This window comes from Micromonospora sp. NBC_00858 (genome assembly GCF_045207365.1).
GTDB lineage: Bacteria > Actinomycetota > Actinomycetes > Mycobacteriales > Micromonosporaceae > Micromonospora.
In genome coordinates, this window is record NZ_CP108828.1 from 6,694,162 (window position 1) to 6,808,621 (window position 114,460).

A 114,460-nucleotide genomic window follows, 5' to 3' on the forward strand; every position below is an offset into this window, starting at 1 on the left:
CGGTGACCGAGGTGGCGGTGCTGGCCATGCTGGTCTGGGCCGCGCTGCCGGTGATCAGCACGCCGGTGCTGCCACTGACCGTCACCACGGTGGGCGCGGAGAACGGCCCCACCGAGGACGTACGCGGGCACGTGGTCACCACCGACGACGTCAACATGGTGATCCTTCAGGAGCAGGGCGGCGTGCGGTACGTCCCAGTCGACCTGGTACGTGCCCAGGTGCTCTGCCCGAGCGAGGAGGAGCTCCCCCGACACCGGCTGCGCATCCACGACTTCCATGTCGAGGACTCGCTGCTGGAAGGGCTGGGCCGCCGCGTCCGACCGGTGCACCGCATCGACGCCGCCTGCCGCACTCCCGGCTGACCGCTGCCGCTGTGGCTCGTGGTGGGGCGGGTCAGTAGGACTTGTCCTGGCCGAGGACGTGCTGGGCGACGAAGTTGAGGATCATCTCCCGGCTGACCGGGGCGATCCGACCGGCCCGAACCGCGCCGAGCAGGGTGGCCACCCCGTACTCGGTGGTCATGCCAGCCCCGCCGAGCGCCTGGACGGCGGTGTCCACGGCGAGCGCGGCAGCCTCCCCGGAGGCGTACTTGGCCATGTTGCCGGCCACCCCGGCCTCCAGGTCGCGGCCGGCGTCGTACAGGGTGGCGGCCTTCTGGATCATCAGTCGGGCCAGTTCCACCTGTACCGCCGCGTGCGCCAGCGGGTGGGACACCGCCTGGTGGGAGCCGATGGTCCGACCACCCCACACCTTGCGGGTGGCGGTGTACTCGCTGGCCCGCTCGATGGCGTACCGGCCGGTGCCGGCGCCCATCGCGGCCACGGTGATCCGCTCCGGGTTGAGCCCTGCGAAGAGCGCCGGCAGGCCGGCATCCAGCGACTCGCCGACCAACGCGTCGGCGGGCAGTCGCACGTCGTCCAGGTACAGGAGGAACTGGTTCTCCGGGGACAGGATCTCCATGTCCAGCTTGGACCGGGTCAGCCCGGCCGCGTCCGTCGGCACGATGAACAGCGCCGGCTTGAGCTTTCCGGTCGCCGCGTCCTCGGTACGGGCCACCACCAGCACGTGGTCCGCCTCGTCCACGCCGGAGATGTAGCACTTGCGGCCGGAGAGCAGCCACTCGTCGCCGTCACGGCGGGCCACCGTGCCGAGGCGGTGGAAGTTGGAGCCGGCCTCCGGCTCGGTGATCGCGAAGACGATCTTCTGGGAGCCGTCGGCGAGGCCCGGCAGGTGCCGCTTGCGCTGCTCCTCGGTGCCGTGCCGGCTGAGGATGGTGGCCGCGATGGCGGGGGAGACCACCAGCAGCAGCAACGGACAGCCGGCCGCCGCCAGCTCCTCGCAGACGATGGCCAGCTCGGTGATGCCGCCGCCCCCGCCGCCGTACTCGGTGGGGATGTTGACCCCCAGGTAGCCGAGCTGGCCGGCCTCGGTCCACAGCTCGGTGGTGTGTTCCCCCGATTTTGCTTTCGCTACGAAATAGGAGTGACCGTACCGGCGGCCGAGCGCCCGCACGGCGTCGCGCAGCTGGTCCTGCTCGGGGGTGAGGTCGAAGGTCATCGGGGGTCCTCCTCGGGGTTCGACTGCTCCAGGTCGAGGTGCGGCGCAAGACGCACCGAGCTGGAGTTGTCGATAACGGCCAGCACGGCGCCGGTGCGCACCTGACCGCCGGCCGGCACCGGCAGTTCGGCGACGACACCGTCGGTCGGGGCGAGCACGGGATGTTCCAACTTCATCGCTTCCAGGGTGAGCAGCGGATCGCCGGCCGCGACCCGTTGGCCGACCTGGACGTGCACCCGGGTCACCGCGCCGGGCAGCGGCGCGAGCAGCGACCCGGCGGCCAACTCCGCGGTGGGCAACGGGAAACGCGGCAGCTCGGTCAGGCTCGCCGCCCCGTCCGGGCCGTCCACGAAGACCGCCGACCCCACCCGGTGTACGCCGTACGCGTGCCGCACGCCGTCGAGGTCGAGCACCACCCGGCCCGGGGCGGCCTCGACCAGTGCCACGGCGCGATCGGCGACGGGGTCGGTGGACCACTCGGCGAGCCCGCCCGTGCGGTCCAGCCGGTAGCGGACCTCGATCTCGCCGTCCGCCCCGGCGAAGCGGGTGACCTGCGGAACGGCGGGCACGTTGCGCCAGCCCGACGGCAAGCCGGTGAGCACCCGGGAATCGGCGCGACGGCCGGCGGCCGAGGCGAGCGCCGCCGCGAGAGCGGCCAGCGGGAGCCGGTTGGCGGGGAGCAGCGGGGCGAAGACCTCCGGGTGCCGTTCCAGGAACCCGGTGTCGATCTCCACGGCGGCGAACGCGGTGCTGCGCAGCACCCGGACCAGCAGATCCCGGTTGGTCGTCAACCCGTGCAGCTCGGCCCGGGCCAGCGCGGTGGCCAGCAGCCGGGTCGCCTCGGCCCGGGTCCGGCCCCACGCGACCAGCTTCGCGAGCATCGAGTCGTAGTGCACGCCGACCACCGAGCCGGCCACCACGCCCGAGTCGAGCCGCAGCCCGGGCCCGGCCAGCGCGCCGAACTCGGTGACCACACCGGAGACCGCGAACCGGTGCAGGGTGCCGGTGGCCGGCCGCCAACTCGCTGCGGCGTCCTCGGCGCAGAGGCGTACCTCGATCGCGTGGCCGGTGCTGGCCGGCAGCGCCGCAGGCAGCGGCTCACCCTCGGCGACGAGCAGTTGCAGCCCGACCAGGTCCAGCCCGGTGCACAGCTCGGTGACCGGGTGCTCCACCTGGAGCCGGGTGTTCATCTCCAGGAAGAAGAACTCTCCGCCCGGGGCGAGCAGGAACTCCACCGTGCCGGCGCCCAGGTAGTCGACCGCACGACCAGCGGCCACCGCCGCCTCGTGCAAAGCCGTCCGCACCTCCGGCGGCACGACCGCCGGCGCCTCCTCGACGATCTTCTGGTGCCGGCGCTGGATCGAGCACTCCCGGTCGCCGAGGGCGACCACCCGACCCTGGGTGTCGCCGAAGATCTGCACCTCGACGTGCCGGCCGCGTTCGACGTACCGCTCGATGAAGACCGTGCCGTCGCCGAACGCCGCAGCGGCCTCGCGGCGCGCCGAGGCGACGGCCTCGGCCAGCCCGGCGGCGTCCCGGACGATCCGCATCCCGCGCCCGCCGCCACCGGCGGACGCCTTCACCAGCACCGGGAAGTCGGTGATCTCGTCGGTGTCGGTCCAGCTGGGCAGCATCGGCACGCCCGCGTCGGCGAGCAGCGCCTTCGCCGCCAACTTGTCGCCCATCGCGCCGATCACCTTTGCCGGCGGCCCGACCCAGGTCAGCCCTGCGTCGGTCACCGCCGCCGCGAACTCGGCGTTCTCGGCCAGGAAGCCGTAGCCCGGATGGACGGCGTCCGCGCCGCTGCGGCGGGCCGCGTCCAGGATCAGGTCGACCCGCAGGTACGTCTCGGCCGGCGTGTTCCCCGGCAGCCTCACCGCCTGGTCGGCCTCCAGGACGAACGGCGCCGCGGCGTCCGCGTCCGAGTGCACGGCGACCGTCTCCACGCCGAGCGCTCGGCAGGTCGCGAAGACCCGACGCGCGATCTCCCCCCGGTTGGCCACCAGAAGTCGGTTGATCATATTGGTTCCGCCCCCTACATCCGGAAGACGCCGAAGCCGTCGGCGCCCTTCACCGGCCCGTTGTGGATCGCCGACAGGCAGAGCCCGAGGACGGTCCGGGTGTCCCGAGGGTCGATCACCCCGTCGTCGTAGAGCCGGCCGGAGAGGAAGAGCGCGCCGGACTGCGACTCGATCTGCTGCTCGACCATCATCCGCATCGCCGCGTCGGACTCCTCGTCGTAGTCGCGCCCCCGGGCGGCGGCGGCCTGCCGAGCCACGATGGAGAGCACCCCGGCGAGCTGCGCCGGGCCCATCACCGCCGACTTCGCGTTCGGCCAGGTGAACAGGAACCTCGGCTCGTACGCCCGGCCGCACATGCCGTAGTTGCCGGCCCCGTACGAGGCGCCCAGGTTCACCGTCAGGTGCGGCACCGTCGAGTTGGAGACCGCGTTGATCATCAATGCGCCGTGCTTGATGATGCCGCGCTGCTCGTACTCGGTGCCGACCATGTAGCCGGTGGTGTTCTGCAGGAAGATCAGCGGGGTGTCGGCGACGTTCGCGAGCTGGATGAACTGCGCCGCCTTCTGCGCCTCCTCGCTGAACAGCACCCCCCGGGCGTTGGCCAGCACGCCCACCGGGTACCCGTGCAGCTCGCCCCAGCCGGTGACCAGCGCATCCCCGTACGCCGGCTTGAACTCGTCGAAGTCGCTGCCGTCCAGGATCCGGGCCAGCACCTCACGCGGGTCGAACGGCACCTTGAGGTCGGCGCTCGCGATGCCGAGCAGCTCCTCCGGGTCGTACTTCGGCGGCAGCGGAACGGCCGTACGCGGCGGCGGGCCCTGCTTGTGCCAGTTCAAACGGCGGACACACTGCCGGGCCAGCCGGATGCCGTCCCGCTCGTCCTCGGCCAGGTAGTCGGCGAGCCCGGACGTGCCGGCGTGCATCGCCGCCCCGCCCAGCGACTCGTCGTCGGTGACCTCACCGGTCGCCATCTTCACCAGGGGCGGCCCGGCCAGGTAGACCTGCGAACGGTCCCGGATCATGATCACGTGATCGGACATCCCCGGCACGTACGCGCCACCGGCCGTGGCGTTGCCGAAGACCACGCTGACCGTGGGGATGCCCGCCGCGGAGAGCCGGGTCAGGTCGCGGAACACCCGACCGCCCGGGATGAAGATCTCCGCCTGGGTCGGCAGGTCCGCCCCGGCCGACTCGACCAGGTTGACCATCGGTAGCCGGTTGGCCAGCGCGATCTCGCCGGCCCGCCGGGTCTTTGCCAGCGACCACGGGTTGACGGCGCCGCCACGTACCGTCGGGTCGTTGGCGATGATCAGGCACTCCACGCCCTCGACCACCCCGATGCCGGTGACCACGCTGGCACCAACCGGGAAGTCCGTGCCGTACGCGGCGACCGGCGACAGCTCCAGGAACGGGCTGTCGGCGTCCACCAGCAGCTCGATCCGCTCCCGGGGGAGCAGCTTGCCGCGGGAGTGGTGCCGGGTCACGTACTTCTCGCCGCCGCCGGCCCGGGCCTGGTCCAGCGCGGCGTCCAGTTCGGTCAGCCGGTCCAGCAGCGCCGCCCGGTTCGCCGCAGGCCCCGGTGCGGACGGGTCGATCGCACTGTCCAGAACGCTCACAGCCCCATCCCCTTCGCGATGATCTCATTCATGATCTCGGTGGTGCCACCGCCGATGCCGAGGATCCGGGCGTCCCGGTAGTGCCGCTCCACCTCGGCGTCGCGGAGGTAGCCGAAGCCGCCGTGCAACTGCAACGCCTGGTCGACGACCTGATCGCAGGCGGCCACCGCCATGTTCTTGGCCATCGCCACCTCGGTCACCACCGGCTCCCCGGCCGCCACCCGCGCGGCCACCTCGTGCACGTACGACCGGGCCGCCTCGGCGCGGGTGTGCATCTCGGCCAGCCGGTGCCGGACCAACTGCCGGCTGGCCAGCGGCCGCCCGAAGGTCTCCCGGTCCCGGCACCAGCGCACGGCCAGCTCGACACAGCGCTGCGCGGTGGCGTACGCCTGGGTGGCCAGCGAGAGCCGCTCCGCCGCGAAGTGCTGCATGATCGCCAGGAAGCCGGTGTTCTCCGCGCCGATGCGGTTCGCCACCGGCACCCGTACGTCCACGAAGGAGAGTTCGGCGGTGTCGGAGCAGTGCCAGCCGAGCTTCTCCAACCGGCGGCCCACGGTGAAGCCGGGCGTGCCCTTGTCGATCACCAGCAGGGTGAGTTCGCCGCTACCCGGAAATTCGGTGCAGACCGCCGTGGTCACGAAGTCGGCCCGGTGCCCGCTGGTGATGTACGTCTTCGACCCGTTCACCACGTAGTGGTCGCCGTCGCGGCGGGCGGTGGTGCGGATCCCGGCCACGTCCGAGCCGCCGTCCGGCTCGGTGATCGCCAGCGCGCCGATCATCGTGCCGGCCAGGGTGGGCCGGACGTACCGCTCGACCAGGTCGTCGGCGCCGGGCGTCGTCGTGCCGCCGAGCCGGCCGCCCAGCGAGCCGCCGGGGTGGACGCCGGCTGCCGCGACCATGTGCGGCAACGCGATGCCGTGCGTGAACAGCGCGGCGACCAGGCCGGAAGAGCCGCCGGAGCGGATCAGCTCCTCGGTCACGATGATCGAGTCGAGCAGGTCACCGCCGCTGCCGCCGACCGACTCGGGGAAGCTGATGCCGAGCAGGCCGAGCTTCGCGGCGGTGGCGTGCAGTGCCCGGGGCACCTCACCGGCGCGTTCCCACTCGTCGAGGTGCGGCAGCACCTCGCGGGTCACGAAGGCGCGCGTCAGCTCGCGCAGTTGCCGCCGCTCGGGGGTGTCCACGATGCTCATGGCGTCTCCTCGCCCGTGCCGGCCGATGCCGCCGGGCCGGTCGGCACGTTGACCGGCAGGTCGACGATCCGGGAGCGCAGCAGCTCACCGAGTGCCTTGGCCTGCGGGTCGAACCGGGTGGACGCGGCCACCCCCGCCCCGAGCAATCCCTCGATCACGAAGTTGACCGCGCGCAGGTTCGGCAGCTCGTACCGATGCACGGCCAGCGAATCGGTCTCCGGCAGCAGTTCCGCCAGCCGTTCGACGGTCAACCACTCGCGCAGCCAGGCGTACCCGGCGTCGGAGCGCGCCCAGACGCCGAGGTTGGCGTCGCCGCCCTTGTCCCCGGAGCGCGCGCCGACCACTTCGCCGAGGGCTCCCCGCCGGATCGGGCCCTCGACCGCGGCCGCCCCGCCACCCGGTGACGTCTCGGTCTCCGGCGCGGGCAGAGCGCCGGTACGGATCGGTGGGGCGATCGGCACCCGTTCGCCACCGGGCAGCACCGCCACGTGCGACACCGCATCCTGCGGCGCGGTGTCGGCGGTGAAGACGCCGTACGGTGTCGCGTCGCCCGGCAGGGTGGTCAGCGTGCAGCCCGGGTAGGAGGCCAGCGCCAGTTCGACGGCGGCGGCCGAAAAGGCCCGACCGGCCCGCGTCCGGTCGCTGTCGCGCAGGTGTACGTGGAGCAGGGCGCTGGCCGCCTCGGTGTCGACGGCGTCCGGGTGGTCGGTCCGGGCCAGCACGAACTCCAGCCCGTCCTTGCCCACCGCCTCCTCGACCTGGCCGCGGACCAGGGCTGCCTTCGCCTCGACGTCCAGCCCGCAGAGCACGAAGGTCATCGAGTTGCGGAAGCCACCGAGGTTGTTGACGCCCACCTTCAGCGTCGCCGGCGGTGGGGTGCCGTGGACGCCGGAGACCAGGACCCGGTCCGGCCCGTCGGGTCGCAGCGTCACGGTGTCCAGCCGGGTGACCACGTCCGGCCCCAGGTACGCCGGCCCGCCGATCTCGTAGAGCAGTTGGGCGGTGACCGTCTCCACGGTGACCGCGCCCCCGGTGCCCGGATGCTTGGTCAGCACCGTGGAGCCGTCCAGGTGCACCTCGGCGATCGGGAAACCGGGCCGGCGCCCACCGTCGGGCAGCTCGGTGAAGAAGCTGAAGTTGCCCCCGGTGACCTGCGCGCCGCACTCGATGAGGTGCCCCGCGACGGTCGCCCCGGCCAACTGGTCCAGGTCGTCGCGGCTCCATCCGTACCGGGCGATGGCCGGGCCGACCACCAGCGACGCGTCGGTGACGCGGCCGGTGACCACCACGTCCGCCCCGCCGTCGAGGCAGGCGGCGATCCCGAACGCCCCCAGGTAGGCGTTCGCGGTCAGCGCGTCGGGCCGCTCGATCGTGTCGCCCTCGACGTACCCGACCCGGGCCGGCAGGCCCAGCCGGTCGGCGAGCCGTTCGATGGCGGCAGCCAGGCCGGCGGGGTTCAGCCCACCGGCGTTGGTCACGATCCGCACCCCCCGGTCGAGGGCGGTGCCGAGGCAGGTCTCCAGCTGCCGCAGGAAGGTCTTCGCGTAGCCGAGGTCGGGGTCGCGCAGCCGGTCCCGGCCGAGGATCAGCATGGTCAGCTCGGCCAGGTAGTCGCCGGTCAGCACGTCCAGCTCGCCACCGTCGAGCATCTCCCGCCAAGCGGTGAACCGGTCGCCGTAGAAGCCGGAGGCGTTGCCGATCCGGATCATGCCGGCACTCCGTTCCCAGCGGCGGGCGCGGACGGGTCGCGGCCAGCGCCCGGCGGACCGGCGAATGCCTGCGCCACGTCGAGCCACTCGTCAACGACCGGGCCGCTGGCCAGCAGGGCGGTGTCGGCGCGGTGTCGGCGCTGGGTGACCAGGAGGCAGAAGTCCCGGGCCGGACCGGTCAGCCGGTCGGCGGCGTCCGCCGGACCCCAGCTCCACGTGTCGCCGCCGGGCCCGGTCAACTCGACCCGGACCGGCGCCGTCGGTGCCGGCCGGCCGTGCGCCGCGAAGCCGTGCCCGAGGGTACGCACGCCGAGGTGCGCCACGTGTCGGAGCCGGTCGCTGGCGGGGCGGACGACGCCGAGCGCGTCGGCCACGTCCTCGCCGTGCGCCCAGGTCTCCATGATCCGGGCGGTCGCCATCGAGGTGGCCGACATTTGGGTGCCGTACCAGGGCAGCTTCGCACCGACCGGGACGGCGGCCAGCGCGGCGGCGAGCGCCGTCCGGCCGGCGCGCCACCGGGCGAGCAGCTCGGGCGGTGGCGCGAGGAACTGCTCCGCACCGTGGTCCACCAGCCGGGCCGGGTCCGGTGCGGCGGTCACCGTCGCGAAGAAGGCCGCCGCGTCGGTGGCGGCCAGCAGCGCCACGTGGTCGGTCCAGGCGAGGTGGGCGATCTGGTGCCCGATGCTCCAGCCCGGCGCGGGGGTGGGCTGCGCCCAGTCGACCGTCGGCAGCGGGCTCACCAGTGCGTCCAGCTGATCGGACTCGTCGGCCAGATCCGCGAGTAGATCCTTGAGGTCGACCATGGTGCCTCCGGTCAGGGCGGCCCGGCAGTGGGCGGCAGGTCAGGGCGTGAGCAGGGTGGCGAGCTGGCGTTTCCAGGTGGCGAGCAGGGCGGTGCGGCGGGCCGAGTCGTCGCTGAGCAGGTTGGCCACCCCGAGCCCGCGCAGCAGGTCGAGGGTGGCCTGCACCGCCTCGCGGACGCCGGGACGGCGCTCGTCGACGCCGAGCAGGGCGACGGTGAGTCGGTGCATCTCCCGGCCGACCGTCGCCTCCAGTGGCACCAGGGCGTCCCGAAGCTCCCGGTCGGTGCGGGCGGCGACCCAGAGTTCGAGCGCGGCGACGAAGAGCGGCCCGGTGAACGCCGCGGCAAGCAGGTCGATCACCCGGTCCAGCCGCTGCGGCCCGGCGGGCAGTGCCTCCGCCTCGGTGCGCAACTCTTCGGCCCGGCGCTCGGCCAGGTGGGCGACGGCGGCCGTGACCAGCGCGGCTTTGGTGGGGTAATGGTGTAGCTGAGCACCGCGGGAGACGCCTGCCCGGGCCGCGACGACGGTGGTGGTGGTGCCGGACCAGCCGTGCTCGATCAGGCAGTCGACTGTCGCCTCCAGCAGCCGGGCCTGGGTGGCTCGGCTGCGCTTCTGCTGAGGGACGCGCGTCGATGCGGTGGACACGGGGACAGCCTGCGGCCTATGAAACAAACAGTCAAGACTGATTTTTTCTGTTCCCGGTGGCGGACGTAGCTCTTGGACGCGCCGGCCGGTGTCCGTGCTTCCTGGTCCCTGTCGAGCTGCCCCATATTTGGGGCAGCCGCCTCACGCCACGTTCCGCGCAGCTTTGGGTTCCGGGTCGGGTGCCCGGCGGGATGCCGCGCAGCCGGGTGCCGGGTCGGGTGCCCGGTGGGATGCCGCGCAGCCGGGGTGCCGGGTCGGGTGCCCGGTGGGATGCCGCGCAGCTCGGGTGCCGGGTCGGGTGCCGTGCGGTTCGGGACGGTCTCAGATCTGGGGCAGCTCGACAGGCAGCGAGGGTGGTCCCCGGCCCGGCCCGGCCTCGGCAGGCCCGGCCTCGGCAGGCCCGGCCCGGCCTCGGCAGGCCCGGCCCGGCCTCGGCAGGCCCGGCCCGCCCCCGCCGGCCTGGGCCTGCGGGCGCGGTGGCGGCCGTGGCCGAAGCTGCGTGTCAGCGGCCGTCGCGCGGGGCGAAGACGGCCAGGGCCTCGGCGTCGCTGTGCTCGGAGCGCAGGTACTCATCGACCCAGGCGGCGGCGTCGGGGAAGGTGGAGTCGGCGGTCACCCGGGCGCAGGCGAGGTCCACGTCGAAGTTCGTGCGGCGCAGCTGCACGCCCGGCCCGAGCAGCGTCCACCACGCGCCCGCCCCGCCGTACGGCATGCCGATGCTGCCGGCGTTCACCACCAGGCGGCGGTCGACCAGCCGAGTGAACGGCATGTGGGTGTGGCCGCAGACCACCGTCGTCACCTCGTCCGGCAGTGCGGCGAAGACCTCCGCCCAGCGCTCCATCCGGGTGTCGACGAGCACGACCTCCTCGTCGTCCCGAGGGGTGGCGTGGCAGAAGAGCACCAGGCCCAGACCGTCGATCTCCAGGGTCACCGTCAGTGGCAGCGCGGCCAGCCGCGTGAGGTGGTCATCGCGGAGCTGCTCGGCGGCCCAGTTCGACACCTCGATCGACGCGGGACTGCCGTTCCGCGCCTCGACCAGTTCGCGGTCCGCGTTGCCGCCGACCCAGCAGACCCGGTCGCCGAGGCCGGCGAGCACGTCCAGCACCTCGACCGGCTGCGGGCCGGCCGCGATGTCGCCGGTGAGCACGATGAGGTCGGCGGTGGCGACGTCCGGCTCGGCCAGCACCGCCTCCAGCGCGGGTAGCACCCCATGGATGTCGGACAGCACGGCAACCCGGTTCAACATGGCTCCACCCTGGCGGCGGGCGAGGTGCCGAGTCCAGCGATTCTGCGCCGGGCAGAGAGAGACGGGGCGGTGGGCGGGTCCACAACGAACGTCCCCGCCCACCGTCGGAGACGGTGGGCGGGGACGGGACGTGCTACTCAGACGCGGGCGCGACGGGCCAGGCGCTCCGGGTCGAGGATGATGATGCTCTTGCCGTCCAGGCGCAGCCAGCCGCGCGAGGCGAAGTCGGCCAGCGCCTTGTTGACCGTCTCCCGGGAGGCGCCGACGAGCTGGGCGATCTCCTCCTGGGTGAGGTCGTGGGTCACCCGCAGCACGCCGCCGTCCCGGGTGCCGAACCGGCCGGCCATCTGGAGCAGGTTCTTGGCGACCCGACCCGGCACGTCCGTGAAGATCAGGTCGGCGAGCGAGTCGTTGGTCCGGCGCAGCCGCCGGGCGAGCACCCGGAGCAACTGCTCGGCGATCTCCGGACGGTTGTTCAGCCACGGCCGCAGCGCCTGCTTGCGCAGTCGCACCAGCCGGGTGTCGGTCACCGCGGTGGCGGTCGCCGTACGCGGACCCGGGTCGAAGAGCGACAGCTCACCGACCATGTCCGACGGGCCCATCACCGCGATCAGGTTCTGCCGGCCGTCCGCCGCGCGGCGGCCAACCTTGATCTTCCCGGACAGCAGGATATAGAGGCTGTCACCGGGCTCGCCCTCATTGAAGACGATCTCGCCCTTGCGGACCTCGATCGTCTCCATCTCTTTGGCGAGCGCCTCGGCAGCTTCCGGGTCTACACCCTGGAAGATCCCGCTGCGGGCCAGTACCTCGTCCATCGCGCACCTCCGCTTACGCGTGCCGTCCGTCGGCCGGGTCCGCCGTCCGCTGATCCCCTCGCGCGCCGCCAAGTCTAGGCGCACGTGAGCACGAATCAGAGGTCGCCCCTGGAATCTTGGTCGGTGGGCGTAACCTGCCCGACGTGCTGACCGAGCCAATCCTGACCAGCCGAGCCGAAGACGGGCGGGACATCCCGCTGCTGGTGTGGCGCGCCGACAGCCCGCTGCGGGCGGTCAGCAGCGGCCCGCTCGGCGGTGGCATCGGCATCCGGCACTGGGTGCTGAACGCGACCGTGCCCATGTCGTACGACCGGGACGACCCCGCCGGGCACCTGGCCGCACTCGCCGCCGACCTGGCCCTCGACGGCCCCGGGGTGGGCCTGCTGACCGGCGTTGATGTGACCGAGGTGGTTGCCCGGACCGACACCGGGGTGCGGGCCTGGGCGACCGTCGGGCTCGGCACCCCGGTGCTCGCCGCCGCGCCGGTTCCGGCCGCGCTCACCCAGCGGGTCGGCACGGTCAACATCGTGGTGTACGTGCCGGCGCGGCTCGCCGACTCGGCTCTGGTCAACGCGGTGGCCACCGCGACCGAGGCGAAGGCCCAGGCGATCAGCGAGCTGGGGCTGCCGGGAACCGGTACCCCGACCGACGCGGTCACCGTCCTCTGCCCGGTGGACGGGCCGGAGGCGGCGTACGGCGGACCGCGCTCCACCTGGGGTGCCCCGCTGGCCCGGGCGGTGCACGCAGCGGTGCTCGCCGGTGGCGACCGGCAGGTCGTGCCCTGGTCGGACCAGCTGACCGGCTGAACTTCCGACCGATCGGCCCTCGTCGGCGCGTTTACGGCCCGGTAGGGTCGCGGACGATGTACGCTCCCGCCTCCCTCGCGCCCCGCCCGCGCCGCCGTGTCGCCCTCGGCGTCGCCGCGCTGCTGGCTGCCCTGCTCGTCGCCGGCTGCGCCGACTCCGGGGAGTCCCCGGTCTGGCAGCCGGGTGCCGGCGGCGGTGGCACCGGCGCTCCGGTGGCCACGGCCGGCCCGAAGGCCAGCGGGGATCCCTCGGCCTCCGGCGGGGACGCCGCCATCTCGCTCTCCGCCACCGGCGACATCATCATGGGCAACGCCCCGAGCCGACTGCCTGCCGCCGGTGGGAAGGGCTTCTTCACCTCGGTCACCGGGGCGCTCAAGGCCGACCTGGTGATGGGCAACCTGGAGGAGCCGCTGACGGTGGACACCGGCACCGGCAAGTGCGGGGCCAACTCCACCCGCTGCTTCCAGTTCCGGGCCCCACCGGAGTACGCCGCACACCTGCGGGACGCCGGCTTCGACGTGCTCAACCAGGCCAACAACCACGGCTACGACTACGGGCCGAAGGGTTACGAGAACACCCAGAAGGCGCTGGAGAAGTACGACCTGGAGCACACCGGCGCCCCGGACCAGATCACCGTGGTCGACGTCAAGGGCGTCAAGGTCGCCGTGGCCGGCTTCTCGTCGTACGTCTGGTCCAACAGCCTGGTCGACATCGCCAAGGCGAAGGCGGTGGTCGCCAAGGCCGCCACCCTGGCCGATCTGGTCGTGGTGCAGGTGCACATGGGTGGCGAGGGAGCGGACAAGACCCGGGTGAAGCCCGGCACCGAGATGTTCCTGGGCGAGAACCGGGGCGACCCGGTGAAGTTCTCGCACGCCATGATCGACGCCGGGGCGGATCTGATCGTCGGCCACGGGCCGCACGTGCTGCGCGGGATGGAGTTCTACCAGGGGCGCCTGATCGCGTACAGCCTGGGCAACTTCGCCGGTGGCGGCAACTCGCTGAGCAACACCGGCCGGCTCGGCTGGGGCGGTGTGCTCAAGGTTTCGCTCAAGCCCGACGGCACCTGGGCCGGCGGATCGTTCACCTCGACGTACATGAACTCGGCCGGCAAGCCGACGATGGACCCGGACGACCGGGGCCTGGGTCTGGTCACCGAGTTGAGTCGCAGCGACTTCCCGAAGGACGGCGCCCGGTTCGACGGCCAGGGGAAGATCTCGCCGCCGACCGGCGGCTGACCCGGCGGGAACGTCCGGGGCGCGACGTAGGCTGACCGTCGTGACCAGTAGCCCACCCGGCGCCAGCGAGACCGACCTCGGGCGCAAACGCCGCGCCCGGAAGATCGGCCGGGTGCTGGCCGAGACGCACCCCGACGCGCACTGTGAGCTGGACCACTCCACCCCGCTGGAGCTGGCCGTCGCCACCATCCTCTCCGCGCAGTGCACGGACAAGAAGGTCAACGAGGTCACCCCGAAGCTCTTCGCCCGCTACCCGACCGCCGCTGCCTACGCCGGCGCCGACCGGGGCGAGATGGAGGAGCTGATCCGGCCCACCGGCTTCTACCGCAACAAGACCAACTCGTTGCTCCACCTCGGGCAGGCACTCCTCGACCGGTACGACGGCCAGGTGCCCGGCCGGCTCGCCGACCTGGTGACGCTGCCCGGGATCGGGCGCAAGACCGCCAACGTCATCCTGGGCAACGCCTTCGACGTCCCGGGCATCACCGTCGACACGCACTTCCAGCGGCTGGTGCACCGGTGGCGGCTGACCGCCGAGACCGACCCGGTCAAGATCGAGCACGCGGTCGGCGCGCTGTACAAAAAGCGCGACTGGACCATGCTGTCGCACCGGATCATCTTCCACGGTCGGCGGGTCTGCCACGCCCGCAAGCCGGCCTGCGGCGCGTGCACGCTGGCCAAGCTCTGCCCCTCGTACGGCACCGGCCCGACTGATCCGGCCGCTGCCGCCAAGCTGCTCAAGGGCCCCCGGGCACGTGACCTGGCGACGGCGGCCGGGGTCGACCCGGCGCTGGTGCCCGCCCAGGCGGTCGCCGCGGAGGTGCCGTGAACCGGCGCCTCGCTCTGCTGCTCCTGCCGCTGCTGCTGGTCGTCGCCGGTTGCACCGACGGCACCACCGACGACCCCGCACCCCGGCCGGCGGCCGCTGAGCGCCCGTCGCCATTCGACGACTGCGCCGCGCTGAGCACGGCACCCACGTCCGCCGCGGACGCGGCAGCACCCGCCTCGGGCGGGGAGGCACTGCCGGAGCTGACCCTGGCCTGCTTCACCGGCGGCGCACCGGTCGCTCTGCGGGACGTGGCCGGGCCGGCGGTGATCAACGTGTGGGCCTCCTGGTGCCCGCCGTGCCGCAAGGAGCTGCCCGCCTTCCAGCGGCTCAGCGAGCGGGCTGCCGGCCGGCTCCAGGTGGTCGGGGTGAACAGCCGGGACAGCCGCGGCGGCGCCCAGTCCATCGGGGAGGACTTCGGCGTCCGGTTCCCGATCCTGGTGGACCAGGGCGAAGCGCTGCAACGGGAGCTGAAGCGCAACGCGATCCCGCTGACCCTCTTCGTCGACGCGCAGGGGCGGATCCGCCACGTCGACGCCAGCGGCGCGCTCGACGATGCCCGGCTCGCCGAGCTGGTCCACCAACACCTCGGTCTGACGGTGCCGGCGTGACCCACCGACCGCCCGACTGGATCGAGCCTCTGCTATCCCGGCTGGGCACCGCCCGCGCCGAGGACTTCACCCGACTGACCACCCCGGCCGAGGGCGGCCGGGAGAGCGCCGTGCTGGTGCTGCTCGGCGAGCAGCCCGGCGCCGGCCCCGACGTGCTGGTCCTGCAACGCGCCGCCACCCTGCGCAACCACGCCGGCCAGCCGGCCTTCCCCGGGGGCGCGGCCGACCCGGAGGACGCCGACGTCCGCGCCACCGCCCTGCGCGAGGCAAACGAGGAGGTCGGCCTCGACCCGGCCAGCGTGACGGTGCTGGCCGAGTTGCCGAAGCTGTGGATCCCGGTCAGCGACTTCGTGGTCACCCCGGTGCTGGCCTGGTGGCACGAGCCGCACCCGGTGCACCCCCGGGAGCCCGCCGAGGTGGCGCACGTGGCCCGGCTGCCGGTCAGCGAGCTGGTCGACCCGGCCAACCGGATGCGGGTCCGCCACCCCAGCGGCTGGATCGGGCCGGCGTTTTCGGCGCGCGGCATGCTGGTGTGGGGCTTCACCGCCGGGGTGCTGGCCACCCTGCTGGAGATGGGCGGGTGGGCCCGCCCGTGGCCGCGCAGCCGGGTGGTCGAGCTGCCGCCGACCGGGGCGACCCCCGCGCCGTCAGCCGGCACCGACGAGGTCGACGAGACCGCCCTACGCTGACCGCGCGGTCACCTTCAGCGAGCGATGGTCATCTGCCGGGCGTGCGGCCCGTACGCTTGACCCGTGTCCGCCGTGGATCTCGTCCTGCTGCTGCTCATGCTCGTGTTCGCGATCAGCGGATACCGCCAGGGCTTCGTCATCGGAATCCTGTCGTTCTCCGGCTTCTTCCTGGGCGCGTTGCTGGGCCTCCAGCTCGGGCCGCTGCTCGCCCGACAGTTCGTGGACAGCGGCACCCGCGTGCTGATCTCACTGGTCGTGGTCTTCGGGCTGGCCGTGGTCGGTCAGGCGCTGGCCGGCTGGGTCGGCTCGCACCTACGCAAGACGATCACCAGTGAGGTGGGCAGGCGGGTCGACGACGTCGGCGGGGCGTTCGTCTCGCTCTTCGCGGTGCTGCTGGTCGCCTGGCTGGTCGCCGTGCCGCTCGGGTCGTCCTCGCTGCCCTGGCTGGCCGCCTCGGTACGCAACAGCGCGCTGATCACAGTGGTGGACCGGGTCCTACCGGACCAGGCCCAGCAGCTCTCCACCGCACTGCGGGAAACCGTCGACACCAACGGCTTCCCGGACGTCTTCGGCGACCTCGCACCCACCCGGGCCCGGCAGGTCGAACCGCCCGACCCGGCGCTGGCCGGCTCCCAGGTGGTGGTCAACGGCCAGCGGTCGGTGGTCAAGGTGCTCGGCTCCGCCCCCAGTTGCTCGCGCCGGATCGAGGGCTCCGGTTTCGTGTACGCCGACGACCGGGTGATGACCAACGCGCACGTGGTCGCCGGCACCCGCTCGGTGGCGGTCGAGCTCGGCGGCGATCGGTACGACGGTCAGGTGGTGGTCTACGACCCGGAGCGCGACCTGGCCGTGCTGCACGTGCCCGGGATGCCCGGCCCGTCGCTGCGGTTCGCCGCCGGCAACGCGGGCAGCGGCTCCGACGCCATCGTGCTGGGCTTCCCGCTCGACGGCCCGTACAACGCACAGTCGGCGCGGATCCGCGACGTCGACCGGATCAAGGGACCGGACATCTACTCCTCCGGCGACGTCAGCCGAGAGATCTACACGATCCGGGCGCTGGTCCGCAGCGGCAACTCCGGCGGACCGCTGGTGTCCGCCAACGGCCTGGTGCTTGGCGTCATCTTCGCGGCGGCGGCCGACGACCCGAACACCGGCTTCGCGGTGACCGCGGCCGAGGCCCGCCCGGTGGCGCTGGCCGGCGCCGAACGCACCCGAGGCGTCGGCACCGGCGAGTGCACCTGACCGCCGCGCGGGTCAGCTCCGGGCTGGCGTGGCGGGTCGGCCCGCGGCCGGTAGCTTCGCCCGCCCCCACCGCACTCCCCGGTCCAGCACCGCGCGAGCCATGATCGCGACGCAGGTGCCACCGTTGAGGAAGGACGCCACCACATCGCTCGGGTGGTGCATTCCCCGGTACATCCGGGTCACCGCCACGCCGAGCGGCACCACCAGCAGCAGCGTCCACCAGGCCACCTTCGCGCCGGTGCTCCGCGCCCGCAGCGCCAGCAGCACGGCGATGCCGACGTAGAGCGCCACCGCCGCCGAGGTGTGCCCGGACGGGAAGCTGGACGTGGGCGGTGAGACGTCCATGTGCTCCACCGCCGGGCGGTGCCGGTCGATCGCCAGCGTGGTCAGCAGGAACACCAGCGCCTGGGCGGTCACCGCCGCGCACAGGAACAGCGGCTCCCGCCAGCGGCCCAACCAGAGCCGCAGCGCCAGCGCCACCAGCACGGTGACCACGACGATCATCTGGGTGCTGGCCAGTGTGCTGAACACCAGCGACACGTCGTTCCAGCCGCCGGTGCGCTCGGCGGCGAGTTCCCGGTTGACCGCGTCCTCCACGGACAACGGCCAGGTGTGGGCGAACACCCGGGTGACCAGCACCCCGAGCAACACCATGACGCCGAGCAGGAGGGATACCGGCAGCAGCACCCGCCGGGCGATCTGGACCACGGTCTCGGACATGGGCCGCCCAATACCCTGTCGCCGTGGTCGCCACGCCTCAGGCCTCTCCGGGGTGCCGTTCCACCTCCGGCGCGACGCCGTCGCGGGCCGGCCGGACGGGACGCAGCCCGGTGTGCGCCCGCCAACTGGTGAACGCGGCCGTGGTCGCCGCGACCACCGCCGCACCCAGCAGCCAACCGCCGAACACGTCGCTGGCGAAGTGCACGCCGAGTGCCACCCGGCTCAGCCCGGTCACCACGGTCAGCAGCACCGCGGCGACCCAGAGCCCGACCCGCCACGCCCCGCGCCCCGCGTACGGCAGGAATACCAGCAGCAGCACCCCGGCGGTCAGGGTGGCGTTCAGCGCGTGCCCGGAGGGGAACGAGTAGCCGGCGGCCCGCGCGACCGGGTCCAGCAGCTCCGGCCGGTCCCGGCCGACGAGCAGCTTGAGCAGCGGGCCCATCAACCCGCCCACCACCATCGTGGTGGTCACCCAGAGGGCCAGCCGACGGGCTCCCCGGCGCAGCAGCCAGATCACCACGAGCAGGGCGACGGCCCGCAGCGGCATCGGCCCGAAAACCTCGGTCCAGCCCCGCATCAGCGTGACCCAGGCTGAATGGTCGAGCGCATAGCCGTGCAGCGCGTCGGTGACCGTCGTGTCCAGTCGGCGCAGCGGCGGCCAGGCCCCGAGCACCAGCAGGGCGAGCAGCGCGAACGGCACGAGCACCAGGAACGCCGCCGTGGCGGCCAGGGTCAGCCGCAGGCCCAGCGAATGGTCCGGGTCGAGGCGGCGCTGCCGCCAGGACGGGGTGTCGGCGGGGGCCAGGGTGCGCGGGCCGGGCGTGCTCATGCCGACGGTTCTACCCCACCGACGGTGGGGTCAGGCCTGCCGCACCGACCGGATCAGCGGGGGCGCCGGCGGAACTGCCGCACCATCAACGCCGCTCCGGTGACCAGGGCGACGAAGAGCGCGGCTCCGGTCCACAGCTGTTCCGGCGCCGAGTCGTCCTGCGCGCCCGCCGGCCGGGCCGTCCACCGGGTCTGCTGCCGGGGTGCGGTGAGGCCGAGCGGGTCGCTGCCGGCGCCGGTCACCGGGTCGTCGTCAGCGGAACCGGGGGCGGGGCCGAAGCCGACCACGCCCGGCGACGTCAGGTCGTCCAACGGGTTGGCGGTCACCGGCGGGACCTGCGCGGTCAGCGCGGCCACCGGATCCACCACCCCGTACCCGAAGCGGTCGTCCCGGCCGGTCGGGCCGAGGTCACGTGCGGTGGCCAGCAACCGGTTGACCACCTCGCCGGCGGGCATCCGGGGGTAGCGGGACCGGACCAACGCGGCGGTGGCGGTCACCAGCGGCGCCGCGAAGCTGGTGCCCTGCACCCGCCAGTACCCGTCGGTTGGTTTGGCGCCGACCAACCCGGTGGCGGGGGCGGTGAGCACCGTCGCCCGGCCGGTGATCGACCCGGACCAGAGATTGTCGCTGCTGCGTTCCAGGCCGGCTACCGCGATCACGCCTGGCTCGCGGGCTGGGTACCAGACCTTGGAGTTGCTGGAGGTGGCCAGGTTGCCGGTGCAGGCGACCACCACCACGTCCCGGGCGAACGCGTAGTCCAGCGCCGCGGCCAGGGCCGGGCTGTCGCCGCTGCCGCCCAACGACAGGTTGATCACGCGGGCGCCGTTGTCGACCGCCCAGCGCACTCCCTTGGCCACGATGAGCGCGTCGTCGTAGCGGTTTTCGTCGTCGAGCACCCGTACCGGCAGGATCCGGGCGTCCGGCGCCAGGCCGACCACACCCCGCTTGTCGTCTTTCCGCCCGGCGATCAGGCCGGCGACGGTGGTGCCGTGGCCCACCGGATCCGGACCGGCGCCGCCAGCGGGGCCCACCAGGTCGAGACCGGGCAGCACCTGGCCGGTCAGGTCGGGATGGCTGGCGTCCACTCCGGAGTCGACCACCGCGACGGTCACGCCCCGCCCGGTCGAGCTGCGCCACGCCGTCTCGGCGCGCAGCTCGTCGAGCTGCCACTGCTCGTCGCGGACCTGGTCACTGCGGGCCACGCTGTCACCGGGGGCGAACGCCACCGACGCGCCAGCGAGCTGGCCGCCTGCGGTGGGCACGGCGGCGGGCACGGCGGCTGCGGCCGGGGCCACGACGGCAAGCGCCGCCGCCACACCGAGCAGCACCCGGCCGGTCGCCCGTCGGGCCGCTGCCGGACAGCTGTGCCGAACCCCAGTCACATCCTCAGCCATTCATCCCGACGAAACCATGACGATCGGAGATTACCGGTTTCCCCACCTGTCACGGGAGGAACCGCTAAGACAAGGGTCACGGCGGCGGCAGCTGGGCGAGCTGGACGAGGCGTACGCCCTCCCGCCGGGTGACCAACCGACCACGACCCGGTGGCAGTGGCCCGGGCCGGACCGGCCCGACAAGTGCGCCCTCCTCCGGGCTGCCCGCCATCACCAGACCGGCGGTGGAAAGCTCCCGCAGCCGCTGCACGATCGGCTCGTACTGGGCCCGGCCCGCTCCGCCGGAGCGGCGGGCAAGCACCAGGTGCAGCCCGACGTCGCGGGCGTGCGGCAGGTGCTCCTCCAGTGCCCGCAACGGGTTCGCCGGCCCGGCCGCCACCAGGTCGTAGTCGTCCACCAGCACGAACAGCTCCGGTCCGGACCACCAGGACCGGTCACGCAGCTGCTGCGGGGTGACCTCCGGCCCGGGGGCACGCCGCTCCAGGTAGCCGGCGGCCGACTCGACCAGGTCGGCGGTGTGCGCCGCGGCGGTGCCGTAACCGATCAGGTGCGGCGTCTCGATGGCGCCGAGCAGGCTGCGTCGGTAGTCGACCAGGATCACCCGGGCCTGCTCCGGGGTGAACCGGGTGATGATCGAGGTGGCCAGCGCGCGCAGGAACGACGACTTGCCGCACTCCGCGTCCCCGAAGATCACGAAGTGTGACTCGGTGGCGAAGTCGAGCACCACCGGGCGCAGGTCCGCCTCGGCGATCCCGATCGGCAGCCGCAGCCCGGTCGTCGCGGCGAGGTCCAGGTCGGCGTACGGCAGCACCGGCGGTAGCAGCCGGACCCGGGGCGCCGGGGGACCCGCCCAACTGCCGGCGACCCGTTTGACCAGGTCGGCGGTGTCACCGCTGGCGGCGGCGAGCTGAGGCAGCGCGGTGAGGAAGTGCAGGCTCTCCGCGGTCACCCCCCGACCGGAGCGCTCCGGCACGTTCGCGGCCGCCCGCCGGGCCACCAGCGAGTCGGCGGGGTCGCCGAGGCGCAGCTCCAGCCGGGAACCGAACAGATCCCGGATCGCCGGGCGGAAGTCCAGCCAGCGCAGCGCCGTGGCGACCACGTGCAGCCCGTACGACAGGCCCCGGGTGGCCAGGTCGGTGACCAGCGGCTCCAGGTCGTCGTACTCGCCGCGGACGGTGCTCCAGCCGTCGATCACCAGGAACACGTCGCCGAACGGGTCGGCGCCCGGCTGGTTGGCCGTCCCCGCTGCGGCCCGGCGCTGCCGGTACGCGGCCATCGACTCCACGCCCAGCTCGTTGAAGCGGCGTTCCCGCTCGGCCAGCAGGGTGGTCATCTCGCCGACGGTGCGCCGCACAGCGGTGGGGTCGGCACGGCCGGTCACCCCACCCACGTGCGGCAGGTTGCGCAGCGCGGTCAAGCCGCCGCCGCCGAAGTCGAGGCAGTAGACCTGCACCTCGGCCGGGGTGTGGGTGAGCGCCAGCGCGCAGATCAGCGTGCGCAGCGCGGTGGACTTGCCGCTCTGCGGCGCACCCACCACCGCCACGTGCCCGGCCGCGCCGTCCAGCGCCAGCCAGAGCAGGTCGCGGCGCTGCTCCAGCGGCTTGTCCACCACGGCCACCGGCACCCCGAGCGCGCCGTGCAGCTCGGGGTTGCCCACGGTGAGCCCGCGCGCCGGGTCGACCTCGACCGGGCCGAGCAGCTCGTCCAGTGCGGGCGGCTGGCCGAGCGGCGGGAGCCAGACCTGATGCGCGGGCGGTCCCTGCCCGACGAGCCGGTCGACCAGCAGATCGAGCAGGGTCTCCCGGCCGCCGTCCTCCTCGGCCACGACGGGCAGGGCCGGCGTGGCCGGCTCGGGCACCGGCACGACGTGGGTGGTGAAGGTGAGCAGGCGGGCACCGCCGCCGGCGGTCACACCGGCTGTCGCGGCTCGGCGGTGGATCGCCCCGGAGACGTACGCGGCCTTGAACCGGGCCAGCGGGTCGGTGCCGGCGCGCAGGTAACCGTGGCCCGGTGAGCGGGGCAGCTCGTGCGCGTCCGGCACCCCGAGCACGGTGCGCGACTCCAACGCGGAGAAGGTGCGCAGCCCGATCCGGTACGACAGGTGGGTGTCCAGCCCTCGTAGCCGCCCCTCCTCCAGGCGCTGGCTGGCCAGCAGCAGGTGTACGCCGAGGGACCGGCCGAGCCGGCCGATCTGCACGAACAGGTCGATGAAGTCGGGCTTGGCGGAGAGCAGCTCGGAGAACTCGTCGCAGATCAGCAGCAGCGACGGCAGTGGGGCCAGCGGGCTGCCGGCCGCCCGGGCCCGCTCGTAGTCGCGCACGCTGGCGAAGTTGCCGGCCCGGCGCAGCAGCTCCTGCCGGCGGACCAACTCCCCGTTGATCGCGTCCACCATCCGGTCGACCAGGGGGAGCGCGTCGGCCAGGTTGGTGATCACGGCGGCGGTGTGCGGCAGCCGGTCGAACGAGGCGAAGGTGGCGCCGCCCTTGAAGTCGACCAGTACGAAGTTGAGCTGCTCGGAGCTGTGCGTGGCGGCCAGCCCCAGCACCAGCGTGCGGAGCAGCTCGGACTTGCCCGAGCCGGTGGCCCCGATGAGCAGGCCGTGCGGACCCATCCCGTCCTGGGCGGATTCCTTGAGGTCCAGCTCGATGGCCCCACCGTCGGCGCCCACCCCGATCGGCACCCGCAGCCGGTCCCGCGCCGAGCGCGGCGCCCAACCCTGCTCGGCGGTGAAGCTCTCCGGGTCACCGAGGCCGAGCAGCTCGGGCAGGCCCAGCTCGGCCTGGAGCGGGGCGTCCGGGCCGCGAGCCGCGCCGGCCAGCCGCAGCGGCGCCAACCGTCGGGCGACCGCCTCGGCGTCGGCGGGGTCGAGCTGGTCGGCGCTGCCCACCTCGGCATGCCCCTCGGCCGACCAGGAGTGCAGCCGCCGGCCGCGCAGCTCCAGCAGCAGCGCGTACCGGTCGAGCAGGCGCGGCGGTGGAGTGTCCAGGTCCAGGACGGTGACCGCGTCGATGCCGCCGTCGCCGGTCAGGTCGGTGGCACCGGTGAGGTCGCCACCGTCGAGGACCACCACCACGTGCGGCCCGTCGGTGGCCGGGCCGGCCGGACTGAACCGGGACCGGCTTGCCAGCACGTCGCCCAGCAGCCGTTCCAGCTCGGCGGCGGAGCTGGTGACCAGACGTACCGGGCCGAGCGCGTCGGTGCGGCCGGGATGGTGGGCGTGCGGGAGCCATTTCACCCACTCCCAGCCGGCCCGGCGTTCCGGCCCGGCGCAGATGGCGACCAGCAGCTCGTCGGGGGCGTGGAAGACGGCCAGCTGGGTCAGCACGGCCCGGACCAGCGCCTGCGCCGCCGGGTCGCCGGTGGGTGGCCCGCCGGTGGTCGGGCCGATGCCACCGCCGATGCGGCCGGCGGTCCGCACGTGCACCCGGGCGAAGCTGCGCAGCGACAGCGCCACCGGCAGGTCCGGCACCACGGAGTACGCGTCCAGGAAGCGGCGCAACGCGCCGGCGGTCATCGGCTCCAGCTCCTCCAGCGGCCGGGTGACCGGAGGAACGAGCGGGGTGGCCAGCGTCTGCGGCCCGACGGCGACCCGTACCACCGCGAAGTCCGGGTCGGCGGGGCGCCGCTCCCAGACCCGGTGGCTGTCCACCGTCGACCACAACCGGCCCGGGTCCGGGTGTCGGTAGTAGAGCCCGGCCCGCTGCTGCCCGGCGGTCCGCCGGACCCGTCGACGTAGCGTGGCCAGGTGGCGCAGGTACTCCCGGCGGGCGGCCATCATCTCGGACTTCTTCGGCGTGCCCGAGGCGCTGCCCCAGGAGGTCACCAGCATCGCCAACGAGGAGAGCCCGAACATCCCGCCCACGACGTACGAGTAGGCGCCGCCGCCCCGGCCGAACATCATCGCCATCGCCACCGTGCCGCCGAGCATGGGCAGCAGCATGAGCATCTGCTGCCAGCGCCCGCCGGTCACCGCGGGGATCTCCGGTGGTGCCTCGACCGGCAGTTCGCCGGCGGGGATCTCCGGTGCCGGCCGGCGGGGCGGGCGCTTGATGACGACGGTGGACACTCGGCCTCCTGACAGCGCTGGGTAACCCGAGCCTGGCTCATGGTAGGTAAAGTCCTGTCGTCCGCGCAGCCTCCGATCCCCCTCGATATGGAGACCAGTCGATGACAACCGGGCTGGCCCGCGTCACCATCAGCGCGCCGCAACGGCGGGTGGACGTTGCCCTGCCGGAGCAGGTACCCCTCGCCGAGCTGCTGCCCGACGTGCTCCGGCACGCCGGGGAGGGGCTTGCCGACGACGGCGAGCGGCACGGCGGCTGGGTGCTGCGCCGCACGGACGGAGCACTGCTGGCGACCGCCCAGGCGCTGCTGCCGCAGGGGGTCCGCGACGGTGAGGTGCTACACCTGGTGCCGGCCCGCGCCCACTGGCCCGAGCTGGAGTACGACGACGTGGTGGAGGCGATCGCCGACGGCGCCCGTCGCCGCGGCGGGGCCTGGTCGCCCGCGGCCACCCGTGCGGCCGGCCTGGCCGGCGCCGCGGTCCCGCTCGCCGTCGGGCTGCTCGCCCTGCTCACCGGCGGCCCGGCGCACCGGGTGGGCTGGCTGGCGGCGGCCGTGGTGGCGCTGCTGCTGACCGTGGCTGGCACGGTCGCGTCCCGGGCCAACGGTGACGGCACCGCCGGGGCGACGCTCGGTGGCTACGCCCTGCCGTACGCGTTCGTGGCTGGCGCCCTCGCGGTCGGCTCGGGCGATCCGGTCGGGCCACTCGGCCCGGCGCGCTGGGTGGGAGCCCCCGAGTTGCTGGCCGGCTCGGTGGCGCTGCTGCTGGTCGCGTTGCTCGGGCTGCTCGGCGTGGCCAGCCGGCTGCGGGTCTTCGTGGCCGGCGTCACGGTCGGCCTGATCGGTGTGGGTGCGGCGCTCGGCGGGCTGGTGCTGACCCCGGCCGGCACGGCCGCGGTGCTGCTCAGCGCGCTGGTGTTCGCCGTCGGGGTGATCCCGCTGCTGGCCATCCGGTTGGGCAAGCTGCCGTTGCCGCCGATCACCCTGCCGGCCACGGCCCCCACTGCGGAGCCGGAGCAGGCCCGGGACCTGCCGGACCGGGGCCGGGTGCAGGCGGCGGTGACCCGAACCGAGGAGATGCTCACCGGGATGCTGCTCGGGCACGCCCTGCTGGCGGTGGCCACGGCGGCGGTGCTCGGGGTGGCAGGCGGGACGGCCGGCCGGGTGCTGGTGGCGGTCGTCTCGGCCGTGCTGCTGCTGCGGTCACGGCTGTTCGTGGCGCTGCGGCACCGGGTGCCGCCGGTGCTCGCCGGGCTGGCCGGTTACGCGATCCTGGGAGCGGTGCTGGTCGGCCGGGCCGACGACGCCGGGCGGCTGGCGCTGGTCCTCGGTGGGGCGGCGCTGGCCCTGGTGGCCGTCGCGGCCGGCACCGGGTACGCCCGGCGGCCGGTCTCGCCGTACGTGGGCAGGGTCGCCGACCTCACCGACACGGCGCTGGTGGTCGCCGTGGTGCCGGTCGCCTGCGCGGTGCTCGACCTGTACGACCGGGCCCGGGGGCTGCTCGGTTGAGCGGCTCCCGGGCCCGGCGTGTCAGCGATCGTCAGTGGGCGGCTTCGCCGCGTGCCTCGGCGTCCCTGGCCCGCTGGTAGGAGGCGTGGATCTCGGCCTCGGCCTCGGTGCGGCCGACCCAGGTCGCGCCCTCCACCGACTTGCCGGGCTCCAGGTCCTTGTACACCTCGAAGAAGTGCTGGATCTCCAGCCGGTCGAACTCGCCCAGGTGGTGGATGTCGCGCAGGTGCTCCTGGCGCGGGTCCTCGTAGGGCACGCAGAGCACCTTGTCGTCGCCGCCCTTTTCGTCCGTCATCCGGAACATGCCGATGGTGCGGCAGCGGATCAGGCAGCCCGGGAAGGTCGGCTCGGGCACCAGCACGAGAGCGTCGAGCGGGTCGCCGTCCTCGCCCAGCGTGCCCTCGATGAACCCGTAGTCGGCCGGGTACTGGGTGGACGTGAAGAGGGTGCGGTCCAGCCGGATCCGGCCGGTCGCGTGGTCCACCTCGTACTTGTTCCGGTGACCTTTGGGGATCTCAACCGTCACGTCGAAATCCATCTGCACGCTCCCTCGTCTGCCCACGCTGGCTAACGGAAACCACTGGCGGCCCCCCGGACAGGTGAATGCCCACCCGCCGGCTCCGGCTGCCGCATAGTCTTCGGACCGAAGTAGTGTCACCCAAGCCAATTTTCGCTGGGGGAGGAGGGGGTCGTGGGGAGGGAAGATTCACACTACCGCCCGGACGGGGGCGACGCGCGCGGTACCGGACGATCCGGCTCCGGTGGCGCCACCGGTCGGGTCCCGGTGCCCGACGCCCACCTCCCTCGGGCGCCCGAGCCGTCGACCCCGGCGCCGGAGACGGTGCCCGAACGTCCCCCGCCACTGCCCTGGCGTCCGCCCGCAGGGTCGGCTCCCGCCGGTCCGAACACCGGTCGCTTCCCGGTCCTCGGCGGCAACCGGCCCATGAGCGCACCGGCGAGCGGGCGAGCCGGTGTCCCGACCAGCCCGGCGCCGGGCGGCAGCGCCCCGGCGAGTGGGCGAGCCGGTGTCCCGACCAGCCCGGCGCCGGGCGGCCCGCCGTCCGGCGACGGCCCGACCGTCCCCATCCCGACCAGCGCGGTCCCGCGTGGCACGGCGTCCGGCCCGACGGCTCCGCTCCCCACCGGCGTCCCACCGCTGGGACCGCCGATCTCCGCGCTGCCAGCGCCGGCCGGCGCCGAACCGCCCGCCGTACCGCAGCCCGCTCCCGCCGCGCCGCGCCGTCGGCGGCTCCCGGTGGTGCTTGCCCTGGTGGTGCTGCTGGTACTCGCCGGCGTCGGGGTCTTCGTGGCCCGGCCCGGCCCGGTCGCCGGCTGGCTGGGCGACGACACCGAGCCCGCCCCGGCCGCCGCCGGCGCGACCCCGGAGCCCGACCCGTCGGACGTGCTTGCCGGACCGGACCCGAACGCCGCGCTGCCCACCCCCGAAGGGGTACGAGCCGCGCTGGACCCGCTGATCGGGGCCGACGCTCTGGGCGACCGGGTGAACGTGTCGGTGGCCGACGTGACCTCCGGTCAGACGCTGTTCGCCAAGGGGGCGGACGACGGCACCGTGCCCGCCTCGGTGACCAAGTTGGCGACCGGGGTGACCGTGCTGGCCGCCCGCGGGCCCGCGTACCGGATCCCCACCCGGGCGGTTGCCGGCGCGAAGCCCGGCGAGGTGGTGCTCGTCGGTGGTGGCGACCCCACCCTCGCGGTCGACAAGAAGGGCTACTACCCGGGTGCGGCGCGCCTCGACGACCTGGCCGCCCAGGTGCGCACCGCGCTCGGCGGTGTCGCACCGACCAGCGTCATCGTCGACGGCTCGGTCTACTCGGGCCCGGTCTACGGCCCGGGCTGGGACGACGACATTCCCACCGGCGGGTACGGCGGAGCGATGACCGCGCTGATGACCGATGGCGCGCGCAAGGACCCGGGCGCCGACAGCGGCGGCGCCGAGCGGGTCGCTGAGCCGGACCTGGCGGCCGGTCGGTCGTTCGCCCGGCTGCTCGGCGTGCCGGCCAGCGCCGTCAAGCAAGGGACTGCCCCGGCCCAGGCCGCCACCGGTGGCACTCCGGCTCCCGGGACCGAGCTGGGCGTGGTGCAGTCCCCGCCGCTGATCCGGCTGGTCGACATCATGATCAGCGAGAGCGACAACCTGCTGGCCGAGGCGCTGGCCCGCCAGGTCGCGCTGGCCCGCAACCAGCCGGCCTCGTTCGATGGTGCCGCCGCCGCGATGGACGCGGTGGTGGCTGAGCTGGGCCTGCCCGCCGACGAGATCACCCTGTCCGACGGCAGCGGGTTGTCCCGCCGCAACCGGATCAGCCCGTCGCTGCTGACCGACCTGATCCGCCTGGCAGGCAGCCCGGACCATCCGGAGCTGGCCGGCATCTTCGGCGGCCTCCCGGTGGGCGGCTGGTCCGGCACCCTGGGCGACCGCTATCGCGGGGCCCCCGGCACCGCTGGAGGGGCAGGCGCCGTGCGGGCCAAGACCGGCACGCTGACCGGCGTGCACGCCATCGCGGGCCTGGTCACCACGGCCGACGGCCGACTGCTCACCTTCGCTGTGCTCACCGACAAGGTGCCGGGTGGCACGGACACCGCCCAACCGGCGCTGGACCGGATCGCCGCGGCGCTGGCCGGCTGCGGCTGTCACTGACCGCTGCCGGCCCGCGTTCTCGCCCGGCGGCGGAGCCGCGACCGCCGCCGATCGCCGACGCGAGCCCGGGCCGGGGTGTCGCGGCGCGGGTACGGTGGGTCCATGGCGCAGTTCGTGGACTGGGATCTGGCCGCCGCCACCGCGGGGGCGTTGAGCAAGTCGGGCCCTCGGGTGTCGTACGCCGAGGCCACCGACGTGGTCGGCGACCTGCGTCGGCTGACCGACGAGGCGGCCGGGCACGTGGCCGACTACACGGGGTTGCGGGCGCAGGTGTCGCACCCGCCGGTCCGGGTGGTCGATCGCCGGGACTGGGCCGCCGCCAACATCGCCGGGCTGCGCGAGGTGATCACTCCGCTGGTCAACCGGCTCTCCGGCGACAAGCAGCCCGGTGCCCTGACCGAGGCGATCGGGTCCCGGCTGACCGGCGTGCAGGCCGGCACCGTGCTGGCGTACCTCTCCGGCCGGGTGCTCGGCCAGTACGAGGTCTTCTCCGCCGACCCGGGCCAACTGTTGCTGGTCGCCCCGAACATCGTCGAGGTGGAACGGAAGCTCGGCGCTGACCCGCGGGACTTCCGGCTCTGGGTCTGCCTGCACGAGGTCACCCACCGGACCCAGTTCACCGCCGTGCCCTGGATGCGCGCGTACTTCCTGAGCGAGGTGCAGGCGTTCGTGGACGCCTCGTCCAGCGGTGGCGAGCACCTGATCGAGCGGCTGCGGCGCGGGGTGGCCACCCTGTCCGACGCGGTCCGCGACCCGGAGAGCCGGACCAGCGTCCTGGACATCGTGCAGACCCCGGCGCAGCGGGCCGTACTGGACCGGCTCACCGCGCTGATGACCCTGCTGGAGGGGCACGCCGAGTTCGTCATGGACGGCGTCGGGCCGCGCGTGATCCCGAGCGTGGAGCGGATCCGGGCGTCGTTCAACCGGCGCCGCGAGGCGGGCAATCCGTTGGAGAAGGCGATCCGCCGGCTGCTCGGGGTGGACGTCAAGATGCGCCAGTACGCAGAGGGGCGCAAGTTCGTGCACGGCGTGGTCGAGCGCGTCGGCATGCCCGGGTTCAACTCGATCTTCAACTCTCCGCTCACCCTGCCCCGGTTGTCGGAGCTTGCCGACCCGGACGCCTGGGTGACCCGCGTGCACGGTCCGGCCGGCACCGTCCCGTCCGCCGGCTGACCGTCCGCCGGTGGCCGCGCTCGCCCCGCCGGTGGCCGCGATCCGGGTGGCGGTCCGCCGCGCGCTGACCGGCCTGTCGTCCGGCGGGCCGGTGCTGGTCGCCTGTTCCGGCGGCGCCGACTCACTCGCCCTGGCGGCGGCCACCGTGTTCGTGGCTCCCCGGCTGGGCCGCCCCGCCGGCCTGGTGACCGTCGACCACGGCCTGCAGGCTGGCTCGGCGCAGCGTGCCGAGGCGGTGGCCGTATGGGCACGGGAGGCCGGGTTCGCGCCGGTGGTGGTGGTCCGGGTGGAGGTGGCCGGGCGCGTGGGCGGGCCCGAGGCCGCTGCGCGGGAGGCCCGCTACCAGGCGTTGACCGAGGTGGCCCGGCAGCACGGCGCCGCCGCGATTCTGACCGGGCACACCCGCGACGACCAGGCGGAGACCGTGCTGCTCGCACTCGCCCGGGGGGCGGGCCCGCGCGGGCTGGCCGGGATGCCCGCCCGGCGCGAGCTGGCCGGGGTGCCACTGCTGCGCCCACTGCTGATGGTCGGCCGGGACCAGACGCGCGCCGCGTGCGCCGTGCTCGGGCTCAGCGCGTGGGAGGACCCGCACAACACCGACCCGTCGTACGCCCGGTCCCGGGTACGGGCCGACGTGCTGCCGGCGCTGGTGCGGGCGCTCGGGCCGGGGGTGCTGGACAACCTCGCGCGTACCGCCCGGCTGGTGGCGTCCGACAACGCCGCACTGGACGAGTTGGCGGAGGCGGCACTGGCGGCGGCCCGGCATCCCGGGGGCGGGCTGCTGGTGCCGGAGCTGGTCGGCCTGACACCCGCGGTACGCGGCCGGGTGCTGCACGCCTGGGCGCGTGAGCTGGGCGCATCGCCGGGTGCCCTGTCGTACGGGCACGTCGCCGCGCTGGATGCCCTGGTCACCGAGTGGCACGGTCAGGGTCCAGCCGACCTGCCCGGTGGTGTCCGGGTGCTCCGCCGCGACGACCGGCTCACCCCCGGCTGAGGGCGGTGCGGCGGCCCGGAGCCTGGCCTGGCCGGTCTCAGCCGCTGTGCGCCCGGTCCCGGAAGGTGGTCCGGTAGCCGTGCGGGGTGGCGCCGACCCGGCGACTGAAGTGGTGGCGCAGCGCCGCCGCGTCGCTGAAGCCGGCCTGGTCGGCGACCGCCTCCACGCTCAGCGGCGTCTCCTCCAGCAGCCGCCGGGCGAGCAGCACCCGTTGGTTGGTGAGCCAGTCGTGCGGGGTGGTGCCGGTCTCCGCGCGGAACCGGCGGGCGAACGTACGCGGCGACATGCCGGCCCTGGCGGCCAGCTCGTCCACCGTGATCGTCCGGTCCAGGTGCCCCATCAGCCACTCCAGCACCGGCTCCAGGGTGGGCGCCTCGGGCGCCTTCGGGATGGGCGCCTCGATGTACTGCGACTGGCCGCCGTCGCGATGCGGCGGGACCACCATCCGCCGGGCCAGCCGGGTGGCGGTGGCCGAGTCGTGCTCCTGGCGGATCAGGTGCAGGCAGGCGTCGATGCCGGCCGCGGTGCCGGCGCTGGTGAGCAGCCGACCGTCCTGGACGTAGAGCGAGTTGCAGCGCACCCGGGCGCGGGGGTGTCGGCGTTGCAGCTCGTCCACGTACCGCCAGTGGGTGGTGCACTCCCGGTCGTCCAGCAGCCCGGCCGCGCCGAGCAGGAAGGCGCCCGAGCAGACGCTGAACAGGTGCGCGCCGCGCGCGTCGGCCCGGCGTAGCGCGTCGAGCACCGGGCCCGGGACGGTGGTGCCCTGGCTGTGCGCGGGTACGGCCACCAGGTCGGCGTCCTCCACGGGGCCGAGATCGGCGTGCGGGGTGAGGTGGAAGCCGGACGAGGTGCGTACCGGCGCGCCGTCCGGGCTGCACACGTGGAAGCGGTAACCGGGGAAGCCGTCGGCCGTCCGGTCGGTGCCGAACACCTCGGCGAGCACGCCGAGCTCGAAGGGGGCGACCTGGTCGAGGGCGAGGACGGCGACGGAGCGAAGCATGTGACGAGGGTAACCCGACAGGTGGCAGTAAATCGATGCCCAGTGGCATCGCTGCCACTGTCCGGTCGGCGCGAGTCGTCGCAGACTGGTCTCAGTCCGGTGCGCACCGGCGGCGAAACCGACAGCAACCATGCGAAAGTGAGCGCCGCCATGGAGTTCCTGCTCTTCCTCCTGTTCCTCGTCCTGCTTGTCGCCGCCTCGGCGGCCGGCCTCACCACCGACAGCCGCGATTCGGCCGACTGGAAGCCGAGCGACGACGGCCGCCGCTGGCAGTCGCGTACCAGCTGATGTGTTTAGTGGTTTTTGCGGCGAAAATCCCGGGCGGGACCGCGCCAAAAGGTGCGGCCCCGCCGACGGAGGCCATCCGACGTACGGCAGGCTAGGAGTCATGGCTGACGGCTCCTGGTACGACGCCGACATCGACCACGTGATCATCTCCGAGGCACAGATCCGCGAGAAGACGGCGGAGCTGGCCAAGCAGGTCTCCGCCGACTACGCCCACGTGGACAACGGGCTGCTGCTGGTGTGCGTGCTCAAGGGCGCGGTGATGTTCATGGCGGACTTCTCCCGGGCGCTGGGCCGCAACGGGCCCCCGGCCGAGCTCGACTTCATGGCCATCTCCTCCTACGGCCAGGGCACCACCTCCTCCGGCGTGGTCCGCATCCTCAAGGACCTGGACCGGGACATCGCCGGCCGGCACGTGGTGGTCGTCGAGGACATCGTCGACTCCGGGCTGACGCTCTCCTGGCTGCTGCGCTACCTGGAGTCCCGCTCAGCGGCGAGCGTCGAGGTGGTCGCGCTGTTCCGCAAGCCGGACGCGGTCAAGGTGCCGGTCCCGGTGAAGTACGTCGGCTTCGACATCCCGACCGAGTTCGTGGTCGGGTACGGCCTGGACTTCGACGAGCGCTACCGGGAGCTGCCGTACGTCGGGGTGCTCAAGCCCGAGGTTTACGCCCGGACCTGACGCCGGCCCGGCCCCAGCCCTCACCGCAGGGCGGTGTGAGGCCAACTCGCATCGGCATTCGTCAAGCCGACGTTCAGCGCACTCTCAGCTCTTCCGGTTACCGTGGAGCCCGGTGGCGCGGAGGTTACTTCGCGCCCGGCCCCCTCGACCGCGTGACCGGGCGTTCGGGTGGCCGGGCAGGACTCTCCGCCACGCCGGCTTCTGCCCGGACCCGCCGTACGTTTCGGTGCGGGGCTGGCGAGCCTGCCCACGGTGCGCGCCGTCGATGGCGAACGTGCGCCGAGTGCGGGGCTCGCAAGCTCATCCCTCGCGTACACGGTGTACCGTCGAATGACCGCGGCGCGGCAGTTTTCGCGCTTCGGGGTCGAGGCCGGCCCGCACGGCGGCTCCGGCCGCCGCTCATCGCGGCGACACCATCAGACGGTCAGGACGTCGATCAGGAGGATGCGGGCGCCCCGGCGCTCGACAACAGTATGGAACGTACGCGTTTCTTCCGCCGACCGGTGGTCTGGATCATCCTGGTCATCCTCGGCGCCGTTGTGCTCAGTCAGCTGTTCACCGCTGGTCCCAGCTACCACCGCGTGGACACTTCCGTTGCGCTCGACCAGCTCCACACCGCCAAGATCAATAAAGTTGTCTTCCAGGACAAGGAGCAGACGCTCCAGCTCGACCTGGCCCAGAAGACGAAGTTCGGCGAGACCAACACCAACAAGATCGAGGCCCAGTTCCCGTACCAGGTGGGTGACGAGGTCTGGAACGAGGTGCTGGACGCCAAGGCGGCCAACCGGGTCACCGGCCCGGCCGACGCCAAGGTCTCGTCGGACAGCATCTGGGTGAGCCTGCTGGTCAACCTGCTGCCGATCGCGCTGCTCGTGCTCCTGCTGCTGTTCTTCATGTCGCAGATGCAGGGCGGCGGCTCCCGGGTGCTCAACTTCGGCAAGTCCAAGGCGAAGATGATCACCAAGGACACTCCGAAGACGACCTTCGCGGACGTCGCGGGTGCCGAGGAGGCCGTCGAGGAGCTGCACGAGATCAAGGACTTCCTGCAGAACCCGGCGAAGTACCAGGCCCTGGGTGCCAAGATCCCGAAGGGCGTGCTGCTGTTCGGCCCGCCCGGCACCGGCAAGACGCTGCTGGCCCGCGCGGTCGCCGGCGAGGCCGGGGTGCCGTTCTACTCCATCTCCGGCTCCGACTTCGTCGAGATGTTCGTCGGTGTCGGCGCCAGCCGGGTCCGTGACCTGTTCGAGCAGGCCAAGGCGAACGCCCCGGCGATCGTCTTCGTCGACGAGATCGACGCCGTCGGCCGACACCGTGGTGCCGGCATGGGCGGCGGTCACGACGAGCGCGAGCAGACGCTCAACCAGCTGCTCGTCGAGATGGACGGCTTCGACACCAAGGGCGGCGTCATCCTGATCGCGGCCACCAACCGTCCGGACATCCTCGACCCGGCGCTGCTGCGCCCGGGCCGGTTCGACCGGCAGATCCCGGTGGACGCCCCCGACATGGAGGGCCGCAAGGCCATCCTGCGGGTGCACGCCAAGGGCAAGCCGTTCACCCCCGACGTCGACCTCGACTCGGTGGCACGGCGTACCCCGGGCTTCAGCGGTGCCGACCTGGCCAACGTGATCAACGAGTCGGCCCTGCTCACCGCCCGCAAGGACCAGCGGGCGATCAGCAACGACTCGCTCGAAGAGTCGATCGACCGCGTGATCGCGGGTCCGCAGCGGCGGACCCGGGTGATGAGCGACCAGGAAAAGAAGATCACCGCGTACCACGAGGGTGGCCACGCGCTGGTCGCCTGGGCGCTGCCGCACGCCGCGCCGGTGCACAAGGTGACGATCCTGTCCCGTGGTCGCTCGCTGGGCCACACCCTGGTGCTCCCCACCGAAGACAAGTACACCCAGACCCGCGCCGAGATGATCGACACCCTGGCGTACGCGCTGGGCGGTCGGGCCGCCGAGGAGCTGGTCTTCCACGAGCCGACCACCGGTGCTGGCAACGACATCGAGAAGGCCACCCAACTGGCCCGTGCGATGATCACCCAGTACGGCATGAGCTCCAAGCTCGGTGCGATCAAGTACGGCACCAGCGGTGACGAGCCGTTCCTCGGCCGCAACATGGGCCACGAGCGGGACTACTCGGATTCGGTGGCCGCCGAGATCGACGGCGAGATGCGGGCGCTGGTCGAGCTGGCGCACGACGAGGCCTGGGAGATTCTGGTCGAGTACCGGGACGTCCTGGACAGCATCGTGCTCGAGCTGATCGAGAAGGAAACCCTCTCCACCGCCGACATGGCCCGGATCTGCTCGCGGGTGGTCAAGCGCCCGCCGCTGGCGCCGTACAACGGCTTCGGCAAGCGCCAGCCCTCCACCGAGCCGCCCGTGCTCACCCCGGCGGAGAAGGACGCGCTCAAGGCGCAGGCCCAGGCCGATGGCGCGCAGGCGGCGGTCGGCGGCGGTTCCGCCGGGTCGAACAACTCGGACGGTACGCACTGAGCAGCGACTCGACGGCCAGCTCCCCGAAACGGGAGCTGGCCGTCTCCGCGACCGAGCCCGACGGCGACGACGGGCTGGACTACGTGGCCGCCCGGCTGATCAGCGGCAAGCTGACCGGCCGGCCGGTCGAGGACGCGGTCGACCTGGGTCGAATCGAGAAGGCGGTCCGCGAGATCCTGATCGCGGTCGGCGAGGATCCGGACCGTGACGGGCTCCAACAGACCCCGGCCCGGGTCGCCCGGGCGTACGCCGAGCTCTTCGCCGGGCTGCGCGTCGACCCGGCCCAGGTGCTCAGCACCACCTTCGAGGCCAACCACCAAGAGCTGGTGATCGTCCGCGACATCGACGTGATGAGCCTCTGTGAGCACCACCTGCTGCCGTTCCGTGGCAGCGCGCACATCGGCTACATCCCCGGCCCGGACGGACGGATCACCGGCCTGTCCAAGCTGGCCCGGCTGGTCGAGGTCTTCGCCCGTCGGCCGCAGGTGCAGGAGCGGCTCACCTCGCAGGTCGCCGACCTGCTGATGAACAAGCTCGCCCCACGCGGCGTCGTGGTCGTGCTGGAGTGCGAGCACATGTGCATGGCGATGCGGGGCATCCAGAAGTCGGGCGCCCAGACGATCACGTCGGCGGTGCGCGGCATCCTGCAGACGGACTCCAAGTCGCGGGCCGAGGCGATGGCGCTGATCATCCCCCGCTGACTCCGGACGTATCACCGGCCGGCCGACCCCTCCGGGGGGCGGCCGGCCGTTCCGTCTCCCAGATCGCCTCGTCCTCCCGGACCAGTCCGTCTTCCCGGCCCCCGCTGGCGGGTCAGCCGGCCAGCAGGGCCAGCAACAGGCCGGCCGTGACCAGAACCGCCGGCACCAGGCAGAGCAGCCCACCGAAGCGCACCGTGCGGTCCAGCCGCTCGCCGGGGCCGGCTCGGAACATTCGCCCGATCCCCACCCAACCGCCAACGAAGGCGACCGCCGGCATCGGCAGCCCACAGATCAACGCCGCCACAGTGGCCGCGCCAGTGCCGGTCGCCGCGTACACCACGACCTGAATCAGCGGCACCAGCAGCGCCAGCGGCCCGTACACCAGGAGGTTGCGGGCCCGCGCGGGCCAGGACCCCGGGCGGAGCCGGCCGCGTGCGGCCAGCGCCGCGTCCGCCGCCTCGGCCCGACCCCGCGCGGCTCGCAGCGCCGCCAGCACCGCCGCCGGGCCGCCGGCCATCGACCGGGCGGCCTCGGTCAGCTCCGGTGGGGACGGCACAAGCGAGATCGCCGGTACGCCCAACTCACGCAGCCGCTCCTGCTGACTCGCCAGCCCGGTGCGGACCACCGTCAACTCCTCCCGGGCGGCCTCGGCCGAGCGGGCCTGCTCACCGGCGGCGGCGGCCGCGCTGCGGCGTACCCCATCCAGCTGCCGGGCGGCCGCGAGGTACTCCGACCAGGCCGTGGCGGGCTCGGCGCCGGCCCCGCCCGCCTCGGCGGTCCGCTGCCGCCCCGGTCCGGCCTCGCCTGCCTCGGCGGTCCGCTGCCGCCCCGGCCCGGTCACCGTCGCGTCCGGACCCATCCCGACACCTCCCGCGCGCACCACCGGATCACCCGGCCTCATCGGCGAACGGCACCAGGACCGTGCCCCGTTCATCCGGACCATCCCAGAGCACCGCCCGGTCGGGGCGGGCCCGCCACTCCACCGGCCGACCGAAGACCGCGGTGAGCTGGGCCGCCGGCACGTCCAGTACGGCGACGGCGGCGAGCTTGTCCACCTCTCCCTCCGGCTCCAGCAGCGCGGCGAACGGCGGCACCGCACGCCACCAGCCCAGCAGGTGCCGACCCGCCGGCGGGCCGTCCCGCAGCAGTGCGCGCAGCCGGTCCACCGGCAGCTCCCGGGGACCCGGCCGGTCAAGCCCGAAGACCACCAGGTAGGTGGGGAGCTCCCCGTCCGCGTCCGTGAGCAGCGTCGGCAGGTCAACCATGGTGGCCGTATGCCGGGCGGCGAGCTCGGTGGTCAGCGCCTCCGCCAGCGGGCGGGCGCCCGGGTCCGGTGCCGCCACCAGGAACCGGGCGGTGCCCGGCTGATGGTGGTCGGCGGTGCTCCGGGCCGCCGTCGCCAGCAGGCCACCCGCCGCCGAGCCCGATCCCAGCACCGCGAGGTTGCGCCCGGCAGCCGGACCAAGTGGTACGGCGACCGTCGAACGGGCCACGTCCACCGCTCTGCCGAGCAGCGCGGCGGGCCCGTGTGCCTGCCCGGCCAACGCGGCACGGTGTCGCGGATCGTTGCCGAGCAGCGGCCGGGCGTACCCGGCGAAGACCACCGGCGGCACCGACCCGGCGGGTCGGGCCGTCCACAACTCGTGCCGCAGCCGCTCCACCACCTCCGGGTGGTCCTGCGGGTCGGGGTGGCGGATCAGCCGTTCGTGACCGCGGGTCGCCCCTCGGGGGCCGCCGAGCCCACCCGCGGTGTTCACCACCGCGCTGCCCACCGGCAGGCCGGCCGCCGAGTCGTTGGTCGGTTCCAGCACCGGGCTGCCGCCGGGCAGCGCCACCCGCACCGGGAACTGCCCCAGCACCGAATCCCGGTGCCCGGCGTCCGCGCGGCCACTCAGCCCCAACTCGCCCGCGCCGGCCAGCACCAGGTGGACGCCGTACGCCCGGCCGGTGCGGGCCAACCCGTCCAGCTGAGCGGCCATCTCTGTGGCCAGCCGGTCCCGCTCGGCGAAGAGCAGCGGCACATTGTCCAGCACACAGACGATCCGGGGCAGCGGCCGATGCTGGCGCAACTCCGCGAAGCGTTGCCCGCCGGCCCGGCCGCCAGCGTCCGCCCGGCGCTGCACCTCGGCCGTCAACTGGTCGAGCAGGTCCCGGACGTACTCCCGGTCGGCGGCCATCGCGGCCGCCCGCACCTGCGGGATCCAGGAGCGGTCCCGCTCGGTCTGGAGAAACTCCACGAAGGACTCGCCATCGCCGAGATCCACCAGGTAGAGCGCCAGGTCGTCGGGGCCGTACCGGGCCGCCAGCCCGAGCAGCGCGGTGGTCAGGAACGCGGCGCGGCCCACCCCGGACCGGCCGCTCACCAGCCAGTGCGGGGTCAACTCGGTGAAGCCCAGCGGCACCTGCCGGCCCCCGGCGTCACCGACCGTGGTGGTCAACCCGTCCGTCGGATCCGACCCCCAGAGCTGCTCACCCGTCGCCGGTAGCAGATCCGCGAGGGCCAACCGGGAGCCCGCCTCCACCTGCGCGGCGAGCCGCCGGCAGACCGCATCCACCACGTCGACCGGTGGGTCCGCCTCGACGAAGACCGGCGAGTTCAGCCCGCCCGGCGGATCGGTGCCGGGGCTGGCGAAGGATGCTCCCGGTGGATCGCCGAGCAGCGCGTACGCGTTGCGCAACACCAGCGGAGTGGCGTGCGGTAGTGGTGGACGGGCCGCGTACGGGCCAGCGGGAGGCCAGCCGGCCACCACCAGGTGCAGCCCGGCGGCCGGCCCCTGCTCGGCCAGCGCCTCGATCCGTGCCAGGTCGGTCGAGCCGGTGCGCTCCGGCAGTGCGGCGACCACCAGCAGCAGCGTCCGGTCGTGTCGACGTGGCCCGCTCGCCCCCGGGGTGACCCACTGCTCCGCCTCGGTCAGCACCGCGCGCAGACCGGCCACGTCCACCGCTGGTGGCGGCAGCAGGCCGGCATCGGCCAGCGCCCCGAACGGGGTGAGCACGGCACCGGTGGCGTCCACCGCGCGTATCAGCAGGGCACCCGCCGGCGCCGCGCCCAGCGACCGCAGCAGCACGGCCCGCAGCAGCCCCGCCACCCGCGGCTCCCGAGCGTCGGTGTCCACGCACAGGTGACCGGTGCCGAACAGCGGCACCAGCGCCGGGAAACGGGCGTCGTCCAGCGGTGCCGCCGTGCCGACCCGGACGAAGGGCGGAGGGCCGTCACCGGCCGGAAAATCCACGGTGAGCGAGTCCAGGGCGGCACCCGACCAGCCCGGAGCCAGCCGCGCCGCCACCACCCGCAGCCGGTCCGCCACCTCGTACTGGCGGTGCTGGTCGGCCGGAGCAGGTCGGGTCTCGTCGAGGATGCCGGCGGCGGCGGTCGCGACGGCTGCCGCCCGGCGGTGCAGGGCTGCGGCGCGGTTCGTGCGTGCCTTCGGACCGGCCACCGCATCCACCCCCTCTGCCCGAGGTTGGCAACCCCTCTCCGATCAGAGACGGTATCCCAGCCGGGGCCGCTGCTCCGGGAGGTGCCGCGGCGGTGCGCCGGTGTTGTCGGGGATGTCACCAGTGGGGAGGGGTCCGTCACGATCCGCTGGATCTGAGGCATTGGCTCCGAGCCGTCCAGCCGTTAGCTTCAGGAGGTGGAATCAGTGCAGCCCCCCGCCGGTTCCCAGGTCTCCCGTGTACCGGCCCAGCGGACGCCGTCCGAGCAGCTGCCGCCGGCTCCGGTCGCGCCGGCGCCTCAGCCGCCACGCCGCCGGATGCGGACCGTGCTCACCGTGGTCGCCGGGGTGCTCGCGCTGCTCACCATCGGCGCTGTCATCACCGGCTACGTGCTGTACGACCGCGCCTCCGCCCCGGACCGCAGCGCCCCGGACGTGGTGGTGGACAACTACCTACGTGCGTTCCTTGTGGATCGCAACGACACGAGAGCCGACCTCTTCACCTGTGCGGGCGGCGGCGCTGAACTTCAGGCCGTGCGGGACCTCCGTCTCGAGATGGAGCAGCGTGAGGCGAAATTTGGCGTCGTCGTGCGAGTCACCTGGGGTCCGCTGGCCAGAACTCCGTCCAGTGACGGTGAATCCGTCGGCACGACGCTCACCATTGCCGGGTCTGCCGATGGCGTCCCCAGGAGCAGCCGGCGAGAGAACTGGTTGTTCAACGTTGTCGAAGACGATGACGGCTGGCGGGTCTGTGGCGGGACGCGAGCTGGCTGACGTCATTCGATCCACAGGAGATGGACCGGAACCTCCAGGGTGGTAGGTGACTGGCCACGCCAGGCCCAGCGGTACCACTCCACCTCGGGTGTGATCCGGACACAGATGTCCCCCTCGGCACCAGAGTAGGTCTCGGTGACGGCGCGAAGGTCGCGGTGCTCCAGGGCGCCCTCGACGTGTACCACCCGGCGCCCGGTGACCGCGTCCGCCTCGAAGACCGGGGTGGGGGACCGGTGGGCCGGGCCGTCGAGCGAGACCAGCCGGATGCCGGTGCCCTGACTGGCGTCCGGGCTGGTCCGCTCGCCGACCGTCTCCACCCAGACCCGATCCACCGGTACCAGTGGTGCGAACACCTCGACCTGCTCAGCCTCGGCCCGGTACCACTCGTGCTCAGGGATCACCGGGACGTAGGTCCGGGCTCCCTGGACCACCCGGTCGTCCGCGCGCAGGTCACCCCGCCAGCCCAGCCCTGGCAGCCCGACCAGCACCCGCCGTCCGCGCAGGTCCACCCGCTCGGTGGCGGGCACGATCGCCAGTGGTCGGGGTGGCCGGGGCGCCCAGTCAGGCTGGTCGGCGAACGGGTCCGGCAGGGGGCCACTCATGCCTTCGGTGACCTCATGCCGGGCGGCGCAGCGGGGCACCCCGCCCGCGCATGAACTGGTTCGGGTCGATAGCGCCACGGCTGGTTCGGTCGTTGCGTAGGTGCACCTCGAAGTGCAGGTGCGGACCGGAGGAGTTGCCGCTGCTGCCCACTTGGCCGATCACCTCGCCGGCCGCCACGATCTGATCGGGCTGCACGCGGGGCTGGACCACCATGTGGCAGTACCGCGTGATGTAGCCGCCAGCGTGCAGCAGGTCGACGAACCAGCCGCAGCCGCCCTTGCCGGGGTACCCATCCACGTCGCAGTCGAGCCGGCCCCTGTCGTCCGGGTCGCACTGGGAGACCAGTACCCGACCAGCGGCAGCAGCCCGGATCTCGGTGCCCTTGGCTGCCCCGATGTCGACCCCGTTGTGGCCGGGCCGCTGGGCGGTCCGGAAGCCGGAGCCGACCCCACCAGGGATCGGGGCGGTCCAGCCGGAGGCGGCGATCTGACCGCGTTCGGCCGCGTCGCACACCGCCTTGCCGTTGATCTCGATGGTGCGGGCCGCGCCGCCGGACAGCGCGTTCACGATTCGGCTGGCCAGCTCCTCGTGCTTGGCGTAGGCGTCCGGATAGGCGCTGATCTGGACCTGCTGCGCGACTGCGGTCAGCGGTCGACGTTGCCAGCCCCGTACCCCGACGAGCTTCTCGTAGAACTTGCGGGCCGTGTACGCGGGGGTCATCCGCTCGGCGACCGTGCCCCACCCCGGCCGCTGCTGGAACAGGCCCAGCGAGTCGTGGTCTGCGCCGACGCCCTCGTGCGGCAGGGCCAGGGACTCCGGCACGCCGCTGTTCGCCAGGTTGCGCAGGCCGGACTCCTGCATCGCGGTGGCAAGGGCGATCACCCATCCCCGCGAGGGCACGCCCATGTCCTGGCCGACCTTGATGATGATCGCGGCGTTACGGACCTGGGCATCGCCGTACTCGGTGAACCGTGGCAGCTTGCCGGTGATGTTCACGGGCCGCACGGGACCGCAGTCCTCGTTGGCCAGCGTGTCCCCATCCTCCGCGTCGCCGCTGAGCCCACTGAGGAAGAAGGCCGCGGTCCCACCGGTACAGCAGAGCAGGAGCAGCACCCCGGTCAGCACCGAAGCGACAACGCCGAGCCGTAGCGGTCGGCGGAGGGCGGCGGAGCCGCTGCCGTCGTTCATGGGCGCTCCCAGTCCAAAACGTCGACCAGCCAACCGCCGTCCGCGGCGATCAGTTCCAGTCGGAGCCGACCGGTGTCGAGGGGCAGCAGCACCTCGACGAACGTCTCGGTGCGCGACTGCACCGCGGGCGGTCCGGTGACCTCCTCGGCCGGAACTCCGCTGGGCTCGGCGCCGGCCAGCTTCTCGGTCAGCGCCGGGGTGGAGAGCGGACGCAGGCCGGTCTGCCACTGCTCCGCGGTCATACCGGGGCGGCCGAGCCAGGCAGCGGCAAACCGGTCGGCGGTCTGTTCGGGCGTGCGGTCGCCGGGCCGGGTGACCGGTGACGGCGGAGCGTCGGTGGAGATCGCACCGTCGTCACCCGCCGTGGGATCAACGGTGGTGATCGGCAGGTTCGGTCGGCTGCTCAATCCATCCGTCGGATCGCCGGGGCCGGAGACCAGCCGGGCCGCCCCGACCACGCCGAGGACGAGCACCGCGATGACCAGCGCCACCCCCAGCCGGGACCGCAGCGCGCGGGTGGCCAGAAACTCCAGAGCACGTCGCATCACCGTCACCGCGCCTCTGAGCGCACCCGGGGGCCGGGGCGGTCCGGTGCACGATCGGCGGAGCCCGGTCGGTAGACCACGAATGACGGGTTCTCGGCCGGAACGTCCGGCTCGGTCCAGGTTGCCGGCTGCCGGCGACGGGGCTGAGGCGCGACCGGACGGCTCCGGCCACCGGTCTCCTCCGCTGACGCCTCGTCCGCGCGCTCCTTACCGTCCGGGCGCCCGGCGCCGGTGCGCTGGCCGTCGGCCGGACGGGTCGGCACGGAGCCCGGGTCTTCCTGCCGCGCCTCCGGGCGCAGCGAGGTCCGCTCGGCGACCGGCGACTGACGGCGTCCACCCACCGGCTCCGCCGTGCCACCGGGCTCTGCCACGTCCAGCCGCGCCGCCGTCCGCATGTCCCGGAAGAACCGACGGTGCCAGGACCCGGCCGAGCTGACCGCCTCGCTGCTGTCCTTGCCGCCGAGCTGGGTGATCCGTCGGTAGGGCCGCAGCAGCAGCCAGCCGACCACCCCGCAGAGCCAGACCAGCACCACCTGGAGCCAGCCGGGCAGGGTCGGCGTACTCATGATCAAGTCGACCGCGAACAGGTAGATGGCCGCCCCGGTGCCGAAGATGGCGATGTTGAAGACCGCGGCGACCACGGCGTTCGCCAGCCGCCGCAACCCGGCACTGGCCGGGCGGAGCAGGCCGACGGTGCCGAGAATGGGCGCCGCGATCACCGCCCACCGGAAGATCAGGAAGCCGAGCAGGACCAGCAGCGACGCGGTCAGGTCGAACATGGCGAAGAGCAGCGACGCCAGCACCGCGATGAAGCCGGCACCGACCCGGTCCATGTCCCGCACCCCCTGGAGGTACTCGTACGCCTCCGGGTCCTCGGTCTGGATCTGCTGCGCCACCCGCGCCCACTGCTGCTGCTTGGCCTTGATGGTCGCGTCCCGGGTGGCCGGGTTGGCGCGCAGCTTCTCCGCCTCCTCCCAGGAGAGCGCCTTGGCGTCGTAGAGCGCCGGACCGTACTTGCGGGCGGTCTCGCTGTCGGCCGAGCCGAGCACGCCACGTAGCCAGTTCCGGTAGAGCATCGCCTCGGCGGCGGTGTCACTGGCCCGCACAGCAGGCGGCCGGTTGTCCTTACAAGCCTCGGGATTTGGATCGTCGCACTGATCCGGTGGGGTGTCCCGGGCCGCCGGACCGACGGCGTCGTGCACCGCGCCCAGCGTCGTGATCAGCGTGCCGTCCGCGATGTTCGCCGACTTGACCGGCCAGGCGGCAAGCGCAGTGACCGCGACCATGACCAGCAAAGCCCAGCCCGCGGTAGTCATGGCGTTGCTCATGTCCGACTGGCGGGAGCGCCAGAGCAGGTAGAGCCCCACCACGCAGAGCGTGACGATGCCGAAGACGCTGAACACCTTCTGGTAGACGGCCTTGGTCGCCTGCTCGACCAGGGGATCGGCCCAGCCCCACATCGAGCGCGGGTCCCAGGCGCGCTCCCGCAGCGCGTTCGAGGCGCCGACGATCGCGGTGGCGATCATGAATTCGCCGTTCGCGACTGTCGTGGTGAATTTGTAATCCGGATGCAGGACCGACGATGCGCACCCGCCCGGGATGTCGTAGGTCGGATAGCTGTAGCCGGCGTAGCCGTAGTCGCTGTAGAGCCCCTTCGGACCGGGCTGCTTGGCGGAGTCCGGCCGGCCGGCGAACCAGCCGGCGAGCCCGGAGTCCGGCGTTCCGGGGGTCGGCGCGTTGCGGCAGGTGATCTCGGTTTCGCTGACCTCCTTGAGCTTCGCCACGCAGGCCCGGAAGTCGGCCTGCCACTCCGGGGTCGTGCAGAGGTCGGCGCGGGCCTGGGCGGCCGGCGGGGCGGCGGCTGCCGCCTCCGCACCGATCAGCGGCCAGGTGAGGGACGCCCCGGCCAGTACGCCGAGGGCGAGCAGGAACGCTGCGATCCGTGCCCGGGCCCTCGCCATGTCACGCCTCCAGATCCGGCAGGGGGATGCTCGGCAACACTCCGGCCGCCGCGGCGATCGCGGCGGGCGTCGTGTCGAGGTGGTCCAGCAGCCCTTCGACGTACGAGACGTCGACCCGGACCTTCTGTACCCGCCCGTCGACGTCCCGCATCACGAACTCGCGGAAGCCGAGCCGGTTGGACGAGCTGGTGTCGGCGGCGGAGAGCGAGGCCAGGGTGGCTTCGTACCCGTCGTTGACCGGCACCCGCAGCAGGCGTAGCGCTTCGGAGGCGATCTCGGCGTCCTCGGCGATCCGCCCGACGAAGACGGTGGAGACGAGGTTCTGGACGTCGAGGCCGAGGATGTCGCGCGGGTTCTGCGAGGCGACCAGCGCGGCCAGGTTCCACTTGCGGGAGTCCCGGGCGAGTCGGACCAGGAACGAACGCCCGGACCGCCAGCCCTCCATGAAGTGCGCCTCGTCCAGGCCGACCAGCTTGCGGGAGGACATCGACCCGCCGTAGCAGCGGCGGACGGCGAGCCGGTGCGCGGTGTGCAGCATCGGCAGGGCGAGCGACTCCTCGGCGGACCAGTACTCCCGTTCAATCTTGAGGTCGGGCAGCCGCAGCCCGGCCATGGTGATCACCGTGAGCGCCGCGTCGGCGCCGAGCAGCCCGTCCGGCGGCCGACCGAAGAAGAGCATGGCCAGCGGCATCTCGGCGGTGTCCAGCAGCAGGTTGGCCAGTTCCTTGCCGGCGTCGTCGTCGAGCCGCCCGAGGCAGCTCACCACGTCGTCCATGGTGGAGGTCTCCTCGGCGGGGACCTGGCGGACCGCGTGCCGGAAGAGGGTGGCGGTGGACGCCTCCCGGGCCACCTGAGGCGGCACGAGCATCATGCAGATGTCCTGGACCAGCATCCGCCGCTCGGCCCGCGCGTTGGAGACCGCGATCTCGAACTCCCGGTCGCCGGCGGCCCCGGCGCCGAACTCGCTGCGCAGCGGCGTCGGGATGAGCGAGTACGGCGCCAGGGTGCCGTGCTCCGAGCCGGTCAGGTTCAACACCCGGGAGTACGGCCGCAGCTCGGGCATGGCGCAGAGCCGGGCCAGCGGCCCGGACGGGTCGAGCAGGGTCACCTGGACGCCCCGCCGGGCGGCGAGATAACCGAGTGCGCCGAGCAGGGTCGACTTGCCACCACCCGGCTCGGCCACGAAGACCGCGAGCCCGGAGCGTTCCCGGACCTCCATGGGGAAGTGCAGGTCGAGGAAGACCGGGCGGCGGCAGGTGCCCGCGGTCCGGCCGATCAGGTCGCCCCGCCGGTCGCCCACGTTGGAGGCGGCCTGGGGGAGCGCGGCGGCGAGCAGCGGGACCGGCATCCGGCGGACGTAGCCGGTGTTGGCGATCGGCTCGCCGGGGATGAACTCGCGCGCCAGCCAGTCCTGGTTCTTCGGGTGTTGGAGCGAGATGCGCAGCTCCCGGGAGTAGAGCTGGATGAGCCGACGGGCCCGCTCCAGGCACTCCTCCCGGGTGCGGCCGCCGACTGCGATGCGGTGCCAGCCGTGCGCGCGGGCCGAGTCGACCGGCAGCCCGGTGGTCATCTCGTCGCCGATCACCAGCGCGCGCTTGGCGAGCCGCTCCAGCTCCGGCGGCGCGTCGATGCCGTGTTCGGCGTAGTCGAGCTGCTGGGAGCGGATCATGCGGAGCCGGTGTTCGAGATTGCGGAACGAGTCGTTGGAGCCGAGGATGTCGACCCGGGTGGAGATCTCCATCGGCCAGGGCAACCGCTCGTGGAAGTGCAGCCAGGGCTCGTGCCGTTCCGGGATCTCCAGGGGTTCCATCCGACCGACGGCGAGCACGGCCACGTGCCGTTCCTCGCCGGTCATCCGGTTGACCAGCTTCACCGTCGAGCCGTACGGGGTGCGGTAGCGCTCGACCTGTTCGGTCATGGCGAGCAGGTCGCCGCGCTCCCAGCGCCCGTCGGTCACTGGGGAGAGCCGGCCCGGCGGTGCCATGCACAGCGCCACCGAGCGGTAGAGCAGCCACTCCAGCTCCTGTGCGGTGACGCGTCGGCCGCGCATGCCGAACGCGCCGAGTACCTCGTCGAACTGCTCGACGGTGCGGCCCAGCTTGCGGCGTTCGCCGTCGGCGGTGCCGCGACCGAAGGTGCGTAGCAACCGTTCGGTGAGCGAGTCGCCGAGCGACCGGCGGGCGAAGGTGACGCCCAGGTAGGTCTGCCCCTCGGCGTGGTTGACCGCCATCAGGTGCCGCTGGGCGGCGACCAGGTGGTCGGCCCAGCCGGCGGTGCCGGGCACGTCGGGCAGCGGTGCCGAGGTGTGCGCGTCGATGGTCCGCGCCCACTCGTCGGCGGGGAACGGACGGGTGGTGCGGCGCAGGTGCAGCCGGAAGCCGGCCAGGCCGGCGTACTGCTCGGAGATCGCCGACAGCAGCGCCTCGCGTTCGGCGTCCGGCCGGAAGGCCCAGCGCACCTCGGGCAGCCAGTACCAGGCGGTGACGGTGTTCGGGGTGAAGGTCAGGTGGCCGGCGATCTCGGTGATGGCCAGCTCGACCGACGGGTCGCGGTCCCCGAACTTGATCTTCGGCGCGCGGACCCGGGTCGGCTGGGCAGGCCGGCTCGCAGCGCGCTGGCGGGGTGCGGCGATCTCCCGCCCGGTCGGCTCGGCACCGACCGGCGTGGGCAGGGCCGAGCCGGTCCGGGCGGCGCGGCGCGGCGCGCGCTCCAGGGCCGGCCGATCCGCCGGCCCGGCGCTGACCGACCCAGTCGGTGCTGGCGGCCGGTCCTCCGGCGCGGTGCTGGCCGGCGGCCAGGTCGCCGGACCGCTGGTCGACGACGCGGAGGTGCCCGCGGTAGCCGGGTTGGGCTCGGTCGGGGGGTGGAGCATCGGCAGCCGGTCGCCGGCCTGGTGCGGCACCCGGGACTCGATGGCGGGCTTGCCGGCCCCGCGCCGCGACTCGACGGGCCGCCCGCCGCTGGCGGGCTCGACAGGCCGCCCGCCGCTGGCGGGATCGTCGGGGGTCCACCGTGGTTCCGGTTCGGGTGCCCGATCCGGTACCCGCTGGGCCGGATGGGTCGGCGTGGCGGCGGGCGGCTGTTGCGGGATCGCCGGCTGCTCCCGGGTGGCCGGGCCGGCCGGCACGGCTCGCGCCGTGCCCGGCCGGGACGCGCCGAAGAGGTCCAGGAACGGGGAGTCGATGTCGGCGTTCTCGCCGGCCGACACCGCGCTGGGCTCGGCGGGCGGTGTCCGGCGGGGCACCGGCCGGGGGGCCTGGAAGACGCCGACCGCGCCGTGGCCGGGCGAGGTCACCAGCGCGGGATCGAGCGCCACCTCATCCTCGGATTCGGCGTAGTCAAATGACTGCGCACGGTGACCTCCCGGTACGGCCGGACGGCCGGCCGGGGGACCCGGCGTGGAAGAGCGACTCATGCGACCGCCTCACCCGCGTCGTGCGACGGACCGATCGGCGTACGCCCGGTCATGCCAGCTCCTCCCGGATCCTGATCCGGCTGCCGACCAGGCGCGGGTCGCGCTGCTCGATCGCCGGCTCCCGGGTACGTCGCCAGTCGGTCAGCGCGGTGCGGATGACAACCCGCGCCGGCCGATCCGGGTCGACGTGCCGGAAGATGAACGACGTGGTCACGATGGCGAGCGCGATCTCCCAGGCCGGGAAGAGCTCGACCGTCAGCGTGAACAGCCAGTGGATGAACATGTAGAGGGGGACGAGCAGCATGAAGAGCCCGTACTGGGCGTACGGCAGGTGGACCGGAAGGGTGTATCCGGGCGGCCCGAGGTAGACCAGGCGGGCCCGGTAGATGTCGTCGTCGGTGCGCAGCCGCATCTGGTGACCGCGCCTATTCGAAGATCAGGTCGATCAGGTAATCGCCGACGAAGAAGAGTGTGGCCGCGCCGGCGATGAAGGCCAGCCCGACGATGGCGATCGCGGAGCTGGTCAGCACCTTGGAGATCTCGCCCCGGCTGGCTCGGCCGATGAAGATGACGCCCAGGACGGCGAGCAGGATTGGCGCGATCTTGCTGGCGAAGAAGGTGACCACACCGTTGGTGTCGATCCCCTTCGGTGCCGGCTCGGCGAGTGGAGCCGACGCCAGGGTGGAGAGCGCGTGGGCGACGCCGGACGACGCCGTCTCCATGAGCTCGAAGGCGATCACTGGAACCTCCCCATATCGCGGCCGGCGGGTGCCGCGGCGGTGCAATAGGCAAGCCTGGCGGGAAATGTGCTCCGCAGGGCGCAGCGTTCTCGACCCTGCGTTCGTTACTCACCACGGAGAGTGGCGAGCTTTGGGCGGTTTTTCCCCGCTTCGGCCCTCCCTCCAGGCTTCGCCATCTCGATGCTGGCCGATTCCAAAGCGTACGGGCCGCCCCGGATTGCGACAAGCCGCGACGGGACTACCAGATACTGCCCGGACGACCGATCGTACACCTGTTCCAATCCGCACGTCAGGAGTGGTGGGGCGACGGCCGACCCGGGTCGGAGGGCACCGCCGCCGCGACCGGTACCGTCTAGCCGTGACCGATCTGGTACGGGCCCCGGGCCCGGTGGTGATGGGCGTCCTCAACGTCACGCCGGACTCCTTCTCCGACGGCGGACGGTACGCCGACCTCGATGCGGCCGTCGGACATGGCGTCCGTCTGCGCGACGCAGGGGCGCACCTGGTCGACGTCGGCGGCGAGTCGACCCGCCCGGGCGCGGAGCGGATCGACGCCGGGACCGAGGCCGACCGGGTGCTACCGGTCATCCGCGAGCTGACCGCCGCAGGCGTGCGGGTCAGCATCGACACCAGCCGGGCCCGGGTGGCCGAGGCCGCGCTGGGCGCTGGCGCGGCGGTGGTCAACGATGTCTCCGGTGGGCTGGCCGACCCGAACATGGCCCGGGTGGTCCGCGACGCCGGCTGCCCCTGGGTGCTGATGCACTGGCGTGGCCACTCTCGGCAGATGCGCGAGCTGGCCAGCTACACCGACGTGGTGGCCGACGTCCGGGCCGAACTGGCCCAGCGGGTCGACGCGGCGCTGGCCGCCGGGGTGGCCGCCGACCGCATCGTCATCGACCCCGGCCTCGGCTTCGCCAAGACCGCCGCGCACAACTGGGAGCTCAGCGCCCGTCTGCCGGAGTTGCTGGATCTCGGGTACCCGCTGCTCTTCGGCGCCAGCCGCAAGTCCTACCTGGGCCGGCTGCTCGCCGCCCCGGACGACACGCCGCGACCCACCGCGCAGCGGGAGGCGGCCACCGTCGCCACCAGCGTGCTGGCGGTCGCGGCGGGCGCCTGGGGGGTACGCGTGCACGACGTGCGGGCCACCGCCGACGCGCTCGCCGTCTGGGCCGCTACCGGACGCCCGCACCTGGCCACCACGCGGGTCGGTCACGGGCGGCCCGAATGACCGGCCCACGTCGGGCGCGCCGGCGCACTGCCGGACGCGCCGGCCCACGTCAGGCACCCCCGACAGGCGCAGGACCGATCGGTCGGGTGGCCGGTCGGCGAGAGAGGAAGCGATGACCGACCGGATTCAGCTGACCGGCCTGCGGGCCCGCGGCCGGCACGGGGTGTACGACTTCGAACGTGTCCAGGGGCAGGACTTCGTGGTCGACGCGATCCTCGAGTTGGACCTCGCCCCGGCCGCCGCCAGCGACGACGTCACCGCCACCGTCCACTACGGCGAGTTGGCCGAACGCCTGGTCGCGGTGGTGACCGGTGAGCCGGTGAACCTGATCGAGACCCTCGCGGACCGGCTGCTCGCGGTCTGCCTGGCCGACGAGCGGGTCGCCACCGCCACGATCACGGTGCACAAGCCGGAGGCGCCGGTGCCGCACACCTTCACCGACGTGGCCGTCACCATGACGCGGGCGCGTGCCCGGTGACCCGGGCCGTGCTCTCGCTCGGCAGCAACCTGGGCGACCGGCTGGGCCATCTCCGGACGGCCGTCGCGACGCTCGGCGACGCCGTGCTGGTGCTCTCCGGCGTGTACGAGACTCCACCGTGGGGGGACGAGGATCAGCCCGCGTACCTCAACGCGGTGCTGCTGGCCCAGGACGACGCCGCCGCCCCGCGCGACTGGCTGGAGCGGGCCCGGGCCGCGGAGCGCGCGGCTGGCCGGGTCCGTGACCCACAGCGGCGGTTCGGGCCGCGCACCCTCGACGTGGACGTGATCGCGGTCTGGGGCGACGACGACGAGCCGGTGCTCAGCGACGACCCCGAGCTGACCCTGCCACACCCCCGGGCACACCTGCGCGCCTTCGTGCTGCGACCGTGGATCGACATCCAGCCGTACGGACGGCTGCCCGGGCACGGCTGGCTGACCGACCTGCTCACCGCCGGCCCCGCGGCGGAGGACGCGCTGGATCTGCGTCCCCGGCCGGAGTTGGCGTTAGAGTCGACGGCATGACCGAGCGGAGCCGGCCGGCATGACGCAGGCGAAGTCCCCACCACCGGGCGGGCCGGGCCCGGACCGGTCGCGGATCGGCCCCACCCGGATCTCCACCCTGGTCGTGGCCGCCCTGGCCGCGGCTGCGGTGGCCTGGCTGCTGATCAGCACCCTCTACTACAGCGGCATCCCCCGGCTGCCCTGGCTGCCGGTGGTGACACTGGCCGGGCTCGCCATGCTGGAGGGGTACGCCGCAATCAACACCCGAGGTCGGATCGAGCGCAAGCCCGGCCGGGAGCCGGTCAACCCGCTGCTGGTGGCCCGGTTCGTGGTGCTGGCCAAGGCGTCGGCGCTGGCCGCGGCCATCTTCGCCGGCTTCTACGCCGGGCTCACCGGCTGGCTCTTCGTCGAGACCACTCAGGCTGCCGTGGAGGATCGGCCGGCCGCCGGAGGTGGCCTGCTCGCCTCGCTGGCGCTGGTCGGTGCCGCGCTCTGGCTGGAGCGCTCCTGCCGGGTGCCGGAGCGCCCGGACGACGAGCGCGACCCCGACCAGCGGGAGAGCCGCCCCGGCCAGCGCTGAGCAGAGGGGTTACGCCCGGCTCCGGGCGCGGGTACGGTGCCTGCGACCGGAGAGCAACGGCCGCCCCCGGTCCGTCCGCGCGCCGGACCAGGGAGGGCCGGCCAGCGGGGAGGCGGCGTCATGACGTACGAAGAAACGGGCCGGGACCGGTCGGTGGAGCCCTCATCCGGGGTCCCCGCCACCGTTCTGGAGAACGTCTTCGACGACCCCACTCACGGTGAGCCCGGTCGGGACCGGGTGGGCGTGCACGTGGTCTGGGAGATCCTGCTGCTGGCCGCTCTCGCCGCCCTGGGCTGGCTGCTCTGGCGGGCCGACCCGGCGGCGCTGCGCGGCGCTGGCCTGCGCACGCTGCTGGTCGACGCGGTCGGGCTGGGGCTGCTCGCCCTCGCCGCCGGGCTGAGCCTGCGTACCGCCGCCCCGAACCTGGCGGTCGGGCCGATCGCGCTCGCCGCCGCACTGCACTACGCGGAGCAGGGCGACCAGGGCCTGCGCGACTCCCTCGGCCCGGCCATCGCGGTCGCCGCGCTGGGCGGGCTGGCGCTGGCGCTGGCCGTGGTGGTGCTGCACGTGCCGGGCTGGGCGGCCAGCCTGGCCGGCGCGGCCGGCGTGATGGTGTTCATCGAACGCCGGTCGGCGCCCGTGCTGGTGCAGGGCGACTACGACCCGGGGCGTACCGCCGGCTACCTCTTCGCCGGGTTCGCCGCGGTGGCGATCCTCGGCGGGCTGTTCGGGGGGATCCGGGCGATCCGTCGGCTGGTCGGCCGGAACCGGCCGGTCGCCGATCCGGCCCGTCGCCGGGGTGCGGTGGCCGCCGTGGTCACCGCGGTCGCGCTGGTCGGCTCCACGGTGCTGGCCGCGCTCGCCGGCGTGCTGCTCGCCGCCAACGGCCCCGGGTCGGTCACGCCCGCCCCCGGGCTGGACTGGACCGTGCTGGCGATCGGGATGGCCCTGCTGGGCGGCACCAGCGCGTTCGGCCGCCGGGGCGGGGTGTTCGGGACCCTGCTGGCGGTTGGCCTGGTCACGACCTTCCAGGCGTACGCGCGGGCGCGCGACTGGACGGTGGACGTCTGGACGGTCGGCGGCGTGGCGATCGGCGTCGGGCTGCTGGTCACCCGGCTGGTCGAGACGTTCGGGCGGCCCCGGCCGGGCAGCACCGACAGGCCGGAGCCGGTCGGTGACGGCACGATCAGCACGGGCTGGAACGTGCCGCTGTCGCAGCCGGTCGACAACTGGCCCCCCACGCTGCCGACGCCGGCTGCGCCCCAACAGGCCGACCCGTGGCGGGACCCGCGCTGGGAGGACAGCCCGCGCCGGTGGGACGATGGCCGGTGAGCCGTGCCGCGTCCGCCGAGCCGGAGCTGATCTCGACGGTTAGGCTCGGCGGCATGACCGACACACCTGCCGCCACCCCCGGCGGATCCTCGTTCGAGGAGCTCGACGCGCTGTCCACCGAGGAGTTGCGGGAGCGGGCGTTCGCCCGGGCCCGGGAGCACCGCGACGTGGGGTTCTTCTGGTCGGTGCTGCGGCACCTGCCGAACGCGGACGAGGCGACGGTCCTGGACGGCGCGCCGAACTCGATCGGCCCGACCATCGACGAGGCCTCCGCGCTGTGGCGGGAGCTGACCGGTCATGGCTATGAGGAGTCGGCACCACTGCTGCGGGCCGCCTTCATCGACTACCTGCAGAAGCACTGAGCCGGTCGGGGCAGCCCAGGTCCGCCCGGCCGGCTGGCTCGGGCCCTGGGCGGATCATGGCACTCTTCCACCGCTCCGGCCCGGTCAGCCGCTACGGGACGGCCGCCGGCACCGGGGCGCTCGCCGTGCTGCTGCTGGTCGGCATCGGCGGCAGCCCGGCGTACACCGGGTGGGCCGGCACCCAGACCGACCCGGAGTCGGGCGTCGCCTACTACCTGCGAGTGCTCGCCTGGCCGGCCTGGCGGCTGGACGCGGACGGCCAGGCCGGCGGGTTGTTCGCCGCCGACCTGCGGGCCGTGCTGCTGGTGGTCCTCGCGGTGGCCCTGCTGTACCTGCTGCCCGCCGCCCAGGTGGCCCGGGTGCCCGGTCCGGTCAGCCAGTTCTTCTCCGGCTGGGCCGCGTACGTGCTGGCCGGTGGGCTCGCCGCCGTGCTGGCGGCGCTGCTCGGCCCGGACCCGTCGCTGTTGGGGGCGTTGCAGGACGCCAGCGCCGGCGCCGGCTACGGCTTCCTCTCCGGCTGGATCATCGGCACTGCCAGCCTCGGCGGCCGGGCGTGACCCGACTGGCTGTGCTGGCCTGATCCGACCGGGGCGCTCGGACGGACACCGGCGGGGCCGCCCGTTCGAACGGTCGGGTCGGCGCCCGGTCAGCCCGTCGAGCGGCCGAGGTCGAGGAGACGCTGTCGGCTGAGCGCGCCCACCGGTCGGCCGTCGTCGGTCACCAGGAGCCGGTCCCGTCCCGAGGTGAGCAGCACCGCCAGCGCGTCGTACGCGGAGCCGTCCAGCGGCACGGTCGGCAGGTCCGCCGGGGCGTCGCCGGGCACCGGGTCCAGCGACTCCCGGTCGAGTGGGGTGACCGCCAACCGGCGGATGCCCCGGTCGGCCCCGACGAACTCGCGTACGAACGGGGTGGCGGGCTCGCCGAGCAGGGCCGCCGGCGTGTCGTACTGCTCCAGGTGCCCGCCCTCGGAGAGCACGGCGATCCGGTCGCCGAGCCGGACCGCCTCGTCGAGGTCGTGGGTGACCAGCACGATCGTCTTGCGGACCTCGGCCTGGAGGCGGAGGAACTCCTCCTGGAGGCGGGCCCGGACGATCGGGTCGACGGCCGAGAACGGCTCGTCCATCAGCAGCACCACCGGGTCGGCGGCGAGCGCACGGGCCACCCCGACCCGCTGCCGCTGGCCACCCGACAGCTCGTGCGGATAGCGGCGACCGAACTGGGCCGGGTCCAGCCCGACCAGGTCGAGCAGCTCCTCGACGCGGGCCCGGGTCCGGTCCCGCGACCAGCCGAGCAGCCCGGGAACGGTGGCCACGTTCGCCCGGACCGTCTGATGTGGAAAGAGCCCGACGTTCTGGATCACGTAGCCGATCCGACGGCGCAGCCGCACCGGGTCGACGTCGGTGACGTCCTCGTCGCCGAGCATGATCCGGCCGGCGGTCGGTTCGATCAGTCGGTTGATCATGCGGAGCACGGTCGACTTGCCGCAGCCGGACGGTCCGATCAACACCACCAGCTCGCCGGCTTTGACCTCCAGGCTCAGCTCCCGGACGGCTTCGGTGCCGTTCGGGTAGCGCTTCTGGATGCCCTGCAGGGAGATCGACGCCGCGCGAGGGGACTCGGCCAGGCCGGCGGCCTCCGGGGTAACGTCCACGTATGTCCTTCCGCCTGAGCTACCGGGCCGACCCGGGTAACCCCTGGTTCTCCTGGCAGTACGTGCGGGACAACTCTGACACGATCCTCGCCGCGGTGCGTGAACACGCCTCCCTCACCGGGCGGGCGGTGCTGATCGCGGTGCTGATCGCCCTGCCGTTGTCCGTGGTCGCCTACTGGTTCCGCCCGCTGGCCGGTCCGATCCTCGGCATCACCGGTGTGATCTACACCATCCCGTCGCTGGCGCTGTTCGCGTTCATCGCGCCCTACCTGGGCACCGGCGCCACCACCGTGCTGGTCGGGTTGGTCCTGTACGCGCTGCTGCTGATCGTGCGCAACGTGGTGGCCGGGCTCAACCAGGTGCCGCCGGAGGTCCGCGAGGCCGCGGAGGGCATGGGCTACGGCCGGTGGGGGCGACTGTTCCGGATCGACCTGCCGCTGGCGATCCCGGGAATCCTGACCGGGCTGCGACTGGCCACCGTGTCGACGGTCGCGCTGGTCACCGTGGGGGTGCTGGTCGGGCACGGCGGGCTCGGGCAGTTGATCTTCGCAGGCTTCCAGAACAACCTCTACAAGGCCGAGATCATGACCGGCACAGTGCTCTGTGTGGCGCTCGCGGTGCTGCTGGATCTGCTGCTGGTCCTGGTGGCCCGGCTGGTCACCCCGTGGTCCGTCCGGGGCGCGCGGTGAGCGCCGCCGCGAACCCGGTGCACCAGGCGGTGCTCTGGCTCAACGACCCACTGAACTGGACCAACCCCGGCGGCATCCTGGACCGGCTCGGCGAGCACCTGGCGATCTCGGCTGCGGCGGTGGCGCTCGGCTGTCTGGTGGCCTGGCCGCTCGGGCTCTGGCTGGGGCACACCGGGCGGGGCGGCGGCCTGGTGGTGCTGGTGTCCAACGCCACCCTGGCCATCCCGACCCTGGCGCTGTTGACCATCCTGCCGCTGACCTTCCTCGGCTTCGGCCGTACGCCGGTGGTGGTGGCCCTGGCCGTCTTCGCCGTACCGCCGCTGCTGGCCAACGCCTACACCGGCGTACGTCAGGCGGACCCGGAGGCCCGCGACGCGGCGCGCGGGATGGGCCTGTCGGGCGGGCAGTTGCTGCGTCGGGTGGAGTTGCCGCTCGCGGTGCCCTACCTGGCCGCCGGCTTCCGGACCGCCGCCGTGCAGGTGATCGCCACCACAGCGTTGGCCTCGTTCGTCAACGGCGGCGGTCTCGGCGAGATCATCCGCACCGGCTTCGGCCTGAGCATCGCGGCCGGCGGGGGTCAGATCGTGGCCGGCGGTGTACTGGTGGCCGGGCTCGCGCTGCTGGCCGAAGTGATCCTGGGCGGCGTCGAACGGCTGGTCACCCCCCGTCCGCTACGGCGCGGTCAGCAGCGCGCCGGGCGGCCCCGACCCGCCGACGCCACCGGCAGCGCCTGACCCACCCGGGCCCGTTCGGCGGGTTACCCGTCCGGGTGAGCGGTCGCCGAGCCGGCGACCGGCGGCGGGCCGGCCGGTGACGATGCGGTGACGAAGCCCTCCCCAAGTTGTCGGTCGGTTGCGGACCATGTTGGGTGGATATTCGCGGGCGACCGACAGCCAGGATCGCCCGTCGGACACGCGGCCGGCCCGGGACGGGTCGCGCCGGGACACGGAAGGCGGGCACATGCGCGCAAAAACACGTCTGGCGATCGGCGCGATCGGCGTCATCGCCGCGGCAGGGCTTCTGACCGGGTGCGGTGACGCCGGCTCGTCCGGCACCGACGCGCCGCAGGCGGGTGCCTCCGGGGCCGGGTGCGCCCCGGTCGCCGGCCAGCAGCTCATCGCTCTGCAGGACGACAAGAAGCTCCAGAACTCCGATAACGTCATTCCCGCGGTCAACAGCAAGGTGGCCAACCCGCAGCTGATCGCGGCGCTGGACAAGGTCTCCGCCGCGCTCGACACGCCGAAGTTGGTCCTGCTCAACAAGGCCGTCGACACCGATCGCAAGACCCCCAAGGTGGCAGCCGAGGAGTTCGCCACCGCGAACAACCTCACTGCGGGCATCGCCAAGGGGCCGGGCGGCGACATCGTCGTCGGCGCCGGCAACTTCAGCGAGAGCCAGACGTTGGCCGAGCTGTACCGGATCGCACTCACCGCCGCCGGCTACCAGGTCAAGGTTCAGCAGATCGGCAACCGGGAGCTCTACGAGCCGGCACTGGAGAAGGGCGAGATCCAGGTCGTCCCGGAGTACGCCGCGACCATGGCCGAGTTCCTCAACACCAAGGCCAACGGCGCCAACCCCCCGCCGGTCTCCTCGCCCGACATCAACAACACGGTGGCCGCGCTCAAGACCGAAGGCGACAAGGCGGGCATCACCTTCGGTGCCCCTGCCGCCGCTCAGGACCAGAACGCCTTCGCGGTGACCCAGGCCTTCGCCGACAAGTACGGCGTGCGGACCCTCTCCGAGTTGGCGGCGAAGTGCTCCGGCAACGCGACCGTGCTGGGTGGCCCGCCGGAGTGCCAGCAGCGTCCGTTCTGCAAGCCGGGCCTGGAGAAGACGTACGGGCTGTCGGTGGGCTCGTTCTCCTCGCTGGACCAGGGCGGGCCGCTGACCAAGAACGGGCTGCGCACCGGTGCCATCAGCGTCGGCCTGATCTTCTCCTCGGACAGCGCCTTCGCCACCAGTTGAGCCACCGCGTGGCGTGCTGACGACGCCCCCGCCCCCACCCGGGGCCGGGGGCGTCCGCGGGTTCCGGGGACCCGTTCCCTCAGGTGGGGATCGTCGGTAGGCTGCACAGCCATGCCAGCCCCGGTCACCCCCGACGCCCGGCGTCAATCGCCGCTGCTGACCATGCTCTTCTGGGCCGGTGTGGCCCTCGCCCCGGTGGCGGCGCTGATCCTGTTGGTCGCCGACGGCAACGGGCCGCTGCGCTTCGCGGCGGTGCTCGCCATCCTGGCGGTGGTGCTGATCGGCCTCTCCATCGCGCTGCGGACCGATGGGGAGGGTGCCTCGGCGCGGGCCGACGAGCTGCTGGACGAGATCGAGGAGCTTCGCCGGGAGTTGCGCACCGAGATCGTGGCTGCCGCGCAGCGCGGCAACCAGGCGCTCGACCAGGCGCAGCGGGCACAGGAGGGGGTCGCCGCGGTCCGCCGCCGCCTTGACGCGAGCGGCGCCGCCCTCGCCGGTGCCACCCCCTCCGTCGACCCGGCGGGTGCCGGCCGGGCACGGGTGCCAGCCGCCGAGCCGGTGGACGCCGCTCCGGTCGCCCGCAGCCGGGTGCCGGTGCCCGGCGACGCCCCGGCCGGTCGGGGCCGGGTGCCAGGTCCGGAGGACGCCACCCCCCGGTGGAGCCGTCCCGAGCGCGCCGACGATGACGAGCCGGCGTACCCGCGGTCGGCCGCCGACGCCAGCGCCGAGCCGCCGGCCAGCGGCGGGCTGTACGGTGCCGAGCCGCCGACAGCCGGCGGGGTGTACGGCGCGCAGCGGCCAGCCGGCGCCGGGTACGGGTCGGCTCCTCGCCCTCGTGAGCAGGACCGCCCCGAGCCGGCGCACCGGCCGCACGGCGTGGTCCGGCACACCGAGACCGTGCACGTGACCACCCGGCACACCGTGGTGGACGGCGGTCCGGCCGAGCCGGGAGCGCCGTACGGCGGCGGATACGCCGGCCAGTGGACCCCGCCGGCACGGGAGTGGGCCCGGGGCGGCGGCGCGGAGGAGCCTTCCCGGCCGGCTGACCGCTCGTGGGGTGAGCCCGAGGAACGCCCCCGGTCCGGCTACGACGACCGTGCCCGCCCCGCCGACGATCGCCGCTCCGGCGACGACCGGCCCTGGGCCGCGCAGGCCGCGACCCGGGGTGAGCCCGGCTGGGGCGCCCGACCCGAGCGCGCGCCCGAGCGGCAGCACCCGGGTTCCTGGCCGAACCCGGACGACCACCACGACGACCGCGGCTGGTCGGAGCAGCGTGAGCCGGACCGGACGGCAGCGCCGCAGCCCGGGCCGGCCCTGCGAGCGGACGACACCGGCGAGTACTGGTCGCAGCTGCGTACCGGCGACCGGTGGGCGGCCGTCCGCGACGACGAGCACGGCCGTGAGCTGCGGGTCGGTGAGCGCCGGGCCGAAATGCACGCGGACGCCACCGGCACCGAGTACCAGGTGGCCGACCGATGGGCCACCGTCCGCCACGAGGAGCCCCGCCGGTACGAGGACGCCCGCCGGTACGAGGACGCGCGTGGCTACGACGAGCGCGAGTCGTACCAACGGGACGAGCCGGCGCGCCGGCACGACCGCGACGGCGGCTGGCGGGCCGAACCGGAGGACCGGCCAGCGCTGCCGGTCGGCGGCGTGCCGGTGCCGGACGAGTGGCGCCCCCCGCGCCAGCGCGGCCACCAGGCGGAACCCGCACCCGAGCGGGCCGGCCGGCGCCGCGTCGAGGAGCAGTACGGCTACCCGCCGCAGGACGATGCGCCGCGCGCCGGCGGCGCCCCGCCCACCGACCGCTGGCGCTGACCCGGTCAGGTCACTTGTCGATGTCCCCGACCACGAAGAACATCGAGCCGAGGATGGCGATCAGGTCCGGCACCAGGCAGCCGGGGAGCAGGGTGGCCAGCGCCTGCACGTTGGCGTACGACGCGGTGCGCAGCTTCAGCCGCCACGGCGTCTTCTCGCCACGGGAGACCAGGTAGTAGCCGTTGATGCCGAGCGGGTTCTCGGTCCAGGCGTAGGTGTGCCCCTCCGGCGCCTTGAGCACCTTCGGCAACCGGGTGTTGATCGGCCCGGTCAGCCGATCCACCCGGTCCAGGCACTGCTCGGCGAGGTCCAGCGACGCGTACACCTGGTCGAGCAGCACCTCGAAGCGGGCGTGGCAGTCGCCGGCGGTCTTCGTCACCACCGGCACGTCCAGCTCGTCGTAGGCCAGGTAGGGGTCGTCGCGCCGCAGGTCCAGGTCGAGCCCCGAGGCCCGGGCCACCGGCCCGGACGCGCCGAACGCGGCGGCGTCGGCGGCGGAGAGCACGCCCACCCCCACGGTCCGGGCCAGGAAGATGTCGTTGCGCCGGATCAGGTGGTCCAGGTCGGGCAACCGCCGGCGTACCTCGCCGATCGCCGCGCGGGCCCGTCCGGTCCAGCCGTACGGCACCTCTTCCTTGAGCCCGCCCACCCGGTTGAACATGTAGTGGATCCGGCCGCCGGAGACCTCCTCCATCACCGCCTGGATGGTCTCCCGTTCCCGGAAGGCGTAGAACATCGGCGTGATCGCGCCGATCTCCAGCGGGTAGGAGCCGAGGAACATCAGGTGGTTGAGCACCCTGTTCAGCTCGGCCAGCGCCATCCGCAGCCAGGTGGCCCGCTCCGGCACCTCCATGCCCATCAGCCGCTCCACCGCGAGCACCACACCCAGCTCGTTGGAGAACGCGGACAGCCAGTCGTGCCGGTTGGCCAGCACGATGATCTGCCGGTAGTCGCGCACCTCGAAGAGCTTCTCCGCGCCCCGGTGCATGTAGCCGACGATCGGTTCGCAGGCGACCACCCGCTCACCGTCGAGCACCAGCTTCAGGCGCAGCACGCCGTGCGTGGAGGGGTGCTGTGGGCCGATGTTCAGCACCATGTCGGTGCCGAGCTGCTCACCGCCGGTGTCGGCGACCAGGCCGGCCCCGGTGCCGACGGTCAGTTCACGGAGGTCCCCGGCGTCGGTGCTCATGCCCGTCATCGTGCCACGGCCGGCCCGAGCGGGATGCCGACCGGTTGGCGCAGCCACCAGTGCCCGCCGAGCCCGGCCGGGTCGGTCAGCTCGGCCACCGCCGACGCGGCGGCCAGTGCCCGCACGTACCCCGCCGGGTCGGTGCCGGCCAGGCTCAGCGGCGGTCGGCCGCCGTCGGCCCCGAGCGCCCGCAGCGCCTCCCGCTGCGAGACCAGGGAGTACGCACACCGGGCGACCGCTGCGCCGGCGGAGGCGACCGAGTCCATGGCCACGTGCGCGGTCACGTCAGCCGACCCGTCCGGCACCGGAGGCACCTGCCGCCCACCCCGGTACCCGGTCAGCGTCCCGTCCACCGGCCGCCCGTCCCGCAGGTGCCCATAGTCCACGGCCACGGCCATCCCTCGCTCGATCCTGCTTATCGCGTCCGCCCATGCTGCGTCCCTTGCCCGCCCGATCTCGGCTCGTGTGTGGTCGCTGTGGGGGGTTTCCGGGCAGCCCGGCCGGCTCCGGGCGGTCAGGCTTGATCCCTGCGCCGGCCGGGCTGCCCGGAAACCCGACCCGCTTCCGCTGGTCGTGTCAGTCGAGGTCACCGCAGGATTCAGGTCACGGTCCGCACCAGGCAGGCTCGTGGGCCTTGGCCACCATGTCGTCAACCAGTCGAGATCATCAGGGCTGACGAGTTCCCCAATGGTCTCCGCGCCACTGTCGGGATCGACCAGCAGGTACCGCCAGTCATGTCCGGTGTGCACCGCCACGTCCAACGGAACGTTGTCCAACCACTCGGTTGCCAGCAGCACCCCGTTGATGCCAGCAGGAATCGCAGACACCCACTCGATCTCCTCAGGCAGGTGCTCGGGGCGAGGTGCCAGCTCAACCGCCGTGAACCGCACCCGTTCCGCCAGCGACGGACGGACGGCGCCCGACCACGGCACATCGCGTGACGGCCGGGCGGCGGCCGTGGCGGTCAGGGTTTCCGGGGAGCCCGCCCGCGGAGGGATCAAGCCTGACCGCCCGGAGCGGGTGGGCTCCCCGGAAACCCCCACCGCGAGCCCGGCGGCGGTCTCGGATGCGGCGAACCCGGCGGCGTCTTCGGATGAGACGAGCCTGAGCAGGGTAAGGAGCAGCTCCCCTCGCCCAGCGCCGACGTCGACCACGGAGAGGCGGGAAGGGTGGCCGAGGGCCGTGTCCACCTCGGAGATCAGGCGCAGCAGTGCGCTGGCGAACGCCGGGGAGGCGTGCACGCTGGTCCGGAAGTGGTCGGCCGGCCCGGCGCCGGCCACGAAGAAGCCGCCCGGCCCGTAGAGCGCCCGGCTCATCGCGTCACGCCAGGGAATCGACATCAGTTCATTCCGTGTTCAGGGTGCGTCACCGTGCCGACCCTACGGTCACCGGGTATGAGACGACTCGTGATCCTCGCGCTGGCGGTCGTACCGCTGCTGCTGGCCGGCGCTCCCGCGACCGCCGCGCCGCGCCCCGCAGGGACCGACACTCCGCGCCCGGTCCGCGCGGTGGTCGAGACCCCCTCCCTCTTTGACGACGCGGCCGGCGGGGACGCCGACGCGGACGATCCGGCGATCTGGGTCAACCCGACCGACCGGGCCGGCAGCCTGGTCATCGCCACCGCGAAGAACGGCGGTCTGCGGGTGTACGACCTGCGGGCCCGCGAACGACAGGTGATCGCCACCCCACCGGCACCCGGACCGGAGGACGAGGCGGGCCGGTTCAACAACGTCGACCTGGTCGGCGGGTTCCGGCTGGCCGGCCGGCGCGCGGACCTGGCCGTGGTCACCGACCGGGGGCGTGACCACCTGCGCTTCTACCGGATCGACCCGCGCACCCGGCTGCTGACCGACGTCACCGCGCCGGACGTGCCGTTCGCGTTCAACGCCGACCAGGCCGGGGTCAACGAGCAGCGCACCGCGTACGGGCTGGGCACGTACACCGACACCGACGGCAGCGTGTACGCCGTGGTGAGCCGGCGCAGCACCCCGGAGGTGGGGGTGTTCCGGCTGGTGGAGCGGGCCGGGAAGGTGAGCTACCGGCGGGTGGACCGGCTGACTCTGCCCAGCACGTTCACCCTGCCCGACGGCACCGCGTGGTCGCCGTGCACCGACCCGGGTGACGGCCCGCAGGTGGAGGGGACGGTGGTGGACCCGGACAGCGGGGTGGTGCACCTGGCCCAGGAGAAGGTCGGGCTGTGGCGGACCCGACTGGTTCACGGCCGGTTCGTGGGCGCGCCGGTGTCGGTGGAGCGGGTCCGCGAGTACGGCGTGCCGGCGGCGTACGACGCCGAGGAGGAGGACTGCGTGACCGACTACGCGGCCGATCCCGGTTTCGGCGGCCGGATCGCCCAGGACGTGGAGGGGCTGACCATCTACCCCACCGGGCGTTCCACCGGCACCCTGCTCGTGTCCAGCCAGGGCGACGACACCTTCTACACCTACGACCGGCGCACCGATCGGCCGACGGGCCGGTTCGCGGTGGTCGACGGCCGGGTCGACGGGTCGCAGGAGTGTGACGGCGCGGCCGTGGTCTCCACCCCGTTGCCCGGTTACCCGGGTGGTCTGCTGGTGGTGCACGACGGCCGGAACACCCCGGAGACCCCGGGTGAGGACGGCGAGGCCCGTCCGGACACCGACTTCAAGTTCCTCGACGCCGGATTCCTCCGCCCCCGGCACTGACCGTCGCGGTGGCCCCCGGAAACGTCCGGGGGCCACCGCGCCGATCCCGCCCGGCGGGGTCGTGAAGGTTTTCACACATGCTTGTCCCGGTTCCGTGCCCCGGGCGCATACTTGCGATCGACCGGTACCCCTTCTCGAGGACTGGATCGTCGTCATGAGCGCACCGTTGCGCCCGCGTCCGGCCGCCCCGCGCGGGGCCGCCGCACCGCAGGGCAGCGCCGTCACCGGCGCCCCGGCTTCCGTTCCCTCTCGCTTCCTGACCGTCGGTGTCGTCGGCGCCGGACGGGTCGGTGCCGTGCTGGGCGCCGCGCTCGCCGCCGCCGGGCACCGGGTGGTCGCCGTCGCCGGCGGCTCCGGGGCCAGCCGCGCCCGACTCGCCCTGCTGCTGCCCGACGTACCTCGCCGTCCGGTCGCCGCCGTCGCCCACGCCGCCGCCGACCTGCTGCTGATCGCGGTGCCGGACGACGCGCTGGCCGGGGTGGTCGCCGACCTCGCCGACCGGGGCGCGCTGCGCCCGGGCCAGGTGGTCGCGCACACCTCCGGCGCGCACGGGCTGGCCGTGCTGGAGCCCGCCGTGGCGGTCGGTGCCCGGCCACTCGCCCTGCACCCCGCCATGACCTTCACCGGTACGCCGGACGACCTGGCCCGGCTGGCCGGCATCTCGTACGGGGTGACCGCCCCGGCGGAGCTGCGCCCGCTGGCCGCCCGGCTGGTCGCCGACCTCGGCGGCGTGCCCGAGTGGGTGGGCGAGGCGGACCGCCCGCTGTACCACGCCGCGCTGGCGCACGGCGCGAACCACCTGGTGACCCTGGTGAACGAGGCGACCGACCGGCTGCGCGACGCCGGTGTGGCCCAGCCGGAGAAGGTGCTCGCCCCGCTGCTGCGGGCCGCCCTGGAGAACGCGCTGCGGCTGGGCGACGACGCGCTGACCGGCCCGGTCTCCCGCGGTGACGCGGGTACCGTCCAGCGGCACCTGGCCCGGCTGGCCGCCACCGCCCCGGAGTCCGTCCCCGCCTATCTGGCGCTGGCCCGGCGTACCGCCGACCGGGCGATCGCCGCCGGCCGGCTCCGGCCGGTGGACGCGCAGTCGCTGCTCGGCGTGCTCGCCAGCACCAGCCGGGAGGTGGCGGCATGACCCAGCTGGTGCACACCCGTGCCGACCTGGCCGAGGCGCGGGCCGCGCTGCAGGGCACGGTCGCCGTGGTGATGACCATGGGCGCGCTGCACTCCGGGCACGAGACGCTGCTGCGCGCTGCCCGGGAGCAGGCCGACCATGTGCTGGTGACGATCTTCGTGAACCCGCTGCAGTTCGGGCCGAACGAGGACTTCGACCGCTATCCGCGGACGCTCGACTCGGACCTGGAGGTGTGCCGGCGGGCCGGCGCCGACCTGGTCTTCGCCCCGTCGGTGGCCGAGATGTACCCGGACGGCCAGCCCCGGGTGCGGCTCGACCCGGGCCCGCGCGGCGCGGAACTGGAGGGCGCGAGCCGCCCCGGCTTCTTCCACGGCGTACTCACCGTGGTGTTGAAACTGCTCCAGCTCACCCGGCCTGACCTGGCGTTCTTCGGCGAGAAGGACTACCAGCAGCTCACCCTGGTCCGGCGGATGACCCGGGACCTGGACGTACCGGTCGAGGTGGTTGGCGTGCCGACCGTCCGGGAGCCGGACGGTTTGGCGCTGTCCAGCCGCAACCGCTACCTGAGCGAGCCCGAGCGGGCCGCCGCGTTGAGCCTGTCCGCCGCGCTGCTGGCCGGTGCGCGGGCCGCCGACGACGGCCTGGACGCGGGGGCGGTGCTGTCCGCCGCGCACGCCGCGTTCGGCGCCGGTACGCCCGGCGCCCGGCTCGACTACCTGGTACTCACCGATCCGGAGCTGGAGCCGGGGCCGGTGTCCGGGCCGGCGCGGCTGGTGATCGCCGCGTGGGTGGGCAGCACCCGATTGATCGACAACGCGGCGATCCACCTCGCCCCCCGCCCCTGACCCGGCCGCACCCTTCACCACCATCGCGAAAGGCCACCCCGATGCTGCGGACCATGCTCAAGTCGAAGATCCACCGCGCCACCGTGACCCAGGCCGACCTGCACTACGTCGGCTCGGTGACGGTGGACGAGGACCTGCTCGACGCTGCCGACCTGCTCCCCGGCGAGCAGGTGGCGATCGTGGACATCACCAACGGGGCCCGGCTGGAGACGTACGTCATCCCGGGCGAGCGGGGCAGCGGCGTGATCGGCATCAATGGTGCCGCCGCGCACCTGGTGCACCCCGGTGACCTGGTCATCCTGATCTCGTACGGGCAGATGGACGACGCCGAGGCCCGGTCGTACCGGCCACGGGTGGTGCACGTCAATGCGGACAACCGGGTGGTCGAGCTGGGCGCCGACCCGGCTGCGGCGGCACCGGGCACGGCCGGCGACCCGGTGCCCAGCCCGTTGGCCGTGGCGAGCGCCTGATGCCACGCACGGCGATTCCGGTCTGTCACCGTAAGGTCATTTCCGGTTACCCTTGGCACGCCGTCGGAAGCTGGTCGGTGGCTGGGGGAGGCCGCGATGCGCCGTGCGATGACGACCCTGTTCGCCGCTGCTGTGACGGCAGTTCTGCTGGTCGGCTGCGCCGGGGCCGGCGGCCTGGACGGTGATCTGACCGACGACTGGGCGGCGCTGCCGCCGGCGGTGCCGTTCACCCCGGCCGCCGGCGTGTGTCAGGCCGCCGACTTCACCGACGTCGTCACCCTGGCCGGCTATCAGCCGGTGGACTGTGCCGGCCCGCACCGGGTGGAGACCGTGCACGTGGGGGCGTTCCCGGTCGAGCGGGCCACCGCCCCGGCCGGCGGCTCTGCCGAGCTGCGCGGCGCGTTCGCCGAGTGCGACACCCGGGCCACCGGGTACGTGGGCGACGACTGGCGGGCCGGCCGGTTGCGGCTGTCGGTGGCGCTGCCGTCCGGGCCGGGCTGGGCGGCGGGTTCCCGCTGGTACCGGTGCGATCTCAGCGAGTTGACCACGGTCGAGGCGGCGGCCACCGTGGTGGTCCGGTCGGGCAGTCTGCGGGACGCGTTGAAGGGGGTCTCCGCGCTGCGGTTGGGCTGCCAGCAGACCCGCGGCGCGACCGTCCGGGGCGCGCAGACGCTGGTCCCGGTGGAGTGCGGTGTCCGCCACGACGCCGAGTTCGTCGGGGTGTGGCGGGCACCGGACACGCCGTACCCGACCCGGGACGCGGACTGGGCTCCGCTCTACACCGGCTGCCGCACGATCCTCGGCCGGTACGTGGGCGTGCCGAACGACGCCGAGCTGCGATTCCGCAGCGGTGTGGTGGTCCGCCCGCCGGGTGCGGGGCGCTGGCGGGTCGGCGACCGAGGGGTCCGCTGCTACCTGTGGCTCAGCGACCGTACGGTGACCGGCTCGCTGCGGGGCGCGGGCCCGGCCGGCCTGCCGGTTCGGACGAAGTGACCACGGCCAACCGTCCGGCGCGGCAGGGCCGGCGCCGGACGGGGTAGCCCATACCACTCGTCGTGCCCCGGCCGCCCGGGGCGAGGACGGTTCGGGTTGACTGGGGGGATGGACCTTCCGACCGTCGACCTGCCGGCGCTGCCCCCGTTGCTGGCCGCGCCCGCGCCCGGCTGGGTGGAGACCACCGACGTGATCGTGGTGGGTTCCGGGGTGGCCGGGTTGACCGCGGCGCTGCACCTGCGCGAGGCGGGCCTGCACGTCACGGTGGTCACCAAGGTCAACATCGACGACGGCTCGACCCGGTGGGCGCAGGGCGGCATCGCCGCCGTGCTCGACTCGGCGGACACCCCGGCGGCGCACGCGTCGGACACCGAGATCGCCGGTGTCGGGCTCTGCGACCCGGCGGCGGTCCGGGTGCTGGTCGAGGAGGGCCCACTCCGGCTGCGGGAGCTGATCCGGATCGGCGCCGAGTTCGACCGCAACCCGGACGGGTCGCTGATGCTGACCCGTGAGGGTGGGCACCGGGCGGACCGGATCGTGCACGCCGGCGGAGACGCCACCGGAGCCGAGGTGCAGCGGGCCCTGCACGATGCGGTGCAACGCGACCCGTGGATCCGGCTGGTCGAGCACGCCCTGGTGCTGGACCTGCTGCGTGCCCCCGGCGACGGCCCGGACGGGCTCGGCCCGGCCTGCGGAATCACCCTGCACGTACTCGGCGAGGGCAGTGAGGATGGTGTCGGCGCGCTGCTGGCCCGGGCCGTGGTGCTGGCGACCGGCGGGATGGGGCAGATCTTCGCCGCCACCACCAACCCGGCGGTCTCCACGGGGGACGGCGTGGCGCTGGCGATGCGGGCCGGCGCGGCGGTGACCGATGTGGAGTTCGTCCAGTTCCACCCGACCGCCCTGATCACCCCGTCCGGCGTGGGCGTGCCCGGTACCGGCCACGCGCAGCAGCCGCTGGTCTCCGAGGCGTTGCGTGGCGAGGGCGCGTACCTGGTGGACGCGGACGGCAAGCGGTTCATGGTGGGCCAGCACGAGCTGGCCGAGCTGGCCCCCCGGGACGTGGTGGCCAAGGGCATCCACCGGGTGCTGCTGGCCAACGGCGCGGACCACGTCTTCCTCGACGCCCGGCACCTGGGTGGGACCTTCCTGGCCGCCCGGTTCCCGACCATCGTGGCGTCCTGCCTGGCGATCGGCGTGGACCCGGCCACCGACCTGATCCCGGTCGCCCCGGCCGCGCACTACGCCTCCGGCGGCGTCCGCACCGACCTGCGCGGCCGCACGTCCATCCCCGGCCTGTACGCCTGCGGCGAGGTCGCCTGCACGGGCGTGCACGGTGCGAACCGGCTGGCCAGCAACTCGCTGCTGGAGGGCCTGGTCTTCTCCCGGCGAATCGCCGAGGACATCGCGGCCGGCCTTCCCGAGCAGGTCCAACCGGCGGACACCGGCGCCTGGCGCGGTGGTGCGGGCTGGGTGCTCCCGACCGAGACGACGCCGGCCCTGCAACGGGCGATGACCCGGGGCGCCGGGGTGCTGCGTTCGGCCGCGACGCTGGCCGAGACGGCCGGCACGCTGACCGAGGTGGGTGCCGCCCGAGGCCGACCGCGGACCGCCGACTGGGAGGCGACCAACCTGCTCACCGTGGCATCGACGCTGGTGGCCGCCGCGTACGCCCGCGGTGAGACCCGGGGCTGCCACTGGCGGGAGGACTTCCCCACGGCCGACGAGCGGTGGCTGGGTCACCTGGTCGGGTCGGTCGGGGCGCAGGGCCGGTTGACGCAGCAGTGGGAGGGAATGCGGTGAGCGCGAGGAGTGAGCCGATTTTGCGGGCCCCGCAGTCGGAAACGGAGAAGGTCATGACGGAGTCGACGCGGCAGGCGATGCGGGCGGCCGGACTGGACCCCGCGCAGGTGCGGCGGGTGATCGAGAACGCGCTGGTCGAGGACCTGGGGCCGGACTTCCTGGACGTCACGAGCGTGGCCACCATTCCGGCGGAGCAGACCGACACCGCCGACCTGGTGGCCCGCGCGGACGGCGTGGTGGCCGGGATGGCGGTGGCCGCCGCCGTGTTCGAGCTGGTCGGAGAGGTGACCGGGTTCGGCCGTACCGTCGAGGTGTCGGTGCTGGCCCGCGACGGAGAGCGGGTGGCGCGCGGCGACGTGCTGGCGACGGTGACCGGCCCGACCCGGCTGCTGCTCACCGCCGAGCGCACCGCGCTCAACCTGCTCTGCCGGATGTCCGGGGTGGCCACCCACACCCGTGCCTGGGCGGACGCGCTGGCCGGCACCAAGGCGATGGTGCTGGACACCCGCAAGACCACGCCGGGCCTGCGGCAGCTGGAGAAGTACGCGGTGCGGGCCGGCGGCGGCACCAACAAGCGGATGGGCCTCTACGACGTGGCCATGATCAAGGACAACCACAAGCTCGCCGCCGGGGGCATCACCGCGGCCTATCGGCGGGTCCGGGAGGCGTTCCCGGAGGTGCCGGTGCAGGTCGAGGTGACCACGGTCGGCGAGGCGGTGGAGGCGGTGGAGGCCGGTGCGGGCTTCCTGCTCTGCGACAACATGACGCCGGAGACGCTCGCGGAAGCGGTGACGGCGGTGGGGGACCGGGCGGAGCTGGAGGCGACCGGCGGCCTGACCCTGGAGGTGGCCGGCCGGTACGCGGCCACCGGCGTCGACTTCCTCTCGGTGGGCGCGCTGACCCACTCGTCGCCCATTCTGGACATCGCGATGGACCTGCGGATCGAGTGACGGGTGTCCGGCCCGGCGCTACTCGCGGCGGGCCGGGCCTCAGACGGTGGTCAGTGAGGTGGCGGCCAGGTTGAAGATCACCCGGTTCTCGGTGTCCTGCCGGCCGTCCAGGCCGTACTTGGCCCGGAAGAGTTCCAGCACCCGGTTGTAGATCTCGGGCGGCAGCTCGTCGGCCTCGCCGATGGCGAAGGTCTCGCCCTCCGCCTCGGGCCGGTCCAGCACCACACTCAGCCCGGCCAGGCCGTGCCGGGCCACGTTGCGCACCAGGTCGGTGCCGGCGATGTACCAGTCGCCGTCGGAGCGGACGTAGAGCGCCTCGCAGGTCTCCAGGTCCCGACCGGCCTGGCGCAGGCAGAGCCGCAGGGTGAGGCAGGCCGCCAGGTCCTCCACCGGCGCGGTCTCCCACAGCTCGGCGAACCGGTCGTCGACGAACTCGCCGAGCGGGGTCGAGACGAACGCCTCGATCTGCTGGGTGTCGAAGGTGCTGCCCTGGACCGGGAAGAACGAGATGAACGCCTTGCCGTCCCAGCGGTACATCTGCACCGAGGGGGCGGCGCTGTAGACCCGGACCTGGAGCCGGGCCCGGGCCGACTCGGGTAGCTCCTCGGCGAGCCGGGCCAGGTGCCACATGTTGTTGAGGATGGCCACCGAGGCGTCCCGCCGGCGCAGCTCCTCGCCGCGCAGCCGGACCGCCGGCGAGTCCGGGTCGAGCAGCAGCACCTTGACGGCGGCGCCGTTGACGAGCGCGGAGCGCAGCGCCGCCACGAACCGGGACGCGTACGGGCCCTCCAGCATGCTGGTCCAGGTCTCCAGGATGGCCACGACCTCCCGGGACTGGGCGACCCGTTCGATCAGCGCGTCCCGGTCCAGTCGCGGGTGCTCGATGATGCTGACCGTCTGGAGTTCGCGGAAGAGCGGGTTGAGCACCACGTAGGTCAGCAGCGTCATGATCAGCGCGGCGCCGATGTTGAGGTAGAGATCGCCGGCGAAGCTGCCGGCCTCCCGCAAGGACGCCCGCCACGCCTGCACGACCATCCAGATGGCGCCGCCGGCCAGTGCGACCAGCACCAGCACATGCCGCCTACGCCGGCGCAGGGTGTTACGGCCCCGCACCCACCACGTCCCCGACATGTCCGCTCCCCGTCCGGCCGCGCCGTGGATTGACCCATGTTCATGTCGCGATGCGACAAGGATACGGTCCGCAACCCGGTCCGCACCCGCCCGTACGGTCGTTGTCTAGGCTGCTTGCGTGCTGCTCTGCATCGACATCGGAAACACCAACACCGTGCTGGCGACCTTCGACGGCGACAAGCTGGTGCACTCCTGGCGGATCAAGACCGATGCCCGCTCGACGGCGGATGAGCTGGGCCTGATGTTCCGGGGCCTGCTCGCCGGGGACAACGTCGAGATCACCGGTGTGGCCGCCTGCTCCACGGTGCCGGCCGCGCTGCGGTCGCTGCGCACCATGCTCGGCCGCTACTACGCCGACCTGCCGAGCGTGATCGTCGAGCCCGGAGTGCGGACCGGCGTGCAGTTGGCGATCGACAACCCGAAGGAGGTGGGCGCCGACCGGGTGGTGAACACCCTGGCCGCGTACACCCTCTATGGCGGGCCGTCGATCGTCGTGGACTTCGGCACCACCACCAACTTCGACGTGATCAGCGGTCGGGGCGAGTTCCTCGGTGGGGCGTTCGCACCGGGCATCGAGATCTCCTTCGACGCGCTCGCCGCGCGCGCCGCCCAGCTACGCAAGGTCGAGGCGACCAAGCCCCGCTCGGTGATCGGCAAGAACACCGTGGAATGCCTCCAGTCCGGCCTGTACTTCGGCTTCGCCGGGCAGGTGGACCGCATCGTCGAGCGGATGACCGAGGAGTTGGGCACGGTGAAGGCGGTGATCGCCACTGGCGGTCTCGCCTCCCTGGTGATCAACGAGTGCCGCAGCATCACCCACCACGAGCCGATGATCACCCTGATCGGCCTGCGGATGGTCTACGACCGCAACCTGTGACCCCGGCGGTTCAGCGCCGTCGGGCGCGGAAGACCAGCGTCCGGTACGGCAGCTCGATGGTCTCCCGGCCGGCCAGGTCCGGGTGGCTGGCCAGGAGGTCTCGTACCTTCCGGTCGACCTCGTCCCGTTCCTGCGGGCTGGCGGTCAGCCAGTAGGAGCGGGTGCGCACCATGCCGAGCAGCTGCTCCGGGGTGAGCCGGGTCCGGTGCGCGAACTGGGCCAGCTCCACCGGCCCGAAGGCCGGGCCGAAGCCGGTGACCTGCTGGAGCAGGTCGCGGGAGTTGTCCCGGAGGTCGGCGATCCGGCTCAACTCGGCGATCCAGCTGGCCGCCCGGTCGTCCCGAACGTTCCAGATCGGGGCGAACGTCCCACCCGGCCGGAGCACCCGGGCGACCTCGGCGTGCGCGGGCTCCTTGTCGAACCAGTGGTAGGCCTGGCCGACCAGCACCGCGCCAGCGATGCCGTCCGGCAGTGGCACCGACTCGGCGCTGCCGGCCAGGGCCGTGAGACCGGGGGTGGCGGCGTCCAGTTGGGCCCGCATGCCGGGGTCGGGCTCCACCGGCTGGACCTGGTGGCCGAGCGCCCGTACGACGCGGGTCAGGATGCCGGTGCCGGCGCCGAGGTCGACGACCTGGGCGGCGTCGTTCAGCCCGTCGAGCGCCCAGCGGACCGCCTCCTCCGGATAGGTGGGGCGAAACCGGTCATAATCGCTCGCCGCAGCGCCGAAGGAGAGGGCATGAGTGTGATCGACCATGGCGGGCAGGTTATCCGGTAACAGCCCCCCAGGCGCTTGAGTACGCTCGGGCCTGACCCCCTGTATCTCCGTGACGAGGAAGCGTGCCGTGACCGAGCAGAACGCCGTGCCAGTGGACCCCGCCGACGACCTTCCCGAGCAGATGAAGGTCCGCCGGGAGAAGCGGGACCGGATGCTCGCCGACGGCGTCGAGCCGTACCCGGTCGGATTTCCCCGCACGGCCACCCTGGCGGAGGTGCGGGCCCGTTACGCCGACCTGCCCACCGACACCGCCACCGGCGACCAGACCTCGGTCACCGGTCGGGTGATCTTCGTGCGTAACACCGGCAAGCTCTGCTTCGCGACCCTGCGCGACGGGGACGGCACCGAGCTGCAGGCGATGCTCTCCCTGGACCGGGTCGGGCCGGAACGCCTGGAGGACTGGAAGCGCCTGGTCGACCTCGGTGACCACGTCGGCGTCACCGGCGAGGTGATCACCAGTCGCCGGGGCGAGCTGTCCGTGCTGGCCGAGCGGTGGGAGATGACCGCCAAGTCGCTGCGGCCACTGCCGGTGGCGCACAAGCCGCTCTCCGAGGAGGCGCGGGTCCGCCAGCGCTACGTCGACCTGATCGTCCGGCCGCAGGCCCGGCAGATGGTCCGTACCCGGGCCGCGGCGGTGCGCAGCCTGCGCGATTCGCTGCACGGACAGGGTTTCATCGAGGTGGAAACGCCGATGTTGCAACTGCTGCATGGCGGCGCGGCGGCCCGACCGTTCGTGACTCACAGCAATGCGTTGAGCACTGATCTGTATCTGCGAATCGCTCCGGAACTGTTTCTCAAGCGCGCAGTGGTCGGCGGCGTCGACCGGGTCTTCGAGATCAACCGCAACTTCCGTAATGAGGGTGTCGACTCTTCGCACTCGCCGGAGTTCGCGATGCTGGAGACGTACCAGACGTACGGCGACTACAACACGATGGCCGAGTTGACCCGCAATCTCGTGCAACAGGCGGCGGTCGCGGTCAGCGGCTCGACCGTGGTGACCCACGCCGACGGGCGGGAGTTCGACCTGGGCGGGGAGTGGCGGTCGGTAACCCTGTTCGGGGTGCTTTCCGAGGCACTCGGCGAGGAGGTCACGGTCCGCACCGAACGGTCCCGACTGGTCGAGTACGCCGACAAGGTGGGATTGGCCGTGGACCCGAAGTGGGGCCCTGGCAAGCTGGCCGAGGAACTGTTCGAGGAACTGGTCGTTCCCGGCCTGGAGGCGCCCACCTTCATCCGGGACTACCCGGAGGAGACCAGCCCGCTCACCCGGGCCCACCGTGACGAGCCGGGGCTGGCGGAGAAGTGGGACCTGTACGTGCTCGGGTTCGAGCTGGGCACCGCGTACTCCGAACTGGTCGACCCGGTGGTGCAGCGGGACCGGCTGCTGGCCCAGGCGCAGCTCGCCGCTCGTGGCGACGACGAGGCGATGCGTCTCGACGAGGACTTTCTCCGGGCGATGGAGTACGGAATGCCGCCGGCCGGAGGTATGGGAATGGGAATCGACCGGCTGTTGATGGCCCTGACCGGGCTCGGAATTCGGGAAACGATCCTCTTCCCGTTGGTGCGCCCCGAGTAGTCTCGGCGGCTCGCGTCGGGTCGATACCGCATCCTATTGACGGGGCGAGCAGAGCACGGGTTATTGTGCTCTCGTTAGCAGGAGACCCTGCTCGAAAGGAATGTGGGACGTGGCCAAGCAGATCATTCACAAGCTGGTCGATGACCTGGACGGCGGGGACGCTGACGAGACCGTCAAGTTCGCCCTCGACGGCGTCCAGTACGAGATCGACCTGTCGAGTTCCAACGCCGCGAAATTGCGCGACGCTTTTGCGTCGTACGTGGCCGCCGGCACCAAGGTGGGCCGGGGCGGCGTGGTGATCGGTGGGCGTGCTGCCCGCGGTCGGGGTGGCGCGACCGCTGACCGGGAGCAGAACAAGGCGATCCGGGACTGGGCCAAGAAGGCCGGCAAGGACATCTCGGACCGGGGTCGAATCCCGCAGGAGATCGTCGACGAGTTCCACGCGAAGCGCTGATCCGTCAGCAGCTTGGTGGCATCGGCCACCGTTGGGCGACACGACGCCGGGCCGGAGCATTCTCCGGGCCGGCGTCGCCGTATCCACGGCCGCCGGCGGGGGGCGTCGGGCCAGCGGAGCGTCCGGGAAGCATTCCCGCCCGACCGACGTTGTCCACAACCAGTGGAGCAGCTATCCACAGCCTGTGGACAACTTCCCCCAGGGTCGGGCGCGGCGTTCGTCGCCAGCGCTGACCCCCCTCTCGGAGCCTCCCAGGGCCGGGAGAGGGCTTCCGTCGCGCCAGTCGGATTTCGCTCTGCGCGTAGCGACAGGGGTACCGGAACACCTCCTGAGCGCGGACGGTTGTCCAAAACAACGTGGAACCGACCCACACCGGAGACACACGACCTCAGCTGAGTCGGTCAGCGACGATAGAGTAAGGAGGCACGGACGCCCGTCCCGGACGTTCGTGCACCGGCCCCGCCAAGATCTAGACCATCAAGGCGCACGGCACGTGAGGAGCACGAGGGCATGTTCGAGCGGTTCACCGACCGAGCGCGACGGGTTGTCGTCCTGGCCCAAGAAGAGGCCCGGATGCTCAACCACAACTACATCGGTACGGAACACATCCTGCTGGGCCTGATCCACGAAGGTGAAGGCGTCGCGGCAAAGGCCCTGGAGAGCCTCGGCATCTCCCTGGAGGGCGTCCGCCAGCAGGTCGAGGAGATCATCGGCCAGGGCCAGCAGGCGCCGAGCGGGCACATCCCGTTCACGCCTCGGGCCAAGAAGGTGCTGGAGCTGTCGCTGCGCGAGGCGCTGCAGCTCGGCCACAACTACATCGGCACGGAGCACATCCTGCTCGGTCTGATCCGCGAGGGTGAGGGCGTCGCCGCCCAGGTGCTGGTCAAGCTCGGCGCCGACCTCAACCGGGTCCGCCAGCAGGTGATCCAGCTGCTCTCCGGCTACCAGGGCAAGGAGCCGGCCGCCGCTGGCGCCGCGCCGGGTGAGGCCGCGCCGTCGACCAGCCTGGTGCTGGACCAGTTCGGCCGCAACCTGACCCAGGCCGCCCGCGAGGGCAAGCTCGACCCGGTCATCGGGCGCGAGAAGGAAATCGAGCGGGTCATGCAGGTGCTCTCCCGCCGTACCAAGAACAACCCGGTCCTGATCGGTGAGCCCGGCGTCGGTAAGACCGCCGTGGTGGAGGGGCTGTCCCAGAAGATCATCAAGGGCGAGGTGCCCGAGACGCTCAAGGACAAGCAGCTCTACACGCTCGACCTCGGTGCGCTGGTCGCCGGTTCCCGCTACCGCGGTGACTTCGAGGAGCGCCTCAAGAAGGTGCTCAAGGAGATCCGCACCCGCGGCGACATCATCCTGTTCATCGACGAGATCCACACCCTGGTGGGTGCGGGTGCCGCCGAGGGCGCGATCGACGCGGCGAGCATCCTCAAGCCGATGCTGGCCCGTGGTGAGCTGCAGACCATCGGTGCCACCACGCTCGACGAGTACCGCAAGCACCTGGAGAAGGATGCTGCGCTCGAGCGCCGGTTCCAGCCGATCCAGGTGGGCGAGCCGTCGCTGGCGCACACCATCGAGATCCTCAAGGGCCTGCGCGACCGCTACGAGGCCCACCACCGCGTCTCGATCACCGACGCCGCTCTCGTGGCAGCCGCCACGCTGGCCGACCGGTACATCTCCGACCGCTTCCTGCCGGACAAGGCGATCGACCTGATCGACGAGGCTGGCGCCCGGATGCGGATCCGCCGGATGACCGCGCCGCCAGACCTGCGCGACTTCGACGAGCGCATCGCCCAGGTGCGTCGCGACAAGGAGTCCGCGATCGACGCGCAGGACTTCGAGCGCGCCGCCCAGCTGCGCGACAAGGAGAAGCAGCTCCTTGGCCAGAAGGCGCAGCGGGAGAAGGAGTGGAAGGCCGGTGACCTGGACGTCGTCAGCGAGGTCGACGACGAGCAGATCGCCGAGGTGCTCGGCAACTGGACGGGTATCCCGGTCTACAAGCTGACCGAGGAGGAGACCTCGCGCCTGCTGCGCATGGAGGACGAGCTGCACAAGCGCGTCATCGGCCAGGAGGACGCGGTCAAGGCGGTCTCGAAGGCGATCCGGCGTACCCGGGCCGGCCTGAAGGACCCGAAGCGCCCGTCGGGCTCGTTCATCTTCGCCGGCCCGTCCGGCGTGGGTAAGACCGAGCTGTCCAAGGCGCTCGCCGAGTTCCTCTTCGGCAGCGAGGATGCTCTTATCCAGCTGGACATGTCCGAGTTCCACGACCGCTACACGGTCTCCCGGCTGGTGGGTGCCCCTCCCGGCTACGTCGGCTACGACGAGGGCGGGCAGCTGACCGAGAAGGTGCGGCGTCGGCCGTTCTCGGTGGTTCTCTTCGACGAGATCGAGAAGGCCCACCCGGACGTGTTCAACACGCTGCTCCAGATCCTGGAGGACGGTCGGCTCACCGACGGTCAGGGTCGGATCGTGGACTTCAAGAACACGGTCATCATCCTGACCACCAACCTGGGCACCAGGGACGTCGCCAAGGCGGTGTCGCTCGGCTTCCAGGCGTCGGAGGACTCCGAGTCCAACTACGACCGGATGAAGCAGAAGGTCAACGACGAGCTCAAGCAGCACTTCCGGCCTGAGTTCCTCAACCGGATCGACGACACCATCGTCTTCCACCAGCTGCGCCAGAACGAGATCCTCTCGATCGTGGACATCATGATCCAGCGGATCGAGACGCAGCTGCGCAACAAGGACATGGGTCTGGAGCTGACCGACAACGCCAAGAAGTACCTGGCGCTGAAGGGCTTCGACCCGGTGCTCGGTGCCCGTCCTCTGCGTCGCACGATCCAGCGCGACATCGAGGACAACCTCTCCGAGCGGATCCTGTTCAACGAGCTGACCCCGGGTCAGATCGTGGTGGTGGACTGCGAGGGCGACCCGAACGACATCGACAAGTCCAAGCTCGTCTTCCATGGCGCGGACAAGCCGGTCGAGGTTCCGGACGCCGTACCGGCCGATCTCGGCGGCACCGCCGCCGCAGGCGCGGACGAGTAGCAAGACCAGCAGCGAGGGCGGGGCCCGGTGGCGCAAGCCACCGGGCCCCGCCTTTTCCGCTGTCCGTCCGCCACACCGCGCGCGGCGGTCGTCGTCGTCCGCCTCGGCCGTCATCGTTGCGATGATCGACTCGGTGTCGGCGATGTCGCGGTGTCCTGGCGTCGGTAGGCCCCGATGTCCGCGATATGGAGTCGATCACCGCCGCACGGGCCGGCCCGCGGGTCAGGCAGTGAGGTCGGGGGTGGGCAGGGACGGGCCGTCGCCGACGAGGCGGAAGGAGTCGGCACCGGCGGGTTCCACCAGCCCGTCGTGCACCAGGCCGGCCAGGGCACGGGCGCGCTGCACGTCGTCGGTCCAGACCTGGTCCAGCCGCTGGTGCGGGACTGGCCCGGTCGACTCCCGGAGCACCCCGAGCAGCAGCCCGCGTACCTGCCGGTCGGTGCCCGCGTACCGCTGGGGCCGGCGGGTCGGTCCGGCCGGTGCCTCCTGCCCGGAGGCCCGCCACGCGCAGACCGACTCGATCGGGCAGGCCGCGCAGCGTGGTGACCGGGCCGTGCAGATCACCGCACCCAGCTCCATGAAGGCGGCGCTGGCCAGCGCCGCGGCGGCCGGCTCCACCGGCAGCAACTCCTCCGTGGCGACCAGGTCGGCCGGTCGGGTGACCGGCCCGGCGTCCGGTTCGCCGGCGACCGCCCGGCAGACCACCCGGCGCACGTTGGTGTCGACCACCGGGTGCCGCTGCCCGTACGCGAACGCGGCCACCGCCCGCGCCGTGTACGTGCCGACTCCCGGCAGCGCCAGCAGCTGCTCCAGCCGGTCCGGCACCTGGCCGGCGTGCCGGTCCACGATCGCGACCGCGCACTCCCGCAGCCGGACCGCCCGGCGGGGGTAGCCGAGGCGTCCCCACATCCGGATCGCCTCGGCCGGGCTGTCCGCCGCCAGCGCGGCCGGGTTCGGCCAGCGGGCCAGCCATGCCTGCCAGGCGGGTACCACCCGGACCACCGGCGTCTGCTGGAGCATGACCTCGCTGACCAGGATGGCCCACGGGCTGACGCCGGGTTCGCGCCATGGCAGGTCACGGGCGTGCTGCTGGTACCACCGGCTGACCATGGTGGCGAAATCGGGCTCAGTCATCGCGTCGTCGATGATGTCACGCGGCGCATTCCCGCTGGATGGGCGGCTCGGGCGGGGTGCCACTGCGGCAGCGGACGGATCGGGCAGAATGCGCGGATGAACGAGCTCGCGATCACCGTCATCGGTCGGGACCGGCCGGGCATCGTGGCCGACGTCGCGGAGGTGCTGGCCCGACTGGGCGCGAATCTCACCGACAGCACGATGACCCGGCTGCGGGGGCATTTCGCGATGACCCTCATCTGCACCGGCCCGGCGGCCGCCGACGTCGAGGCCGCGCTGGCGCCGTTGGCCGCCGAGGGTCAGCTGTTGGCGACGGTACGCGCGGTCACCCCGGACGCCGAGGTGCCCCCGGTGGGCGAGCCGTACGTGATGGCGGTGCACGGGTCGGACCGGATGGGCATCGTCGCGGCGATGACCCGGGTGCTGGTGGACGCTGGTGGGAACGTCACCGACCTGAGCACCCGGTTGGCCGGCTCGCTCTACGTGGTGCTGGCCGAGGTCGAGTTGCCGGCTGGAGTCGCCGACACGTTGATCGGCCGGCTGCACCGTACGGCCACCGAGCTGGGCGTCGAGGTGACCCTCCGGCCGGCGGATCCGGACCTGCTGTGACCGGCGAGCGGAGTAGGGCGGACACCGGCCGGGACGTCGAGACGTACGCCGGCCTGGGCGACTGGACGCCGGAGTCGCTGGCAGTGCCGGGCGAGGTGCGGCCGGTGGTGTCGGCCCCGCACCCGGTCCTGAGTCGGGTCGGCGGCGAGGTCGATCCGACCGCCGAGGAGACGGTCCGGCTGGCCGCCGACCTGGTCGCCACGATGCGGGTCTCGCCGGGCTGCGTCGGCCTGGCCGCACCGCAGATCGGGGTGGGTGCCCGGGTCTTCGCTGTTGATGTCACCGGGCATCCGAAGGCGGTCACCGTGCACGGCACCTTCGTGCTCTGCAACGCCCGGGTGGTCGAGGCGACCCGGTGGAAGCCGGGCCGGGAGGGGTGCATGTCGGTGCCGGCCCTGACCGGGGACGTGAAGCGTGCCAGCCGGCTGGTGGTGGAGGGGGACCTGCCGGGCACCGGGGAGCCGATCCGGCTGGTGACCGACGGCTTCGAGGCGCGGGCGTTGCAGCACGAGATCGACCACTGCGCCGGGCTGCTCTTCCTGGACCGGGTGGCCGGCGCGCATGCGGTCTATCAGCGCAAGGTCTACCTCTGATCGGGCACGGGACGATCGACTTGTCCGTCCTTAGTGGACGCGCGGTGGGTCGAGTCGGTGACGTTCCGGCGCGTCGCGCCGGCCTGGCGGGGGCCGCGCCGCTACGGTGGGGGGCATCATGCGTCTGACGGTCGGCCCCCTGCCACCCGCCGTGTACTGGCGGCGTCGTGTCGTCGTACTCGGAGCGGGGCTTCTCTTCCTGATTGTCCTGCTCTATTCCTGCACCGGCTCGGGCCGCTCGGGCGGCAAACCGCAGGCAGGGGCAACTTCGACGTCCACCGCGACCCCGGGTCCCGGGGGGTCGGTGCTGACACCGCAGACCGGGGCTCCGCCAGCGTCCGGGTCCGCCGATCCTGATACGGGGGAGCCAAGCCCCGAGATCACCAGCAACGTGGTGCCGCCGGACGCGGCCGCCGGATCGGTGGACGACGGCACCTGCACCGACGCGGAGATCAGCGTGACCTCGGTGGCGCAGCCCACCTCGGTGCAGCGCGGGGCGGTGGTCGACCTTCACCTCAAGATCAAGAACACGTCGGACCGGACGTGCAGCCGGAACGTCGGCGCCGATCTCCAGGAGATCTTCATCAAGTCCGGTGCCGAGAAGATCTGGTCGTCGGACACCTGCGGCAAGGTGAAGGGGTCGGACGTGCAGTCCTTCACCCCAAACTTCGAGCGCTCCTACCAGGTGGGCTGGAACGGACGGGACACCACCCGGTGCGACAACAGCGGGCTGGCTGCCGGGCCCTTCCCGCCGGCCGGGACGTACCAGGTGTTCGCCCGGGTCGGCACCAAGTTGAGCGCACCGCTGAAGATCACCATCACCGGCTGAGCCGGGTCAGACGTACCGCTCCAGGATCGATGCCTCGGCGAGCCGGGACAGCCCCTCGCGGACGCCCCGGGCCCGGGCATCACCAACCCCCTCGACGGCCTGCAGGTCCTCCACCGTCGCGCCCAGCAGCCGCTGGAGGCTGCCGAAGTGCACCACCAGGCGGTCGACCACCGGCACCGGCAGTCGGGGCACCTTGGCCAGCAGCCGGAAACCGCGGGGGCTGACGGCGGCGTCCAGTGCGTCCGATGCGGCGGGGTAACCGATCGCCTTGGCCACCGCCACCAGGTCGATCAGCTCGGTCGCGCCGAGCAGATCCAACTCGACCAGCGCCTCGTCCAGGGTGCGGGACTTGCGGCCGACCGGCAGGTAATCCCGGATGACCAGTGTCCGGTCGGCGTCCACGCCGGCCATCAGCTCGTCGAGCTGGAGTGCGAGCAGCCGGCCGTCGGTGCCCAGCTCGACCACGTAACCGGCGATCTCGTCGGCGATCCGGCGGACCATCTCCAGCCGCTGCACCACCGCCACCGCGTCCCGCACGGTGACGAGATCCTCGATCTCCAGTGCGGAGAGCGTCCCGGAGACCTCGTCCAGCCGGAGCTTGTAGCGCTCCAGCGTGGCCAGCGCCTGGTTGGCCCGGGAGAGGATGGCCGCCGAGTCGTCGAGCACGTGCCGCTGACCGTTGACGTAGAGGCTGATGATGCGCATCGACTGGCTGACCGAGATGACCGGGTAGCCGGTCTGCCGGGCCACCCGCTCGGCGGTGCGGTGCCGGGTGCCGGACTCCTCCGTCGGGATGGACGGGTCGGGCATCAGGTGCACCGCTGCCCGCACGATGCGGGTGCCATCGCTGGAGAGCACCACGGCGCCGTCCATCTTGCACAGCTCCCGCACCCGGGTCGCGGAGAACTCCACGTCCAGCGGGAAGCCGCCGGTGCACAGACCCTCGACGATCTTGTCGTAACCGAGCACGATGAGCGCGCCGGTGCGGCCGCGCAGGATGCGCTCCAACCCGTCGCGCAGCGCGGTGCCGGGTGCCATCAGGGCGAGGTTGGCGCGCAGCGGATCCCCGGCGCTCCCGGTGGCACCCGCGGTCACGTTCACGCTGATCGGGCGGGCGGGCGAGCCCATGCCACCGGTGCGGGCGTGAGGCGGCGCGCCGGCAGGCTTGGTGGTATCGCGGTCGATCGGCACGGGCACAGTCTACGGACTGCGGTGCGGTGGGTGCTGTCGTGGTTACTGTGATGTGTCACGATGCCGCCCTTCCAACCGTTTCCCGCTTGCGGCGCGCTGTCCGGTATCGCCCTCCACGTCGACACGGTGGGTCACTCGGCGGACGCGCGGGCCGCATGGTGCAGGGCCGAGCGGACATCGGTGACCTCGGTCACCCGCATCTGCTCAGGGCCGGCACCGGTGCTGGCCGGGCCGCAACCGGGCGGGACCAGGGCCACCTTGAACCCCAGCCGAGCCGCCTCGGCCAGCCGGCGCGGCACCGCCCCGACCCGGCGCACCTCGCCGGTCAGCCCCACCTCACCGATCGCCACCAGGTGCGGCGCGATGGCCAGGTTGAGCCCGCCGGAGGCGACCGCCAACGCGACCGCCAGGTCGGCGGCCGGCTCGACGACCCGGATGCCGCCCACGGTGGCCGCGAAGACCTCCCGGTCATGCAGGGTCAGCCGCTCGGTGCGGCGTTGCAGCACCGCGAGAACCATTGCCAACCGGGCTGAGTCGAGGCCGGAGACGGTGCGTCGGGGTGAGCCGGCCACCGTCGCGCCGATCAGCGCCTGCACCTCGGTGACCAGGGCGCGGCGCCCCTCCATCGCCACGGTCACGCAGGTGCCCGGCACCGGCTCCGAGTAGCGGGTCAGGAACAGCCCGGACGGGTCGGCCAGGCTGCTGATGCCGCCCTCGTGCATCTCGAAGCAGCCCACCTCGTCAGCCGCGCCGAACCGGTTCTTGACGCCGCGCACCAGCCGCAGCGAGGAGTGCTTGTCACCCTCGAAGTGCAGCACCACGTCGACCAGGTGCTCCAGCACCCTGGGCCCGGCCACCTGGCCGTCCTTGGTGACGTGCCCGACCAGCACGGTGGCGATGCCCCGCTCCTTGGCCACCGCGACCAGCGCGGCGGTGACCGCCCGGACCTGGGTCACGCCACCGGGAACCCCCTCGCTGGCGGTGGTCGAGATGGTCTGCACCGAGTCGAGCACCAGCAGGCCGGGCTTGACCGCATCGAGGTGCCCCAGCACCGCCGCCAGGTCGCTCTCCGCAGCCAGGTAGAGCTGGTCGTGCAGGGTGCCCATCCGCTCGGCGCGCAGCCGCACCTGACTGACCGACTCTTCCCCGCTGACCACCAGCGAGGGGGTGCCGGAGCCGGCGGCCCACTGCTGCGCCACGTCCAGCAGCAGGGTCGACTTGCCCACGCCGGGCTCGCCGGCGAGCAGCACCACCGCGCCCGGGACCAGGCCGCCGCCGAGCACCCGGTCGAGCTCGCTCACCCCGGTGGGCCGGGCGCGGGCCGGCGCGGCGCTGATGGTGGCGATCGGCCGGGCCGGCTCGGCCGGCAGCCGGGAGCTGACCACCCGACCGGAAACCGTCGGACCGGTCACCGTGCTCTCGACCACCGCGCCCCACTCGCCGCACTCCGGGCAGCGCCCGACCCACTTGGGGGGCTGGTGGCCGCAGGCGTCGCACTCGTAGGCCGGACGCGGCTCGCGGGCGGTGGATCGACCGCGGGCGCCACTGGCCGTGCCGCCGCGCGGAGAGGTCGATCGGGAGGTGGTCACATCAGGACGCTAGCCCTCGCGTACGACGAAAACACCCCGGCGTGGTGGTCACCACGCCGGGGTGTTTGTCGATGCCGGGGTTTGGTCAGCCGTGGCCGGAGCCACCCTCTTCCTCACCCTCGTAGCCGCCCTCGCGCTCGATGATCGGCGACGGGGGTGCCGCGGGGGTGAGCGGCACCGCGATCGGCGCGGGGCCGGTCACCGCGTTGCCGTTGCCGAAGTCGAAGGTCACGAAGACGTTCTGGCCGGAGCGCAGCGCCTCGGTCAGGCCGATCAGCCGGAGCTGCGTGGTGGCCTCGGAGTTGAGCTGGAGGTAGCTCAGCGGTGCCAGCTCGATGCGGGCGGGTTCCCCCGGGGTGGAGGGGCTGGCCGAGCCCGACGCCCGCGCCGACTCCGGGGCGGACGGGGTGGCCGAGGACGACCCGGTCTCGGACGGGGTCGCCGAAGGGCTGGGCGAGCCGGACTCGGTGGCCGACGGGCTGGGCGTACCGGACTCGGAGGCGGACGGGCTGGCGGAGGGCGACGCCGAGGCGGACGGCGACGCGCTCGCCGAGCCGCCGCTGATCACCACCTCGCGGGCGCTCTCGGTGGTGACGGTGACCGTCACCGTTTCCTTCGAGTCGTTGTAGATCACGGCGTTGAGCGCGGCGTCCTGCCCGGCCCGGTAGCCCTCGACGCCCGGGTACTCGACCAGCAGGCCGCGTACTGCGAAGGCGCCGTTGCCGGCCGAGAGGTTGACGCCCTGGACCGACGGCGCCTTCTTGGCGGTCTCGGCGATCTGGCCGGCGCCGCACCCGGACACCAGCAGGCTGGTGGCCGCCGCAATCCCGGACAGCAGCAGGGCCGCCCGCCGGGATCCCCTGATCGAGCGCGTCACGTCGGTCCTCCTCGTCACGATCCCCACCCGGCCGCACGCCGGGCACGGTGGCCATACCCGCGCAGACCGCGCTCCAGGGTAGTTGGGGCTGATCGAGGCCCGCACGCGGACCCGGCAATGCCACCTCCCTGGGTACCGGTCACACCACCCGACCGCTCGCCACCAGCAGGACCACGTCGATGAGGGCCACCAGCATCACCGCGCGGAAGGCGGCCACCGGCCGCCGGCCGGCCCGGACCGCCGAGCGTCCGGCGTACCAGCTCAGCGGTGGCACCACGGCGGCCGTGCCGATCGCCGCCACCCCGATCGCCGACGGTGGCCCGGGCGGCCCGAGCACCAGGGCCGCGGTTGCCGCGAGCAGCAGCGCGGCCGCGGCCACCCGGCTGCCTGCCGCACCCAGCCGGTGTGGCAGGCCACGCACCCCGGTGCGCGCGTCGTCGGCCAGGTCCGGGAGCACGTTGGCGAAGTGCGCGCCGGCGCCCAGGCAGGCACCGGCCGCCAGCAGCCAGGCCGGCGGGGTCGGCTCACCGGGCAGCGCCAGCACCACGAAGGCGGGCAGCGCGCCGAAGGAGACCGCGTACGGCAGCACCGAGAAGGCGGTGGCCTTGAGCGGCCAGTCGTAGAGCAGCGCGGAGACCAGGGCGACGGTGAGCCAGAACGCCGCCGTGGGGTTGGTGGTCAGCGCCAGCAGCGGGCAGGCCAGCGCGGCCGCCGTCGCGGCCCAGGCCGTGGTGCGTCGGCCGACCGCGCCGGCGGCGACCGGCTTGTCGGTACGCCCCACCGTGGCGTCCCGCTCGGCGTCCAGCGCGTCGTTGGTCCAGCCCACGGCGAGCTGGCTGGCCAGCACGGCGAGTACCACCGAGGCAATTCCGGCGGGCCGGTGCCCCACTCCCCAGGCCAGCAGACCGGCCACCGTGGTCACCGCTGCGGCCGGTTCCGGATGGCTCGCCCTGACCAGCCCTAACACCCTCGACGACATAAGGGAAGTCTGGTCGTTACCGAGCAGTCGTGCCACGCTCGGTGCCATGCGAGACGTGGCTGCGGCCGCGGCGTCCACCGGCCCCCGGGTGCTGCCGCGTAACGATCCGCGCCAGTACGACGACCTGGCCGGCGAGTGGTGGCGGCCGGATGGCGCGTTCGCGATGCTGCACTGGCTGGCCGAGGCCCGCGCGGCGATGGTGCCGCCCGCCACCCGCCCCGACGCGCTCCTGGTCGACCTGGGCTGCGGTGCCGGGCTGCTCGCGCCGCACCTGGCCGGCAAGGGATACCGGCACGTCGGCGTCGACCTGACCCGTTCGGCGCTGGTCCAGGCCGCGGAGCACGGGGTACGCGTGCTCCAGGCCGACGTCACCGCGGTCCCGCTCCCCGACGGGTGCGCCGATGTGGTCTCCGCCGGTGAGCTGCTGGAACATGTGCCGGCCTGGCCGCGCGCGGTGGCCGAGGCGTGCCGGCTGCTGCGCCCGGGCGGCGTACTGGTTCTGGACACTCTGAACGACACGGTGCTGGCCCGTCTGGTCGCGGTGCGAATCGCGGAGCGACTGCCGGCGGTGCCGCGCGGCATCCACGATCCACAGTTGTTCGTGGACGCCCACGCGCTGGTGACCGAGTGCGCGCGACACGGTGTCGAGCTGCGGTTGCGCGGCATCCGACCCCAATTCGGTGGCATGCTCGCCTGGCTGCTGCGGCGGGCTCGCGCGTCTCGGACGCCCGGCGCGGCCGCCGGCCGTGCCCCACGCATCGTGCCGACCTGGTCCACCGCAGTGCTGTACCAGGGCCGGGGGGTCCGCAACGGATAGTCGGGCCGTGGCGGGGGTATGGGACGCCGAGGAGGGGGCGATATGACGGTGCACGCGCTGGAGGCGGCCCGCCGGTTGGCGCCGCGGTTCGCCGCGCGAGCGGCGGAGCACGACCGGGACGGCTCCTTTCCGGTCGAGGACTTTCGTGACCTGCGGGAGGCCGGCCTGTTCGGGCTGATGGTGCCCCGGGCGCTGGGTGGCCTGGGCGCCAGCTTCGCCGAGTACGCCGCGGTGGCTACCGAGCTTGCCCGGGGCAACGGCGCCACCGCCCTGGTGTTCAACATGCACGCCTCGGTGACGGGTGCGCTCGGCGCGGTCACCGAGGAGTTGGCCGAGGCGCTGGGTGTGCCGGACGAGGCGCTGGCCGCCCGGGACCGGCTGCTCACCGCCGCGGCGCACGGCTCCTGGTACGCGGTCGCCATGAGTGAGCGCGGCGCGGGTGCACGGCTCTCCCAGCTGAGCACGGTCTACGAGGCGACCGACGAGGGCTGGCACCTCAAGGGCAGCAAGACCTTCTGCTCCGGTGCCGGGCACGCCGATGGCTACCTGGTGGCCGCGCGCAGTTCCGCCGACCAGTCGGTGGTCTCCCAGTTCCTGGTGCCGTCCGGCCCGGACGGGCTGACCGTCGAGCCGACCTGGGACGCGCTCGGCATGCGCGCAACCTCCTCCCATGACCTGCACCTGGACGTCACGGTGCCGGCCGACCGGCTGCTCGGCGGGGTGGAGGGGTTGGCCCTGGTGGTCGCCCAGCTGATGCCCCACTGGCTGGTGGCGAGCTACGCGGCGGTCTACGTCGGGGTGGCCCGGGCGGCGATCGACGCGGCGGCCGAGCATCTCAACGCCCGCAATCTGGCCGGCCTGCCGGCGGTGCGGGCCCGGCTGGGGCGGGCGGACGCGGCGACGGCGGCGGCCCAACTGGTGGTGGCCGAGGCGGCCCGTCGGGTGGACGAGACGCCGGGCGACGCGGAGACCAACCGCTGGGTGTGGCGGGCGAAGCTGCTGGCCGGCACGACGGCCGCTGAGGTGGCGGCGTCGATGCTGGAGGCGGCGGGCACCTCGGCGACCCGGCGCGGCCATCCGTTGGAGCGGCTCTACCGGGACGCCCGCTGTGGCTCACTGCATCCGGCCACCTCGGACGTCTGCGCCGACTGGCTCGGCATCGCCGCGTTGGGCGGAGACCCGGACCGCGACGGATCGGCCCCGCGTTGGTGAGCCGCAGCGGCTCGACTGCCACGGGGGATGGGCCGGGCGGGTGGCCGGCGGGACGGCAAGGGGGAGGACAGCGTCGGACGAGAGGTGGGGATCGTGTCCGTACCAGTGATCGCGGGGCTCGGGACGGCGCAACCGCCGTCCGCTTCACAGGACGAGTTGTGGGAGGGCTTCTTCTCCCGGCACTTCTCCGGCACCACCCGGTCGTTGGCCCAGCGGATCTTCGCGAACTCGGGCGTGACGCGACGGCAGGCGGCGGTCAATCCCCTGCTCGAGGACGCCTCGGACTGGCCGACCGAGCGACGGATGCTCCGCTACCAGGTTGAGGCGCTGCCACTGGGCAAGGAGGCGGTCGGCCGCGCGTTGACCGCCGCCGGGCTGGGTGCCGGTGACGTCGGTTTGTTCATCGTCTGTTCCTGCACCGGGTACGCCACGCCGGGGTTGGACATCCTGCTCGCCCGGGACCTCGGCATGGCCCCGGACACCCAGCGGATGTTCGTCGGCCACATGGGCTGCTATGCGGCGCTGCCCGGGCTGGGCGCGGCGAGCGACTTCGTCACCGCACGGGGTCGTCCGGCGCTGCTGCTCTGCGCGGAGCTGACCAGCCTGCACATCCAGCCGTCCAGCGCCAGGGTGGACACCCAGCAGATCGTCTCGCACGCACTCTTCTCGGACGCCGCGGTCGCCGCCGTGGTGGTGCCGGGCGGCCCGGGGTACGCGCTGCGCGAGGTCACGGCGGTGACCGACACGTCCACCGCCGACCACATGACCTGGGACGTCACCGACACCGGCTTCCGGATGGGGTTGTCGCCGAAAGTGCCGCAGGTGCTCTCCAGGCATGTCCGTGGGCTGGTCGACGATCTGTTGGCCCGGCATGGCACCACCGGCTCCGAGGTGGACGGTTGGGCGGTGCACCCGGGCGGGCCGCGGATCCTCAACGTGGTCGAGCGGGAGTTGGCCCTGCCGCCGCAGGCGTTGGCGGCGTCCCGGGCGACGCTCGACGAGCACGGCAACTGCTCGTCTCCCACCGTGCTGCTGATCCTGGACCGGTTGAGCCGCGCGACGTCGGCGCCTCGACGGATCGTCATGCTGGCGTTCGGTCCCGGCCTCACCCTGTACGCCGCCCTGCTGGATCGACAGGGCTGAGCGTCCCGCAGCCCGGCCGGTACGCTCGCCGCATGGATTCGGAGGCGGATGATCGGCTGCGGTCGGCGGTGCTGGCCGGGGTGGCCCTGGCTGCCCTGGCCGTCGGCGGTTGGTGGTGGCGGGCCGCTGCTCCCGCCCCGACGGCTGGTCCGGCGACGGCCGCTCCGACCGCTGGGCCGACCGTCAGCACGGCACTGGACCGCGTCATGGCCAGCGGTGTGCCGGGTGAGGGGGTGACGGCGCTGGTGGATCCCGAGACGGGCGAGGCCATCGAGGTGCGACGCGCGCCGGGGGTGTCGATCGACCCGGAGACGGGCTGGATCACCGACGTCGACGGTGATTCGGGCGAGTTCTTCTTCCAGGGGGACGCGTCGGGTGGGCTGCCCCGGTTCAGCGAGACGATCTGGCGGGAGCGGGCGACGCTGACCCCGGGGCAGCCCGTGACCCGGCAGTCCGCCGACGACGGCGCCCGCTATCTGCTCCAGTACCGGTGCACCGGGCCGGGTGCCATGCTGCTGGTGATCACCGGCGCCCAGATCGCCGGGTCGCCCCGGGTCGACTGCGACGGCACGGTCAGCGTCAGCGAGGTGGACACCACCGGCGGGCTGATCCGGGTGTCGCTGTCGACGGCGGGGGAGCAGCCGGTCGAGGTCGAGGCGCAACTGGCCGCGCTGCCCTGACCGTGGGTGCACCGGTCCCGGCAACCCGTCCGTCCGGCGACGGACGGCCCCGTCAGGCGGCGAGGGCGGTCAGGTCCGCGCGGTACGCGTCGACCGGGCCCAGCTCGGGCAGCACGCGGGTCACCACGCCGGTTCGGTCGACCAGCAGTGCGGTCGCGGTGCCGGAGCGGGCCGGCTGGCCCACGAACGAGCGCAGGCCGCCGGCGGGATCGGCCAGCGCGCGTGCGTCTCGTCTGGTCGGCGGTGGGGCCGGCACCGTCCGCCCTCCGGTGACGGTGACCACGGCCACCCCGGCGGGCGCCGCCACCACCGCCTCGGCGACCCGGTCCGGGCAGGTGCAGCCGTCCACCAAGATGATCATGGCGGGCAGCAGGCCGCGCAGCGGCACCGGCGCCTGGCCGGCGTCGACCAGGTCCAGTGCGGGCAGCGCCCGCCCGGTGAGGGCGGCGGGTGGTGAGTAGGGAGCGGGGGTCGGGCGGTCGGCGCCGCGGTTGGCGCGCGGCCAGGTGACCGCGAGCAGGCCGGCCAGCGTGGTGAGCAGCGCCACCAGCAGGACCAGCAGCGGCAGGGCCAGGGCCCGGGGGCCGTCACCGGGTTGACCGGCGGCCCGGCGCAGTTCACGGCGGAGTTGGGCCGCCTCGTAGGCGAGCTCGGAGGCATCGTCGGGCACCACGACCCGACCCCACTCGGGTGGCAGGTCGGGCAGGCCGTCGGACGGCCCCTGGCCCTCTGCGTCTGGTTTGCCCATCGGACCCCCTGACAGCGTCTCGAGAGCGGCGTGCGGGTCTGCCTCCAGCGTCCCGCACTGGGGGCACCTCCCGCTAGATCTGGGCGCAGTCCCGCCGGGAGGGATACCATGGGGGAGCGCATAGCCCTTGATCTCGACGTTCTGTTCACCCGTACCGGGAAGTCACCCGTGCGTAACGGAGCGTGTTCAAACCATTGGTTTGACCGCCTGTCAAGCTGAAGCAAGACCTCTCACAGGGCCCCTGAGCTGCGCCAACGGTCAGGACATCGGTGAGACATCGGTGCCTGAGCGTGTTACCCTAGACACAGCGAAAGGGGTTTCGAACCTATGGTTTTCAGTGTCGGCGAGACCGTTGTTTACCCCCACCACGGGGCCGCACTCATTGAGGCAATCGAGACTCGGGTCATCAAGGGCGAGCCCAAGCAGTACCTCGTCCTGAGGGTCGCTCAGGGTGACCTGACGGTCCGGGTGCCGGCCGAGAACGCCGAGATCGTGGGTGTGCGCGAGGTGGTCGGCGAAGAGGGCCTCGGCCTTGTCTTCGACGTTCTTCGGGCTCCGCACACCGAGGAGCCGACCAACTGGTCGCGGCGTTACAAGGCCAACCTGGAAAAGCTGGCCTCCGGAAACCCGCTGAAGGTCGCCGAGGTCGTCCGTGACCTGTGGCGCCGGGAGCGGGAGCGGGGCCTTTCCGCGGGTGAGAAGCGGATGCTCGCCAAGGCCCGTGACATTCTCGTCGGCGAGGTCGCGCTGGCAGAGAAGAGCACCAAGGACGAGGCGGAGATGCTGCTCGACAAGGTGCTCACCGAGGCCTAGTCCGCACAGCATCGTCGTACCCACTTCGTAGCGAAGAAACCACCGAGGACCGTGACGTGACCGCGCAGCTCAATCCGCGCGGTGACGTCGCGGTCCTCGTTCCTGCGGCGGGTGCCGGCGTACGGCTCGGCCCCGGCCGACCCAAGGCGCTGCGCCTGCTCGCTGGCGAGTCGTTGCTGGTGCACGCCGTGCGCCGGCTGGCCGCAGCGCCCTCGGTGCACACGATCGTGGTGGCCGCGCCGGCCACCGAGGTGACGGCCGTACGCGAGCTGCTCGCTCCGGTGGCGCCGGTGACCGTGGTGCCCGGCGGCGCGGAGCGGCAGGCGTCGGTGGCCGCCGCGTTGGCGGCGGTGCCCCCCGGCCCGGCGATCATCCTGGTGCACGACGCCGCCCGGGCGCTCACCCCGCCGGAGCTGGTCGAATCCGTCGCGGCGGCGGTCCGCGAGGGGCGGGACGCGGTGATCCCGGTGCTGCCGGTCGTCGACACGATCAAGGAGGTCGGCGCCGGCGAGGTGGTGCTCGGCACCGTCGACCGGTCCGCCCTGCGCGCGGTGCAGACCCCGCAGGGTTTCCGCCGGTCCGTGCTCACCGCCGCGCACGCCACGGCCGGCGATCCGCTCACCGACGACGCCGGTCTGGTCGAGAAGCAGGGCGTCACGGTGAGCTGCGTGCCGGGCTCGGAGTACGCGCTGAAGATCACCCGCCCGTTCGACCTGGCGCTGGCGGAGCACCTGCTGGCCGCCGCCGGCTGACGCGTACCCTCTGATCATGATCGTTCCCCGGGTGGCCGTCGGCACCGACGTGCACGCGTTCGCGCCCGACCGGCCGTGCTGGGTGGCCGGCCTGCTGTGGCCCGATCAGGACGGCCTGGCCGGGCACTCGGACGCCGACGTGGCCGCGCACGCCGCCTGCAACGCACTGCTCTCCGCCGCCGGTCTCGGCGATCTCGGCTCCACCTTCGGGGTGGGCCAGCCGGAGTGGGCCGGCGCGTCCGGGGTGGCCCTGCTGACCGAGACGGCCCGCCGAGTCCGGGCCGCCGGCCTGGCCATCGGCAACGTGTCCGTGCAGATCGTCGGCAACCGCCCCAAGATCGGCCCGCGCCGCGAGGAGGCCCAGCGGGTGCTCTCCGCCGCCGTCGGAGCCCCGGTCACCGTCTCCGCCGCCACCACCGACGGGTTGGGCTTCACCGGCCGCGGTGAGGGGCTGGCCGGTATCGCGGTGGCCCTGGTGTACGACGCCCCGGCCACCTAGGCTCGCCGCGATGTCCAGCGACCCCGCCCCCGACCGGTCCGCCGCCGACGGCTATCTCCAGCGGGCCCAACTCCTCGCCGAGCTCGGCCGCCACGACGAAGCGGCCGGGGAGCTGACCTACGGGCTCGCCCTCAAGCCCGACGACCCCGACGCGCTCACCATGCTGGCCCGGGTGCACCTGGCCGCCGGCCGGCCGGCTGATGCGCTCACCGCCGCCGACGCGGCCGTGGCCGCCGCACCGGAGGCGCTCCCACCGCTGGTTGCCAGGGGCATGGCGCTGGCCGATCTGGAGCGCTACCCCGAGTCGGCCGCCACCGCCGACCGGATCCTCGCGCTCGGCCCGGCGGACGCGTACGCCCAGCGCAGTGCGGCGGCGATCCTGGCCGGCGCGCGCAACGGCCAGCCGGCGCTGAACGCGGCCTGGCGCGGGGTCGAGCTGGCCCCGGAGGAACCGCAGGCCCACCTGGTGCTCGGCCTGGTCGCCGCCCGGCTGGAGTTGTTCGACCTGGCCGAGCGGGCCTACCGGGAGGCGTTGCGGCTCGACCCGCGCCTCGCCGAGGCCCGGCACGACGTGGGTGTCATCCGGCTGGAGCAGCGCCGCTGGTCGGAGGCGCTGGAGCACCTTGCCGAGGCGGCCACGATCAGCCCGAAACGGATGGACTCGGGGCGGACCATCGCCTACGGCCTGCACCGCCTGGTGCTCTACGGCGCCGGCTGGTCGTTGGTGGCCGCGGTGCTGGTGGCGTTCGCGGCCTCGGCGAGCGACGGGTTCTCCCGTGTCCTGGCGGTGCTCGCCGCGCTCACCGGCGGGGTCGTGGTCTGGCAGCTCGCGGCCCGGCTGCCGGGGCTCACGCGGACCGTCCTACCCGAACTGCTGCATTCGGACCGGACGCTCGCCCTGGCGATCTACGCGGTGGCCGCCGCGCCGGTGCTGCTGCTGGTGTACGCGGTGGTCGGCTCGCCGTGGCCGCTGGTGCTGGCCATCGCCGCCACCGCGGTCGCCGAGTTCGCCATCTTCACCCGCACCGCCATCCGCTGACCACCAGCAGCTCAACGAGCGCCGCCTGGCTCGACCAGGCCCAGGGGACTAGGCCCGACGCGCCCAGGTCCAGGCGTAGCCGTCGTCCTCGCAGCTACGGGCCGCGTCGCAGAGGTCCAGTGGGCGGAAGGTGTCGACCATGACGGCCAGTTCGTCGAAGTAGTCCGCGCCGATGGAGCGCTCGGCGGCACCCGGCTGGGGACCGTGCGTGAAGCCGGACGGGTGCAGTGAGATCGAGCCCTGCTCGATGCCGGAGCCGCGCCGGGCCTCGTAGTTGCCGCCGGTGTAGAAGAGCATCTCGTCGGAGTCGACGTTGTGGTGGTTGTACGGCACCGGGATCGAGTCCGGGTGGTAGTCGACCTTGCGGGGCACGAACGAGCAGATGACGAAGTTGGGGCCCTGGAAGGTCTGGTGCACCGGCGGGGGCTGGTGGATCCGGCCGGTGATCGGCTCGAAGTCGTGGATGGAGAACGCCCACGGGTAGAGGTGCCCGTCCCAGCCGACCACGTCGAACGGGTGGTGGGCGTAGACGTAACGGGTCCAACCACGCCGGTGGCGGACCAGCACCTCCGCCTCCTCGCCGTCGACGAGCAGCGGGGCGTCGGGGCCGCGGACGTCGCGCTCGCAGTACGGCGAGTGCTCCAGGAACTGGCCGCGTACCGAGAGGTAGCGCTTGGGCGGGCCGATGTGCCCGGCCGCCTCGATGGTGAGCAGCCGGACGGGCTGCTCGCCGGTGGGCACCAGCCGGTGGATGGTCGAGGTGGGGATGACGACGTAGTCCCCGGCGACCGCGTCCAGCACGCCGAACGGGGACTCGACCCGCAGCGAGCCCGCCTCGACGTAGAGGCAGTGGTCGCCGGTGGCGTCGCGGAACAGCGGCGAGGGCCGGTCGGCGAGCACGTAACCGATCCGCACGTCGTCGTTGGCGAGCAGGTACTGCCGGCCGAGGATTGGGTCGGCACCGCCGGTGTCGAGCTTGTGGGTGCGCAGGTGGCGCGGCTTGAGCGGCAGGTTCGGCGTCCGGGCGAACCCCGGTGGGGTGAACTCGTCGGCGGCCAGGATCGCGGTGGGGGCGTGCCGGTGGTAGAGCAGGGACGAGTCGGAGGAGAAACCCTCCTGGCCCATCAGCTCCTCGGCGTAGAGGCTGCCGTCGGGCTGACGGAACTGGGTGTGGCGCTTGCGCGGCACCTCGCCGACGCTGCGGTAGTACGGCATCTCGCCTCCCATATGTCCCGTTCACCGGCCGGGGGCGTCCGATTATCGGACGCGGTTGTCCGTTCCTTGTAGCGTCCCGTACATTCTTGTTCCGTGTCAACGCAGGTGCCCGCACTCCTCGACGGCCTGGTGGACGACGCCGCCGTCTTCCCTCCGGGCAGCGCCGCGCTGCCCGATGCGCTGGCCGCCCACCGCCGGCATCGCACCGCCTGGTACGCCGACCTGGTCGGCCCGCTGCTGGTCCCGGCCTCGACCGTTGCCGCAGGAGATCTGAGCGGTCTCGTCGACCCGGCCGAGGGCCTGGTGGTGGGCGTGATCGGTGACACCGGGATCGGGGGCCTGCCCTTCGCGCTCTCGTTCCTGGCACCGGACGGCGTCACCGCCCGCCAGGTCGAGGTGGCGGTCGCCAGGCGTGGCGAGGACCCACTGCCCGGCATCACCGAGCTGCGCCGGCTGACCGGCACCATGCCGGGCGTCGAGGCCGTCTACGCCGAGCTGCCGCTGACCTTTGGCCTGATGGGTGCGCTGGACGCGCTCGCCGCCGCTCGGGACGACGGGGTGCCGGTCGCGGCCAAGTTCCGCACCGGCGGGCTGGCCGCCGAACTCTTCCCCACCCCGGCCGAGCTGGCCGCGGTGATCTGCGCCTGCCGGGACCGGAACCTGCCGTTCAAGCTCACCGCTGGGCTGCACCAGGCGGTCCGGCACCTCGACCCGGAGACCGGCTTCACCCACCACGGGTACGCGAACGTGCTGGCCGCGACGCTGGCGGCCGCCGAGGGTGACGGCGTGGGCGCGGTCGCCGAGTTGCTGACCGTGGTCGACCCGCGCCCGCTGCTGGAGCGCACGGACGGGCGGCTGGACGTGCACCGCCCGCTCTGGGTCGGCTTCGGCTCGTGCAGCATCCTGGAACCACTGACCGATCTGATCCGGCTGGGGCTGGTGAACGGGGGCTACGACGCATGACCTGGGTGACCGGCGCTGACGGTTCGCCGTACGGGGTGACGAACCTGCCGTACGGGGTTTTCCGGCAGGAGGGGGGCCGGCCGCGGATCGGCGTGCGGATCGGGTCATGGGTGTTCGACCTGGCCGGGGCGGAGGCCGCCGATCTGGTGCTGGCCGCCGGTGCGCTGGGCCGGCCCACCCTGAACGAGTTCATGGCGCTGGGCCGTCCGCAGTGGACGTCGGTGCGGCAGCGGATCATCGAGCTGCTGACCGACCCGGCACACCGGGCGGCCGTGGAGCCGCTGCTGGTGCCGCTGGACCAGGTGAAGTTGCTGCTTCCCTTCGAGGTGGCCGACTACGTCGACTTCTACTCCTCGGAGCACCACGCGTCCAACGTCGGGCAGATCTTCCGCCCCGGCCAGCCGCCGCTGCTGCCCAACTGGAAGCACCTGCCGATCGGCTACCACGGGCGGGCAGGCACGGTGGTGGTCTCCGGTACGCCGGTGATCCGTCCGAGCGGCCAGCGCGCCTCCGCCGAGGGCCCGGTCACCGGCCCGTCGGTACGCCTCGACATCGAGGCGGAGGTCGGCTTCGTGGTCGGAGTGCCCAGCCGGCTGGGCGCCCGGGTGTCGGTCGACGACTTCGCCGAGCACGTGTTCGGGGTGGTGCTGGTCAACGACTGGTCGGCCCGGGACATCCAGGCCTGGGAGTACCAGCCGCTCGGCCCGTTCCTGGGCAAGTCCTTCGCGACCTCGGTCTCGGCCTGGGTGACGCCGCTGGACGCGCTCGCCGACGCCTTCGTGCCGGCCCCCGACCAGGACCCGCCGGTCGTCGACTACCTGCGTGACGTGCCGCATGCGGGGCTGGACCTCCGGCTGGTGGTCGAGTGGAACGGCGAGCGGGTCAGTGAGCCGCCCTTCGCCACCATGTACTGGACGCCAGCGCAGCAGTTGGCCCACCTCACCGTCAACGGCGCGTCCCTGCGCACCGGCGACCTGTACGCCTCGGGCACCGTCTCCGGCCCGGACCGGGGGCAGGTCGGGTCGTTCCTGGAGCTGACCTGGGGCGGGGCGGAGCCGGTGAAGCTCGGCGACGAGAGCCGCACCTTCCTCGTCGACGGCGACACGGTGACCATCACCGCCACCGCACCCGGCCCGGACGGCACCACCATCGCCCTCGGCGAGGTCACCGGAACGGTCCGTCCGGCCCGCTGAGCCGACCGGGCGGTACCGCCCGCTGGACCGGGCCCGGCGGTCGTGTGAACCGGGTCCTCGGTACTGCCGGACCGGGTTGTTCACCCGGTCGGCCGACCGTCTCATTGATGGGACTGGTGATCGCACCGGCTGTGCGATCACCGATCCGCGTTTCCCCGTTGATCGTCGCGGATTCCGTCGCCCCACCGTGCGGAACGGGCCGGGCACCTGGCCGGCAGCGGTGGGGCATCCCATCGCACACGGAGGTAACGACGATGCACGATTTCGCGGGCGCGGTCTGGCGTACCAGCAGCCGTTCCAATGACCAGGGGCTCTGCGTGGAGGTGGCGGACAACCTGGTCGACGTCCTCGGTGTGGTCGCGGTCCGCGACTCCAAGGACCAGTCCGGGCCCACACTGGCCGTGAGCCCGCCGGGGTGGACGGCGTTCATCGGCGCGATCCGGGCGGGTCGCTTCGAACGCTGACCGTCGCCGGGCCGGTCGACGACCGGCGTCGAGCAGCCACCGAAATGGACAGCGTGGCCTCCGGGCGGTGGAAATTCCGTCCCGGAGGCCCCGTCCGGCGCTTACGCCGCGTACCGTCGACGACACGGGAGGGTGGCATGTCGACGGTGGCGGTTACCGGGTTCATCGAGGCGCACGCTGTCGATGTCTGGCGTCTGCTGACCGACCTGCCCGGCCGCGCGGCCCGGCTGACCACCGCCGGCCCGGTCGAGCTGCTCACACCGGGTCCGTTCGGGCCGGGCACCGCATGGCGTGAGGAGCGTGTCCAGCCGGGCGGCGGCACTCTGACCGAGGAGTTCCTGGTGGTGGAGGCGCTCGCCCCCCACCGGCTGGTGCTCTGCTCATCCGGTGCCGGCGCGGAATACCGGATCACCTGGACCCTGCGGCAGGTCCAGCGTCGCCGCCGTGGCTGCACGGCGATCACCGTCACCCAGGAGGCGGTGCCGACCGCCCCGTACGGCCGGGTGGTGGCGCTGTTGCTCGGCGGGCTCGCCGCCCGGGCGGTCGAGGTGGCGCTCCGACGTGATCTCGCCGATCTGGCCGTCGCGGCCGGTGCCACCGGCTCCGTCGAAGCCGCCTGACCTCGTTCCGGCCAGCTCGGTCCGTCGATTCCCCCGTCCCGGGCGGCGGCGACGATCACCCCGCCTGACCACGCCCAGCACGGCGTGACCTGACCGGGGTCCGGCCGGTTCCGCTGGGTAGGGTGCCGGGCGGAGGTGGGGCATGGGGTTCCCGAAGGGCCGACGACGGCTGGTGGCGGCGGTCGCGGCGCTGCTCGCCACTGCGGTGGTCGCGGTCATCGTCCACCGGGTGCTCGCGCCGGCCGAGGTGAGCACGGTTGCCCGGGGTGCGTACCCGGCCGCGGCCCAGCCACCCGTCGGGGTGGTCGGTCGGCTGCCGGTCGCCCCGTTGATCGTGGACGCCCGGCTGCGGGTGTACGCCGCGCACCGTCAGGTCTATGCCGACCGGCCGGTCGACGGCCGGCACCGGACCACCCCGTACTGGTCGTACCGGCGCTGGCCGGCGGAGTTGACCGGGGTGGTGGCCAGCGGCAGCACGGTGGTCAGCCGTTGGTCCGACGGCCGGCTGGTCGCGCTCGACGCACCGACCGGCCGGGTGCTGTGGAGGGCCGACGGCCCGGTGCCCGCCGAGAGCGGGGCGGTGGTCCGGCGTACCGGGGCGACCACCGTCTGGGACCCGCGCGGGCTCTACCTCACCGACCTGGCGGACGGCCGGACGGTGCTGGTGGTCACCAGCGACACCCAGGCGCGCGGTGTGGAGTTGGCCGGCGGCCGTGAGCTGTGGAGGGTCGACCTGCCTGGGCGCTGCCGCAGCGACGTCGGCACCGCCGTGTCCGGGCAGCTGATCGGCCTGGACAGCTGCGCCGGCCCGGCCACGGTCGAGTTCCGGGACGCGGCGACCGGTGCGGTGCGCGACCGCTGGCGCCCGTCGGGTGCCCCGGACGGGTTGCTGGTGACCCCACTCGGATGCCGCACCGGACGGTCTGACTGCCCGGCCCTGCAGACCGCCGGGCCGGGCGACGCGGGTGGCCGGGGTTGGCTGCTGGGCGCCGGCGAGCCGACCGCCGCCCCCGCGCTGGACCCGACCGGAGCAACCCTCATCGGTGAGCAGGCTGTCGCCGTGCTCGACGGGGTGGCGGTGGGCCGGTCGGCACGGTCGGGCGAAGAGCTGTGGCGGTTCGAGGGTCTGGGGACGACGGCCCGGGTGCTCGCCGTCCAACCCGGGCGTGTGCACCTGCTGACCGAGGCGAACGACCTGGTGACGCTGGATCCGGTGACCGGTACGCAGCTCTCCCGCTTCTCGCTCAACGTCGGCTCGGACGGCACGGGCTGGGCGCCCGGAGCAGTGGCGGCGGCGGACGGCTACCTCGCGGTGGAGCGGCTCCGCGAGCCGGTCGATCCGGACGGGGACGACCAGCGGTACTACCTGACCGCCGAGGCGGTGATCCTGGCCGCCACCTGATCGTGGCGAGTCGACCCTCCGGCCTCGCCGGCTGGCTGGCCGCTCGCCGCCGACGGCCGAGCTGACGCACGGCCGCCGGCGGGGTCCCAGCGCCCGGCCGGGTTCCGCCGGCGACCCGACGGATCGGCGGGCCAGCACGGCGAGACCGCTCCGGTCAGGTCAGCGACGCCTCCGCGGCGGCCAGGAACGCGTCGTTCTCGGTCGGGGTGCCGATGGTGACCCGGACCCCGTCCCCGGCGAACGGCCGGACGATCACTCCGCGCGCCTCGCACGACTTGCCGAACGCCACCGCCCGCTCGCCGAGCGGTAGCCAGACGAAGTTGGCCTGGCTGGTCGGCACGTCGGGCACGAACTTCCGGATCGCCTCGGTGACCCGCTCCCGCTCGGCGACGACCAGGGCGCAGCGGCGCTCCATCTCCTCGGCCTGAGTGAGCGCGGCGAGCGCCCCGGCCTGGGCAGCGGTGCTGGTGGAGAACGGAGTCACCACCTTGCGGATTGCCGCCGCGACCACCGGCTGGGCAGCCAGCCAGCCGACCCGCAGCCCGGCCAGGCCCCATGCCTTGGACAGGGTGCGCAGCACCGCCACGTTCGGCCGGTCCAGGTAGCCGAGCCCGTCTGGCACGTCCGGGTCGGTGACGAACTCCCGGTACGCCTCGTCGATGACCACCAGCACGTCGTCCGGTACCGCGTCGAGGAACCGGTCCAGCTCGGCCCGGCGTACCGCCGTGCCGGTGGGGTTGTTCGGGTTGCAGACCAGGATCATCCGGGTCCGGTCGGTCACCGCCGCGGCCAGCGCCGCCAGGTCGTGCCCGTGCCCGGCGTCGTTGGGCACCCGCACGCTGGTCGCGCCGCTGGTCGCCGCGATGATCGGGTACGCCTCGAACGACCGCCACGAGTAGAGCAGCTCGTCGCCGGGCAGGCAGGTGGCCCGGACCAGGTGCTCGGCGAGCGCCACCGACCCGCAGCCGGTGGCGATCCGGTCGGCGTCGACCCCGTACCGCTGGGCCAGCGCGTCGCGTAGCGCCACCACGCCCATGTCCGGGTAGCGGTGCGCGGCGGTGACCGCCTCGGTGACCGCCTCCACCACGCCGGGCAGCGGCCCGTACGGCACCTCGTTGCTGGCCAGCTTGATCGCCTCCGGCAGACCCAGCTCCCGCGCCAGGTCGGCGGGGCTGCGCCCTGGTACGTAGCTGGGCAGCGCGTCCAGGTCGGCGCGGGTCAGCCGTTGCGCCGGCTGCTGACGTCCGGGGTTGGTCATGGGGTGTCTCCCGAGGGCTGGGTGCGGTCGTTCGGGGTGGCGGAAGCGATGGCGGGGAGTTGGACGACCACCGTCTGTGCGCGCTTGTCGTGCAGCGCCTGACGCAGCGGATGGTCGAAGAGTGGGGAGAGGGCGTCGACCAGTTGCAGAATCAGGCCGAGCCCGAGGCAGTACCAGGCCAGGGTGGGCAGGCCCAGCGTCGTCCACCGGATCAGCGCCCGACCGAAGCCCAGCGGCTGGTCGGCGGTGAGCGGCACCGCGCGGATCCGCATCAGCCGCTTGCCGACGGTCTGCCCGCCGGCGGCCATGGCGGGCACCTCGTACGCCAGCCAGAGCGCGGTGGCGATCAGCAGGATCGCCACGATGAGGTTGCCAGCCTGCGGGCCGACCTCCGGCAGCCCCTCGGTGGACGGGTTGCCGGCCAACTGGCGCCGGTACACCTCCCGCACGTACGGCTGCATCTCCCGGATCAGTCGCCAGACGAACCAGCCATTGACCAGAGCGTTCAGCGCGAAGACGATGGCGAAGTCGATCAGCCGGGCGGTGAAACGGGCGCCAAAGCCGGCCAGCGGCAGGCCGTGCGGGCGCGGCTCGGGCGGCCGTCCGGGCCAGCCGGGCGGAACACCCTGTGGTCCCCAGCCGGGCGGACCGGCTTGTGGTCCCCAGCCGGGCGGAACACCTTGCGGTCCCCAGCCGGGCGGACCGGCTTGTGGTCCCCAGCCGGGCGGAACACCCTGCGGTCCCCAGCCGGGCGGACCGGTTTGCGGTCCCCAGCCCGGCGGACCAGCCTGCGGTCCCCAACCCGGGCCGTGTCCCGGCTGCGAACCCGGCCCGGGGTGCGGCGGCAAGCCCGGCGGGGCGGTCACCGGGGCGGCCGGCGCCGTGGGTTCGACCGGGGCGGGCGGGGGTTCGACCGGGGGCGGTCCCTCCGGCGGGGTGGCGTCGACGGGGATGGGTGCACCGAGCCAACCCTCACCGTCCCAGTACCGCCGGGTCTCAGGGTCGGCGGGGTCCACGTACCAGCCGGGTTGCACGCTCACCCGGACACCTTAACGACGACCGTTCGGGCGGCTTTGTCGTGGAGGCACTGCTGCCAGGGCTTGTCCCACAGCTGCCACAGCCCGTCGAGGTAGCTCAGGCCGGGAACCAGGCCGGTGCCCTGCTGCACCAGGTACCGCTTGGCGGCAGCCCGACGGTCGAGAGTGCGGGCCGGGTCGAGCGGCACGATCCGCAGTTTCATCATCTTCTTGCCGAGGGTCTGGCCGGTCTTGAACATCATCTCGACGTGGTAGATGTACGAGATCACGATCGAGACCACGATGATCGCGAGGTCGAGCCACAGCATCGGCACCAGGAAGTCGTTGAGGAAGTCGGGCTCTCTGACGGTGCCGTCCGGCGTGACCTGGACGAGGTCGGGCATGACGACGATCAAGAAGATGATCACCGCGGGCACGGCGAGCACCATGCCGATTGCCATGAACACCGCGGCGTCGATCAGGGCGGCCAGCAGCCGGTCGGAGAAGCTGGCCAGCGGCTGCCCGCCCGGGCTCAGCGTCGGTGGCGGCGTCACCGGTCGGGGTGGTCCGGTGTACCAGTGCGGCGGGGCGTACCCGGGCGGGGCGTACCCCGGCGGCACGGCGTACCCGGGCGGGGCGTACTGCGGCGGCACGGCGTACCCCTGGGGGTGTGGGCTGGGCGGCACGACGCCGCCGGCGGCGGGCGGGGGCCCACCGACCGGCGGCGTCGGGTACGACGGAGGCTGCGTCACGCTTGCAAGTGTTACAGGTTGCCGCGGGCTTCCTGCTCTCGCTCGATCGCCTGGAAGAGCGCCTTGAAGTTGCCCTTGCCGAAGCCGAGCGAGCCGTGCCGCTCGATCAGCTCGAAGAAGACGGTCGGGCGGTCCTGGACCGGCTTGGTGAAGATCTGGAGCAGGTAGCCGTCCTCGTCCCGGTCGACCAGGATCCGGCGAGCCTTCAGCTCCTCGATCGGCACCCGCACGTTGCCGATCCGGGCGCGCAGTTCCGGGTCCTCGTAGTACGAGTCCGGGGTGTCGAGGAACTCCACTCCGGCGGCCCGCATGGCGTCGACGCTGCCCAGGATGTCGTTGGTGGCGACCGCGATGTGCTGGGCGCCCGGCCCCTGGTAGAACTCCAGGTACTCGTCGATCTGCGACTTCTTGCGGGCGACCGCCGGCTCGTTCAGCGGGAACTTGACCTTGCGGGTGCCGTTCGCCACGACCTTGCTCATCAGCGCCGAGTAGTCGGTGGCGATGTCGTCGCCGATGAACTCCGCCATGTTGGAGAAGCCCATCACCCGCTTGTAGAACTCGACCCACTCGTCCATCCGGCCCAGCTCCACGTTGCCGACCACGTGGTCGACGGCCTGGAAGAAGCGCTTCGGCTGGATGCCGGCGTCGATCATCGGCTGCCGGTCCACGATCGGGCCGCGGGCCACGAAACCGGGCAGGAACGGGCCGGTGTAGCGGGACCGGTCGACCAGCGTGTGCCGGGTGTCGCCGTACGCGGCGATGGCGGCCAGCCGGACCGTGCCGTGCTCGTCGGTCACCTCGTGCGGCTCGACCACGCTGGTGGCGCCCTGCGCGATGGCGTGCGCGTACGCGGTGTCGACGTCCGGCACCTCCAGCGCGATGTCGCTCACCCCGTCGCTGTGCCGGGCCACGTGCTCGGCGCCGTCGGCGTCCGGGCGCACCACGCCGGTCAGCACGAACCGGGCGGAGCCGCTGGTCAGCACGTACTGGGCGTGGTCCCGGTAGCCCTGCTCCGGGCCGCGGTACGCCACGCAGGTCATGCCGAACGCGGTGGAGTAGTAGTGCGCGGCCTGCTTGGCGTTGCCGACCAGGAAGTGCACGTGGTCGAGGCCCTTGACCGGGAACGGGTCGTGGCTGATGTCGTGGTCGACAGCGCCGACGAGCCGGTCGACGTCGACATCGACGTCCTCGGTCGACTGGGGTCGGTCGATCGCCTGGGTCATGGTGGCCTCCCTCGCGTACCGGCCGGCCTCGTGGGCCGCCGTGGTTGGTTTCTGTGGCGAGGATCGCGCCGCCGACCCCGGGTGGGCAACTGTCGGAGTAAACGCTGGTCAGGTTGCGCATTCGGTATGGTCTGAACCCATGAACGGTGAGCAGGCTGTACAGCTCGACGCGCTCGACGTGCGCTTGATCGAACTGCTCGCCGAGGAGCCACGGATCGGGGTGCTGGAGTGCTCCCGGCGGCTCGGGGTGGCTCGGGGTACCGTGCAGGCCCGGCTGGACAAGCTGGTCGACCGGGGGGTCATCGGCGGCTTCGGCCCGGACATCTCACCGACCGCGATCGGGTTCGCGGTGACCAGCTTCGTCACCCTGGAGATCAGTCAGCGGCACGGCCACGACCCGGTCACCGCCCACCTGGCCGCCATCCCCGAGGTGCTGGAGGCGCACACCATCACCGGCTCCAGCGACCTGCTCTGCCGGATCGTGGCCCGCTCCAACACCGACCTGCAACGGGTCATCGACCAGATCGTCTCCTCGGCGGGCATCACCCGTGCCAGCACCATAATCGCGCTCGCCGAGCAGATCCCGTACCGCACCCTCCCCCTGATCCGCAGCGCCGTACGCCAGTAAGGACCAGCGCCTCCGGCGGAGGAACGGTCCTCTGATAACACCTCCGTGCCCAGAAAGCGCGGCGACACGGCGGCGCGGGCGTACGGAAGATCCGTGATCGTGGCTACGGTGTGCGGTGTGGCGAAGGGGAGCGTGCGCGGCGGGCTGCTGCTTGGCCTCGCCGTGGTCGTCGCCCTCGCCGCCACCGGCGTGTGGAACCCTTTTCCGGGCCTGTGGGACTGGGTGGACCGCAGCCAACCCATCTCCGACCCGGACGTGGTCTGGCAGCAGCGGGTCGGCGGCACCCCGCGCAGCGTGACCATCGCCGGCGACGCAGTGGTGGTCGAGCAACGCACCCGGGTCGAAGCCCGCAGCCTGGCCACCGGCGCCAAGCTCTGGGAGCGCAAGGCGGACTGGTCGGCGGTCGCCGGCGGTGACCGGGACCCGGTCGTCGCCGTGGGCAAGCTGCTGGTCAAGGGGTACGAGCTGCTCGACCCGACCACCGGAGTGACCCGGCGGCGCGACGACGACGCGGTGGCCGTCTGGACGTACCGCAACCTGCTGCTGGACGCCCACTGCACGGACGCCACCGACTGCACGCTGAGCGCCTGGGACCCCCGCGGCACGGCACCACTGTGGACGGCCTTCCTGCCCGGGGTGCACAGCGGGCTGCTCGCCGACAACCCAGGGCTGCGCGGCACCCGCCGGATCACCACCACCACCCGGATCGACGACGGGGTGGCCGGGCCCGAACCGGTGCCACCGCTGCTCGGCTTCCCGGTCGACGGCCGCGTACACGTGGTCGACACCGCCACCGGGCGGGTACTGCAGAACGTCGAGCCGGGCCAGGACGAGCGGCTCTCGGTGGTGGGTGGCCGGATGCTGCGGATCACCGCCCGCTCCCAGGACGGCACCTGCTACTTCGCCATCTCCGCACGTGACCCGGCGACCGGTCAGGAGGCCTGGCAGCGCGCCGGGGTCAACCTGCGGACCGCCGACAGTGCCGGCTGCGTGCAGCGGGAGGACCCGCAGGGCGCGCGGAACGTACTGATCGGGGTCGGCCCTGATGGCCGCGAGGCGGTCATCGACGGGTACGACGGGCGGCTGCTCTGGGTCGGCGAACCAGGGACCCGGCTGATCGCGGTCGACGACCGTTACGCCCTGTTCCGGGCGGCCGACAAGCGCTCGGTGGTGGCCCGCGAGCTCGGCACCGACCGGGTTCTGTGGACCCGGCCCGCCAGCGGCAAGTCCGGTGCCGCGCTCACTCCGTACGCGGCCGTGGTCGCCGACGAGAAGCCGACCCGGTTGGTCGCCGTGAACCCGCGGACCGGCCGGGAGTTGGCCGCCCTGCGGACCTCCTCGAACGCCCTCGCGGTCGGGCCGCAAGGCATGATCATCGGCGAGGGCCGGGAAATCGGGTACGTCCGCTTCGGCGGCGGCGCCACCGGCGGCACCCCTGCCCCGCGGCCCGGCGACGGCGGCACCCCCGGCGACGGCGGCAACCCCGGCCCAGGCGGCACCGGCCCCAACCCCGGCGACGACGGCACCTGCGGCCCCAAGCGGGAACAATGCCCCGACGCGGGCAGCGGCAAGGACGGCTGAGCGGGCGGGTCGGCAGGGCGTGCCCAGCCATCAGCGGCGGTGGCCGGGACGAGTCGGAAGCGCGGGCGGACCCGGCGGGTGAGAGCGGCGTCCCAGGACCGCCCGGCGGGTGAGAATGATCGACCGGTCTGCCCTAGGCTTGCCGCTCATGAGCAGTGCCGCCGCATTCTCGTACGCCCCCCTGCTGCCGACCGGCCCCGACCAGACGGACTACCGCCTGGTCACCGACGAGGGCGTGGACGTCGTACACGGCCCGGGAGGCCGCCGATTCCTCACCGTGGAACCGGCCGCGCTCACCGCGCTGACCGCCGAAGCGATGCACGACATCGCGCACTTCCTGCGCCCGGCGCACCTGGCCCAGCTCCGGGCGATCATCGACGACCCGGCAGCCTCGCCGAACGACCGGTTCGTCGCGCTGGACCTGCTGCGCAACGCCAACATCGCCGCCGGCGGAGTGCTGCCGATGTGCCAGGACACCGGCACCGCGATCGTGATGGGCAAGCGCGGCCGGCACGTGCTGACCGACGGCGCTGACGCCGAGGCCATCTCCCGGGGCGTCTACCAGGCGTACACCAAGCTGAACCTGCGCTACTCCCAGCTCGCCCCGCTGACCATGTGGGACGAGCGGAACACCGGCAGCAACCTGCCGGCCCAGGTCGAGCTGTACGCCGAGGACCCGGACGGGCACCCCGACGCGTACAAGTTCCTGTTCATGGCCAAGGGCGGCGGGTCGGCCAACAAGTCGTACCTCTACCAGGAGACCAAGGCGCTGCTCAACCCGACGCGGATGATGCAGTTCCTGGAGGAGAAGCTGCGGCTGATCGGCACCGCCGCCTGCCCGCCGTATCACCTGGCCATCGTCATCGGCGGCACCTCCGCCGAGTACGCGTTGAAGACCGCGAAGTACGCCAGCGCCAAGTACCTCGACGCGCTGCCCACAGCCGGTTCGCTGAGCGCCCACGGGTTCCGCGACCTGGAGCTGGAGGCGGAGGTGCTGGAGCTGACCCGCAACTTCGGCATCGGCGCGCAGTTCGGCGGCCGGTACTTCTGCCACGACGTACGGGTGGTCCGGCTGCCCCGGCACGGTGCCTCCTGCCCGGTGGCGATCGCCGTGTCCTGCTCGGCGGACCGGCAGGCCGTCGCCAAGATCACCCCGTCGGGCGTGTGGCTGGAGCGACTGGAGACCGATCCGGCACGCTTCCTGCCCGACGTCACCGACGACTCGCTCGACGCCGAGGTGGTCGTCCGGGTCGACCTGAACCGGCCGATGGACGAGATCCGCGCCGAGCTGTCCAAGTACCCGGTGAAGACCCGGCTGTCGTTGTCCGGCCCGCTGGTGGTGGCCCGGGACATCGCGCACGCCAAGATCGCCGAGCGGCTGGACGCCGGCGAGCCGATGCCGCAGTACCTGCGCGACCACGCGGTCTACTACGCCGGCCCGGCGAAGACCCCCGAGGGTTACGCCTCCGGCTCGTTCGGCCCGACCACCGCCGGCCGGATGGACGCGTACGTGGAGAAGTTCCAGGCCGCCGGTGGCTCGCAGGTGATGCTGGCCAAGGGCAACCGGTCGGGCCAGGTGACCCGCTCCTGCCAGCAGCACGGCGGCTTCTACCTCGGCTCGATCGGCGGCCCTGCGGCCCGCCTCGCCCAGGACTGCATCAAGCACGTCGAGGTCCTGGAGTACCCGGAGCTGGGCATGGAGGCGGTCTGGAAGATCGAGGTGGAGGACTTCCCCGCCTTCATCGTGGTCGACGACAAGGGCAACGACTTCTTCGCCGAGGTCACCAAGCCGGTACTCACCGTCGGCCGTCGCTGACCCGACAGCGAAGGGGGCACCGGGCGTCTCCGCCTGGTGCCCCCTGTCGCCGTCCGCGCTCCACCGACATCGGTGCGCCCGCCCGCTGAGGTGGAACGGGCGCACCGCCCCCGTCGGATGTCGTCACCGACAACCCGGAGTGAGTCTTCGGTGCGCCGCTGTCGATCCACTCTCAGATCACTCTCGGCGGATCGGGGCGATCCGTGATCGTCGGGCTACTCTGCTGGAAGTTGCACTGTCGATGCGGGGGAGCAGATGCGGTTCGGGATCCTGGGGCCTCTGCGGATCGGCGGTGGCGAGTCCACGGTCACCGCCGGTCGCGACCGGATCGTGCTCGCCATGCTGCTGCTCCGTGCCGGCCGGCTGGTGCCGGTCGAGGAGCTGGTCGACGCGGTCTGGGAGGATCGCCCGCCGGCCACCGCCCGGGCACAGTTGCAGACCTGCGTGTCGCGGTTGCGGCGCCGGCTCGCCGAGCTCGGGCTGGCACCGGAGACCATCGTCACCGACCCAGCGGGGTACGGCATCCGTACCGCGCCAGCGGACCTGGATGCCGAGGTCTTCACCCGCGGAGTGGAGGCGGCCCGGGCCGCCGTGGCGGCAGGCCGGTTGACCGACGCGCGGGAGCAATTCCGCGCCGCGCTGTCGCTCTGGCGGGGGCCGGCGCTGGCCGGTATCCCCAGCCGCAGCGTCCGCCGTCGCGCGCAGGCGCTCGACGAGCAGTGCCTCACCGCACTGGAGGTGTGCGTCGACGTCGAGCTGCGCCTCGGGCAGGCCGACGAGCTGATCGAGGAGCTGACCGAGAGTGTCGACCGGCACCCGCTGCGGGAGCGGCTGCGTGCCCAACTGATGCTCGCCCTCGCCTCGGTCGGCCGGCAGGCCGATGCGCTGATGGTCTACCGCGAGGGCCGGCGGTTCTACGCCGACGAGTTGGGCATCGAGCCGGGCGCCGAGTTGCAGGAGCTGCACCAAAGGGTGCTCGCCGGCGACCTGGCCCTGTCGGGCCGGCAGACCCGGTCGATCGCCCCGGTCCGCTCGTTGCCCCGCGCGATCGGTGACTTCACCGGCCGGCAGGACACGGTTGGCCGCCTGGTCAAGCAGGTGGAGGAGAACGTCGCCCAGATCCAACTGATCGACGGGATGGCCGGCAGCGGCAAGACAACCGTCGCCGTGCACGTCGCCACGGCTCTCGCCGACCGCTACCCGGACGCCCAGCTCTTCATCGACCTGCATGGGCACAGCGAGCGCAGCCCGTTGACGCCCGGCGCGGCCGTGGCCACCCTGCTGCGTCAGCTGGGCGTGCCGGCGGAGCGGGTGCCGGTGAACCTGGACGACCAGCTGGCGCTCTGGCGGACCGAGCTGGCCGGTCGGCGCGCAGTGGTGGTGCTGGACAACGCGGCCAGCGCCGACCAGGTGAATCCGCTGCTGCCCAACGGCCCGCACTGCCTTGTCCTGATCACCAGTCGCCGCCGGCTGGTCGGGGTGGACGAGGGACGACCGTCGTCGCTGCCCGTGCTCGACGCCGACGAGGCGGTCGAGTTGCTCGGGCGGGTGGCCGGTGCGGACCGGGTGGCGGCGGAGCCGGAAGCAGCCGCCGAGGTGGTCCGCCGCTGTGGACACCTGCCCCTCGCCATCCGGCTGGCCGGTTCTCGACTGGCGCACCGGCCCCGCCTGCGGATCGCCGACCTGGCCGAGCGGCTGACCTCCCGGCGGGATCCGCTGGCCGAGTTCGAGGCGGGTGAGCGGTCCGTCGGCCGCGCCTTCGCCCTGTCGTACGGCCAGGTGTCACCTGCGGCGCAACGAGCGTTCCGGCTGCTGGGCCTGCACCCGGGGGTACGGTTCGACAACCCGATCGTCGCCGTCCTCACGCAGCTTCCCCTACCCGAGGCACAGGACCTGATCGACGAGTTGGTCGACGCGCATCTGGTGGAAGAGGCGGAGTCGGACCGCTACCGGTTGCACGACCTGGTCCGGGAGTACGCGCGGACGCTGGTCGCCGCGCCGGAGCGGGCAGCCGAGCGGCGCGACGCTATCGAGCGCCTGCTCGGCCACCACCTGCACGTCGCCGCGGCGATCGCCCGGAGGACGGAGCTCTCCGCCGGCGACTCGCTCATCCTGCTGCCTGAGCCGGCCTGCCCCGACCTGGTCGCGCCCATCGCGGCCCAGGGTCGGGTCTGGTTCGACGAGAACATGCCCGCGTTGGGCGCCCTGGTCCGGCTGGCCGAGACCGAGGGATTTCCGCGTCTCTGCTGGCAGTTGGCGCGGGCCTGCTGGTACGCCCAGTTCGAGGGCGGTCGCCTCGACGAGCTGATCGAAACGCACGCAGTTGGCCTTCGCGCCGCCGAGGAGTTGGGTGACGACGCGGCGGTGGCGATGACGCTGAACTACCTCGCCTCGGCCCACTACCGGCTGGGCGGGTTCTCCGAGTCGATCCGGCTGATGGAGAGGGCGGTCGACCTCTACCGCCGGCTCGGGTCGCGTCGCGATGTCCGCAACACCCTGGGCAACCTGGGCACCGCGCACGTCGCCAATGGCAACTACCGCCTGGGCCGGGAGTGCTACCACGCATCCGCCGCGCTGGCGCGGCGGATGCAGGAGCAGGTCCCGCTGGCGAACGCGCTCAACAATCTGTCGATCGCGTTGCTGCTGTGGGGCCGGCACGAGGAGGCCCTGCGTACAGCCCGACGGCACCTGTCGCTGGGCCGGGAGATCGGCGACCTCCGGCAGGTCGGCAATGCCATCGGGCACCTGGGCATGATCCGGCACCGGATGGGCCACGGGGAGCCGGCCCGCCGGCTGCTGCGGGTGGCGCTGCGCCTCAAGCGCGAGGCCGGGAACCGGTTCGGCGAGGGCGAGGTGCTCACCGAGATCGGGATGATGGAGTGGGAAGCGGGCCGCCCGCAACGGGCCGCCGACCTGTACCGGGCGGCGCTCGTCGAGATGACCGGGGTGGGCGACCGGATCGGCCAGTGCGCCTCGCGGAATCTGTTGGCCCAGGCGATCCTCGATCAGGGGGACGTGGCCAGCGCGCTGGACCTGCACCGCAGGGTGTTGGGGGACGCCACGCGGATCAACGCGCGCTACGAGCAGGCCCGGGCGTTGGACGGCATCGCCCGCTGCCTGCGCCCGACTGATCCGGCGGCGGCTCGATCGCACTGGGTCCGGGCGCTCGCGCTGTTCCGGCAGATCGAGTCGCCGGACCAGCACGAGGTGGAGCGACTGCTGGCCGAGTTGGACTGACGGATCATCTGCACGTCGGCGACGAGCGCGGCAGGATGGTACGCGTGACGACTCCAGAAGCGACCGGTTACCGGATCGAACGCGACTCGATGGGTGAGGTGGAGGTGCCCGCCGAGGCGCTGTGGCGGGCGCAGACCCAGCGTGCGGTGCAGAACTTCCCGATCTCCGGCCGGGGCATCGAGCCGGCCCAGATCAAGGCGCTCGCCCAGATCAAGGGCGCAGCGGCCGAGGTCAACGGGGAGCTGGGCGTGATCGACCCGAACGTGGCCGCGGCGATCACCGCCGCCGCCGCGCACGTGGCTGACGGCGGCTACGACGACCAGTTCCCGATCGACGTGTTCCAGACCGGCTCCGGAACGTCGTCCAACATGAACGCCAACGAGGTGATCGCCACCCTGGCCACCCGGGAGCTGGGCCGGGACGTGCACCCGAACGACCACGTCAACGCCTCGCAGTCCAGCAACGACGTCTTTCCGTCCTCGATCCACCTGGCCGCCACCCAGTTCATCGTGGAGGACCTGCTGCCGTCACTGATCCACCTCGCCACGGCGTTGGAGGCCAAGGCGGCGGAGTTCGAGACCGTGGTCAAGGCGGGACGTACCCACCTGATGGACGCCACGCCGGTCACCCTGGGCCAGGAGTTCGGCGGGTACGCCGCCCAGGTCCGGTACGGCGTCGAGCGGCTGGAGTCGGCGCTGCCCCGGCTGGCAGAGCTGCCGTTGGGCGGCACCGCCGTGGGCACCGGGATCAACACCCCGCTCGGCTTCGCCGCCGCCGTGATCGGCAAGCTGCGCGAGTCGACCGGGTTGCCGCTGACCGAGGCGCGCAACCACTTCGAGGCGCAGGGCGCCCGGGATGCGCTGGTGGAGACCTCGGGGCAGCTGCGGACCGTGGCGGTCGGGCTCTACAAGATCGCCAACGACATCCGCTGGATGGGCTCCGGCCCCCGGGCCGGCCTGGGCGAGCTGCGCATCCCCGACCTCCAGCCCGGCTCGTCGATCATGCCGGGGAAGGTCAACCCGGTGGTCGCCGAGGCGATGCGGCAGGTCTGCGCCCAGGTCATCGGCAATGACGCGACGGTGGGCTTCGCTGGTTCGCAGGGCGACTTCGAGCTCAACGTGATGCTCCCGGTGATGGGCCGCAACCTGCTGGAGTCGATCCGGCTGCTGGCGGCGACAAGTCGGCTGTTCGCCGACCGCCTGGTGGTCGACCTGGTCGCGGACGCCGAGGTCTGCCTGGCGTACGCCGAGGGCTCGCCGTCGATCGTCACGCCGCTCAACCGCCACCTCGGGTACGACGAGGCCGCCTCGATCGCCAAGGAAGCGCTGGCCAAGCAGACCTCCATCCGCGAGGTGGTGATCTCCCGGGGTCACATCGACTCGGGCAAGCTCAGCGAGACCCAACTCGACGAGGCGCTCGACCTGCTCCGGATGACCCACCCCTGACGCCCCCAGGGCGGCGGGGAGTAAGTCGGTCGACCGGGGCGCCGAGTGGGCGGGATGATCCTGCGGTGTCGAATGGTGACCTTCAGGGTGCGGCCGGCCTGCCGCCGGTGACCGAGCGGCTGCGGTTGCGGCGGCTCACCATGGCCGACGTGGACGCGCTGGTCGAGCTGGACAGCGATCCCGAGGTGATGCGGTTCCTCACCGGTGGCGTCGCCACCCCGATGGCCACGGTCCGGGACGAGCAGTTGCCGAAGCTGCTGGCCCAGTACGACCGGCATCCGGGTCTGGGCCGCTGGGCGGCGCTCGACCCTGAGACCGGCGGGTTCCTGGGTTGGTTCGCGCTCGACCCGTCGGCCGACGGCACCGAGGCCGAGTTGGGCTACCGGCTGCGCCGCTCGACGTGGGGGCGCGGACTGGCCACCGAGGGTTCCCGGGCGTTGGTCCGGTACGCCTTCGGCACTGTCGGCGTGCGCCGGGTCTGGGCCGAGACGATGACCGTCAACGACCGCTCCCGACGGGTGATGGCCAAGGCCGGCCTGCGTTACCTGCGTACCTTCCACCTGCAGTGGGACGACCCGATCCCGGGCACCGAGCACGGCGAGGTGGAGTACGAGCTGCGGGCCGAGGAGTGGGCGGCCACCGCTCAGGAGTGGCCGGCGGCCCGGCGGGCGCGGTAGGCGGTCACCGCGGCGCGGTTGCCGCAGCCAGCCTCGCAGAACCGCCGCGACCGGTTGCGGGACAGGTCAACGAGCACGTTGTCGCAGTCCGGGTACTCGCAGATCCGCAGCCGGCTCAGCTCCCCGGCTCGGACCAGGTCGGCCATCGCCATCGCCGCCTCCACCGCGATCCGGGTGGCCAGCGGCGCGTCGCGGGGCACAGCGTGCAGGTGGTACGGCTCGTCGTCGTGCTCGATGAGCTGCGGCAGCGCCCGATGCTCGAGCAGCAGGCTGTTGACCACGGCGACGACCTCGGCGGGCTCGCCGTACCAGATGCGGCGGAGCCGGGGTCGCAGCTCCCGGACGGCGCGTAACTCGGCGTCGGTGTGCTCGTGCCGCCCGCTGTAGGTGTGCCGGACGAAGAACGTGTCCAGCGCGGCGATGTCGGGCAGCAGTTCGCCGTCCCGGCCCGCGGTGTTGACCAGCGCGGCGGCGGCGATCAGCGAACACTCGGTGTCATGAGCGAACAGCAACTTGACTCCTGTCACAGGGGCCGCCTAGCGTCATGGGTACAAGGATAGTTTGCTCATGACACCGTGTCGTCCCGAGGAGCGCGAGATGCAGTCACGACCCGCCGCAGGCGCCGCGCTGGCGCTGCTCTCCGCGGTCACCTTCGCCACCTCGGGCACCTTCGCCCGGTCACTCATCGAGGCCGGCTGGTCGGCCGAGGCCGCGGTGATCGCCCGGGTCGGCATCGCTGCCCTGGTGCTGGCGATCCCCGCCCTGCTGTCGCTACGCGGCAGGTGGCACGTGCTGCGGCAGAACGCCACGGCGATCGGGATGTTCGGCCTGCTCGGCGTGGCGCTGGCCCAGGTCTGCTTCTTCAACGCCGTGCGCTACCTGCCGGTCGGCATCGCGCTGCTGCTGGAGTACCTGGGCATCATCCTCGTCGTGGGCTGGATGTGGCTGCGGCACGGGCAGCGCCCCCGCCGGCTCACCGTGGCCGGATCCGTGGCCGCCCTGGCTGGGCTGGCGTTCGTGCTGGACGTCACCGGCACCGCCGGCTTCCACCCGGTGGGCGTGCTCTGGGGGCTGGGCGCCGCATTCGGCCTGGCAGGCTACTTCGTGCTCGCCGGCCGGGTCGATCCCCGCCTACCCTCGGTCGCCATGGCCAGCGGCGGGATGGCTGTCGGCGCCGCCACGCTGCTCATCATCGGGCTGACCGGTCTGCTGCCGCTGCGGGCCACCTTCGGTGAGGTCACCTTCGCCGGGCAGCGCACCAGCTGGCTGCTGCCAATCGTCGGGCTCTCCCTGGTGGCTGCCGTGATCGCGTACCTGGCCGGCATCGCCGGCACGCGGATCCTCGGCCCCCGGCTCTCGTCGTTCGTCGGGCTGACCGAGGTGCTCTTCGCGGTGCTGATCGCCTGGCTGCTCCTGGACGAGCTGCCCACCGCCTGGCAGTTGTTCGGCGGCGCGATGATCGTCGCAGGGGTCGCACTCGTGCGCCTCGACGAGCTGCGCGGGTCGTCAGCACCAGAGCCAGCGCCCGCGCCCGCCTCGCCCGAGCCCGCGCTGGCCCTCGACGGCCGATGAGACAGTGGTCCCCGTGCTGACCACCGTGGTGTTCGACGCCGACGAGACCCTGCTGGATCTGCGCCCGGCGGTGACCGGCGGGCTGCTGGCCGTCCTCGACGAGATGCGGCGGCGCAGCCCGGCGGCGGCCGAGGTGTCGCTCGCCGAGCTGGAGTCGGACTGGGGCGCGGTCTTCGGGGAGCTGAGCGCCGCTCCGGTGGCGGAGATCCGGCGCGCCGCGCTGGCCCGGTCGCTGGCCCGCGCCGGACTGGACGCGCACCTGGACGAGGTCGCCGCCCTCTTCTTCGCCCGCCGATTCGCCCTCACCCGACCGTTCCCGGACGTGCCGCCGGCGCTGGCCAGGCTGCGCGACCGGTACACGCTGGGCTTCGCCACCAACGGCAACAGCCGTGCCGAACGCTGCGGGCTCGCCGGCGAGTTCGCCTTCGAGGTGTACGCGCACGAGAACGGCCTGCCAAAGAAGCCAGCCCCGGAGTTCTACGCGGCGGTGGTCGAGGCAGCCGGGGTGCCTGCCGGGCAGATCGTCTACGTCGGTGACTCGTGGGAGCACGACGTTGTGGCACCGCAGCGGGCCGGCCTGCGATCGGTGTGGTTGAACCGGCACGGCCTGCCCCGCCCGGTCGGGGGTGCGCCCGACGCCGAGGTGTCCACCATGGCCGATCTTCCAGTGGCGCTGGCCGACCTGCCCGCGATACTGGCTGACCTGCCCGTGCAGCCGGCCGACCGGCCGGTGGTGCGGGCCGATCTACCCGGGGTTCGCGCCCAGCAGGGCGCGGCTCGCGCCGACCTGGGCGGATGATGGAGAGATTCACCGCCATAACGGACGCTGACCTGGCGCAAACCCGCCGAGTGTTGTGTGATGGCTGCCACGTCCCTCAACGAGAGGATCCGATGTGGTGAGCAAGCGCTTCACCGCCGGTGCCGTCGCGACCGCGGCTGTGCTGGCACTTACGGTGACGGGGTTGGGTGTACCAGCCAACGCCTCGCCGACCAGCTTCCGAACCTTCACCGTCGTCGCCGAGGATGGCGTCGCCGCCGAGACGGCTGTCGCCGCCATCCGGGCTGCTGGCGGCACTGTGGTGTCCCGGTCCGACGAGGTCGGCATGTTCCAGGTGACCAGCGACCGGGCTGACTTCGCGGACAGGGTGACCGCCGCCCCGACGCTGATCGGCGCCGCCGAGCAGAAGGCAATC

Annotated in this window: 104 protein-coding genes (2 of these 104 running past the window's edge); 63 read left to right on the plus strand and 41 right to left on the minus strand. The window is 73.0% G+C overall.

Annotated elements, in window-relative coordinates; genetic code table 11:
* Positions 1-362, plus strand: partial view of a hypothetical protein gene (locus tag OG990_RS31190; protein ID WP_406078030.1) — the 3' end only. 850 nt of this gene lie to the left of the window's left edge; only the last 362 of its 1,212 coding nucleotides appear in the window; its start codon lies off the left edge, out of view; its stop codon occupies positions 360-362.
* A gap of 31 nt (positions 363-393) precedes the next feature.
* On the opposite strand, the gene OG990_RS31195 is transcribed toward OG990_RS31190, so the two are convergent.
* The 9 genes from OG990_RS31195 to OG990_RS31235 all read right to left on the minus strand — a co-directional run bounded on the left by OG990_RS31195 (position 394) and on the right by OG990_RS31235 (position 11,605).
* Entirely contained in the window at positions 394-1,557 is a 1,164-nt protein-coding gene (locus tag OG990_RS31195; RefSeq protein ID WP_406078031.1) for an acyl-CoA dehydrogenase family protein, read from the minus strand.
* A complete protein-coding gene (locus OG990_RS31200; RefSeq protein WP_406078032.1) occupies positions 1,554-3,578 on the minus strand; it encodes an acetyl/propionyl/methylcrotonyl-CoA carboxylase subunit alpha in 2,025 nt (674 codons plus the stop codon). The genes OG990_RS31195 and OG990_RS31200 overlap by 4 nt, the downstream gene beginning before the upstream one ends.
* Before the next feature lie 14 nt (positions 3,579-3,592).
* Positions 3,593-5,194, minus strand: coding sequence for an acyl-CoA carboxylase subunit beta (locus OG990_RS31205; protein WP_406078033.1), 1,602 nt, complete (start codon positions 5,192-5,194; stop codon positions 3,593-3,595).
* Positions 5,191-6,387 carry an acyl-CoA dehydrogenase family protein gene (locus tag OG990_RS31210; RefSeq protein WP_328421292.1) on the minus strand — a complete coding sequence of 399 codons (1,197 nt, stop codon included), beginning with the start codon at positions 6,385-6,387 and terminating at the stop codon, positions 5,191-5,193. The genes OG990_RS31205 and OG990_RS31210 overlap by 4 nt, the downstream gene beginning before the upstream one ends.
* The gene (locus OG990_RS31215; protein ID WP_406078034.1) at positions 6,384-8,096 is read right to left on the minus strand and encodes an acyclic terpene utilization AtuA family protein; all 1,713 of its coding nucleotides are present in this window, start codon (positions 8,094-8,096) and stop codon (positions 6,384-6,386) included. The genes OG990_RS31210 and OG990_RS31215 overlap by 4 nt, the downstream gene beginning before the upstream one ends.
* Positions 8,093-8,899 (minus strand): TIGR03084 family metal-binding protein, encoded by an 807-nt coding sequence (locus tag OG990_RS31220; RefSeq protein ID WP_386992701.1) that lies wholly within the window; start codon positions 8,897-8,899, stop codon positions 8,093-8,095. The genes OG990_RS31215 and OG990_RS31220 overlap by 4 nt, the downstream gene beginning before the upstream one ends.
* A gap of 39 nt (positions 8,900-8,938) precedes the next feature.
* On the minus strand, positions 8,939-9,544 hold the full coding sequence (locus OG990_RS31225; protein ID WP_406078035.1) for a TetR/AcrR family transcriptional regulator: 606 nt from the start codon (positions 9,542-9,544) through the stop codon (positions 8,939-8,941).
* A gap of 502 nt (positions 9,545-10,046) precedes the next feature.
* Positions 10,047-10,790 carry a metallophosphoesterase family protein gene (locus tag OG990_RS31230; protein ID WP_406078036.1) on the minus strand — a complete coding sequence of 248 codons (744 nt, stop codon included), beginning with the start codon at positions 10,788-10,790 and terminating at the stop codon, positions 10,047-10,049.
* Positions 10,791-10,927: 137 nt separating this feature from the next.
* Positions 10,928-11,605 (minus strand): Crp/Fnr family transcriptional regulator, encoded by a 678-nt coding sequence (locus tag OG990_RS31235; protein WP_007466162.1) that lies wholly within the window; start codon positions 11,603-11,605, stop codon positions 10,928-10,930.
* A 143-nt stretch (positions 11,606-11,748) separates the two neighbouring features.
* Here OG990_RS31235 and OG990_RS31240 point away from each other — a divergent pair, with 143 nt between their 5' ends.
* From OG990_RS31240 to OG990_RS31265, 6 genes are all read left to right on the plus strand, one after another.
* Positions 11,749-12,411: an adenosylcobinamide amidohydrolase gene (locus OG990_RS31240; RefSeq protein ID WP_406078037.1), complete on the plus strand. Its 663-nt coding sequence runs from the start codon at positions 11,749-11,751 to the stop codon at positions 12,409-12,411.
* A 56-nt stretch (positions 12,412-12,467) separates the two neighbouring features.
* Entirely contained in the window at positions 12,468-13,646 is a 1,179-nt protein-coding gene (locus tag OG990_RS31245; protein ID WP_328421280.1) for a CapA family protein, read from the plus strand.
* A gap of 40 nt (positions 13,647-13,686) precedes the next feature.
* Positions 13,687-14,475: an endonuclease III gene (nth, locus tag OG990_RS31250; RefSeq protein WP_406078038.1), complete on the plus strand. Its 789-nt coding sequence runs from the start codon at positions 13,687-13,689 to the stop codon at positions 14,473-14,475.
* Positions 14,472-15,083 (plus strand): TlpA family protein disulfide reductase, encoded by a 612-nt coding sequence (locus OG990_RS31255; protein WP_386992713.1) that lies wholly within the window; start codon positions 14,472-14,474, stop codon positions 15,081-15,083. Before nth ends, OG990_RS31255 begins: the two co-directional genes overlap by 4 nt.
* Positions 15,080-15,772, plus strand: a complete 693-nt coding sequence (locus OG990_RS31260; RefSeq protein WP_406078039.1) for an NUDIX hydrolase — start codon at positions 15,080-15,082, stop codon at positions 15,770-15,772. The genes OG990_RS31255 and OG990_RS31260 overlap by 4 nt, the downstream gene beginning before the upstream one ends.
* A gap of 63 nt (positions 15,773-15,835) precedes the next feature.
* Positions 15,836-17,014: a MarP family serine protease gene (locus OG990_RS31265; RefSeq protein ID WP_328421272.1), complete on the plus strand. Its 1,179-nt coding sequence runs from the start codon at positions 15,836-15,838 to the stop codon at positions 17,012-17,014.
* 12 nt (positions 17,015-17,026) lie between these two features.
* Here OG990_RS31265 and OG990_RS31270 read toward each other — a convergent pair whose 3' ends face one another.
* From OG990_RS31270 to eccCa, 4 genes are all read right to left on the minus strand, one after another.
* Positions 17,027-17,734, minus strand: a complete 708-nt coding sequence (locus OG990_RS31270) for a phosphatase PAP2 family protein (protein WP_406078040.1) — start codon at positions 17,732-17,734, stop codon at positions 17,027-17,029.
* A 37-nt stretch (positions 17,735-17,771) separates the two neighbouring features.
* Positions 17,772-18,563, minus strand: coding sequence for a phosphatase PAP2 family protein (locus OG990_RS31275; protein ID WP_406078041.1), 792 nt, complete (start codon positions 18,561-18,563; stop codon positions 17,772-17,774).
* Between the two features lie 53 nt (positions 18,564-18,616).
* Positions 18,617-19,957: a type VII secretion-associated serine protease mycosin gene (gene mycP / locus OG990_RS31280; RefSeq protein WP_386992721.1), complete on the minus strand. Its 1,341-nt coding sequence runs from the start codon at positions 19,955-19,957 to the stop codon at positions 18,617-18,619.
* 76 nt (positions 19,958-20,033) lie between these two features.
* Positions 20,034-24,023 (minus strand): type VII secretion protein EccCa, encoded by a 3,990-nt coding sequence (gene eccCa, locus OG990_RS31285; protein WP_406078042.1) that lies wholly within the window; start codon positions 24,021-24,023, stop codon positions 20,034-20,036.
* A gap of 101 nt (positions 24,024-24,124) precedes the next feature.
* Between eccCa and eccD the strand changes: the two genes are divergently transcribed.
* Positions 24,125-25,528, plus strand: coding sequence for a type VII secretion integral membrane protein EccD (gene eccD, locus OG990_RS31290; RefSeq protein ID WP_328421263.1), 1,404 nt, complete (start codon positions 24,125-24,127; stop codon positions 25,526-25,528).
* A 31-nt stretch (positions 25,529-25,559) separates the two neighbouring features.
* Here eccD and OG990_RS31295 read toward each other — a convergent pair whose 3' ends face one another.
* A complete protein-coding gene (locus tag OG990_RS31295; protein ID WP_328421261.1) occupies positions 25,560-26,066 on the minus strand; it encodes an inorganic diphosphatase in 507 nt (168 codons plus the stop codon).
* Between the two features lie 405 nt (positions 26,067-26,471).
* Between OG990_RS31295 and dacB the strand changes: the two genes are divergently transcribed.
* The 3 genes from dacB to tilS all read left to right on the plus strand — a co-directional run bounded on the left by dacB (position 26,472) and on the right by tilS (position 30,351).
* Complete coding sequence (dacB, locus tag OG990_RS31300) at positions 26,472-28,184, plus strand: D-alanyl-D-alanine carboxypeptidase/D-alanyl-D-alanine-endopeptidase (protein ID WP_406078044.1); 1,713 nt, start codon at positions 26,472-26,474, stop codon at positions 28,182-28,184.
* 102 nt (positions 28,185-28,286) lie between these two features.
* Complete coding sequence (locus tag OG990_RS31305) at positions 28,287-29,357, plus strand: zinc-dependent metalloprotease (protein ID WP_406078045.1); 1,071 nt, start codon at positions 28,287-28,289, stop codon at positions 29,355-29,357.
* Positions 29,358-29,367: 10 nt separating this feature from the next.
* Positions 29,368-30,351, plus strand: a complete 984-nt coding sequence (gene tilS / locus OG990_RS31310; RefSeq protein ID WP_406078046.1) for a tRNA lysidine(34) synthetase TilS — start codon at positions 29,368-29,370, stop codon at positions 30,349-30,351.
* Positions 30,352-30,388: 37 nt separating this feature from the next.
* Here tilS and OG990_RS31315 read toward each other — a convergent pair whose 3' ends face one another.
* Entirely contained in the window at positions 30,389-31,351 is a 963-nt protein-coding gene (locus OG990_RS31315; RefSeq protein ID WP_355601921.1) for a helix-turn-helix domain-containing protein, read from the minus strand.
* Between the two features lie 138 nt (positions 31,352-31,489).
* On the opposite strand from OG990_RS31315, the gene OG990_RS31320 reads away from it, so the two are divergent.
* From OG990_RS31320 to folE, 4 genes are all read left to right on the plus strand, one after another.
* A complete protein-coding gene (locus tag OG990_RS31320; protein WP_328426871.1) occupies positions 31,490-31,639 on the plus strand; it encodes a hypothetical protein in 150 nt (49 codons plus the stop codon).
* A 100-nt stretch (positions 31,640-31,739) separates the two neighbouring features.
* A complete protein-coding gene (gene hpt / locus OG990_RS31325) occupies positions 31,740-32,315 on the plus strand; it encodes a hypoxanthine phosphoribosyltransferase (protein ID WP_328421251.1) in 576 nt (191 codons plus the stop codon).
* Positions 32,316-32,788: 473 nt separating this feature from the next.
* Entirely contained in the window at positions 32,789-34,810 is a 2,022-nt protein-coding gene (gene ftsH, locus OG990_RS31330) for an ATP-dependent zinc metalloprotease FtsH (RefSeq protein WP_328421249.1), read from the plus strand.
* Positions 34,811-34,845: 35 nt separating this feature from the next.
* The gene (gene folE, locus OG990_RS31335; protein WP_328426138.1) at positions 34,846-35,511 is read left to right on the plus strand and encodes a GTP cyclohydrolase I FolE; all 666 of its coding nucleotides are present in this window, start codon (positions 34,846-34,848) and stop codon (positions 35,509-35,511) included.
* A 112-nt stretch (positions 35,512-35,623) separates the two neighbouring features.
* Here the strand turns inward: folE and OG990_RS31340 are convergent, their stop codons facing one another.
* Positions 35,624-36,370 carry a hypothetical protein gene (locus OG990_RS31340; protein WP_406078047.1) on the minus strand — a complete coding sequence of 249 codons (747 nt, stop codon included), beginning with the start codon at positions 36,368-36,370 and terminating at the stop codon, positions 35,624-35,626.
* 28 nt (positions 36,371-36,398) lie between these two features.
* Positions 36,399-38,960 (minus strand): FtsK/SpoIIIE domain-containing protein, encoded by a 2,562-nt coding sequence (locus OG990_RS31345; RefSeq protein WP_406078048.1) that lies wholly within the window; start codon positions 38,958-38,960, stop codon positions 36,399-36,401.
* Positions 38,961-39,155: 195 nt separating this feature from the next.
* Between OG990_RS31345 and OG990_RS31350 the strand changes: the two genes are divergently transcribed.
* Positions 39,156-39,722: a hypothetical protein gene (locus tag OG990_RS31350; protein WP_406078049.1), complete on the plus strand. Its 567-nt coding sequence runs from the start codon at positions 39,156-39,158 to the stop codon at positions 39,720-39,722.
* A gap of 2 nt (positions 39,723-39,724) precedes the next feature.
* Here the strand turns inward: OG990_RS31350 and OG990_RS31355 are convergent, their stop codons facing one another.
* The 7 genes from OG990_RS31355 to OG990_RS31385 are packed head-to-tail and all read right to left on the minus strand — an operon-like array spanning position 39,725 to position 48,174.
* Complete coding sequence (locus OG990_RS31355) at positions 39,725-40,324, minus strand: hypothetical protein (RefSeq protein WP_355601916.1); 600 nt, start codon at positions 40,322-40,324, stop codon at positions 39,725-39,727.
* 13 nt (positions 40,325-40,337) lie between these two features.
* Positions 40,338-41,513, minus strand: a complete 1,176-nt coding sequence (locus tag OG990_RS31360; RefSeq protein WP_406078050.1) for a M23 family metallopeptidase — start codon at positions 41,511-41,513, stop codon at positions 40,338-40,340.
* On the minus strand, positions 41,510-42,067 hold the full coding sequence (locus OG990_RS31365; RefSeq protein WP_406078052.1) for a hypothetical protein: 558 nt from the start codon (positions 42,065-42,067) through the stop codon (positions 41,510-41,512). The genes OG990_RS31360 and OG990_RS31365 overlap by 4 nt, the downstream gene beginning before the upstream one ends.
* The gene (locus OG990_RS31370; protein ID WP_406078054.1) at positions 42,064-44,019 is read right to left on the minus strand and encodes an MFS transporter; all 1,956 of its coding nucleotides are present in this window, start codon (positions 44,017-44,019) and stop codon (positions 42,064-42,066) included. Before OG990_RS31370 ends, OG990_RS31365 begins: the two co-directional genes overlap by 4 nt.
* Position 44,020: 1 nt before the next feature.
* Complete coding sequence (locus OG990_RS31375) at positions 44,021-47,434, minus strand: ATP-binding protein (protein ID WP_406078055.1); 3,414 nt, start codon at positions 47,432-47,434, stop codon at positions 44,021-44,023.
* Positions 47,435-47,483: 49 nt separating this feature from the next.
* On the minus strand, positions 47,484-47,846 hold the full coding sequence (locus OG990_RS31380; RefSeq protein WP_007466101.1) for a hypothetical protein: 363 nt from the start codon (positions 47,844-47,846) through the stop codon (positions 47,484-47,486).
* A gap of 13 nt (positions 47,847-47,859) precedes the next feature.
* Complete coding sequence (locus OG990_RS31385) at positions 47,860-48,174, minus strand: hypothetical protein (protein WP_053654780.1); 315 nt, start codon at positions 48,172-48,174, stop codon at positions 47,860-47,862.
* Between the two features lie 358 nt (positions 48,175-48,532).
* Here OG990_RS31385 and folP point away from each other — a divergent pair, with 358 nt between their 5' ends.
* The 7 genes from folP (at position 48,533) to OG990_RS31420 (ending at position 53,214) form a co-directional block, all read left to right on the plus strand.
* Positions 48,533-49,402, plus strand: a complete 870-nt coding sequence (gene folP / locus OG990_RS31390; RefSeq protein WP_328421228.1) for a dihydropteroate synthase — start codon at positions 48,533-48,535, stop codon at positions 49,400-49,402.
* Positions 49,403-49,514: 112 nt separating this feature from the next.
* The gene (gene folB, locus OG990_RS31395; RefSeq protein WP_355601904.1) at positions 49,515-49,880 is read left to right on the plus strand and encodes a dihydroneopterin aldolase; all 366 of its coding nucleotides are present in this window, start codon (positions 49,515-49,517) and stop codon (positions 49,878-49,880) included.
* Positions 49,877-50,404 carry a 2-amino-4-hydroxy-6-hydroxymethyldihydropteridine diphosphokinase gene (gene folK, locus OG990_RS31400; protein ID WP_355601903.1) on the plus strand — a complete coding sequence of 176 codons (528 nt, stop codon included), beginning with the start codon at positions 49,877-49,879 and terminating at the stop codon, positions 50,402-50,404. The genes folB and folK overlap by 4 nt, the downstream gene beginning before the upstream one ends.
* A 19-nt stretch (positions 50,405-50,423) precedes the next feature.
* Complete coding sequence (locus OG990_RS31405; protein ID WP_406078057.1) at positions 50,424-50,963, plus strand: DUF3180 domain-containing protein; 540 nt, start codon at positions 50,424-50,426, stop codon at positions 50,961-50,963.
* A gap of 120 nt (positions 50,964-51,083) precedes the next feature.
* Positions 51,084-52,295 (plus strand): ABC transporter permease, encoded by a 1,212-nt coding sequence (locus tag OG990_RS31410; protein ID WP_406078059.1) that lies wholly within the window; start codon positions 51,084-51,086, stop codon positions 52,293-52,295.
* A gap of 53 nt (positions 52,296-52,348) precedes the next feature.
* The gene (locus tag OG990_RS31415; protein WP_328421218.1) at positions 52,349-52,657 is read left to right on the plus strand and encodes a hypothetical protein; all 309 of its coding nucleotides are present in this window, start codon (positions 52,349-52,351) and stop codon (positions 52,655-52,657) included.
* A 56-nt stretch (positions 52,658-52,713) separates the two neighbouring features.
* Positions 52,714-53,214 carry a hypothetical protein gene (locus OG990_RS31420; protein ID WP_355601897.1) on the plus strand — a complete coding sequence of 167 codons (501 nt, stop codon included), beginning with the start codon at positions 52,714-52,716 and terminating at the stop codon, positions 53,212-53,214.
* A gap of 89 nt (positions 53,215-53,303) precedes the next feature.
* Here OG990_RS31420 and OG990_RS31425 read toward each other — a convergent pair whose 3' ends face one another.
* Positions 53,304-54,308, minus strand: coding sequence for an ABC transporter ATP-binding protein (locus OG990_RS31425; RefSeq protein ID WP_328421214.1), 1,005 nt, complete (start codon positions 54,306-54,308; stop codon positions 53,304-53,306).
* Between the two features lie 2 nt (positions 54,309-54,310).
* On the opposite strand from OG990_RS31425, the gene OG990_RS31430 reads away from it, so the two are divergent.
* The 4 genes from OG990_RS31430 to OG990_RS31445 all read left to right on the plus strand — a co-directional run bounded on the left by OG990_RS31430 (position 54,311) and on the right by OG990_RS31445 (position 58,780).
* Positions 54,311-54,997 carry an ABC transporter permease gene (locus tag OG990_RS31430; protein WP_328421212.1) on the plus strand — a complete coding sequence of 229 codons (687 nt, stop codon included), beginning with the start codon at positions 54,311-54,313 and terminating at the stop codon, positions 54,995-54,997.
* A complete protein-coding gene (locus OG990_RS31435) occupies positions 54,994-55,731 on the plus strand; it encodes an ABC transporter permease (protein ID WP_355601894.1) in 738 nt (245 codons plus the stop codon). Before OG990_RS31430 ends, OG990_RS31435 begins: the two co-directional genes overlap by 4 nt.
* 226 nt (positions 55,732-55,957) lie before the next feature.
* A complete protein-coding gene (locus OG990_RS31440; RefSeq protein WP_406078061.1) occupies positions 55,958-56,962 on the plus strand; it encodes a glycine betaine ABC transporter substrate-binding protein in 1,005 nt (334 codons plus the stop codon).
* Between the two features lie 111 nt (positions 56,963-57,073).
* Positions 57,074-58,780, plus strand: coding sequence for a hypothetical protein (locus OG990_RS31445; RefSeq protein ID WP_406078062.1), 1,707 nt, complete (start codon positions 57,074-57,076; stop codon positions 58,778-58,780).
* A gap of 10 nt (positions 58,781-58,790) precedes the next feature.
* On the opposite strand, the gene OG990_RS31450 is transcribed toward OG990_RS31445, so the two are convergent.
* On the minus strand, positions 58,791-59,978 hold the full coding sequence (locus OG990_RS31450) for an NADH-quinone oxidoreductase subunit D (RefSeq protein WP_406078063.1): 1,188 nt from the start codon (positions 59,976-59,978) through the stop codon (positions 58,791-58,793).
* On the minus strand, positions 59,975-61,309 hold the full coding sequence (locus OG990_RS31455; RefSeq protein ID WP_406078064.1) for an SAM-dependent methyltransferase: 1,335 nt from the start codon (positions 61,307-61,309) through the stop codon (positions 59,975-59,977). Before OG990_RS31455 ends, OG990_RS31450 begins: the two co-directional genes overlap by 4 nt.
* A gap of 54 nt (positions 61,310-61,363) precedes the next feature.
* Here OG990_RS31455 and OG990_RS31460 point away from each other — a divergent pair, with 54 nt between their 5' ends.
* The 7 genes from OG990_RS31460 (at position 61,364) to nadC (ending at position 68,846) form a co-directional block, all read left to right on the plus strand.
* Positions 61,364-62,650 (plus strand): phytase, encoded by a 1,287-nt coding sequence (locus OG990_RS31460; RefSeq protein WP_406078065.1) that lies wholly within the window; start codon positions 61,364-61,366, stop codon positions 62,648-62,650.
* Between the two features lie 154 nt (positions 62,651-62,804).
* Positions 62,805-63,785, plus strand: coding sequence for a Rossmann-like and DUF2520 domain-containing protein (locus tag OG990_RS31465; RefSeq protein WP_406078066.1), 981 nt, complete (start codon positions 62,805-62,807; stop codon positions 63,783-63,785).
* The gene (panC, locus tag OG990_RS31470) at positions 63,782-64,630 is read left to right on the plus strand and encodes a pantoate--beta-alanine ligase (protein ID WP_406078067.1); all 849 of its coding nucleotides are present in this window, start codon (positions 63,782-63,784) and stop codon (positions 64,628-64,630) included. Before OG990_RS31465 ends, panC begins: the two co-directional genes overlap by 4 nt.
* Before the next feature lie 41 nt (positions 64,631-64,671).
* On the plus strand, positions 64,672-65,100 hold the full coding sequence (panD, locus tag OG990_RS31475) for an aspartate 1-decarboxylase (RefSeq protein WP_406078068.1): 429 nt from the start codon (positions 64,672-64,674) through the stop codon (positions 65,098-65,100).
* Positions 65,101-65,196: 96 nt separating this feature from the next.
* A complete protein-coding gene (locus tag OG990_RS31480; RefSeq protein ID WP_406078069.1) occupies positions 65,197-66,093 on the plus strand; it encodes a septum formation family protein in 897 nt (298 codons plus the stop codon).
* A 108-nt stretch (positions 66,094-66,201) separates the two neighbouring features.
* Positions 66,202-67,896, plus strand: a complete 1,695-nt coding sequence (locus OG990_RS31485; protein ID WP_406078070.1) for an L-aspartate oxidase — start codon at positions 66,202-66,204, stop codon at positions 67,894-67,896.
* A 53-nt stretch (positions 67,897-67,949) separates the two neighbouring features.
* Positions 67,950-68,846, plus strand: a complete 897-nt coding sequence (gene nadC / locus OG990_RS31490; protein ID WP_328421189.1) for a carboxylating nicotinate-nucleotide diphosphorylase — start codon at positions 67,950-67,952, stop codon at positions 68,844-68,846.
* A gap of 39 nt (positions 68,847-68,885) precedes the next feature.
* Here nadC and OG990_RS31495 read toward each other — a convergent pair whose 3' ends face one another.
* Complete coding sequence (locus OG990_RS31495; protein WP_406078071.1) at positions 68,886-69,977, minus strand: hypothetical protein; 1,092 nt, start codon at positions 69,975-69,977, stop codon at positions 68,886-68,888.
* A 118-nt stretch (positions 69,978-70,095) separates the two neighbouring features.
* Here OG990_RS31495 and OG990_RS31500 point away from each other — a divergent pair, with 118 nt between their 5' ends.
* Positions 70,096-70,854: a type III pantothenate kinase gene (locus tag OG990_RS31500; protein ID WP_252417322.1), complete on the plus strand. Its 759-nt coding sequence runs from the start codon at positions 70,096-70,098 to the stop codon at positions 70,852-70,854.
* Between the two features lie 10 nt (positions 70,855-70,864).
* Here OG990_RS31500 and OG990_RS31505 read toward each other — a convergent pair whose 3' ends face one another.
* Entirely contained in the window at positions 70,865-71,608 is a 744-nt protein-coding gene (locus tag OG990_RS31505; protein WP_406078072.1) for a class I SAM-dependent methyltransferase, read from the minus strand.
* Positions 71,609-71,696: 88 nt separating this feature from the next.
* Here OG990_RS31505 and lysS point away from each other — a divergent pair, with 88 nt between their 5' ends.
* The 3 genes from lysS to OG990_RS31520 all read left to right on the plus strand — a co-directional run bounded on the left by lysS (position 71,697) and on the right by OG990_RS31520 (position 76,701).
* On the plus strand, positions 71,697-73,205 hold the full coding sequence (gene lysS, locus OG990_RS31510) for a lysine--tRNA ligase (RefSeq protein WP_328421180.1): 1,509 nt from the start codon (positions 71,697-71,699) through the stop codon (positions 73,203-73,205).
* 109 nt (positions 73,206-73,314) lie between these two features.
* Positions 73,315-73,659: an Lsr2 family protein gene (locus tag OG990_RS31515; protein WP_328421179.1), complete on the plus strand. Its 345-nt coding sequence runs from the start codon at positions 73,315-73,317 to the stop codon at positions 73,657-73,659.
* Between the two features lie 510 nt (positions 73,660-74,169).
* Complete coding sequence (locus OG990_RS31520) at positions 74,170-76,701, plus strand: ATP-dependent Clp protease ATP-binding subunit (RefSeq protein WP_328421177.1); 2,532 nt, start codon at positions 74,170-74,172, stop codon at positions 76,699-76,701.
* A 222-nt stretch (positions 76,702-76,923) separates the two neighbouring features.
* Here the strand turns inward: OG990_RS31520 and OG990_RS31525 are convergent, their stop codons facing one another.
* On the minus strand, positions 76,924-77,835 hold the full coding sequence (locus OG990_RS31525; RefSeq protein WP_406078073.1) for an A/G-specific adenine glycosylase: 912 nt from the start codon (positions 77,833-77,835) through the stop codon (positions 76,924-76,926).
* A 96-nt stretch (positions 77,836-77,931) separates the two neighbouring features.
* Between OG990_RS31525 and OG990_RS31530 the strand changes: the two genes are divergently transcribed.
* From OG990_RS31530 to OG990_RS31540, 3 genes are all read left to right on the plus strand, one after another.
* The gene (locus tag OG990_RS31530; RefSeq protein ID WP_328421173.1) at positions 77,932-78,444 is read left to right on the plus strand and encodes an ACT domain-containing protein; all 513 of its coding nucleotides are present in this window, start codon (positions 77,932-77,934) and stop codon (positions 78,442-78,444) included.
* Positions 78,441-79,037 (plus strand): peptide deformylase, encoded by a 597-nt coding sequence (locus tag OG990_RS31535; RefSeq protein ID WP_386988399.1) that lies wholly within the window; start codon positions 78,441-78,443, stop codon positions 79,035-79,037. Before OG990_RS31530 ends, OG990_RS31535 begins: the two co-directional genes overlap by 4 nt.
* A 118-nt stretch (positions 79,038-79,155) precedes the next feature.
* Positions 79,156-79,866 carry a hypothetical protein gene (locus OG990_RS31540; protein WP_406078074.1) on the plus strand — a complete coding sequence of 237 codons (711 nt, stop codon included), beginning with the start codon at positions 79,156-79,158 and terminating at the stop codon, positions 79,864-79,866.
* A 6-nt stretch (positions 79,867-79,872) separates the two neighbouring features.
* On the opposite strand, the gene disA is transcribed toward OG990_RS31540, so the two are convergent.
* The 4 genes from disA to OG990_RS31560 all read right to left on the minus strand — a co-directional run bounded on the left by disA (position 79,873) and on the right by OG990_RS31560 (position 84,502).
* Complete coding sequence (gene disA, locus OG990_RS31545) at positions 79,873-81,057, minus strand: DNA integrity scanning diadenylate cyclase DisA (RefSeq protein ID WP_328421167.1); 1,185 nt, start codon at positions 81,055-81,057, stop codon at positions 79,873-79,875.
* Between the two features lie 131 nt (positions 81,058-81,188).
* A complete protein-coding gene (gene radA, locus OG990_RS31550; protein ID WP_328421164.1) occupies positions 81,189-82,646 on the minus strand; it encodes a DNA repair protein RadA in 1,458 nt (485 codons plus the stop codon).
* An 85-nt stretch (positions 82,647-82,731) separates the two neighbouring features.
* Complete coding sequence (locus tag OG990_RS31555) at positions 82,732-83,511, minus strand: hypothetical protein (protein ID WP_406081955.1); 780 nt, start codon at positions 83,509-83,511, stop codon at positions 82,732-82,734.
* Between the two features lie 151 nt (positions 83,512-83,662).
* Complete coding sequence (locus OG990_RS31560) at positions 83,663-84,502, minus strand: UbiA family prenyltransferase (RefSeq protein ID WP_386988387.1); 840 nt, start codon at positions 84,500-84,502, stop codon at positions 83,663-83,665.
* A gap of 46 nt (positions 84,503-84,548) precedes the next feature.
* On the opposite strand from OG990_RS31560, the gene OG990_RS31565 reads away from it, so the two are divergent.
* From OG990_RS31565 to OG990_RS31580, 4 genes are all read left to right on the plus strand, one after another.
* Positions 84,549-85,319: a methyltransferase domain-containing protein gene (locus tag OG990_RS31565; RefSeq protein WP_328421158.1), complete on the plus strand. Its 771-nt coding sequence runs from the start codon at positions 84,549-84,551 to the stop codon at positions 85,317-85,319.
* A 42-nt stretch (positions 85,320-85,361) separates the two neighbouring features.
* Positions 85,362-86,531 carry an acyl-CoA dehydrogenase family protein gene (locus OG990_RS31570; protein WP_328421156.1) on the plus strand — a complete coding sequence of 390 codons (1,170 nt, stop codon included), beginning with the start codon at positions 85,362-85,364 and terminating at the stop codon, positions 86,529-86,531.
* Between the two features lie 84 nt (positions 86,532-86,615).
* The gene (locus tag OG990_RS31575) at positions 86,616-87,674 is read left to right on the plus strand and encodes a type III polyketide synthase (protein WP_406078075.1); all 1,059 of its coding nucleotides are present in this window, start codon (positions 86,616-86,618) and stop codon (positions 87,672-87,674) included.
* A 32-nt stretch (positions 87,675-87,706) separates the two neighbouring features.
* Positions 87,707-88,354 (plus strand): hypothetical protein, encoded by a 648-nt coding sequence (locus OG990_RS31580; RefSeq protein ID WP_406078076.1) that lies wholly within the window; start codon positions 87,707-87,709, stop codon positions 88,352-88,354.
* A 52-nt stretch (positions 88,355-88,406) separates the two neighbouring features.
* Here the strand turns inward: OG990_RS31580 and OG990_RS31585 are convergent, their stop codons facing one another.
* Complete coding sequence (locus tag OG990_RS31585; RefSeq protein WP_406078077.1) at positions 88,407-89,102, minus strand: hypothetical protein; 696 nt, start codon at positions 89,100-89,102, stop codon at positions 88,407-88,409.
* A 327-nt stretch (positions 89,103-89,429) separates the two neighbouring features.
* Between OG990_RS31585 and OG990_RS31590 the strand changes: the two genes are divergently transcribed.
* The 4 genes from OG990_RS31590 to OG990_RS31605 are packed head-to-tail and all read left to right on the plus strand — an operon-like array spanning position 89,430 to position 92,205.
* Positions 89,430-89,915 carry a CarD family transcriptional regulator gene (locus OG990_RS31590; RefSeq protein WP_328421148.1) on the plus strand — a complete coding sequence of 162 codons (486 nt, stop codon included), beginning with the start codon at positions 89,430-89,432 and terminating at the stop codon, positions 89,913-89,915.
* 56 nt (positions 89,916-89,971) lie between these two features.
* Positions 89,972-90,667, plus strand: coding sequence for a 2-C-methyl-D-erythritol 4-phosphate cytidylyltransferase (gene ispD / locus OG990_RS31595; RefSeq protein WP_406078078.1), 696 nt, complete (start codon positions 89,972-89,974; stop codon positions 90,665-90,667).
* Between the two features lie 13 nt (positions 90,668-90,680).
* Positions 90,681-91,166 carry a 2-C-methyl-D-erythritol 2,4-cyclodiphosphate synthase gene (ispF, locus tag OG990_RS31600; protein ID WP_328426137.1) on the plus strand — a complete coding sequence of 162 codons (486 nt, stop codon included), beginning with the start codon at positions 90,681-90,683 and terminating at the stop codon, positions 91,164-91,166.
* 10 nt (positions 91,167-91,176) lie between these two features.
* Entirely contained in the window at positions 91,177-92,205 is a 1,029-nt protein-coding gene (locus OG990_RS31605; RefSeq protein WP_406078079.1) for a tetratricopeptide repeat protein, read from the plus strand.
* A 48-nt stretch (positions 92,206-92,253) separates the two neighbouring features.
* On the opposite strand, the gene OG990_RS31610 is transcribed toward OG990_RS31605, so the two are convergent.
* Entirely contained in the window at positions 92,254-93,420 is a 1,167-nt protein-coding gene (locus tag OG990_RS31610; protein WP_355601851.1) for a homogentisate 1,2-dioxygenase domain-containing protein, read from the minus strand.
* Between the two features lie 93 nt (positions 93,421-93,513).
* Here OG990_RS31610 and OG990_RS31615 point away from each other — a divergent pair, with 93 nt between their 5' ends.
* The 5 genes from OG990_RS31615 (at position 93,514) to OG990_RS31635 (ending at position 98,062) form a co-directional block, all read left to right on the plus strand.
* Positions 93,514-94,383: a hypothetical protein gene (locus tag OG990_RS31615; RefSeq protein ID WP_406078080.1), complete on the plus strand. Its 870-nt coding sequence runs from the start codon at positions 93,514-93,516 to the stop codon at positions 94,381-94,383.
* Positions 94,380-95,576 (plus strand): fumarylacetoacetase, encoded by a 1,197-nt coding sequence (fahA, locus tag OG990_RS31620; RefSeq protein WP_406078081.1) that lies wholly within the window; start codon positions 94,380-94,382, stop codon positions 95,574-95,576. The genes OG990_RS31615 and fahA overlap by 4 nt, the downstream gene beginning before the upstream one ends.
* A 254-nt stretch (positions 95,577-95,830) precedes the next feature.
* Positions 95,831-96,040, plus strand: coding sequence for a DUF397 domain-containing protein (locus OG990_RS31625; RefSeq protein ID WP_406078082.1), 210 nt, complete (start codon positions 95,831-95,833; stop codon positions 96,038-96,040).
* 137 nt (positions 96,041-96,177) lie between these two features.
* Entirely contained in the window at positions 96,178-96,660 is a 483-nt protein-coding gene (locus tag OG990_RS31630) for an SRPBCC family protein (protein WP_406078083.1), read from the plus strand.
* 142 nt (positions 96,661-96,802) lie between these two features.
* Complete coding sequence (locus tag OG990_RS31635; protein ID WP_406078084.1) at positions 96,803-98,062, plus strand: PQQ-binding-like beta-propeller repeat protein; 1,260 nt, start codon at positions 96,803-96,805, stop codon at positions 98,060-98,062.
* Positions 98,063-98,216: 154 nt separating this feature from the next.
* Here OG990_RS31635 and hisC read toward each other — a convergent pair whose 3' ends face one another.
* The 4 genes from hisC to hppD are packed head-to-tail and all read right to left on the minus strand — an operon-like array spanning position 98,217 to position 102,311.
* Positions 98,217-99,320, minus strand: coding sequence for a histidinol-phosphate transaminase (gene hisC, locus OG990_RS31640; protein ID WP_406078085.1), 1,104 nt, complete (start codon positions 99,318-99,320; stop codon positions 98,217-98,219).
* Complete coding sequence (locus OG990_RS31645) at positions 99,317-100,360, minus strand: RDD family protein (protein WP_406078086.1); 1,044 nt, start codon at positions 100,358-100,360, stop codon at positions 99,317-99,319. Before OG990_RS31645 ends, hisC begins: the two co-directional genes overlap by 4 nt.
* Positions 100,357-101,088: an RDD family protein gene (locus OG990_RS31650; RefSeq protein WP_406078087.1), complete on the minus strand. Its 732-nt coding sequence runs from the start codon at positions 101,086-101,088 to the stop codon at positions 100,357-100,359. The genes OG990_RS31645 and OG990_RS31650 overlap by 4 nt, the downstream gene beginning before the upstream one ends.
* An 11-nt stretch (positions 101,089-101,099) precedes the next feature.
* On the minus strand, positions 101,100-102,311 hold the full coding sequence (gene hppD / locus OG990_RS31655; RefSeq protein WP_355601835.1) for a 4-hydroxyphenylpyruvate dioxygenase: 1,212 nt from the start codon (positions 102,309-102,311) through the stop codon (positions 101,100-101,102).
* A gap of 139 nt (positions 102,312-102,450) precedes the next feature.
* On the opposite strand from hppD, the gene OG990_RS31660 reads away from it, so the two are divergent.
* The 6 genes from OG990_RS31660 (at position 102,451) to OG990_RS31685 (ending at position 111,695) form a co-directional block, all read left to right on the plus strand.
* A complete protein-coding gene (locus OG990_RS31660; RefSeq protein WP_406078088.1) occupies positions 102,451-102,939 on the plus strand; it encodes an Lrp/AsnC family transcriptional regulator in 489 nt (162 codons plus the stop codon).
* Between the two features lie 108 nt (positions 102,940-103,047).
* A complete protein-coding gene (locus OG990_RS31665; RefSeq protein ID WP_406081957.1) occupies positions 103,048-104,520 on the plus strand; it encodes a PQQ-binding-like beta-propeller repeat protein in 1,473 nt (490 codons plus the stop codon).
* A gap of 148 nt (positions 104,521-104,668) precedes the next feature.
* Positions 104,669-106,336: a fumarate hydratase gene (locus OG990_RS31670; RefSeq protein WP_328421121.1), complete on the plus strand. Its 1,668-nt coding sequence runs from the start codon at positions 104,669-104,671 to the stop codon at positions 106,334-106,336.
* A 255-nt stretch (positions 106,337-106,591) separates the two neighbouring features.
* Positions 106,592-109,573, plus strand: a complete 2,982-nt coding sequence (locus OG990_RS31675; protein ID WP_406078089.1) for a BTAD domain-containing putative transcriptional regulator — start codon at positions 106,592-106,594, stop codon at positions 109,571-109,573.
* A gap of 35 nt (positions 109,574-109,608) precedes the next feature.
* Entirely contained in the window at positions 109,609-111,018 is a 1,410-nt protein-coding gene (locus tag OG990_RS31680; RefSeq protein WP_355601828.1) for a class II fumarate hydratase, read from the plus strand.
* A 65-nt stretch (positions 111,019-111,083) separates the two neighbouring features.
* On the plus strand, positions 111,084-111,695 hold the full coding sequence (locus OG990_RS31685) for a GNAT family N-acetyltransferase (RefSeq protein ID WP_386988337.1): 612 nt from the start codon (positions 111,084-111,086) through the stop codon (positions 111,693-111,695).
* Here OG990_RS31685 and OG990_RS31690 read toward each other — a convergent pair.
* Complete coding sequence (locus tag OG990_RS31690) at positions 111,662-112,207, minus strand: CGNR zinc finger domain-containing protein (protein ID WP_328421113.1); 546 nt, start codon at positions 112,205-112,207, stop codon at positions 111,662-111,664. The two genes, OG990_RS31685 and OG990_RS31690, sit on opposite strands and share 34 nt — an antisense overlap.
* 85 nt (positions 112,208-112,292) lie before the next feature.
* Here OG990_RS31690 and OG990_RS31695 point away from each other — a divergent pair, with 85 nt between their 5' ends.
* The 3 genes from OG990_RS31695 to OG990_RS31705 all read left to right on the plus strand — a co-directional run.
* Positions 112,293-113,267 (plus strand): DMT family transporter, encoded by a 975-nt coding sequence (locus tag OG990_RS31695; protein WP_386988333.1) that lies wholly within the window; start codon positions 112,293-112,295, stop codon positions 113,265-113,267.
* 13 nt (positions 113,268-113,280) lie between these two features.
* Positions 113,281-114,066: an HAD family hydrolase gene (locus OG990_RS31700; RefSeq protein ID WP_406078090.1), complete on the plus strand. Its 786-nt coding sequence runs from the start codon at positions 113,281-113,283 to the stop codon at positions 114,064-114,066.
* A gap of 97 nt (positions 114,067-114,163) precedes the next feature.
* On the plus strand, positions 114,164-114,460 hold the 5' portion of the coding sequence (locus tag OG990_RS31705; RefSeq protein ID WP_406078091.1) for a S8 family serine peptidase. Its footprint extends 1,413 nt past the window's final position; the window shows 297 of its 1,710 coding nt (coding positions 1-297); the start codon lies at positions 114,164-114,166; the stop codon falls past the right edge of the window.

Coding starts and splice junctions, on each gene's coding strand:
- OG990_RS31455 (WP_406078064.1), bottom strand. CDS start 61,309: ATGTCGATTCCCTGGCGTGACGCGATGAGCCGGGCGCTCTACGGGCCG.
- OG990_RS31315 (WP_355601921.1), bottom strand. CDS start 31,351: ATGCTTCGCTCCGTCGCCGTCCTCGCCCTCGACCAGGTCGCCCCCTTC.
- OG990_RS31200 (WP_406078032.1), bottom strand. CDS start 3,578: ATGATCAACCGACTTCTGGTGGCCAACCGGGGGGAGATCGCGCGTCGG.
- OG990_RS31230 (WP_406078036.1), bottom strand. CDS start 10,790: ATGTTGAACCGGGTTGCCGTGCTGTCCGACATCCATGGGGTGCTACCC.
- OG990_RS31380 (WP_007466101.1), bottom strand. CDS start 47,846: ATGCGGCTGCGCACCGACGACGACATCTACCGGGCCCGCCTGGTCTAC.
- OG990_RS31405 (WP_406078057.1), top strand. CDS start 50,424: ATGACGCAGGCGAAGTCCCCACCACCGGGCGGGCCGGGCCCGGACCGG.
- hpt (WP_328421251.1), top strand. CDS start 31,740: ATGGCTGACGGCTCCTGGTACGACGCCGACATCGACCACGTGATCATC.
- OG990_RS31525 (WP_406078073.1), bottom strand. CDS start 77,835: ATGACTGAGCCCGATTTCGCCACCATGGTCAGCCGGTGGTACCAGCAG.
- OG990_RS31540 (WP_406078074.1), top strand. CDS start 79,156: ATGCGTCTGACGGTCGGCCCCCTGCCACCCGCCGTGTACTGGCGGCGT.
- OG990_RS31670 (WP_328421121.1), top strand. CDS start 104,669: ATGAGCAGTGCCGCCGCATTCTCGTACGCCCCCCTGCTGCCGACCGGC.
- OG990_RS31440 (WP_406078061.1), top strand. CDS start 55,958: ATGCGCGCAAAAACACGTCTGGCGATCGGCGCGATCGGCGTCATCGCC.
- OG990_RS31605 (WP_406078079.1), top strand. CDS start 91,177: ATGTCCAGCGACCCCGCCCCCGACCGGTCCGCCGCCGACGGCTATCTC.
- OG990_RS31505 (WP_406078072.1), bottom strand. CDS start 71,608: ATGGTCGATCACACTCATGCCCTCTCCTTCGGCGCTGCGGCGAGCGAT.
- OG990_RS31220 (WP_386992701.1), bottom strand. CDS start 8,899: ATGGTCGACCTCAAGGATCTACTCGCGGATCTGGCCGACGAGTCCGAT.
- OG990_RS31410 (WP_406078059.1), top strand. CDS start 51,084: ATGACGTACGAAGAAACGGGCCGGGACCGGTCGGTGGAGCCCTCATCC.
- OG990_RS31210 (WP_328421292.1), bottom strand. CDS start 6,387: ATGAGCATCGTGGACACCCCCGAGCGGCGGCAACTGCGCGAGCTGACG.
- OG990_RS31580 (WP_406078076.1), top strand. CDS start 87,707: ATGGATTCGGAGGCGGATGATCGGCTGCGGTCGGCGGTGCTGGCCGGG.
- OG990_RS31465 (WP_406078066.1), top strand. CDS start 62,805: ATGAGCGCACCGTTGCGCCCGCGTCCGGCCGCCCCGCGCGGGGCCGCC.
- panD (WP_406078068.1), top strand. CDS start 64,672: ATGCTGCGGACCATGCTCAAGTCGAAGATCCACCGCGCCACCGTGACC.
- OG990_RS31485 (WP_406078070.1), top strand. CDS start 66,202: ATGGACCTTCCGACCGTCGACCTGCCGGCGCTGCCCCCGTTGCTGGCC.
- OG990_RS31495 (WP_406078071.1), bottom strand. CDS start 69,977: ATGTCGGGGACGTGGTGGGTGCGGGGCCGTAACACCCTGCGCCGGCGT.
- OG990_RS31695 (WP_386988333.1), top strand. CDS start 112,293: ATGCAGTCACGACCCGCCGCAGGCGCCGCGCTGGCGCTGCTCTCCGCG.
- OG990_RS31270 (WP_406078040.1), bottom strand. CDS start 17,734: ATGTCCGAGACCGTGGTCCAGATCGCCCGGCGGGTGCTGCTGCCGGTA.
- OG990_RS31295 (WP_328421261.1), bottom strand. CDS start 26,066: ATGGATTTCGACGTGACGGTTGAGATCCCCAAAGGTCACCGGAACAAG.
- OG990_RS31415 (WP_328421218.1), top strand. CDS start 52,349: ATGACCGACACACCTGCCGCCACCCCCGGCGGATCCTCGTTCGAGGAG.
- OG990_RS31275 (WP_406078041.1), bottom strand. CDS start 18,563: ATGAGCACGCCCGGCCCGCGCACCCTGGCCCCCGCCGACACCCCGTCC.
- hppD (WP_355601835.1), bottom strand. CDS start 102,311: ATGACCCAGGCGATCGACCGACCCCAGTCGACCGAGGACGTCGATGTC.
- OG990_RS31360 (WP_406078050.1), bottom strand. CDS start 41,513: ATGAACGACGGCAGCGGCTCCGCCGCCCTCCGCCGACCGCTACGGCTC.
- OG990_RS31305 (WP_406078045.1), top strand. CDS start 28,287: ATGGCGCAGTTCGTGGACTGGGATCTGGCCGCCGCCACCGCGGGGGCG.
- eccD (WP_328421263.1), top strand. CDS start 24,125: ATGACAACCGGGCTGGCCCGCGTCACCATCAGCGCGCCGCAACGGCGG.
- OG990_RS31530 (WP_328421173.1), top strand. CDS start 77,932: ATGAACGAGCTCGCGATCACCGTCATCGGTCGGGACCGGCCGGGCATC.
- OG990_RS31480 (WP_406078069.1), top strand. CDS start 65,197: ATGCGCCGTGCGATGACGACCCTGTTCGCCGCTGCTGTGACGGCAGTT.
- panC (WP_406078067.1), top strand. CDS start 63,782: ATGACCCAGCTGGTGCACACCCGTGCCGACCTGGCCGAGGCGCGGGCC.
- hisC (WP_406078085.1), bottom strand. CDS start 99,320: ATGACCAACCCCGGACGTCAGCAGCCGGCGCAACGGCTGACCCGCGCC.
- nadC (WP_328421189.1), top strand. CDS start 67,950: ATGACGGAGTCGACGCGGCAGGCGATGCGGGCGGCCGGACTGGACCCC.
- OG990_RS31520 (WP_328421177.1), top strand. CDS start 74,170: ATGTTCGAGCGGTTCACCGACCGAGCGCGACGGGTTGTCGTCCTGGCC.
- fahA (WP_406078081.1), top strand. CDS start 94,380: ATGACCTGGGTGACCGGCGCTGACGGTTCGCCGTACGGGGTGACGAAC.
- OG990_RS31590 (WP_328421148.1), top strand. CDS start 89,430: ATGGTTTTCAGTGTCGGCGAGACCGTTGTTTACCCCCACCACGGGGCC.
- OG990_RS31675 (WP_406078089.1), top strand. CDS start 106,592: ATGCGGTTCGGGATCCTGGGGCCTCTGCGGATCGGCGGTGGCGAGTCC.
- folB (WP_355601904.1), top strand. CDS start 49,515: ATGACCGACCGGATTCAGCTGACCGGCCTGCGGGCCCGCGGCCGGCAC.
- OG990_RS31560 (WP_386988387.1), bottom strand. CDS start 84,502: ATGTCGTCGAGGGTGTTAGGGCTGGTCAGGGCGAGCCATCCGGAACCG.
- OG990_RS31245 (WP_328421280.1), top strand. CDS start 12,468: ATGTACGCTCCCGCCTCCCTCGCGCCCCGCCCGCGCCGCCGTGTCGCC.
- OG990_RS31680 (WP_355601828.1), top strand. CDS start 109,609: ATGGTACGCGTGACGACTCCAGAAGCGACCGGTTACCGGATCGAACGC.
- OG990_RS31445 (WP_406078062.1), top strand. CDS start 57,074: ATGCCAGCCCCGGTCACCCCCGACGCCCGGCGTCAATCGCCGCTGCTG.
- OG990_RS31565 (WP_328421158.1), top strand. CDS start 84,549: ATGCGAGACGTGGCTGCGGCCGCGGCGTCCACCGGCCCCCGGGTGCTG.
- mycP (WP_386992721.1), bottom strand. CDS start 19,957: ATGGCTGAGGATGTGACTGGGGTTCGGCACAGCTGTCCGGCAGCGGCC.
- OG990_RS31375 (WP_406078055.1), bottom strand. CDS start 47,434: ATGAGTCGCTCTTCCACGCCGGGTCCCCCGGCCGGCCGTCCGGCCGTA.
- OG990_RS31610 (WP_355601851.1), bottom strand. CDS start 93,420: ATGCCGTACTACCGCAGCGTCGGCGAGGTGCCGCGCAAGCGCCACACC.
- OG990_RS31635 (WP_406078084.1), top strand. CDS start 96,803: ATGGGGTTCCCGAAGGGCCGACGACGGCTGGTGGCGGCGGTCGCGGCG.
- OG990_RS31370 (WP_406078054.1), bottom strand. CDS start 44,019: ATGGCGAGGGCCCGGGCACGGATCGCAGCGTTCCTGCTCGCCCTCGGC.
- OG990_RS31450 (WP_406078063.1), bottom strand. CDS start 59,978: ATGACGGGCATGAGCACCGACGCCGGGGACCTCCGTGAACTGACCGTC.
- OG990_RS31630 (WP_406078083.1), top strand. CDS start 96,178: ATGTCGACGGTGGCGGTTACCGGGTTCATCGAGGCGCACGCTGTCGAT.
- dacB (WP_406078044.1), top strand. CDS start 26,472: ATGAGCGCACCGGCGAGCGGGCGAGCCGGTGTCCCGACCAGCCCGGCG.
- OG990_RS31660 (WP_406078088.1), top strand. CDS start 102,451: ATGAACGGTGAGCAGGCTGTACAGCTCGACGCGCTCGACGTGCGCTTG.
- OG990_RS31235 (WP_007466162.1), bottom strand. CDS start 11,605: ATGGACGAGGTACTGGCCCGCAGCGGGATCTTCCAGGGTGTAGACCCG.
- OG990_RS31355 (WP_355601916.1), bottom strand. CDS start 40,324: ATGAGTGGCCCCCTGCCGGACCCGTTCGCCGACCAGCCTGACTGGGCG.
- OG990_RS31215 (WP_406078034.1), bottom strand. CDS start 8,096: ATGATCCGGATCGGCAACGCCTCCGGCTTCTACGGCGACCGGTTCACC.
- OG990_RS31570 (WP_328421156.1), top strand. CDS start 85,362: ATGACGGTGCACGCGCTGGAGGCGGCCCGCCGGTTGGCGCCGCGGTTC.
- OG990_RS31195 (WP_406078031.1), bottom strand. CDS start 1,557: ATGACCTTCGACCTCACCCCCGAGCAGGACCAGCTGCGCGACGCCGTG.
- OG990_RS31430 (WP_328421212.1), top strand. CDS start 54,311: ATGTCCTTCCGCCTGAGCTACCGGGCCGACCCGGGTAACCCCTGGTTC.
- OG990_RS31460 (WP_406078065.1), top strand. CDS start 61,364: ATGAGACGACTCGTGATCCTCGCGCTGGCGGTCGTACCGCTGCTGCTG.
- OG990_RS31420 (WP_355601897.1), top strand. CDS start 52,714: ATGGCACTCTTCCACCGCTCCGGCCCGGTCAGCCGCTACGGGACGGCC.
- OG990_RS31585 (WP_406078077.1), bottom strand. CDS start 89,102: ATGGGCAAACCAGACGCAGAGGGCCAGGGGCCGTCCGACGGCCTGCCC.
- ftsH (WP_328421249.1), top strand. CDS start 32,789: ATGGAACGTACGCGTTTCTTCCGCCGACCGGTGGTCTGGATCATCCTG.
- OG990_RS31625 (WP_406078082.1), top strand. CDS start 95,831: ATGCACGATTTCGCGGGCGCGGTCTGGCGTACCAGCAGCCGTTCCAAT.
- OG990_RS31340 (WP_406078047.1), bottom strand. CDS start 36,370: ATGGGTCCGGACGCGACGGTGACCGGGCCGGGGCGGCAGCGGACCGCC.